This window comes from Streptomyces blastmyceticus (assembly GCF_039521185.1).
Lineage (GTDB): Bacteria > Actinomycetota > Actinomycetes > Streptomycetales > Streptomycetaceae > Streptomyces > Streptomyces blastmyceticus.
The window spans coordinates 600,594-708,776 of record NZ_BAAABW010000026.1; the positions used below are offsets into that span (position 1 = coordinate 600,594).

Consider the following 108,183-nt stretch of genomic DNA (forward strand, 5'->3'; position numbering starts at 1 on the left):
CGGAGCCATCCCCCTGGCTCCGCACCGCCGCCGATCTGTGGTGACCTACCGTCAGACGCAGGCTTTTCTGCCGTGGTTGGCCTTTTTCTTGCGGCGGGCCTTCTTCTTGCGGGCGCGCTTGGACATGTACGCCCTCCTTTTCGTCCGTGCGGGTGACGGGGGGTCAGGCGGTCCTGGCGACCAGCTGGTCGGCGAGCTTGCACAGGCGGCGGACCGTGCGCTCCTCCAGGGCCACCGGGGCGGCCGGGGAGAGGGCGGTGCGGTCGTAGTAGGCGCCGGGCACGAGCTCGGTCGCCGGGTCGCACAGGCGCACCACGCGCTCGGCGCCCTCGGCGGCGGAGTCGCCCGCGTGCGCGTACAGCGGCAGCAGGGCGGTGTCACACACGCCGGGGTGCACGCTGACGGAGGTCCAGGGCGCCGTTTCCCTCGCGAAGATGGTCAGCGCGAGCTGGGACTGGGCGTAGGCGGCGAGCCGGGAGTAGCGCTTGGCGCGGTGGGGGTCGCTCCAGGAGATGGAGGCGGTCCGGTGCATGGAGGAGGACACGTTGACGACGCGGCCGCCGGGCCGTGCGGACAGGGCGCCCGCCAGCTCGTGGGTGAGGAGATAGGCGGCCAGGAAGTTGACCTGGAGGGAGAGTTCGTTGCCGTCGGTGGTCATGGTGCGGCGCTCGGGGGCGACGACCGCGGCGTTGTTGACCAGGACGTCCAGCGCGGGGTGCTCGTCGGCGACGCGCGCGGCCATGCCCCGCACCTCGTCCAGCCGGGAGAAGTCCGCGACGGCGAGCCGCAGGCGCGCGGCGTCGGCGCCGGTGGCCGTCATCCGGTCGACCGCTTCCCGCCCTGACGCGGCGTCGGGCGCGTGCACGATGACCGTGCAGCCCTGCCCGGCGAGCAATCGGGCGGTCTCCCAGCCGATGCCGGAGGTGGCGCCGGTGACCAGGACGGTCCGGGAGGCTGACGGGACGACAGAAGACATGGTGATCCACTCCGGGATGTCGGCAGCGCTCCGCCGGGTGGCGGTCTGCCGGTGGAAGAGATGGCTTGGCGGCACGGCCTTCGCTTGGCCGAAGGGCCGCGCCGGGAGACTCCGGTGCGCTTACAGCACCGGGAGCGAACAGCGCGCAGGACTCGGCGACGCCGTATGAGGCGGCCGGTCGTCGTGGCGCAGAGGGCTGTTCACATCAATCATCAAACGAGCGGGGGCCGCCGGTTTCAACGACCCGGCCGCTTTCCTGACGCGGCCCTGATGGTCCCGGCCGGGTGTTCGGGCGGCGTACACGGCCGGACACACCACGCCATACGGCAAAACCACCACATAAACGGCATACGCTCGCACCGTGATCAACGTGACGGCGCTCCTCAAACGGCTGGCCATCGGCCGCGCCATGCGCAGCGAAGAGCTGCACGAGACGCTCCTCCCCAAGCGCCTGGCGCTGCCGATCTTCGCGTCGGACCCCCTGTCGTCGGTGGCCTACGCCACACAGGAGATCCTCCTGGTGCTCACCCTCGGCGGCCTGGCCTATCTGCACTTCACGCCGTGGATCGCGGCCGCGGTCGTGGCGCTGATGGCCGTGGTGGTGCTCTCCTACCGGCAGGTGGTGCACGCCTATCCCAGCGGCGGCGGTTCCTACGAGGTCGTCTCGACCAACCTCGGCGCCTCGGCCGGGCTGGTGGTCGCCGCGTCCCTGCTGGTCGATTATGTGATGACGGTGGCGGTCTCGGTCGCCTCGGGCGTGGACAACATCATCTCGGCGGTGCCCGGCCTCGCGGAGCACCGGGTGCTGATGGCGGTCTGCTTCGTCGCCCTGCTGACCGGGGTGAACCTGCGGGGCATGCGCGAGTCCGGGCGGGCCTTCGCCGCCCCCACCTACCTCTTCATCACCGGCGTGCTGATCATGGTGGGGACCGGGCTGCTGCGCTATCTGCTCGGGCACGCGCCGCTCTCCGAGAGCGCCTCGTTCGGCGTCGCGGCGAAGCCCGCGGACGCCGGTCTCGCGGGCTTCGCCCTGATCATGCTGTGCCTGCGGGCCTTCTCCAGCGGCTGTACGGCGCTGACGGGTGTGGAGGCGATCTCCAACGGCGTCCCGGCGTTCCGCAAGCCCAAGTCGAAGAACGCCGCGAGCACCATGAGCATCATGGGCACCATCGCGGTGGTGATGTTCGTCGGCGTGACCACGCTCGCGCTGATCACCAAGGTGCACATCACCGGTGACTCCTGCCGGCTCACCGGGCTGCCGGGCGACTGCGCCTCGTACACCCAACGGACCGTCATCGCCCAGCTTGCGGCGGCCGTCTTCGGCGGCGAGCACAGCGTCGGGTTCTACTTCGTCCAGGCCGCGACGGCCCTGGTGCTGATCCTCGCGGCGAACACCGCGTTCAACGGCTTCCCGCTGCTCGGCTCCATCCTGGCCCAGCACCGCTATCTGCCTCGGCAGCTGCACAGCCGCGGCGACCGGCTGGCCTTCTCCAACGGCATCCTCGCCCTGGCCATCGCCGCGGGCCTGCTGCTGTGGTTCTTCAAGGCCGATGTCACCAGCCTCATCCACCTCTACATCCTGGGCGTCTTCACCTCCTTCACGCTGTCGCAGACCGGCATGGTCCGGCACTGGAACCGTGAGCTGCGCACCGGGACCACGGACGCGGAGGCGCGTCGGCGCGGCCAGGTGGCCCGGGTCATCAACGCGGTCGGCGCCGTGGTCACCGGGCTGGTGCTGGTGATCGTGCTGGCCACCAAGTTCACCCAGGGCGCGTGGCTGGCGGTGGTCGCCGCGATCGTGCTGTGGGTGACGATGCGGGGCATCCGCCGCCACTACGACACCGTCGCCGCCGAGCTGGCGGTCGACGACCCCAGGAAGGAACTCGTACGCCCCTCAAGGGTGTTGGCGGTCGTGCTGATCTCCACCCTGCACAAGCCGACGCTGCGTGCCCTGGCCTATGCCCGCGCCTTCCGGCCGGACGAGCTGGAGGCGCTCACGGTCGCCGTCGACCGCGAGGAGACCGCCCTCCTGCAGCAGCAGTGGGAGGCCCTCGACACCGACATCCCGCTGAAGGTGATCGACTCCCCCTACCGCGAGATCACCCGGCCGGTCGTGGAGTACATCCGCTCCATCCGGCGGTCGAGCCCGCGCGAGGTGGTCTGCGTCTACATCCCGGAGTACGTCGTGGGTCACTGGTGGGAGCAGCTGCTCCACAACCAGTCCGCGCTGTGGCTCAAGAGCCGGCTGCTCTTCACCCCCGGCGTCATGGTCACCAGCGTCCCCTGGCAGCTCACCTCGTCGGCGAAGGCCGACCACCCCGCGGCCCGGGCCCCCGGCGCGGTCCGCCGCGGCGAGCCCCAGCCGCACCACGGCCGGCCCGCCGCCCGCGACTGAGGCGGGACCGGTCCGTACGGAACAGCCGGTGACCGCGCTGCCCCCGGCTGCTACACCTGTCAGGGCACCCTCTCGTCCTCGTCGGGAAGGACTCCGCCGTGTCCGTACTGACCGCCGACGACCTCGACACCGTCCGCCGGACGCGGGCGCGGCGCACCCTCCTCGCGGGCTCGGTGGGCAACTTCATCGAGTGGTACGAGTTCGGGGTGTACGGCTGCTTCGCCACGGTCATCGCCACCGAATTCTTCGGCGGCGGCACGGGGAGCGGCACCGAGGGCCTGATCAGGACGTACGCGTCGTTCGCGCTGGCCTTCTTCTTCCGGCCGGTCGGCGCGGCGCTGTTCGGGCGGGCCGGGGACCGGCTCGGCCGGCGGCCCGCGCTCGTCCTGGCGCTGCTGCTGATGACCGTCGCCACCACCGCGATCGGGCTGCTGCCCACCCGCGCCACGCTCGGAGCCGCCGCCCCCTGGGCGCTCACCCTGGTGCGCGTGCTCCAAGGCCTGTCCGCGGGCGGGGAGTTCGGGGGCGCGGTGTCGCTGATGACGGAGTCCGCCCCGCGCGGGAAGCGTGGGCTGTACGGGGCGTGGCAGTCGTTCACGGTCGCGCTCGGCCTGCTCGCCGGGACGGCACTGGCCGCCGGGGCCGCGGCGGTCCTGGGCGAGCGGGCCCTGTACGACTGGGGGTGGCGGGTGCCGTTCCTGCTGGCCCTGCCGCTGGGCCTGGCGGCGCTGTGGCTCCGGCTGCGGCTCGACGAGACGGCGCCGGCGCCCGGCCGCGCGGAATCGGTGCCGGTGGCGGCGCCGCGCGAGGTGCTCCGGGCCGTCGCACTGGGCATCGGGCGGATCATGGGCTGGTCGGCGGCCGGATACACCTTCCTTGTGGTCCTGCCGGGCTATCTCCAGCACACGCTCGGCGCCACCTTCCGGGAGGCGCTGACCGCCGCCTTCCTGGCCAACCTCGGGTTCGCGCTGTCCATCCTCCCCGCGGGGGCGCTGAGCGACCGCGTCGGGCGCCGCCCGGTCATGGTGACAGGGGCGGGGCTGGTCGTGCTCCTCGCCTTCCCCCTGCTCAGGGCCGTCCAGGGCGCGGGCACACCGCCCGTGGTCAGGGGCCTCGCGGTGCTCCTCGCGGGGGCGGTCGTCGGGCTCATGGCCGGGCCGGGGCCCGCGATGCTGGCGGAGATGTTCCCCGCCCGGGTGCGCTGCACGGGCCTGGGGCTGGCCTACTCCCTGGCGAACGCCGTCTTCTCCGGCTGCGCCGGACTCATCGTCACCGAGCTGGTCGACCGCACCGCCGACGCCGACATCCCCGCGTACTACGCCATGGCGACCTGCGCCGTCAGCGGTGCGACGCTGCTGACGCTGCGCGCCGACGACCACCGGCGCGCGCTGCGCGACTGACGAAGGGGACGGGTGCGGCCATGCGGGTGATCGGCCTGATGTCGGGCACGTCGTACGACGCCGTCGACGCCGCGGCGGCCGACCTGTGGATCGAGGGCGACACGCTGCGCCTGACGCCGCTGGGCACGGTCGGCCAGGCGTACGACGAGGGGCTGCGCGCGGAGCTCGCCGCCGCGCTGCCCCCGGCACCCACCACGTTGGAGGCGGTGTGCCGCCTGGACACCGGGATCGGCCGGGCGTTCGCCGAGGTCGCCGCCCGCGCCGACCGCGAACTGTGCGCCGGGCGCGCGGACCTCGTCGCCTCGCACGGCCAGACCATCTTCCACTGGGCGGAGGGCGGCCGCGTCCACGGCACGCTGCAGATCGGCGGGCCGGCGTGGATCGCCGAACGCACGGGGCTGCCGGTCGTCTCGGACTTCCGCTCCCGCGATGTGGCGGCGGGCGGCCAGGGCGCACCGCTGGTCGCCCTCGTCGACACCATGTGGCTGCGCGACCGGCCGGGCCGCCCGGTCGCCCTGAACCTCGGCGGCATCGCCAACATCACGGTGGCGGAGGGCAGTTGCGCGTACGACACGGGGCCCGGCAACGCGCTGATCGACGCGGCCGTCGGCCATGTCACCGGTGGCCGTCGCTCCTTCGACACCGGCGGCGCTCTGGCGGCGCGCGGCACCGTGCACCGCCCGCTCCTGGACCGGCTGCTCGCCGAGCCGTACTACGCGCGGCCCGCGCCGAAGACCACCGGCAAGGAGCTCTTCCACCTGCCGTATCTGCTCGGTGCCTCGGCGGGGCTCGGGCCGCTCCCCGCGGAGGACCTCGTGGCCACCGTCACCGCGCTCACGGCGCGCACCGTGGCCGACGCGGTCCGGGCGTGCCGGGGCACGGAGGTCGTCGCCTCCGGCGGCGGCACGCGCAATCCGACGCTGATGGGCATGCTGGGGGCGGCGCTGCCCGGGGTCGCGGTGCGCACCTCCGACGAGCTGGGCATGCCGTCGGCGGCCAAGGAGGCGTACGCGTTCGCGGTGCTGGGCTTCCTGAGCGCGCACGGGCTGCCGGGCTCGGTCCCGGCGTGCACGGGGGCCCGGCACGCCCGCGTCCTCGGCTCCCTCACCCCCGGCGCCGCGCCCCTGCGCCTCCCCGCGCCCCCGCCCGGACCACCGCCGGCCCGCCTCCGCCTGGCGCCGGGCCCCGGGTGACGGTTCGCGGACGACTCCGTACGGGATGCGGCGGCCCCGGCGGTCGCCTAGCGTCGGAGCCCCGGGCGAGCGCGAGGAGTGAGGTGGCGTGGAGATCTTTCCACCGGTTCCGCTGGCGGAATGGAAGGCTTCGAAGGAGACGCTGCACCGCTTCGCGCAGGTCGTCGGGAAGATCCGGCTGGCCGGGAGCGTACGGCGCAACCACTGGTGGAACGTCCCGTTCCATGTCACGGGGTCCGGCATCACCACGCGCCCGATGGGGCTCGTGGACGGCAATCCGGTCTTCACGATCGACTTCGATTTCGTCGCCCACCGGCTGATCGTGCGCGCCCTGGACGGCAGCGAGCAGTCGTTCTCCCTGATCGGGCGGTCCGTGGCCGACTTCCACCACCGGACGCAGGAGGCGCTGCGCGCGATCGGGGCCGAGGTGAGCGTCGAGCATCCGCACCCGTTCGACCTGCCCGATGTGCGGCGGCCCTTCACCGAGGACACCGAGCACGCCGCGTACGACCCCTTCTGGGTCAACCGGTACTGGCAGGTGCTCAGCCAAGTGAACCTGGTGCTGGAGGAGTTCTCGTCCCGCTACTCCGGTAAGATCAGCCCGGTGCATCACTTCTGGCACACGTTCGACATCGCGGTCACGCGCTTCTCCGACCGCAGGATCGACCAGCCACGGGAGGTCGACCCGGTGACCCGGGAGGCGTACTCGCGGGAGGTCATCAGCGCGGGCTTCTGGTTCGGCGACGACACCTTCCCCGCCCCCGCCTTCTACTCGTACGCCGCGCCGGAGCCCGCCGGTCTGGCCGACCGGCCGCTGCGGCCGGCGGCGGCGGCGCGGTGGAACGAGCAGCGCGGCAGTCATCTCGCCACGCTGGCCTACGACGACGTGCGCGGTGAGCCCGACGCCCGGCAGCAGGTGCTCGACTTCTACGAGTCGGTCTACCAGGCAGCGGCCCGCCTCGCGGGCTGGGACGCCGAACACCTCGCCTGCCCCGGGGGCGTCACCGACCCCCTCGCCTGACGGGGCGTCATGAGAAGGGTGCTGGAGGGCGCGGCCGACCGGCTGTTCCCCGGCGGCGGCAACGAGCACGGTGCCCTGCCGGTCGCGCTGGTCCTGCTCACGCTCGTCACCGGCTTCGTGGACGCCGTCAGCTATCTCGGCCTGCACCATGTCTTCGTGGCCAACATGACCGGCAACGTCGTCTTCCTCGGCTTCGCCCTGGCCGGGGCCGGGAATCTGTCGGCCCGGGCGTCCGCTCTCGCCTTCGGCGCGTTCATGGCGGGTGCGTGGACGGTCGGGCGGCTGGGGCGGCGGGTCCGGCGGACCGGGCGGCTGTTCACCGCCATCACCGGCGTCCACGCCGCCCTCGTCGCGGCGGCCCTGGTGGTCGCTCTGACGGCGGGTCATCGGACGGTCCCGGCACGGGCCGCGCTCATCGCGCTGCTGGGCTGCGGGATGGGCATGCAGAACGCGGTCGTGCGCACGCTCGGCATCCCCGACCTGACGACCACCGTGCTGACCCGCACCGTCACCGGCCTGATCGCCGACGAGCCGGGCCCCGCGACCGTACGCCGTGTCGTCTCCCTGTCCACCATGTTCGTCGGGGCGCTGTGCGGCGGTGCCCTCTTCCTGCATGCGGGCGCCCCGCAGGCGCTGGCGGCCGCGGTGGTGCTGCTCGTCGTGGTGACGGCCGCCCTGGGTGAGCCGCCGCCCTTGCGGCCCTCCGCGTAGTCAGGGACTGGCGACGAGCTCCGTGAGGCGGATGGCGAGCCACGGTCTGCGGCCACCGGCCCGTATCCGGCCGCGCGCGATCGCCTTCCACAGCGGTGTGCGCCGGAAGGCGATCAGCAGGAACGCGGTCGGCGCCGCGGTGATCCGGCAGTCGTAGGCGCGCGGCGGGGCGTCGCGGGTCACCGTCGCCGCCCCGTCCTCGACGACGACGGCCAGCCGCGGACCGCCCTTGACCGCGACGTCGAACGCGATGCGGACCCCGCGCGCCTTCGCCGTGTCCAGGGCGAGCGGCATCATCGCGGGGAACGCCTGACCGATCACCAGACGGGCCTCGTCCGCCCCGATCGCCCACGGGAGCCGGGCGCCGCGGGCGATGTCGAGGCCGTGGACGAGGGTCTCGCCGAGCAGCAGCCCGGTGACGGCCGCGAGCGTGAGCACGACGCCCTCCCCGTACCAGGGGGTCGTGACGGGGGTGTCCGGGGCGAGCCCTTCGGTGACCCTCAGGAACGTCTCGCCCCGCTCGGCGACGAAGTCACCGGACCCGCCGCACCCGTCCTCGCCGAAGAAGACGATCGACTTGGCGTTCACGGCCGTGATCCGCTCGATGAACGTGCCGCCGCCCGGCGGCAGTACGGCGTCCCACCCGTCGAACTCCCCCGTGAAGGCGGAGCTGTACGCCAGATACACGGCACGGAGGTGCGCGCCGACGTCGCCCACCGTCCACACCGGCACACCGGAGGGCGCGCCCCCGTCCGGGACGTCGCGCAGCAGCCGGGCCAGGCGCGGGACGGCGGCGCGCAGCGCGGCGCGGGTCCTCTCGTGCTCGGCGACGGGGTCGCGGCCAACGGCTGCGCCCACGGGACACCCCCTGACGGCGGACGGGCCCGCAGGCTACCGCCGGGGACCCGGCGACGGAAGGCGTCGGCGCGTTCCCGTCGACCGCGGCGTGGCCCTGCTGCGCCGGGCGCGGCCGCCGGGGATGATGGCAGCCGATCCGGTTGTTGAGCCGAGCTACGGGGCGGTCGCCCCGGCTGCGTGCGACGCGACGTGAGACCGATGTGAGACTTCACCAGACGGGATGGGCAGCATGCCTCTTGAGGGTGAGTACCAACCGAGCCCGGATCAACGGGCACGCGAACAGGTCGAGCTGTACGAGAGCTCGGGCGGCACGCAGGGGACGACGATAAGGGGCATGCCCGTCATCCTCCTCACCACCCGGGGCGCGAAGAGCGGCAAGATCCGCAAGACGCCGCTGATGCGGGTGGAGCACGAGGGCAGTTATGCCGTGGTCGCCTCCCTGGGCGGCGCCCCCAAGCACCCTGTCTGGTACCACAACATCGTGGCCGACCCGCGCGTGGAACTCCAGGACGGGCCCGTGCGGCAGGACATGACGGCCCGTGAGGTCACGGGCGAGGAGAAGTCCCTGTGGTGGGAGCGCGCGGTCGCGGCCTACCCCGACTACGCCGACTACCAGAAGAGGACGGAACGCGAGATCCCGGTCTTCGTCCTGGAAGCGACACCGGCCGGCCACTGACCGCGGGCTCGCGCGCCTGTCGGCGTGCCGGCGGTCCCCGGGATCCGGGGCGGTGGCTCGCCTCCGCCCCGGTGGCGCCCGCCCGGCCGGCGCCCCGGGCTCAGGAGGCGGGAGCGGTCCGCTTGCGGGCGTCGCGGGCGTCGCGCAGGTGGAGCAGCCCCGCGCAGGCGATGATCCACACGACCAGGACGGCGATGCCGCGCCCCAGGCCGTCGTTATGGAAGTACGCCAGCCCCTGAAGGGCGCGCACACCGGCGGCGACGGGCAGGACCTCGGCCCTCCGGCCGCCCCGCCCCACTTGATGAACACCGTGACTCCTCCTCCCCGTAAACGGGGTGGCTTCTCGCTATGCCTGGTTGGCGTCGCGACGGACCAGCCCGGCCCGTAGAACATTGGTTGCTCCGACTGTGTCGGCGTGGGCCCGGTGGCCGCACGAGACGCAGTGGAACTTCTCCTGTGTGGGCCGGTTCTCCTTCGCGACATGCCCGCATTCGGGACACTCGCGGGAAGTGTTGCGGGGGTCCACGGCGATCACTTCCCGTCCGGCGCTTTCAGCCTTGGCGTGCAGGATCGTCAGGAACACCCCCCAACCGGCGTCGGCTATCGAGCGGTTGAGCCCAGCCTTCGCGGCGGCCCCATTCGGCAAAAACGCGCCTGGCGTCCCGGGGTCGGGCCTGGGGGCGGGGGCCGTGCTCATGTTGCGGATCCTGAGGTCCTCGTGAGCGATGAAGTCGTGCTCACGGACCAGGCCGAGCGCGGTCTTGTGGGCGTGGTCGAGCCGCTGACGGCGCACCTTCCCGTGCAGGGCCGAGACTTTCTCGACGGCTCGCTGGTGGTTGCGGGTGCGGTGCTTGGCCTTGCGGCGCGGGAAGCGGCTCAGTGACCGCTGCGCGGCCTCCAGCCTGGCGGCGGCCTTACGGGCGTGGCGCGGGTTCTCGACGTGCTCACCGTGGGAAGTGGTGAGGAACGAGGCTATGCCGAGGTCGATCCCGACCACGCTGCCCGTCTTGGGCAGCGGCTCGGGCTGGTCCTGTTCGGTGGTCAGCACGACGAACCACTTGCGGCCCTCGCGCTTGACCGAGACGGTCTTGACCTTGTCGACCACCGGCCGGTGCTGGTTGACCTTGACATGCCCCACACCCTGGAAGCGGACCCGGGTGACAGGGTCGTGCGGGGTAGCATCCCAACGGCAGCCGTCCCCGTCCCTGGGGAAGTCGACCGTGTCAAACCAGCTTACGCCCCGGAACCGGGGATAGCCCGGCTTCTCCCCGGACTTGACCCGGCGGAAGAACGCGGCGAACGCCTTGTCCAGGCGGCGCAACGTCGCCTGCTGGGAAGAGAACGACCAGCGGCCCTGACGCTCCGGGTCGAACGCCCGGATCTCCTTGAGCTGCGCGGACTGCTGCCCGTACTTGATGCTCATCTTCGATGTGTGCCGGTAGGCGTCCCGGCGCTCCTGCAACGCGCCGTTGCAGAGGGAGCAGTGATCGGCCAGCATCTCGCAAAGCGCGATCGCCTGGCCCACGGTGGGCCGCATGAGGAACTTGTACGTACGGATCACCGGCCCCCCCTTCGGCTCGAGCGCAGCTCGATCCTATACATCACCGAGGACGGCCGGGGCCCTTGAGGCAACCCCCGAGAGCAGCGCCCCCGCGCAAGCACAAGGCCCGGGCCCTGTTCCCTTTTCCGCCCGGCGCGCGATACCCCTGAGGGTGGCCGGCCGGCCGGCGGCCGCGGCGCATGAGGGAGTCGGGCGATGGGTGACGAACGGTTCGAGGGCGGCTGGCGTGTGGACGAGCGGTGCACGAACTGCGACGTCGCCCGGCAGCTCGCCCCCGGCCTGATCGGCGAGGCGGACGGCCGCTCGGTCGTCCTGCGCCAACCGAGCGGACGGGACGAGATCCGCAAGTTCCACGCCGCGGCGCACGCCTGCCCCACCCGGTCGATCCACCCGCCGGCCGGGCGGCTGGACCCGGCGCTGGACCCCTTCCCGATGGCCCTGGACGACACGGTGCTCCTGTGCGGGCACAACTCCACGCACACCGCCGGGGCCAACTCCTATCTGCTGCGCCGCCCCGACGGCACGACGATGATGATCGACACACCGCGCTGGAGCACCCCACTGGCCGCGCGCTACGAGGCACTGGGGCCCGTCACCGACGTCCTGCTCACCCACCGCGACCACGCCGCGCACGGCCGCCGCTACGCCGACCGCTTCGGCGCCCGGCTGTGGATCCACGAGGGCGACCTCGACGCCGCCCCCGACGCCGACCGCGTGCTCCGCGGCACCGACCCGGCCCTGATCGCCGACGGCGTGGTCGCCCACCCCCTCCCCGGGCACACGCGCGGGAGCGTCCTCTACGTCGCGGACGAGCGCTACTGCTTCAGCGGCGACAGCTTCCACTGGTCACGGACGACCCAGGACATCGAAGTGGTCGACAACGTCACCTGGTACTCCATCGAGGAACTGGCCGCCTCCCTGGCCCGGACCGCCCCCCACCTCCGCTTCGAATGGCTCCTACCGGGCCACGGCGACCGCCGGCACCTCCCGGCCGACGACATGGCCCGCCGAATGCGACAACTGACGTCGCGCGCACAGCAACTGCGGCCCCGCCCGGTCGACTTCACGGCGACGCGCTGGTGAAGCAAGGCGGCAATGGCCCCGCCGCGCTCAGGAAGCTCCGTTCACCGTCACCTTCACGATGCGCCCCGATGCCTCGGACACGAACAGCTCGTGCCGTGGGTCGTGGGCGCCAAAGCCGCGGGCGACCCGGACGCTGGTGGGCGTGTGCAGGCCGGTCACCAGGGTGCAGGAGCGGCCGGTGGCCGGGTCCACCTGGATGAGTTCGCCGTCGCGGAAGCTCGCGACCACCAACTTGCCCTCGAAGTACGTGAGATCGTCGAGGAGCTTGGCCTTCAGGGGGTTGGGGCTGAGCTCGGTGACCGTCGTGTGGGCGGCCGGATCCTTCAGGGGGACGCGTACGACCGGGGACGTGGTGTTGCTGATGACGCTCGCGTAGAGCGTGTCACCGACGATCTCCAGGCCGTTGGTGCCGAAGACGTCCGCCGCCCGCGTCCACTCCTCGTCCTTCGTGCCGTCCGGCCGGAACTTGAGGATGCCGGTGGCCAGCTCGCGGCTGACGTAGAGGTTGCCTTCGGCGTCGATGGCCAGGCCGTTGACGCCGGAGACCCCGTCCACGACCTTTTCGGCCTTCGGCGTGGCTGCGGTCGGGTCGAACCGCATGACGCCGCCGCCCGTGGCCCACGATGTCAGCGGGTTCACACCGAAGTCGACGTACATCATCCCGTCCGGGCCACGCCGGATCCCGCCGGGGCCGCTGACGGGAAAGCTGGTCCTGAGCGTGCCGTCGGGGGCGTACCCCTCGACCCGGTTCTTGTTGAGGTGCGAGACCCAGAGCGTGCCGCGCCCGTCGAACTCCAGGTTCTCCCGCCAGTCGACCAGCGGTATGCCGCCCTCCCGGAACACCTCGACGCGCGCCTGCTCCGCGCACGCCCCGAGGGCCCTGGAGCCCGACGCCTGGGATGCGGCCGCCGGTATCTGCGAACCACCGACCAGTAATGCAGACACCAGACCTGCGGCGAAGACCGCTCTGCGTACGCGCTTCATGACGGGGCAGTTCCTTTCGGGAGCCAACTGGGGCCGGATGTGCGCCAGTTGTTCGGAACTATATGATCGCCACCGTCGAGATCAAGCCAGGTCGAACACCTCGGTGATGGACAGCAGAGCCGGGTTGCCACCGGCGGACGGCACTGATAACGCCGCGACCTGCAAAGTAACGGCTTTCTCAAATTCACGACCGGGGAATTGTTAGGCAAGCCTTACTTGGCTTAATGTCATCGCTCACCTCCCCCCACTTCTCCGCTCTCTCCACCACGGAGTCCCCCCATGTCCAGCTCGAACATCGCCCTGCTCGGCGCCATCGCAGGCTTCACCATCTACCTGGGGCTTCCCATAGGCCGCCTGCGCCGCCCCACCCCCCGCCTCAAGGCCGGACTGAACGCCACCGCGATCGGCATCCTGATCTTCCTGGTCTGGGACGTCCTCACCCACGCCTGGGAGCCGGTCGACCACGCCCTGGGCGACCACAGCTGGGGCACCGTCGCCTCCGGCGGGGCCGTCCTGGCCCTCGGGCTCACCATCGGCCTGGCCGGGCTCGTCTCCTACGACGCCTGGACCGCACGCCGCCGCGCCGCCGCGTCCCGCCCGGACGGCCCCGGCGCCGCCGTCGCCGAGCCCGCGCGCAAGCCCCGCACCCAGGCGGGCGAGCTGGCCCTGATGATCGCCACCGGCATCGGCCTGCACAACTTCGCTGAGGGCCTGGCCATCGGCAACTCCGCGGCCAAGGGCGACATCTCCCTCGCCGTGCTGCTCATCATCGGCTTCGGCCTGCACAACGCGACCGAGGGCTTCGGCATCGTCGCCCCACTGGCCGCCGAGGGCGAACGCCCCTCCTGGCTCACCCTGTTGTGGCTCGGCCTGATCGGCGGCGGCCCGACGTTCGTGGGCACCCTGGTCGGCCAGCACCTGGTCGACGACACGCTCTCGATCGCCTTCCTCGGCCTGGCCGCCGGCTCCATCCTCTACGTCGTCATCGAGCTGCTCGCCGTCGCCCGCAAGGCGGCCATGAAGCAACTCACCACGTGGTGCGTCCTCCTCGGCCTGCTCCTCGGCTTCGCCACGGACGCCGTCATCACGGCGGCGGGGGCCTGACGCCCACTCAGGCGCGCCTCACCCGCAGGCGTCGCGGTGCCCGACGCCGGGCAGCAGTTCTTTCCACTGCTTGTCCGGCATCGGTGCGCGGCGGACGGAGCACAGGGTGCGGGTGAGCCGGTCGAAGTCGGTGCTCACGACGAGAGTGCCGATGCCGAAGGCCTTGAGGGGACTTTCTCCTGTCGTTTCCACAAAGAGATCGCCGACAGGGCCTACACCACGGATCTTCACGTCCTCCGTCCCGCCGGACAGTGCGAGCAGTTCGTCGTCGCCGCCCGGCCGGGCACCGTCCGGGTCGGAGACGCGCCACACCCCGAAGCTGTTGCCGCTGTTCGAAGCCACCAGCAACCTCCGCTCCGAAGAGGCCTTCAGATACTGCAACTTGGAGGCGGGACCCGGCAGCGGGACGCCGTGCTGCTGCGGATTCCGCAAGTCCCACAGCATCGGCCGTCCGTCCGCGGAAAGGGATGCCAGAGTGCGGCCGGAGGTGAGGGCCGGCGCTGACAGGTCCTGCTGTCTCGCCGGGATCGAGGCGGCCGGACGCGCCGCGCCGTCGTCCGCCAGGGCCCATACGGGCATGGCCTGCTGCCCGGTCCCCTTCGCCTTCTTGGCGTCGCCGATGAGGAAGTAGCGCCCGTCGGCACCGACCGCTGACTTCGGCCCTCCCGTCACCGTGTCCGCGAGGCACGGATGCCGGGGGTCGCGTACGTCCCAGAGCTGGGTTGCCGATGGGGTCATCAGCACCAGCACGCGCGGCCCCATGAAACCGGCCACGTTCCGGCCGCCGTTCTTGGGCCAGGGCACCTGCCCGACCCGTTGAGGACGGTCGATGTTCCGGATGTCCCACATCCCGATCACGTTCTCGGACGGTCCGCGCAAGGCGAGCAGGGTTCCGTCGCGGCTCATGCCGATCACTGGTGGGCTTTCGTCTCCCCCTCGGCCGCGCAGCACGAACTCATACCCTGATCGCACGTGACCATCGTCGAAGTGCCACAGCTTCAGCCGGGTCTGGTCCCGGGTCCGGCTGAGCAGAAACCGGCCGCCCCCGACGAACACGGCCTGTTCCCACCGCTGCGGCAGCTGGGCGACCTTCCTCGGTGCCCGGTCCGAGGCACCGGTTTCCCAGATCCTCACCGGACTCTTGTCGTTGTACCCGCCCTCTGTCACTACGTAGCGCGCGTGTGGATCGTAGGCATCGCCCGGTGCGTCCCCGGGCTCCGGGACCGTCCCCGGAACGGACCGCGGCGGAGGCTCGCGCAGGGTGATGTGTCCGGTCCGGTCGCCGACCGCCACGCCCCGGCCGTCGGTTTGATAGGCGACGGCCAACGCCTTGCCGCCCGGCACCTTGCCGCTCAGGTCGGGACGACTGCTGCCGTCGCGAAACGCGAAGGTGTGAACCGCCTCGTCCTCCTCGGCGGCTGCCGCCACGTACTTACCGTCGGGGCTGAAGGCGAGGGAGTGGTAGTACCCGGTGGAAAGGCTGTATCCATAGCCCTCCCCCTGGTCGCGAGGGTGCTTCGGGTCCGTCGTGTCCCACACCTTCAAACTGTGCACCCCTCCCCCGGCCAGCAGTCGCCCGCCGGGCCGGAAGGCCAGGGACTCGACAGCGGCGTCCTTCACCGTGGCGAGCGGCTTGAGCGTTCGCGGCTCGCCGGTGTCCCACAGCCGCAGGCTCTTGTCGTCCACCGACGCGGCGAGGACACGGCCGTCCGGACTGTAGGCCGCTCTCGCGACGATCCGGTCCTCGGCGACCTGGAGCTCGGTCGACGCCGGGTGGGCGGGATCGCTCACGTCCCACAGCCACACCCGCCCGTGGTGACCGGGCACCGCAAAGGTACGGCCGTCCGGGCTGAAGGCCACCCCGGCGCTGATGCCGCCCCGCCCGGCCGGTACCCGTGCCACCTGCCGTGGATGGAGAGCGTCGGACGCGTCCCAGACGAAGAGGGCCTCGCGAGTGGCCCCGACGAGGTAACGGCCGTCGGGGCGCCAGGCGATGGCCGCCGGCCTGTCGGTGCTGAGCACGGGTCCCGGAACCGGATGGTACGGGTCGGCGGTGTCCCACAGCCGCACGGTGCCGTCCATGGACGAACTCGCCAGTACCTTGCCGTCCTTGTGGAACGCCACGGTCACGACCCCGTCCGTGTGCCCGCTCAGCGTCAGCGACACCGGCGCCGTCGCGCTCCGCAGCAGACTCGTCCGCGCCTCGACCGTATGCGCCGCACCGTACGCCGCGAGGCTCAGATCGAGCGCCGCCGCCGGATCCTGCGTACGCATGGCCTCCGCCTGCGCGGCAATCAGCTTGGAGTCCAGCATCGCCGCCCGCTGCTGCGACCTCCCCCGCTCGATGACGGCGAAGGTACCGACCCCCGTGAGCAGCAACGCCAGACAGGCCGCCACGACGGCGTACGCCACGCGGCGCCGCCGCCGGATCCGCGCCGCTCTCACCCCGGCCTCGGCGAAGGCCCGTTCCGTCGCGGTGAGCGCGATGCGCGCGCCTGTGTTCTCTGTGGTCAGCCAGGGCCGGATCCGCTCCAGGCGGCTGCCGGTGTAGAGGTAGCCGGGGTCCCGGGCGTGTTCCTCCCAGGCCGTCGCGGCCTCGGAGAGCTGCTGGTGGTCGAGGAGTTCGGACCTCGCCTCGCGGATCCACGAGCGCAGCCGAGGCCAGGCGCGCAGCAGTGCCTCGTGGGATATCTGGGTGCCGTCCTGGTCGGCGGTGACCAGGCGGGCGGCGGCGAGGCGGTCGCGCACGTCCGTGATGAGCCGCCGGTCCTTCTCCGTACGGTCGGCGAGCAGACCGGGAAGGTCGACCCGGCGGCGTACGGCCTCGGCGCTCGCGGTCAACTGGATCATGCGCAGGAGGAGTTCCCGCAGGGCCCTGCGGGCGGGTTCGTCCAGTTGCTGGTAGAGGGCTTCGGTGGTGGTGGCGACGGACTCCCGGATGCCGCCGGTCGCCTGGTAGCCGGCCAGGGTGAGGACGGCGCCGGAGCGGCGCAGCCAGGTCTCGCGGAGGGCGTGGGCGAGGAACGGCAGCGCGGTGGCCTCCGGTGCCTCGCCCGCGGGGCCGTCCGGTCCGGCGTCCTGCCGCAGATCCGCCATGAGCCGGTCGGTGAGGCCGTCCTCCAGCGCGAGTCCGGCGCCGGTGGCGGGCCGTTCGACGGCGGCCCGCAGGGCCTCCTCGCCCATGGGCGGGACGGTGAACTGGCCGCGCTCCAGGGCCCGTACGAGCTCCGGGTGGGCCAGGCAGCTGCCGTAGTGGTCGGCACGCAGCCCGAGGACGACACGGGGGCCCGCGCCGCCGGTGGCGCACAGCAGGCGTACGAAACGGGTGCGTTCCTCCGGGTCCGTGCAGCGGGTGAAGGTCTCCTCGAACTGGTCCACGACCAGCAGTCGGCAGGTCGCGAATCCCGGGAGCGGTGCGGGGAGTTCCGCTCCTGAGGAGAGCGCCCGGTGGATCTCGTCCGCCGGGCGCCCGGTGGCCTGGGACCAGCGTTCGGCGAGTGCCCGCAGCGGGTGCGGGCCGGGAGCGGGCAGCAGCAGGGCGGGCCAGGGCGCGCCGGGGCGGCCGGCTCCGTCCCGGCGCTCCAGCCCCGCGAGCAGACCGGCGCGCAGCAGCGAGGACTTTCCCACGCCGGAGGCGCCGACGAGGACGAGCGGGTGCCCGTCGGCCGCCGGGTCGCAGACGGCGTCCAGGAGCCGCTCGGTGGCCTCTTCGCGGCCGAAGAAGTGGGTGTGGTCCTCGGCCCGGAAGGGCTCCATGCCGGGGTACGGGCAGGGCACGTCGGCGGGTGGCAGCGCGGGCGCCGGGAGGTCCGGGCGGTACGCGCGGTTCGGCGCGACGACGAGTGCGCCGAGGGTGCCCTCGCTCCGCCGGTGCGGGCGCACCGGGCCGTCCCGGAACTCCCGGTCGAGGCAGGCGTGGACGTGGTCCAGCGTCAGCAGGGGCGGGCCGGACGGATCGCCCTCCTCCAGCAGCCGCAGCAGCCGGCCGCCGAACAGGGTGTGCCGCTCCCCCTCCGGTGCGTAGGAGACGGCGAAGCCCGAGGCGGAGGTGAGCAGGAAGCTGCCGTCGGGGAAGGCCGAGTCGTAGACGCCGCGGAGGCCGCCGGGGGCCGCGGCGCGCCCGGAGAAGCAGCAGTCGAGCACCACCACGCTGCCGCCCTCGGCGCCGCCGAGCAGTCCCTTGACGACGTTGTACGGCACGCTGTGGGCGATCCTGTCCTCTGCCGGTGTGGCGCGGGTGGCGAGATGGAGCTCGTCGCCGGGTCCGAGCAGACCGTGTCCCGTGTAGCAGAACAGCACGGTGCCGGTGGCTTCGGCGACCGCCGCTTCCACGGCGCCGATCACGTCGTCGGCCGTGGCGTCGGCGGGCACCCGGTGGATGCGTTCCTCGGGCATTCCGCACACGTCGCGCAGGGCGCGGGCCAGGTCGTCGAGCGTCGTGTCCACGCCGGGCAGGTCGGGGAGCGCCGATCCGGGCGCGTGCCGGCCGGTTCCGACGAGGACGGCCCGGGTGCCCGGCGCGGCCAGGCCGTTCGCGGGGGTCACGGCCGCGTCGCCCGTCACGGCGCCGACGGGGTGGAGGGCGGCGGCACTTCGGCGCGGCCCTCCAGGGTGGCGGCCAGCCGCTCGGCCAGCTCGGCCGCCTGCCGGGCGTCGAGCCCCTTGACCTGGGTGGTGCTGAGGGTGAAGCGGGTGCCGTCGGGTCTGGTGACCGTCACCGTCTGCGTGCCACGGCGCGTCCGCACCCAGGCGACCACGGCCCCGGCGAACGCGGCGGCCACGCCGCCCGGTTCGAGCACCGCAAGCACCACGTCCCCGGCGGCCCCCATGGTCCCCGGCGCGGGCGCGTCCACCTGCCGGTGGATCCTCCCTCGCAGCCCCGGCTGTCCGACGAGCCAGTGCCTCAAGTCATCCGGCCCCGCGGGGCCGTTCACGCTCTCCACGGTGATGGTCACCTGCATGCGAGTGAGCGTAGTGAAGATCAGTGACGCGTGGGGGGTTCTTGACGGGAACGGATGTCCGAGCGCGGCAGGCCCTATGCCCGGCCGCCGTCGATCTCCTCGAGCTCCGCGAGCGCCTCGTCGAGCCAGGAGATCCAGAAGGACTCCAGGCCGATGCCGCCGCGGAGCACGAGACGGCGGAGCCGGTCCTGCTCGGCGTTCCGCTCGGGCGGGAAGTCGCGCTTCTCGATCGCCTCGTACTCCGCCAGCTGTTCGCGGTGCAGGGCGAGATGGCGGCGCAGTTCGGCTCCGAGGTCCTCGGCGCCGACCACGCCCGCGGCGCGCACACGCAGCAGGAGGGCGTCCCGTACGGGCTTGGGGTCTTCGGTGTCGGTCACCCACGCGGTCAGTTCGGCGCGGCCCGCGGGCAGGACCTCGTACTCCTTCTTCTGCCCACGGGTCGGCCGCGCGGACGGCAGGGCGCGGATGAGTCCCTTCTCCTCCAGCCTGCCCAGCTCGCGGTAGATCTGCTGATGCGTGGCCGACCAGAAGTAACCGATCGACTTGTCGAAACGGCGGGTCAGTTCGAGCCCCGACGACGGTTTTTCGGCCAGCGCGGTGAGGATGGCGTGCGGCAGGGACATGCGCGCCATCCTATGCGGGGCCTGTGCGGCTCAGACGGCCGCGGCGAGCTCCGTGCCCTGGCGGATGGCGCGCTTGGCGTCGAGCTCGGCGGCGACGTCGGCTCCGCCGATGAGGTGGACGGTGTGCCCGGCGGCGCGCAGCTCCTCGTACAGGTCGCGACGCGGTTCCTGGCCCGCGCAGAGGACGACGGTGTCGACGGGGAGGGTGGCCGGGGTGCCGTCGACCGTGAAGTGCAGTCCGGCGTCGTCGACGCGGTCGTACGCCGCCCCGGCGATCATGGTGACGCCGCGGTGCTTGAGTTCGGTGCGGTGGATCCAGCCGGTGGTCCTGCCCAGTCCTGCGCCGACCTTGGACGTCTTGCGCTGCAGGAGGTGGACGGTGCGCGGCGGCTTCGGCCGCTCGGGGGCCCGCAGGCCGCCCGGCTTCCGGTAGTCGGTGTCGACGCCCCACGTGCGGAAGTACGTATGCGGGTCCTGGCTCGCCCCGTCGCCGGCGTCGGTGAGGAACTCCGCGACGTCGAAGCCGATGCCTCCGGCGCCGATGATCGCGACGCGGTCGCCGACCTCGGCGCCGTCCCGCAGCACGTCGAGGTAGGTGACGACGCTGGGGTGGTCGATGCCGTCGATGAGGGGGAGGCGCGGGGTGACTCCTGTGGCGACGACGATTTCGTCGTACGCGCCCTGTGCGAAGGTGCCGGTGCTCACCGGGGTGTTGAGCCTGACGTCGACGCCCCGGAGTCCGAGCTGTACCCGGAAGTAGCGCAGGGTCTCGTCGAACTCCTCCTTGCCCGGGACCTTGCCGGCGATGTCGAGCTGTCCGCCGATGCGGTCCGCGGCGTCGTAGAGGGTCACGGCGTGGCCGCGCTCGGCCGCCGACACCGCGAACGCCAGACCCGCGGGCCCGGCCCCGACGACGGCGATGCGCTTGCGCAGCCGGGTGGGTGCGAGGACGAGCTCGGTCTCGTGGCAGGCCCGCGGGTTGACCAGGCAGGAGGTGATCTTTCCGCTGAAGGTGTGGTCGAGGCACGCCTGGTTGCAGCCGATGCAGGTGTTGATCGTCTCGGCGCTCCCCCGCCGCGCCTTGGCGACGAAGTCGGGGTCGGCGAGGAAGGGGCGTGCCATGGACACCATGTCCGCGTGGCCGTCGGCGAGCAGCTGCTCGGCCTTCTCGGGGGTGTTGATGCGGTTGGTGGTCACCAGGGGGATAGAGACCGAGCCCATCAGCTTCTTGGTGACCCAGGCGTACGCGCCGCGCGGCACGGACGTCGCGATGGTGGGGATGCGGGCCTCGTGCCAGCCGATGCCCGTGTTGATGATCGTCGCGCCCGCCGCCTCGATCTCCTTCGCGAGGGTGATCACTTCTTCCAGCGAGGACCCGCCGGGCACCAGGTCGAGCATGGAGAGCCGGTAGATCAGGATGAAGTCGGTGCCGACGCGCTCACGGACCCGGCGGACGATCTCGACGGGGAAGCGTATGCGGTTCTCGTACGAGCCGCCCCAGCGGTCGGTGCGGTGGTTGGTGGCGGGGGCGATGAACTCGTTGATCAGGTATCCCTCGGAGCCCATGATCTCGACGCCGTCGTACCCCGCGAGCTTCGCGAGCCCGGCGGCCCGTACGAAGTCCTCGACGGTCCGCTCCACCTCGTCGTCCGTGAGGGCGTGCGGAACGCCTGAGGCGATGGGTGCCTTGAGCGCGCTGGGCGCCACCAGGTCCGGGTGGTGCGCGTAGCGGCCGAAGTGGAGGATCTGCATCGCGATCCTCCCGCCCTCGCGGTGCACGGCGTCCGTCACGGCGCGGTGCCGCCCCGCCTCCGCCTCGGTGGTCAGCGAGGCGCCGCCCGCCCAGGGGCGGCCCGCCTCGTTGGGCGCGATGCCACCGGTGACGATCAGCCCCACGCCGCCGCGCGCCCGGGCGGCGTAGAAGGCCGCCATCCGCTCGAAGCCGTTCTCGGCCTCTTCGAGGCCGACGTGCATCGACCCCATGAGGACCCGGTTGGGCAGCGTGGTGAACCCGAGGTCGAGCGGGCTCAGGAGGTGCGGGTACGGGCTCACGGCGAATCCCTCTGCTTCCTGCGGATGTCGAGACAGCCCTGTCTCTGGAAGCGAGATTACGACCGGCCGAAGCCTTTTGCAACAAGTTGCATAACTGTCTGCCGCGTCGCGCGGCTCAGCACGCCGCCTCGGCCTCCCGGGTGGTCTTGGTCCAGCCCGTCTGCCCGCGCACCATGCGGAACAAGGCGCTCCAGGCGCAGAGGAACGACATGTAGTTCATGACGACGAAGGAGTGCCCGAGCAGCAGGGCCCGCGGCAGGCCCACGGCCTTGTCGCGGCGCAGATACGTCCAGGAGGTGATGAGCGCGGGCGCGAAGGTCAGCAGATACCAGGCGGCCAGGTTGGCGGGCCACTTCAGCCAGGTGGCGTTGAGGGCGGTGGCGCGCCGGCCGTGCAGTACGAGGACGTTGGGGCTGCGGATGAACCAGATCAGGCAGTACTGGAAGAGGATCGACCACGGCAGGTCCAGCACCCAGGGCACCAGCAGGTAGGAGAACATCTCCAGGGCGGCCAGGTGCCGCATCCGGGGTGCCCGCCATATCTCGCCCATCCGCCCGATCGACGTCATGTGGCCCTGGTACCAGCGGGTCCGCTGCCGGACGAGCCGCCGCAGATCGCTGACGCCCTGCTGGTCCACGGAGGCATGGGCGGTGGTCCGCAGTCGCCAGCCGCGCACGGCGAGGCTGATGGCCAGGTCCAGGTCCTCGGTCAGCGACCGCGACCAGGGGCGTTCGCCCAGGCCGTCCAGGGCGCGGAGCCGGGTGAACTGCCCGTTGCCGCCGAGGCTGACGGTCGAGGTGAGGTTGCGGCCGAACTGGGTGACCGCGGCCATCGCCCAGAACTGGTAGTCCTGGAACCAGGTCAGGAAGTTCCCGCGGCGGTTGCGGATGCGTACACCGAGTTGCACACCGCCGACGCGGGGGTCGTCGAAGAGCGGCAGGACGTGGCTCAGCGCCCGGTCCGAGAGCCGGCCGTCCGCGTCCATCACGCAGACGATCGCCTCGCGGGGGGCCTGGCCGCGCGCCGCGACGCTCTCCCGGATCCGCCGGATCCCGTGGTTGAGTGCCTCGCCCTTGCCCTGCCGGGCGTTGGGCGGCTCCCGGCGCAGCACGACCACCTCGCCCGGCCGTCCCGCCGCCCGCGCCTCCGCACCCGCCCGTTCGGCCTCCTGCCCGGTGGCGTCGTCCGAGCCGTCGTCGATGACGACGACCGTGGTGCGCGGCCCGAGCAGCCCGGTGACCGTGGTGCCGATCACGGACTCCTCGTTGAGACAGGGGATGAGGGCGTACAGATGACGGCGGTCGCGGCGGCCGAGGTGCGGGCTGCCGTACGCGGTATCGCCCTGGACGCGCAACGCGGCCTTCTGGCGGCGCAGTTCGAAGAGTCCCGCGCCCATGGCGAGGGCGAGATAGCCCGCGGACATGCCGATGACGGCATAGCCGATCGTGTCGACGGCCTTGAGCAGCTCGCGTCTCACCGGCGGACCTCCCGCTTCTGACGTCTCCATGAGGGCGGCCCCACCGGAATGACGGGGTCCGGGTATCGGCGGGCGGGCGGCACCGGGTGGGCGACGCCTCGCTCCGGGGCCGGTTCCCCCCATTCCCGAACGGTCAGGCGGCGCTGTATCTCCCGTCCCAGGACGAAACCCACGGGGAGCACCGCCACACCGATCGTCGCCAGCAGGGCGCCGCGACCGGACGCCGCGCCTCCCCCGACACGGGCCGCCGCCATGCCGCCGACCAGCGGCCAGGTGAATCCCGTGTACATAGTGCGGGGGCACCTCCGGGCAGCAATGAGCGCAACCTGTGCGCGAGGGGAGAGGAGAGCCCGACCACTCTCGCTCAGGAATCGGCCGGTGACCAGACCCGCCGCGGCTCGAACGGTACGGCGGGAGGCGGTTTCGCGCCGACCCGGATGCATCCGGCCGCCCGCCCCTTCAGATATACCAAGGATTTCCCGCCCGGCGATTATGAACACTGCCCGGTTCCGGCCAACCATGCCGAATCGGGCCCGTTGCACGGGGCGCACACCGGGAGTTAGTTTCATCGGCGGGCCGCACTCCAAATGCCTGGAGCCGTAGGCACCTACTTCAACTTCCGCGCCTTCATGCGATCTTCCGCACTGCTCGGCGATGACATTTCCGTGCGCCACCATTCTTTTTGTTTACGCCGCTCGACGGCGGCGGCCCATTCCCCGCGCGACGGACGGAGAGCATGGGACGTTGAACGGCAGACGACGCATTGCCATTGTCGTGGGCACCCGTCCCGAGGCCGTCAAACTGGCCCCGGTCGTGCAGGAGTTGAACCGGCGGAGCTGGGCGGAGCCGGTTCTCGTCGCCACCGGCCAGCACGGCGAGGTGGTCCGGGACACCCTCTCCTGCTTCGGGCTGTGCGCACAGGTGGAGCTGACGGCACCGCCCGGCGCGGATTCGGTCACCGAGCTGACGGCCGGGCTGCTGAGCGGGCTGGGCGAGCGGCTGCGCGCGCCCGCCGCCCACGCGGTCGTCGTCCAGGGCGACACCGCCTCCGCCCTGGCCGGGGCCATGGCCGGGTTCTACTCCTCGATCCCCGTGGTGCACGTGGAGGCGGGGCTGCGCTCCGGGGACCTGCGCAACCCGTTTCCCGAGGAGGCGAACCGCCGCATGATCGCCGAGGTGAGCGATCTCCATCTGGCGCCCACCCGTGCCGCCCGGCGGAATCTGGTCGCCGAAGGGGTGGCGGCCGGGCGGATCCTGGTGACCGGAAACACCGTGATCGACGCGGTCGTCGCGGCGAGCCGGCGCCCGCCCGCCGCCGGTGATCCGCTTCTGCATCGAATCGGGAATTCCGCTCCCCTGGTTCTGGTGACCGCGCACCGCCGGGAGAACTGGGGGGCTCCCATCCGGCGCATCGGCCGGGCAGTGGCGAGTCTCAGCCACCAATACCCGGAAGTCACCTTCGTGGTGGCGGCGCACATGAACCCTTTGGTCCGTACCGCGATCGAGGAATCCCTGCACGACCGCCCCAATGTGCATCTGCCGGGCCCAATTCCGTACGACGCCTTCGCGCGGCTCCTCGCCCGCTCCGTTCTGGCCATCACGGACTCGGGCGGAATTCAGGAGGAGGCCGCGGCCTTCGGCATTCCGGTTCTGGTGACCCGTGACAACACCGAGCGAACCGAAGGAATCGACTCCGGTCTCGCCCGGCTCGTCGGCACCCAGGAGTCGGAGATCGTGGCGGCGGCGGAAAAGGAATTCGTACGCGAGGGCGCACTGTCGGGCACGGCGAATGGCCCGTACCCGCGGCGCAACCCCTACGGCGACGGACGGGCGGCCCGGCGCTGCGCGGCCGCCTGCGGCTGGCTCTTCGGCCACTCCCCCAGACCGTCCGACATCCCGGGAGAGCGGTGATGACGACCTCGGCAGCGCGGCCCGCGGTGACGGTCGCGGGCAAGGGCACGGCCGGGAGCGCGGAAGACAGCGCTCCGGCAGTGGCCGGCAACCGTACGCCCCGCAGACCGCCTTCGGCCGCCGGGTCCCACTACCTCTGAGCGCCCCAGTCCTCCGACCAGAGAACAGGAGCACCAACTCATGGCAACCACACCCAGCACCGGAACCGGCCCGCAGCCCGCGGGCCTCGCCGAAGGCGCCATCGCCACAGTGGCGGGCAACGGAGCGGCGGGGTTCATCTCCGACGGCGGGCCGGGCGCGCTGACCAAGCTCAACAACCCCATCGGGGTCGCCGTGGACAAGGACGGCAACCTGTACATCGCCGACCGGAGCAACCACCGGGTCCGCAAGGTGGCGCCGAACGGCATCATCACCACCATCGCGGGCAACGGGCAGGCCGGATACGTGTCCGACGGCGGACCCGCCACCGCCACCCCGCTCAACTCACCTGATGGCGTCGCCGTGGACAAGGACGGCAACGTGTACATCGCCGACCGGGCGAACCATCGGGTCCGCAAGGTCACACGCAGCGGCATCATCACCACCATCGCGGGCAACGGGCAGGCCGGATACGTGTCCGACGGCGGACCCGCCACCGCCACCCCGCTCAGCTCTCCCTACGGGCTGACCGTGGACCGCAGCGGAAACCTGTACATCTCGGACCATGGAAACCACCGCGTTCGCAGGGTCACACCCAATGGCATCATCACCACCGTCGCGGGCAACGGGCAGGGCGGATACGTCTCCGACGGCGGACCCGCCACCGCGACCAAGCTCTACTACCCTCAAGGGCTGGCTGTAGACGCCGAAGGAAACCTGTACATCGCCGACAGCTGCAACCACCGGGTGCGCAAGGTCACGCCCAGCGGCATCATCACGACCGTCGCGGGCAACGGCATCGCCGGATACGTCTCCGACGGCGGGCCCGCCGTCGCCACCCGGATCCACTATCCCTGGGGCCTGGCGGTGGACGAGACAGGCAGCCTGTACGTCGGGGAGCACTCGGGCCAACGAATCCGCAAGATCACTTCGGACGGCATCATCACCACGGTCGCGGGCAACGGCACCGGCGGGTACGTGGACGACGGCGGACCCGCAGCTGGCACTCGCATCTACAACCCCACTGGGGTTGCGCTGGACCGGGCCGGGAACCTGTACATCGCCGACTACAGCAACCACCGCATCCGCGGCGTCACGCGCGTGGCACAGATGACCCCGCCGCTCCCGCCGGCCGCCGATCTGTACGGAGAGGTCGTCAGCCCGTACCGGGTCCAGCGCGGCCAGGAGTTCGACCTCGGCGCCCGCATCGCAAACCGCGGACCCAACACAGCCGACGGCCAGCACGTAACCGTCGTCCTCACCCTCGCCGACGGACTGCTCGGCGGCCCCGGCACCACCGGACGACGCCTCACCCGCACCTTCACCGGACAACAGCTCATCCCGTACCAAGGGACGTTGGACGGTGTGTTCCGGGTCAGCGCACCCGACATCACTCCCCCCGGCACATACGAGTCCACGCTGGAGATCCACTACAGCGGCGACCTCAACCTCAAGGACAACACCTTCACCCTCCCCGTCACGGTCGTCGTGCCCATCCCCGTCGCGGACGAGACGGCACTGACGATCTATCAGGACACCGTCCCCGAGGTCGCGCCCGGCCAGCGCACCACCTTCAACCTCCGCTACACCTCACCCACCGGGCAGCCCGTCAACCCCGGCACCATCACCCAGCGCTTCACCGCGCCGACGGGCTTCGTCTTCACCGGCCAGCCCACCTACGCGTACTACGAGACCATCCACGGCATCGTCTCCGGAGACCTCGACCACCGGATCGAGGACGACGGACGGACCCTGATCATCAGCGCCAACCCGCACGTCAACACCACGACCAGCGACGCCGGTTCGGTGATCTACACCATCCCCGTCCAGGCCCGCCCCGACGCCACCCCCGGCCAGTACGACAACGGCTCGGCCAGCATCGGCCGCCACGCCCCGGTCCAGATCTCCGGCAAGGTCACCGGCAGCGCCCAGGACGAGACCGCGTTGCACGTGACCCAGGCATCGGTGCCCCAGGCCGCACCGGGCCAGACCACCAAGTTCAACCTGGAGATCCGCTCGCTCAACAACCAGCCGGTCAACCCCGGCACCATCGAGCAGCGCATCACGGCCCCCACCGGCTTCGTCTTCACCGGCGCCGCCTCGTACGGCTACTACAGCACCAAGCCGTACGTCACCGGCAACCTCGACACCTCGCTCGAGGACGGCGGCAGGACACTCGTCATCCGCTCCAACCCGCACCTCAACACCGGAACCACCGACAAGACCGCCCTGATCCACACCCTCGTCATCCGCGCCCTGCCCGACGCGAAGCCCGGCACACAGCCCGCCGACGGCCGCGCCACCATCGGCCGCCTCACCCCCGTGCCCCTGACCGCCCGCGTCCTCTGAGCCGTCCGATCCTCAGGGCACAACCGTCGCGCCCCCTGCCCCAGCGGCAGATCCACGCGGGTCCCGTACGGCCCATCCGGGCCGTGCGGGACCCGCGTGCACATCAGCCATCCGACGAAGAGGTGTCAGATGAACGTGGCAACAACGATGGACGGTATCGCCATCAGCACCGTGGCGGGGACCGGGACCGCCGGGTTCGGTGGCGACGGCAGGCCCGCCACCGCGGCCGGTCTTCGGTGTCCCTATGGCGTGGCGCTCGATGCCGCCGGGTCCCTCTACATCGCCGACTATCAGAACCACCGGGTGCGCAAGGTGGGACCGGACGGCATCATCACCACCGTCGCCGGTGACGGCGCCAAGGGCTTCGGCGGCGACGGCGGACCCGCCACTGCGGCGAGCCTCAAGGATCCCGCCGGTGTGGCACTGGACCGCGAGGGCAACCTCTACATCGCGGACCGCTCCAATCAGCGGGTGCGGAAGGTGGGACCGGACGGCGTCATCACCACCGTCGCCGGTGACGGCACCGCCGGGTTCGGCGGTGACGGAGGGCCCGCGACCGCCGCCTCGCTGAACTTCCCGCACGCCATGGTGGCCGACGGCGCCGGCGACCTCTACATCGCCGACGACTACAACCACCGGGTGCGGAAGGTGGGACCGGACGGCGTCATCACCACCGTCGCCGGTGACGGCTCCGACGGTTTCAGTGGTGACGGAGGCCCCGCCACCGCCGCTTCGCTGCACTTCCCCCACGCCGTGGCGGTCGACAGCACCGGCAACCTCTACATCGCGGACCGGTACAACCACCGGGTGCGGAAGGTGGGACCGGACGGGATCATCACCACGGTCGCCGGTGACGGCACCATCGGGTTCGGCGGCGACGGGGGACCCGCCACCGCGGCCGCCCTCAACCTGCCGCAATGTGTGGTGGTCGACGACGACGGCAGCCTTTACATCACCGATTACGGCAATGAGCGCGTGCGGAAGGTCACCGCGGACGGGATCATCACCACGGTGGCCGGCGGCGGGGCCAAGGGGTACGGCGGTGACGGCGGGCCCGCCCTTCTGGCCGCGTTCGACCAACCGCTCGGCATCGCGCTCGATGACGTCGGCGGTCTGTACATCGCCGACTTCGGCAACCACCGGGTGCGGAGGACGGGCGGCGGCGCAGCGCGGCACGTATGAGCCCACCGCCCGCACCGGGCGGCTACTCGGACGTCACCTCGGCGGGCTGGACATTCGCGGACCACTTGTCCTCGATGCGGGCGAATTTCCAGATCGCGAGGGCGATGATCCACGTGGCGAAGAACAGCCCGACGATGACGAAGCCGACGACGTTGAGGTCGAGGCCGCCGACCCAGTCCCAGAACGCCCCGTGCAGGTCGAGCTTGTCGGCGATCAGGCCCAGCAGTTCGACGGTGCCGATGAGGAGGGCGACGGCGACGGACAGGCCGGTGATGGTGAGGTTGTAGTAAACCTTGCGCACCGGCTTGGAGAAGGCCCAGCCGTAGGCGAAGTTCATGAACGAGCCGTCGATGGTGTCCAGCAGGGACATGCCCGCCGCGAAGAGGACGGGCAGGCAGAGGATCGCGTACCAGGGCAGGCCGGACGCGGCGCCGGAGCCGGCCAGGACGAGCAGCGCGACCTCGGTGGCGGTGTCGAAGCCGAGACCGAAGAGCAGGCCCAGGGGGTACATCTGCCACGGCTTGGTGATGGACTTCATCACCCGGCCCAGCAGGCGGTTCATGAAGCCGCGGTTGTTGAGCTGCTCCTCCAGCGCCGCCTCGTCGAAGTGACCGGCCCGCATCCCGCGGAAGACCTTCCAGATGCCGGCGAGGATCACGATGTTGACGATCGCGATCGCGTAGAGGAACACACCGGAGACGGTGGTGCCGATCCACCCGGTGATCTGGTGGAGCCGGGAATTGTCGTCCTGTACGGGACCGGCGAGGGCCTTGACGCCGAGCGAGAGCAGGAAGGCCAGCGCGAAGACGACGCTGGAGTGGCCGAGCGAGAACCAGAAGCCCACCGACAGCGGCCGCTTCCCCTCGTGCATCAGCTTGCGGGTGGTGTTGTCGATCGCCGCGATGTGGTCGGCGTCGAAGGCGTGCCGCATGCCGAGGGTGTAGGCGGTGACGCCGATGCCGATGCCGAAGGACTTGGTGCCGACGCTGTAGTGCTCGGGGGCGACGATGGCGATCAGAACGAACCAGCCGATGACATGCAGAGCCAGGATGAAAGCGGCCATACCACCCATGCGGCGCCACTCGGCGGGCGTCATCACTCCCGTTATTCGCTGTCGGCGAGTGAGAGGTGCGTCCTGGGTGACGGTGGTGGTGACCATGGCGGCCCCTTCCGGAGGTGCGCAAACAACGGCACACCGTAGGCGCATGCTCTTCGTAGCTGCAACCTGTATGCACCAGCGCCCTGGCGTACGGAAGCCGTCACGGGCGCGCGGGCCGCCCCCGCACATCCGGAGGGCGGCCCGCGGGCCTGCCGCCGGGAGGCCCGGCGGGGTTATCGTGCGCCGGCCGTGGGCCGGGCGGAGCCGACACCGCCCCACGGGCAGCGGCGGCAAGGGCGGTAGGGTCTGCCTCATGAAGTGATGACACGCCCCGGCACACCAACTTCCCGCCGCACGGCGCCGTTCGAGCCTGCCGGCTCCGGCGTTCGGCCGGTGTGCCCACATCGCCCGTCATCCGCTTCGCACGATCGGAAACCCATGACCGACGACACCTTCCTCGACCACGTCGCCGACCGGCTGGCCACCCTGCCCGCCGTACGCGCCGTCACCCTCGGCGGCTCACGCGCCCAGGGCACCCACACCCCCGACAGCGACTGGGACTTGGCCGTCTACTACCGGGGCGGTTTCGACCCGGCCGGCCTGCGTGCCGTCGGCTGGGACGGCGAGGTCTCCGAGATCGGGGGCTGGGGCGGCGGCGTCTTCAACGGCGGGGCCTGGCTGACGATCGACGGCAGGCAGGTCGACGTCCACTACCGCGACCTCGACGTCGTCGAACACGAACTCGCCGAGGCGCGGTCGGGCCGCTTCCACTGGGAACCGCTGATGTTCCACCTCGCGGGCATCCCCAGCTATCTGCTGGTCGCCGAACTCGCCCTCAACCAGGTGCTGCGCGGCAGCCTGCCCCGCTCCGAGTACCCGCGGGCACTGCGCGAGGCGGCCCCGCCGGTGTGGCGCGAGCGGGCGGCCATGACGCTCGCGTACGCGAAGGGTGCGTACGTCCCGCGTGGCCGGGCCACGGAGGTCGCGGGCGCGTTGGCCACCGCCGCCATGCAGACGGCACACGCGGTGCTGGCGGCGCGCGGTGAGTGGGTCACCAACGAGAAGCGGCTCCTGGAGCGGGCCGGTCTGCGGGGCATCGACGCGACCGTGGCCGGACTGCGGCCGGAGCCCGGAGCCCTGGCACGGGCGGTCGCCGAGGCCGAGGCGCTGTTCTCGGCCGCCGGCTGATTCCCGGGAAACGCCACTCCTTTGAAAAACGCCGTGGCTCGCCCGACGCGATCCCGCGCGTACACGTCCCGCAGGAATCCCTTTGTATCGGCCGGGTATCAGGGAGCGCTTGGTTGTCCATCGAATCCCTGCGCAGGGCCGTGCGACACAGTCGCCACGCCCGATGTCTGCCTTATCGTTCCTTTCAGGCCAGGTCGCAGGACCTGTGCCCCACACCACCGTCCGAACAGGAGTCAGCCACCCGTGTCCTCGTCCGCCCCCGCTCCGGCCTCTCCGCGACCCGTTCGCGTGCTGCTGGTGGAGGACGACGACCTGATGCGCCGGTCCTTCACCGTCGCCCTCGAGCGCTACGGCTACGAGATGAAAGCCGCGGCCGACGGGCTCGCGGGGCTCGATCTCTTCCGCGACGAGAGCTTCGACCTGCTGATTCTTGACGTGATGCTGCCCGGTCTGGACGGGATCGGCCTGTGCCGCAGGGTCCGGGAGACCAGCTTGGTGCCGGTCCTGATGATGTCCGCCCGCGGCGACGGGCTCGACGTCGTCGCCGGTCTGGAGGCCGGGGCGGACGACTACGTGGTCAAACCCGTCGACACCTACGTACTCGTCGCACGCATCCGCTCGCTGCTGCGCCGGGCCACCTACGCGCCCGCCCCGGCACCCGGGCGGGCCACGGACGACGGGCGGCCGCCGTCCGAGGGCGAGTCGCTGGTCTTCGGGGACCTGACCATCGACACCGGCGGCCTGGAGGTGTCCGTCTCCGGGAGCCCGGTGGCGCTGACCCCGACCGAGCTGAAGCTGCTGCTGGAGTTCGCCGCCCACCCGGGCATCGTGCTGGAGCGCCACACCCTGCTGCGGAACGTGTGGGATTACGGCTGGGACGGCGACAGCAGGGTCGTGGACCTGTGCGTGCAGCGGCTGCGCAGGAAGCTGGGCCGGGACCGGATCGAGACGGTCCGCGGCTTCGGCTACAAGCTCAGGCGCTGAGGCCGGTGCGCCCGTTCCACCGGCCGCGGCCGGCCCGCGTGCCCCTGCGCTGGAAGATCGCCGCCCTGGCCGCGGCCACGGCCTGCCTGGTCGCGGCGGCGGTGGGCGTACTGGTGCACCTGTGGACCGCGCGGGACATCCGGAGCCGGGCCGAAGCGGAGGCGTTCAACAGCGTGTACTCGGCCATGGACATCTACCGGCACACCGGAAGGCTGGCGGACGGTGCCGAGCTCGATCCGGCCGAGCTGCCCGCCGCGCTGCGGCACCCGGCCGACGGCGACCGGCACACGGCCTACGACGGGCGCGTCGACGGGAACCTGGGCCCGAGCGCGTGGGCCGCCCAGCGGACGGGCGGCCCGGGCAGCCGGGTGCTGGCCGTTCGGGTCAACATGAGCCCGGAGCTCCATACGCTGCGCCGCCTCGACATGACCATGACGGTGGCCTCGCTGATCGCACTGGCGGCGGCCACGCCCCTGGCGGTCTACGGAGCCGGGCTGCTCGGCCGCCGGCTGCGGCAGGTCTCCGAGACCGCGGGCCGGATCTCCGCCGGGGACCTGGATGCCCGCACCGGGCCCACCAAGGGCGGCGACGAGGTGGCCGACATCGCCGCCACCGTCGACCTCATGGCCGACAGCCTCGGCCGACGGCTGCGCACCGAGCGCCAGTTCACCGCGGACGTGGCCCACGAGCTGCGCACCCCCGTCGGCGGTCTGCTGGCCGCCGCCGACCTGCTGCCGCCCGGCGAGACGGAGGATCTGCTCCGGGCCCGGGTGCGCGACCTGCGCGGCCTCGTCGAGGACCTGCTGGAGATCTCCCGGCTGGACGCCGGGGCCGAACAGCCGGTCCGCGCCCGGGTCCCGCTCGACGCGGTCGTCACCGAGGCCGTGACACGCACCGGCTACGAGACGGAGGTCACCGTCACCGACGCACAGGACGCGGAGACCACGCGGACGGTGGAGACCGACCCGCGCCGCCTCGAACGGATCGTCACCAACCTCGTCATCAACGCCCACCGGCACGGGGCCGCCCCCGTACGGGTCACCGTCGACGGCCGTACGGTCGTCGTGCGCGACCACGGCCCCGGCTTCCCCCCGGACCTGCTGCGCGACGGCCCGCGCCGCTTCCACACGGGCGCGAAGGAACGCGGCTCGGGCCACGGCCTGGGCCTGACCATCGCCCTGGGCCAGGCCCGGCTCCTCGGCGCCGAGCTGCGCCTGGGCAACGCCCCGGACGGCGGCGCCGTCGCCACCCTGCGCCTGCCGGCCTGACCGCCCGGCCCACGCGGAACCGATACGAAGCGGAGCGGACACCGATACACGGCGGCCCGGGCCCCGATACGTTCACCGGACACCCTTCGACGTGCACCCTTTGGCACCCGAAGAGGAGTCCCCGTGACCGCCGACCCCGTTGACCAGTTCGCCACGCTCACGCCGCACCCGACCACCGGGATCGCGGCCGCCGTCACCGACCTGTCGAAGGCCTACGGCAGCGGCGACACCCGTGTCGTCGCCCTGGACCGTGTGGGCATCTCCTTCCGGGAGGGCGAGTTCACCGCGATCATGGGCCCGTCCGGCTGCGGCAAGTCCACCCTGATGCACTGCGCCGCCGGGCTCGACTCGTTCGACTCCGGCTCCGTCCGCATCGGCACCACCGAACTGGGCACGCTCGACGACCGGCAGCTCACCGCGCTGCGCCGCGACCGGATCGGCTTCGTCTTCCAGGCGTTCAACCTGCTGCCGACGCTGAGCGCGCTGGAGAACATCACGCTGCCGCTGACCATCGCGGGCCGCCGGCCCGACCGGGAGTGGCTGGACCGCGTGGTCTCCATGGTCGGCCTCTCCCAGCGCCTCGACCACCGGCCCGGGCAGCTGTCCGGCGGGCAGCAGCAGCGCGTCGCGGTGGCCCGGGCCCTGGTCTCCCGCCCCGCGATCATCTTCGGCGACGAGCCCACCGGCAACCTCGACTCCCGCGCCGGGGCCGAGGTCCTCGGCTTCCTGCGCGACTGCGTGCGCGGGATGGGCCAGACCGTGGTCATGGTCACCCACGACCCCGTCGCCGCCGGCTACGCCGACCGCGTGGTCTTCCTCGCCGACGGCCGCCTGGTCGACGAGATGGACCGTCCCACCCCGGAGCGGGTCCTGGACCGGATGCTGCGCCTTTCCGGGGGCGATATCACCAGCGGCTCCGCCGCGCGGCCCCAGACCCCCGCGTTCGACACCCGCTCACGCACCAGCTGACCCGTACGCAGGCACCGCACCAGCCGTCCGCTCGCATCAGCCGAGCCCGCCTCCCAGGATCCGCCACCCCATGTTCCGTACCGCCCTGCGCAATGTGTTCGCGCACAAGGCCCGCCTGTTGATGACCGCGTTCGCGGTCATGCTCGGCGTCACCTTCATCACCGGCAGCCTCGTCTACGGCGACAGCCTGAGCCGGGCCGCCACCGCCAAGGCGACCGACGGCTACGAGCGCATCGCCGTCGACGTCGCCGCCGATACCGACCCCGCCGACGGCGGCCGGTCGGCCGGTCTCGACGCCCGCACCGTGACCACCCTGGCCGGGCTGCCCGGCGTCGCCGCCGCCGCGGGCCGGGTCGACGGCTTCGCCGCCGTCGCCGGCCGCGACGGCAAGCCCATCGGTGCCGGGAAGTCCTCCCAGGGCGGCAACTTCGCCCCGGCGGCGGACGGCAAGGACCCCGCCTACCGCTTCACCCGGGGGTCCGGCCCGACCGGCGACAACGCGATCGCCCTCGACGAGACCACCGCCGCGAGGGGCGGCTACCGCGTCGGTGACACCGTGCGCGTCGGCACGGACAAGGGCGCCGCCTCGTACACCCTCAGCGGAGTCTTCCGCACCGACGGGACCAAGCTCCCCTCCGGGGGCAGCCTGACGCTGTTCACCGGCGCCACCGCCCAGCGGCTCTTCCTCGAACCCGGCCGCTTCCAGCACATCGAGCTCACGGCCGCGCCCGGCACCGACGTGACGCGGCTCGTCGGCCGCGTCGAGCCGGTGCTGCCCAAGGGGACCACCGCGGTCACCGGGGCCCGGCTCGCCCAGATCAAGGCGAACCTCGCCACCACCGACAGCGACACCATGAGCCAGATCCTGGTGGGTTTCGCCGCGGTCGCGCTGTTCGTCGCCACCTTCCTCATCTCCAACACCTTCACCATGCTCGTCGCCCGACGCACCAGGGAGCTGGCCCTGATGCGGGCCGTCGGCGCCTCGCGCCGGCAGGTGCGCCGCATCCTGCTGGCCGAGTCCCTCCTCGTCGGCGCGATCGCCTCCGTGGCCGGCCTCGCCGTCGGCACCGGGGTCGCCGCCCTGCTCCAGACGCTCTTCGCCCCGGCCGACACCCCGGCCGCCCCGCTGGTCCTCACCCCGGGCACCGCGATCGTCTCCATGCTGGTCGGCACCCTCCTGCCCATGGTCGCCGCGTGGCTCCCGATCCGCCGGGCCATGGCCATCCCGCCCGTCGCCGCGCTCAGCGCGGCCGAGCCCACGGCGCCCGCGCGCGCGGGCTCCCTGCGCACCGGCATCGGCGCCGCGCTGGCGCTCACCGGCACCGCAGCGGTGGTGTACGGGGCCCTCACCACGGGGAAGGACGCCCGGACCGTCATCGGCCTCGGCGCGGCCCTCGCCCTGACCGGGGCGATCGCCCTCATCCCGCTGCTGTCCCGGCCGTTCGTCGCCCTGTTCGAGCCGCTGCTGACCCGCATCCACCCGGTGCACGGCGGCCTCGCCGCTCGCAACACCGTGCGCGACCCGCGCCGCACCGGCGCCACCGCCGCCGCGCTCGCCATCGCCCTCACCCTCGCCTCGGGCCTGTCCGTCCTCGGGGCCTCCGCCGCCCAGTACCTCGACCGCGCGACCACCCACGCCTTCACCGCCGACTACCTGGTCAAGCCCGCCGAGGGCGGGCAGCGGATGACCCCCGCCACCACCGCGCCCCTGAAGAAGCTGCCCGGCGCCACCCTCAGCCCGCTCAACCAGTCCACCGGATACCGCCTGGCCGGCACCTCCTCCGTCCTGACCGGCGTCGACCCCGCCGCCATCGGCCGGCTGCTGCGGTACGACGTGGTCAAGGGCTCCCTCGACTGCCTGGCGAAGGGCCAGATCGCCGTGGCCGACTTCAAGGCCCAGGAGGCGGGCTGGCACGTCGGCCAGACCCTCCCCCTCCAGCGTCAGGACGGCCGGCGCGGCACCGTCACCGTCGGCGCCATCTACCGGGCGGACCAGCAGAGCGACCTGATGCCCAGCATCACCGCACCCGACTCCCTCGTCGCCCGCTACGACTCCGCCCCGCACACCGCCGGGGTCCTCCTCGCCACGCACCGCGGTCCCGGCCGGGCCGCGCTCGCAGGCGTCACCCACGCCCTCGGCGACAACCCCGCCCTGACCGTCCTCGACCGGGAGGGCATCCGGGAGCGGGACAGCGGAGGCATCGGCGACCAACTCGACGTCTTCTACGCCCTGCTGAGCATGGCCCTGGCCATCGCCGCGCTGGGCATCGCCAACACCCTCGCCATGTCCGTCCTCGAACGCCGCAAGGAGATCGGCACCCTGCGCGCTCTGGGCCTGGACCGTGCCGGGGTGACCCGCATGATCCGACTGGAGGCCCTGCTCCTCGGCGCGCTCGGCGCGACCGTCGGCACGGTCATGGGCGTCTTCCTGGGCTGGGCGCTCGGGCGCACCCTCCAGGAGAGCGTCGTGGGCTACGAACTGGTCCTGCCCTGGGGGCGCCTCGCCCTCGGCGTGCTCATCGCCCTGGCGGGCGCGCTGCTCGCCTCGCTCTGGCCGGCGCGCAGGGCCGCCCGCGTCGACATTCCCGCCGCGACGACGGCGCAGTGACCACGCTCCCGGGACTGCGATCCGGATCTCCGCCCGCCCGGCTTCCCTCTGTCGCCTGCGGGCACTCCGAGAGATGATCTCTCCTCCGGTGGTCGGCGGCTGCCGGCATCGTGGCAGTCGCCGACCACCGTCGTGCCAGGCCCTGGAAGGACGCCCGCCGTGCCTTACGCCAAGACCCCCGACGGGGTCGACATCGCCTACCAGCTCCGCGGTGACGGAGCCCCGCTCGTCCTGCTCGCCGGCCAGGCGAACAACCACCGCTGGTGGGACGGCATCCGCGACGATTTCCACGTCACCCGCAGCACCCTCACGATCGACTACCGCGGCACCGGCGCGAGCGGCGCTCCCCGTACGCCGTACAGCACCGGGCAGTTCGCCCGGGACGTGGTCGCCGTGCTCGACGAACTGCACATCGACCGCGCGGACGTCTACGGCACATCCATGGGCGGGCGCGTGGCCCAGTGCGTGGCCGCCCATCACCCCGAGCGTGTCCGCTCGTTGGTGCTCGGCTGCACCTCGCCCGGCGGAGGGCACGGCATCGAGCGCGGCGACGACGTCCGCCGGTCCCTGGCCGGTACGGACCCGGAGGCGACGCGGCGGGCGCTGCTGGACCTGATGTACACACCGTCCTGGCTCGCGGCCCACCCCGGCCCGTACCGCACGCTGGGAGACCCCACCATGTCCGCGTACGCCCGGCGGCAGCATCTGGCCGCGAGCAACGGGCACGACGCGTGGGACGCGCTGCCCGGCATCAAGGCTCCCACCCTGGTGCTGCACGGCGGTGACGACCTCCTCAACCCCACCGCCAACGCGCCCTTGCTCACGGACCGCATCCCGGACGCCCGGATGGTGATCATCCCAAGGGCCAGGCACGCCTACTTCGAGGAGTTCCGCGACATCGCAGGACCTCTCGTACTCGACTTCCTCGACCGTGAGGTGCACGGGGCATGACCCGCTTGGACGGCCTTCCCGTCGGGGACGAACCGGGCCGCCGGGGCCATTTCGGCTGAGGCCGAAGTTCTTGGGGCCGCGTGCACCGGGCGGACATGCTGTTCTCCGGCAGCACACCGAGGAGGGCATCATGAGGAAGCTCCGCAACACAGTCGCCGTACTCGCCGCGGCCACCGCTCTCGGCGGCCTGGGCATCAGCACGGCGGTGGCCGCTCCACCGGCCGCCCCGGCCCGGATCATGGAGTCGCCGACGCCGGACTGTGCCGACAGGGGCGGGCGCGCCCCCTGTTACGAGTACCGGACGTGGTTCTGGACCTTCGCCAACTGCGAGGAGTACGTGAGGAACCACGAGGTGGACCCCGCGAAGTACGACGGACACGTCTGCGCGGTCTTCACGAACGGCGCGACGGTCGGGCTCTGGTACCACAAGTACCGCGACTGACCGGGGCGTTCGCGCAGGACCGGCGGGTCCCTGGCCGCTCCTCGGCCAGGGGCCCGTCGACGCTACTCCGGCGGTCGGTGGATCTCGCCCGTGCCCAGCGTGATCACGGCCCGGGGCCGCATGGGCCCCTCGCCGCGCCGGGAGAGGAGGACCACCTCCTCGACCACGGCCGACAGCGCGCCGAGCCGGACGGCGCACTCGGCGGCCAGACGCCGCGGGTCCCGGGTGCGGCCGAGGGACAGATGCGGGGTGAAGCGGCCGCCGCGCCCGCGGCACAGCGGGAACCGCGATCCCAGCTCCCGGTGGAGGCGGGCCCACGGCGCCGGGCCCGCCGCGGCCCGGACGGCGGTGGCGTGGCTGCCGCCGCCGGAGCGTCCATCGGCTCGGCCCCGCCGAAAACCCGGTTCCCGTCCACACTCCTATGATCCGGACCGCGTCCGATGCGCACGAGTCGACAGGCAGCGAGCCGCGGGCCCCACGCCTGCCAGCGCGCCCACCACGGGGCACGGCGCATGCGCGGCCCCCCGCGCCTGCCGCGGATCAGATGCTGCCTCCGGCCCGGCCTCTGTCGTCGATCGCCCATCGTGGCCGGGGCGGGAACGGAAGGATGCTGCTGCCGTCTGCGGGTGGCCGCAGTCCTGGAGAGGGAGTGGGGAGCCATGGGCAAGAAGTTCTCGTGGGGCAGGACGTTGGGGTGCGCGGCCTCGGTCGCGGCCCTGATGGCGGGGCCGGCGGCGCTTCCCGCAGCCGCGCACACGTCGGACGCGATCGTCAGCTGCGCGGGAAGCAACACCATCGAGTTCTCACCGGGGTTGTCGTTGCAGGCGCGGCGCACCCGGATCAGTGGCAGCGGTGCGTACAGCTGCCTATCGGCGGATCCGGATCTGAAATGGGGGAAGTCCGTCATCACCGGTGGCGGGTCGAACGGCTGCTTCGCCTCCGATGCGACCACCGTGGAGCACATCACATGGAACACCGGAGAGACGACCGCGGTCGTGTACCGACTGGGAAATGTGCAGCAAGTGGCGGGTCAAGCCGTCGTGTTGGTGACGGGCCGGGTGGCGTCGGGGAAGTTCGAGGGCAGGACGGTGACCTCTCCTGGGTTTCAGCTCACGGTCGATCCGCTGCGGTGCGCCTCCGCGAAGGGCGTACAGCTGATCACCGGGCCGTCGACGCTGCTGATCGTCTGACGGGAGTCGACGCCGCGTCCACTGTCACAGCCGACGGCCGGTCCGGGTGACCAGGTCCAGGACGTGTGCGACGTCGTCGTGGGTACTGGTGGGGTTGATGGTGCACATCCGCAGCACGGTGGCACCGCGCACACGGGTGGTCAGGATCAGGGCCTGACCGTCGGTGCACACCTTCCGGCTGATGCGTTCCTGGGCGGAGCCGGCATCCCAGCCCGGGGGCGCGTCCGCCGGGTGGTAGCGGAAGGTGACGATGGCGAGGCTGGGCGGGGTGACGAGCCTCAGCTCGGGGTGGGCCTCGATGAGCGCCCCGGCGTACTCGGCCAGGTCCATGCCGTGCTCGATGGCCTGCCGGAAGGCTCGGGCACCGAAGGTCTTCAGCGAGAGCCACAGTTTGAGGGCACGCAGGCCACGGCTCTGCTGCGGCCCGTAGTCGGAGAGGTTGACTTCGTCCCCCCGGGATTCGGCCGGGTCGAGATAGCCGGTGTCCAGGGCATGGCGTGCCATGCCGAAGGTGGCCGGGAGCAGCTCGGGCCGGCGCAGCAGGGCGCAGCCGATCTCGTAGGGCTGGAACAGCCACTTGTGCGGGTCGACGGTGAGGGAGTCGGCCCGGCGCAGGGCGCCGCGCAGGTGGTGACCACGGGTGGTGCCCGCGGCGGCCGCGCCGTGGGCGCCGTCGATGTGCAGCCACAGGCCCTCCCGTTCGCACAGGTCGGCAAGGTCGTCGAGGGGGTCGACGGCGCCGGTGCCGGTCGTGCCGAGGGTCGCGACGACGCCGAAGGGGCGACGGCCCTCGCTCCGGTCCTGGTCGATCCGCCTGGCGAGGGCGGTGGCGTCCAGCCGTAGGCCGTCGGCGGCGGGGATGACGGAGAGTTGCTCCCGGGTGAGGCCCAGGAGGTGGACCGCACGGGCGATGGAGGGGTGGGCCTGGGAGGAGCAGTAGAGGCGGGCGTGGGCCCGGTCGCCGTCGAGGTGGTGGTCCCGTGCGACGGCCAGGCAGGTGAAGTTGGCCATGGAGCCCCCGCTGACGAACAGGCCGCCGTGGCTGTCGGGGAGGCCCAGGAATGTCTTGAGCCAGCCGAGGGTGGTCAGTTCGATCCGGGTGGGCCCGGCGCCCACGAGCCAGGCTCCGGGGACGGACAGATAAGCGGAGGCGAGCGCGTCGGCGAGTACGGCCGGGAAGTTGCCGGTGGAGGGCACGAAGGCGAAACAGCGCGGGTGGTCCAGGCGGGTCGCCCGGTCGAGCGCGTGACGCGTGACGTGGTCGAGAAGGGCGCACACGTCCTCGGTGCCGCGCTCGGGGAGAGGCTCTTCCAGGGCGGCCTTGAGGCTGTCGGGTGAGGGTACGCGGAAGGGCGGCCGGTCGCCGGCCGTGGTCATCCGGTCGATGATCAGGTCGATGGTGTGGCCGCCGGCCTCGCGCATCCGCCGCTCGTCCAGGCGCAGGAAGGGAGATTCCGCTTCGAGTGGCCCGGGGCGGCCTTCCGGATGTGCCGGCCCGGTCCGGTACCACTGGTCGAAGCCGGCGATCCAGTCCCGGGCTGCCGGGCTCGGGCGGGGGCGGGGCTCCAGCGCGGCGACCGGCCGACGGAACTGGAGGAGGGCCAGCTCCTGGCCCGCGGTGACCGGTCCCGGGTGGGCGATGGCCCACCACAGCGCCTCGTCGTCGGCGAGGCGGGCGACGTCGGCCGGTGCGGGGAGCGGGCCGGTCACTCCGTGGCCGTTCTTGCGGTAGCGCCCTGTGGCCGCGAGGCCGTGGACGGTGGTTTCCCTGGGCGCGTGCACGACGAGTTGGCTCTGGCGCGGCCCCGGTGGGAACGCCCTGGCCGACGGCGGCGGAAGAGCGGGGAGGAGGAAGGCCAGGATGTGCAGGCCCAGGGAGGGCAGCAGTCCCGCGGCGCGCTCGGTGGCCTGGACCAGGGAGACCACGGTCTGGAAGCGGGGGTTGACCTCGATGGCCAGCAGCCGGCCCTCGTCCGCCACCAGATCCAGGCCGAACACGCCGCGGAAGCCGCGCCCGCGCAGCACCTCGCCCACGCGCCGGGCGGCCTGGCGTGCCTGCTCGTACAGGCCCTCCGGCAGGTCGCGCGGGTGTACGAGCTGATTGCCGCAGTGCGCTCCCCAGGGTGCGGCCAGTTCCGGGATCCCCACCAGCTGGTGGGACACCGCCGAGACGACGGTCCTGTCCGGTCCGGCGCAGGCGGTGACGGTCAGGGAGATCCCGGGAGAGTAACGGCTCAGCTTGACCTGCTGGTCCGGCCAGGAGTCCAGGCAGGTCTGCAGGCTCGCCGGTGAGTCGACGAGGACGGTCCCCCGGCCGATGAGGTTGTTCTCCCGCCGCTGGGCGACCGCCTGCCGCCATTGGTCGTTCCAGTACGTTTCGGCCGGCCCGCGCCCCGTCGCGGGGACGACCAGGGACGGTGGGGCGGGCACGCCGGCCGTCGCGAACAGTCCGATGGCGCTGATCTTGTCGGCGGCCCAGGCGGTGACGCCGAGGTCCGGTGCGAGCAGACGGTAGCCGTACGTTCTCGCCCAGGTGCGGGCGTTGGTGCCGTGCTCGGGGGCGAAGGACACACAGACGCGGCGCGCATCCGGGGTGCCCGGCCGGTGACCTGGCGGAGGCTCGGGCAGCGACCGGAACGCGGAGACCGGCTCATGCCTGAGCCAGGCGGGCATCGGCTGGAACGACGCGCTCAGGAACGGGCAGTGGTCCAGCCACACGACCTCGTCGACCGTGTCGGCCAGGATCTCAAGCCCTGTGTCCACGTCGACGCCCTCGATGTCTCCGGCAGTCGGGGAGGCGATGCTGCGGTACTCGGTCATGTGCTGGTGTTCCGCCCCTCTTCGCGGACGAGATGCTGTCGGCGGAGCGAACTGCCTTCGGGAACGCAGCGCTCGCAGATCTTCACGTGATTTCTCCGGTTCCGCCGTTGTGCCGCCCGTAAGGAAGCTTCCACCCGGCGGATCGCGTCAATGGCGTCACTCTCCGGCGGGAGGTTTTGGAGAGCGCGTCCGAGCGTGCGCAGCCGGTCCACCATCACGTGGTGTTCCCGGTTGAAGACTCCGGAGAATCCCGGCGCGACGAAGGGGGGTTCCATGGTCGGCCGGATCTCGGTCCGGTACACGGAGGAGGGGAAGTCCGAGGCGTAGGTCATGGCGGCGGTGGCGGCCTCGTACAGCGCCCGCAACCGTTCCATTCCACTGACCAGGGACGGCCACCGGTAATCGCGCGCGGCGGCCACGATCTCGTCCAAGGTGGTGTTCATGACGGTGAGCAGCAGGTGGAAAAGCTGATGCCCCAGCTTCCAGCGCCGCAGCGCGTCGACTTGGCCGTCGGCCGGCACCGCCGTCATCGGCGCGGAGGGCTCCGCGCAGGTTCCAGGATGAGTCACTCCGGGCGCGGTACGTGTCCAAGACAGCAGCGTGGCGTGTGACGCGAGCAGCAGGCCGGTCAGAATGGCGGCGCGCTCCTCCTCGTCAAGGCCGGTACGGGGGAGGTCGTCGAGGACGGCCGCCTGGAGTTCCAGGCAGCCGCGGGTCCAGGCGGCCAGGTCCGGCGCGTCGCGTGAAATGTGGAAGTACCGCTCGTAGTCGGCTTCGCCACCGCTCGGCGCTGCTCCGGGGATCCGTGAGTCGTCCGGAATGCTCAGTGGATTCAACAGCGCGTCACCCGGCAGGGCTTCGCGGGATCCCGTACTCATGTGCCCACTCCTCCAGCGGAGTTCGGGTCGAATCCTTCGCGAGGCCCTCCACGCGTGGGTGCAGGCGCTCCAGGTAGAGCTCGCTCTCGGGTTTCATCAGCACGCTGCGCAGGATGTGCGCGTGGCCGGTGTCCACGATGACGTCCGAATGGCGGGCGGTGAAGTCGGCTGCTCCGATACGGGCGGTGCTGAGGAATACGGGGTCCTCTTCGGCATTCATGCCCCGGCGCATCACGTCATTGCTGGTCGCGCCGATACGGGACAAGGCGGCGGGCGTGCAGGACGGGTAATACGTCACGATGTCGAGTTCGGGTGGCTGGTACAGCTCCAGGTGCGGGGACTCCTCGATCAGCCCGGCCCAGCGCAGGGCGGCCCGGCGTCCGGCCGCGAGCACTCCGCCCAGCCCTTTGCGGCTGAGGGGCAGCAGTTCGAGGGTCAGCCACAGGGCGGCGGCGGACGCGCCGGACCGTGAGCACTCGAGACTGATCTCCCCCAGGTGCGGCCGGTCGGACGTGAAGTAGGTGTAGGGCGAATCGTGCCGGTAGAACCGGGCGATGTCCGGATCACGAAAGATCACCGCTCCGCAGCCGTACGGCTGCAAGCCGTGCTTGTGCGGGTCGATCACCACGGAGTCGCAGTGGGCGATCGCCTGCCAGGCTTCCCTGGTCACCAGCGCGCCAGGAGGTTCGTCGTCCGCGAGGAGAGCGAAGAAGCCGCCGTAGGCGGCATCCACGTGGACGCGCGCACCGTGCCGCCGCGCCAGCGGCACGATGCGGTGGAGCGGGTCGACGGCACCCAGCGCCGTGGTCCCGGTGGTGGCCACGACGGTCCCCACGGTTCCGGTGGACAGCACACGCTCCAGCGCGGCCGTGTCCATCCGCCCGCGATCGTCCGCGGCCACCATGTGCACCTGTACGCCCAGCAGATGGCACATCCGGGTATGGGTGTAATGCCCCTCGACGCCGACCGCGACGCCCTTGCCGGGATGGCTCTCCCGGGCGACGAACAACGCCTCCAGATTCGCCTGGGTGCCGCTGCTGGTGAGGTGCCCCAGATGCTCCTCGAAGCCGAACATGGCCGCGAGCCGGTCGACCACCTCCTCCTCCATGGCCGAGGTGGCCGGACCACCGTCCAGCGCATGGTTGTTGGAATTCACGAGCATCGCCGCGAGATAACCGGCGACGGCGACCGGGTGCGGCGGTTTGAGCATCTGACCGGCATAGCAGGGGTGGAAGAAGGGGTAACTGCCGCGCAGTCGGGCGGTCAGCTCCTCGAACGCCGCGGCGCAGGCGCCCTCTTCCACCGCCATGGCGGGATGGGCCGCGTAGTCGGCGTACGACTGCGTCCACGCCCGGAAATCCTCCACCCCTCGCTCGAGCCAGTACCTCAGCTCCATCCCCACCCCCGGTGCCCGGCTGCCCCCGACCGTGGTAACCGTAGTCACGGCAAATCGCCCAGCCGGGCTGATCATTGAGACAATCACCTGAAGGACGGCAAACCCGGTCCGGCAGGTTTACCCTCCGGCGCCCTGTCCCTCCGGCGGCCGGTGGTCAGTCGCGGGGCAGCCACTCCGGGCGGCAGGCGCCGCGCGGGAGGAGGATCTGCCGGTAGGCGCCCGGGGTTTCGGACATCCGCACCTGGTCGGTGACGCCCTGGTAGTGGCCGAGCGGGGTCTGCGCGGTGAAGGTCTCCGGGGCGGGGTAGGCGTGTTCCTCGCCGGTGCCGGCGATGGCGGTGGCGTACGCCTTGTCGAAGACGCCCATGCTCAGGATCCACAGGGCGACCCGGGACAGGGAGACGTGGACGCGGTAGCTGCCGCCGTCGACGGCGCGGCGGCGCAGGGCCTCCACGATGCCGGCGGTCATGAACCACGAGACCAGGTAGTCGTTGACCACCGTGATCGGCGGCAGGGCCGGCTTGTCGCCGTCGCCCTCCAGGTGCAGCAGCCCGGTCAGCGCGCCCGCGGTCTGGTCGAAGCCGAGGTAGTCGGCCCAAGGGCCGCTCCTCCCGTTCAGCGAGACGGTCGCGTACACCAGGCCCGGCCGCCGGGCGATCGCCTCGTCCTCCGAGAGCCCGACGGACTCCAGGAAGCCGGGGCGGCGGTTGGCGAAGAAGACGTCGGCCCCCGCCTGGAGTTCATGGATGCGGGCCAGGCCCTCGGGGGTGTACGGGCTCACGGTCGCCGAGCGGACGCCGACGTTGGCCGTACGGTACGTGACGTCGTGCTCCAGCTCGTTGGGCCGCCAGAGGTTGAGCACGTCGGCCCCGTGCAGGGCCAGCGCCCGGCCGGCGCCGGCGCCCGCGATGATGTGGCCCATGCCCAGCGCCCGCACCCCGTCCAGCGGCGCCGTCGCCCCCTCGGGCAGCGGTTCGGGCGCGCTGTCGCCGACGCGCGTGATCTCCACCAGCGGCATGTGCGCGAGGTGGTCGGTGTATTGACGCTCTGTCAGGATCTCGCTCGGTGTGCGGACCATGGGCATCACCGCACCGGCCTCGGCCCCTGCCCGCTCCAGCTCGCGGGCGTCCCACTTGGCGACGGCGGCGGCGACGGCCTCGGGTATCTCCGGTGCGCCCAGCAGCTTCTGCGCGGCCTGCTTGATGTTGGGGTAGATGTTGAACGGCATCATCCAGCGCCCGTCGGCCGTCCGGTAGAACGCGTTGGCGTAGGCCATGTTGGGGATCGACGGAGTGCCGGCGGGGTAGCCGTTGAGCAGCTCCCACTTCTGGTCGTAGAAGGGGCAGAGCCGATGCGGGCCCACCCGCAGGTCCATCGCGATGTCCTGGCCCGGGCCGCCGCGCTGCCGCCACAGCGCGGCGACGGCGGCGGACTTGGCGACGAGGGCGATGCCGGAGGCGGCGCCGAGCCGCAGGGTGCTGGGCACCACCGGGTCGGCTCCGTAGTACGTGATCGTGCCGCCGGTGTCCTCGGGTCTGAGCCCGATGCCGGCCAGGACGTCGGCGGTTTCGGCGTGGACGTCGAACGCGTCGTCCGTCGCGGGGGCGGCGATCGCCTGGGTGATCCTGTCGGTGAGAGACATGGTGTGCGTCGTTTCCCGGTGGGTGAGGTTCGGTGAGGGGTCAGTCGCGGGTGGGGGCGGGTGTGTCGGGGGCATCGCCGAGGACGCGCATCAGGGCGACCTGCGCGCGGTCGCGGCGGGCGGCGAGCTCACCGACCGGCACATCACCGAAGGCCTGCCGGGCCTGCTCGGTCAGCCGGGCGACGGTGGCCTCGTCGAAGGCGGGGCTGCCCAGGCCCGGCCACGTGGCTTCCATGGCGCGGCCGAGGTGCTCGATGAAGTGCGGCAGGCCGCCGGGGCCGCCGCCGAGGTGGAAGGTGCGGAAGGGGCCCGCCACGGCCCAGCGCAGACCGATGGAGGCGGTGACGATGTCGTCGAGCTCCTGCTCGGTCACCACGCCTTCGGCCACCAGATGCACGGCCTCGCGGAAGAGGGCGGACTGCAGCCGGTTGGCGACGAAGCCGGGGATCTCCTTGTGCAGGACCTGCGGCCGCTTGCCCAGCGCCGCGTAGAAGTCGCGGGCCCGCTCCACGGTGGCCGGGGAGGTCCGCTCGCCGGGCACGATCTCCACCAGCGGCACCAGGTGCGGCGGGTTGAAGGGATGGCCGACGACCAGGCGCTCGGGCTGCCGCATCGCCCGCGCGACGGCGGTGGCCGGGATGCCGGAGGTGGAGGTGGCCAGCAGCGCGTGGGCGGGCGCGGCCCGCTCGACGGTCCGCCAGATCTCCTGCTTGACCTCCAGGCGCTCGGGCCCGTTCTCCTGGACGACGTCGGCGTCCGCGACGGCGGTGGCGAGGTCGGCCTCGAAGCGCAGCCGGCCGGTCAGGCCCTCGGTGGGCAGCCCGAGCGCGGCCAGGCCCGGGACGACCTCCTCCAGGCCGTCGAGGACCAGCTTCTCCACATCGGGGCGCGGGTCGCTGACGACGACGTCCATGCCGTGGGCGAGGAACAGGCCGGCCCAGGAGATGCCGATCACCCCGCCACCGATGATCGTGGCCCGCCGGTACGCGCCCTGGAGGCGGGCGGCGTCCGGGGCTGCCGCTTCAGTGCTGTTGTCCATGGTCTTCACGCTTCTCCTGATGTCTGTGGTGCCGGCGGTGTCGGGAGGGAGCCCTCAGCCGGCGAGGTAGTCGTGGACCGCTTCGGCGGGGCTGAGGGTGAGGTCGGCGACGATGTGGCTCGCGCCGACGACCTCCAGGACGGGCAGGTCGGCGAGCGGCGCCAGCGCGTGGGCGAAGAGCTGCAGCCGGGCCGGGCCGCGGAACGCGCTCTTGACCGTGATGTCGTCGATCCGAGTACGGACCAGCTCGCAGATGCGCGGTGTGCCGTCGTAGCCGAGCGCGGTCTTGACCATGAACGTGGGCGTACGGATCTCCGCGCGGGCCTCGTCCGGGTCCATCGGGTCGTGCTTGTAGCCCATGGTCGCGGTGGCCACCCGCAGCGAGCCGTAGTCGAGGGTGCCGACCAGCGTGTCGGAGTCGACGCGGAGCACGGGGGAGCCGAACTTCTTCGGGTACGCGCTCAGTTCGCGGCCGCTGGTGATCGCCGGCACACTGTCGACGTACATCGCCAGGTTGAACTCGCCGTGCTCGCCGTCGTGTTCGACGGCGATGAGCTGACCGGCCTCGGTGTAGTCGCCCAGGCCCGTCACGTCCGGCATCCGGATGACCTCGAAGCGGACCAGCGGCTCGGTGACGGTCAGCGGCTCGGGGACGATCCGGCGCAGGGCCTCGGGGTCGGTGCGATAGGTGATGTTGAGGTACTCGCGGTCGGTGAACCGGTAGCGGGTGGGGGCGTAGGCAGGCGCGTTCACCGGGGTGGTGAACAGGCGCGCGACGTCTTGCGAGCGCATCGGAGTACTCCAGGGAGACCGCTGCGGCACCGCGGACGGAGGCCTGCCGGCTCGGCGCCGCACGGCTCCCACAGCGTCTCCCGACTCGGGGATTCTCGGGAGGGGAAGGAGCGCCGGGCTCATCGACCGGAGCTCCACGACCGAGTGAACGCCCCGAGCGGGATGTCTGTCCAATATATGTTTTCGTAGATCGAGATATGGTTGACCATATGGAACTGACCAGGCGCCTCCTCGAGCAATTCCTGACCGTGGTCGACGAGCAGCACTTCGGCCGGGCCGCGGAACGCCTCTCAATGAGCCAGCCACCCCTCAGCCAGGCCATCCAGCGCCTGGAACGGGGCATCGGCGCGCCCCTCCTGGAGCGCGGGCCGCGCGGTGTGCGCCCGACCCCCGCGGGCACGGTCTTCGCCAAGGACGCACGGCGGATGCTCAACCTCCAGGACGCCGCCCTCGAACGCGCGCGCCGCGTCGCACACGGGCTGGAGGGCGACGTGCGGGTGGGGTACGTCAGCATCCTCAGCCACCGCTATCTGCCCCGGCTGCTGCGCACGGCCGCCCGGGAGATGCCCGGCCTGCGGATCAAGCTCCGCCAGGACTCCTCGGCCTCCGTCGCGGAAATGGTCGCCTCCGGCGCCCTCGACCTGGGGTTCCTGCGCGACCCCGCACCCGTACCGGCCGACCTGATCACCCGGGACGTCGCCGTCGAACGCCTCGCCGCCGCGCTCCCCACCGACCACCGGCTGGCCGGCGAGGAGACGATCGGGCTGGCGGACCTGCGCGAGGAGGACTTCGTCCTGCCCGACGCCGCGGCACTGCCGTCGCTCGCGCAACAGCTCCAGCTCGCCTGCCACGAAGTGGGCTTCACCCCCCGCCTCCGGGCCACCGCCGACGACGTCACCGGCCTGTTCAGCTACGTGGCCTCCGGGCTGTGCGTCAGCGCCCTCCCCGAGGAACTGAGCGAATTCGCCCTCGCCGGAGTCACCTTCGTACCGCTCCGCGGCACCTCACCCAACCTGGACACCCACGTCACCGCCGTCCTCCGCCCGGACGCGGACGCCGCCGTGCAGAAGCTGCTCGATCTGATCACCCGTCACATGCCCGGCTGAGGAACATCGGCCGACCGCTCACACCGGCGCCGCGACCACAAGCAGGCACAACGCGGAAAAGGCCGCCCTCGCATCTCTGCGAGAACGGCCTACGACCTGCGAAAATCGCTGGTCGGGACGGCGGGATTTGAACCCACGACCCCTTGACCCCCAGTCAAGTGCGCTACCAAACTGCGCCACGTCCCGGTGCTTGTCCAGCTCGGGTTTTTCCCCTTGCCGACCGCGCACGAGAACAATACCGCACATCAGCGGGTGGCCGCGCACGGCTTTCGGGCCGGGGTGGATCATCGATGGGGGTTGACCTCAAGTTTGGTCAAGGTTGCACGCTGATCCACATGAACACCGCACCGGCCGGATCGGCCCCATCGATCACATCGGACACATCGATCGCGTCCCACACCTACACCTACGACGACCTCCCGCGTCTCATGACGCTCATGAGCGGCGACGAGAAGCACGGGCCCGCCGCGACCTCGACGCTCGACGCGCTCTGGGTGCTCTACGACCGTGTCCTGCAGGTCTCCCCGGAGCTGCGGGAGGCGCCGGGGAGGGACCGGTTCCTGTTGTCCAAGGGGCACGGGCCCATGGCGTACTACGCGGTGCTCGCCGCCAAGGGGTTCTTCCCGGAGGAGTGGCTGAGCGGCTTCGGGGCGTACGAATCGCCGCTCGGGCACCATCCGGACCGGGTGCTGGTGCCGGGCGTGGAGATCGGCAGCGGCTCGCTGGGGCACGGCCTGCCGCTGGGCGTGGGGACGGCGCTGGGGCTGCGGGCCCAGGGCAGGGGCGAGGCCCGGGTGTGGGTGCTGATCGGGGACGCCGAGCTCGACGAGGGCAGCAACCACGAGGCCATCGCCTACGCCGGGGCCGCCGGGCTCGGCGCGCTCCACACGGTGGTCATCGACAACGTCTCGGCCACCCACGGCTGGCGCGGCGGGATCGCGTCCCGGTTCGAGGCGGCCGGGTGGTCCGCCACCACCGTCGACGGCCATGATCACGAGGCCCTCCACGCGGCCTTCACCGCGCCGCACCCCGGCAGGCCCCACGCCGTGGTCGCCCGCGTCGCCCCCAAGAACGCCTGAAGCCCGGAAGGCATCCCCATGGACACCATGCGTGAGCGTTTCACCTCCACCCTCCCCGAGCTGCTCGACACCGACCCCCGCCTCGCCCTGGTGCTCGCCGACATCGGCGCGGCCGGATTCGTGGAGGCGCAGCTCGCCCACCCCGACCGCGTGATCAACGTCGGCATCCGGGAGCAGCTGCTCATCGGCACGGGGGCGGGGCTGGCCCTGACCGGGATGCGGCCGGTCGTGCACACCTTCGCGAGCTTCCTCGTGGAGCGCGCCTTCGAGCAGGTCAAGCTGGACTTCGGGCACCAGGGCACGGGCGGGGTGCTGGTCAGCGCGGCGGGCTCGTACGACTGGCCGGCCGGTGGATACACCCATATGTCGCCCGGGGACATCGCGCTCCTCGACACCCTCGACGGCTGGACCGTGCACGTCCCGGGCCACCCCGACGAGGCCGAGACCCTGCTGCGGCAGGCGGTCGCGGCGGGGGACGACCGGGTGTACGTACGGCTGTCGGTGCACTCCAACGCGACGGCCCGGCCGGTCGGCCACGGGTTCCACACCGTGCGCGAAGGGCGCGGCGGGGTGGTCGTGGCGGTCGGGCCGATGCTGGACAACGTGCTGGCGGCGGTCGAGGGGCTGGACGTGACCGTGCTGTACGCGGCGACGGTACGGCCCTTCGACGGCGCCGCCCTGCAGGCGGCGGTCGGCAAGGTCACCGGGGCGGGCGGCGGCGCCGATGTCGTCCTGGTCGAGCCCTACCTCGCCGGCACGTCCGGCACCGCCGTGAACGACGCCCTCGCCGACGTGCCGCACCGCGTGCTCGGCCTCGGCATCGGCCGGCGGGAGCTGCGCCGCTACGGCTCGATCGACGAGCACCTCGCGGGGCAGGGTCTGGATCCCCGCTCGCTCCGTGAGCGGATCGCGTCCTTCCTGAAGCGGTGATTCCTGAGGCGGTGATTCCTGAATCGGTGAGCGGCGGTCCGGCGCGTCGGCGATGCGACCGGACCGGCGCGGTGTTGACCGACCGACCACCCCCCGTGCAACCATCGAGGCCGTCCCGATTCCAGCTCGCGCACCACGCAACTCCCCCGCCACAGGAGGACAGTTGGACACCCCCGGCCCGGTCGGCGCACCTCCCTTCGTCCTCTCACCGCTCTCCCGGCGCAGATTCCTGCAGGCCGCGGCCGGTACCGCCGCGGCTGCGGGGGTCCCCGCGACCCTCCCCGCGGATGTCGCGGCCGCGGCCGTCCCCCACGCGCCGCCCACGGCCCTGTCCTTCACCGCCGCCACCAACGGCTCCGCCTCCCTCTCCCCGGCCGGCGACCGGCTGATCGCCGAGGTGCAGAACACCCTGTGGTCCGTCCCCCGCGAGGGCGGTGACGCCGTCGCGATCACACCCGCCGACCTCGAACCCACCCGTCCCGTCCACTCCCCCGACGGCAGGACGCTCGCCGTCTGCGCCTACCGCGGCGGCGGCTTCCACCTCTGGACGCTGCGGCCCGACGGCTCCGGGCTGCGGCAGCTCACGGACGGGCCGTGGGACGACCGCGGTCCCGCGTGGTCGCCGGACGGCACGCGGATCGCGTTCGCCTCCGAGCGCGGCGGCGATCCGGTGGCCGGGAGTCCGTACCGGGTGTGGGTGGTGGACGTACGGACCCGTACGCTCACCCGGATCAGCGGCCTGACCGGCCAGGACGGGCCGTTGCAGGACGGCGCCTGGGAGGACTTCGACCCGGTGTGGTCGCCGGACGGCAAGCGGCTGCTGTTCGTCCGCGCGCGCGTCGCGGGCACCGCGCTGGAGGCGCGTACGGTCGTGTCGGTGGCGTCCGACGGCCGGGGCGCGGTGCGCACGGAGCACACCGAGACGGCCGCCGCGCAGGTGATGACACCTGCCGTGTCGCCGGGCGGCAGGCTGGCGTATCTGCGGACGACGGCCGCGCCCGGCGCGTCCTGCACGCTCGTCGTGGACGGTGCGGCCGTGGCGGTCGAGGGGGACGTGCAGCCCGTACCGCCGCGGTGGGTGTCGCGCGACGAGCTGCTCCTGACCGTGAGCGGCGAGTTCCGGATCGTCCGGCCCGGAGGGACGGAGGCCAAGGCCGTCGCCGCGGCCGTCGCCATCCCCTTCACCGCGAAGCTGCCGCTGGACCGGCCCCGCTACCGCGTCAAGCGGTACGACTTCGAGAGCGGCGGCGTGCACAAGGCGCGGGCCCTGCACCTGCCCGCACTGTCGCCCGATGCCCGGCAGGTGGCGTTCGCCGCGCTCAACTCGCTCTGGATCGCGGATATTTCCGGTGGACGGCCGCGCAAGGTCGTCGGCGCCGAGCCGACCCGCTATCTGCTCGGACCGGCCTGGGCCCGCGACGGGCGGTCGCTGGTCTACGCCGACGACCGCGACGGGCTGCTGGCCGTGCGCCGCCGTGACCTCGCCTCCGGCGAGGAGACGCTGCTGGCCGACGGGGGCCGGGTCTTCCCCGCGCTCTCGCCGGACGGGACGCGGCTGGCCTGTCTGGACATGTCGGGCAATCTCCTGGTGCGCGATCTCGCCGCCGGTACGGAACGGGTGCTCGCGGCACCCCTGGGCGCGGGCGGACTGCCCGGCAGACCGAGCTGGTCGCCCGACGGCCGCTTTGTCGCGCTGTGCGACCGCAACCGGCTCAACCAGCGGTTCCGCGAGGGCTACAACCTCATCCGGGTGCTCGACACCGCCGACGGCAGCAGCCGTCTGCACGCCATCGCGCCGCACGCCTCGATCGCCGACCGCTACGACTCCGGCCCGGTCTGGTCGCCGGACGGCCACCACATGGCGGTGATCCACGAGTCGGCGCTGTGGCTGCTGCCCGTGCACGCCGACGGTACGCCCGACGGCGAGCCGCGCCGGCTGACGGACGAGGCGGCCGACCACCCCTCCTGGTCCGCGGACTCCCGCCGGCTCCTGTATCTGTCGGCGGGGCGGCTGCGGCTGCTGGACGTGGCGGACGGCTCGGCCCGTACGGTCCCGGTCTCGCTCGACTACCGGCGGCCGACCCCCGCGGACACGGTCGTGCGCGCCGGGAGGTTCTGGGACGGCACGGGCGAGACGGTGCGGGAGGACGTCGACCTCGTGGTGCGCGACGGCCGGATCGCCGCCGTGGAGCCGCACCGGGCGCGGCGGGCGGCCCTGCGCACCGTCGACGCCTCACGGCACACGGTGATCCCCGGGCTGTGGGACGCGCACACGCACCCGTGGCAGAGCACCTACGGCGGCCGGCAGACGGCTCTGCAGCTGGCGTACGGGATCACCACGGCGGTGTCGCTCGGCGGCTTCGCCTACGAGCAGGCCAGGATCCGCGAGGCCGTCGCGGCGGGGGCGCTGGCCGGGCCCCGGCTGCTGGCCACCGGGGAGCTGCTGGACGGAGCCCGGGTCGCGTACAGCATGGGCCGCGCGCACCGCACCCGCGAGGGGCTGCGCAGGTCGCTGGAACGGGGGGCCGGACTCGACTGGGACTTCGTCAAGACGTATGTGCGCGCGCCGGGTTGGGTGATGGAGGAGGCCGCGCGGTACGCCCACGAGCGGCTCGGGGTGCGGGCGGGCAGTCACCTCTGCTCGCCCGGCATACAGCTGGGGCAGGATCTGACGACCCATCTCCAGGCCACCCAGCGGCTTGAGTTCGGGCACGCCACAACGGCGACGGGCCGCGCGCAGCAGGATCTGGTGGAGATCTACACCCGTGCGGGCTTCCATATGATCGCCACGATCTTCACCTCGGTGCCGCTGCTGGGCGAGGCCCCGGCCCTGGCGGAGGATCCCCGGGTGACGCGGCTGATGCCGCCGTGGGACGAGGCGGTCGTGCGCCAGACGGCGGCGGCCGCGCCGACCGCGGATCAGCTGACCGCGCTGGAGCGGGAGATCGACGTCTACCGCCGGATCCTGACCGGCGGCGGCCTCGTCGCCCTCGGCACGGACGCGCCGCTGGTGCCGGTCGGGCTGTCCCTGCACCTGGGGCTGCGGGCCCTGCACCGGTACGGCCTGTCGGCGGCGCAGGCGCTGCGGACAGCGACGGTCCTGCCGGCGCGGGCGTTCGGCGCGGAGCGGGAGCTGGGCACGCTGGAGGCCGGGAAGCTCGCCGATGTGACGATCGTGGACGGCGACCCGTTCACGGACTTCGACGCGCTCGTGCGCACGGTGTCGGTGCTGCGCGGAGGGGTGCCGTTCGAGCAGGCGGAGCTGGTCGGGGCGTACGGCGGAGCGGGCGACCGCAAGACGTACGCCGCGCGCTCGCACAGCCAATGGCTGGAGGTCGGGCGGCAGTTGCGCCGCGACTCCTGCTGCGACATGGAGCTGCCGCACTTCTGACGGCAGCCGCCCCGCGCGCCCGGGTGAGGGCGCGCGGGGAGCCGGGCGTCAACTCCCCTGCTACGCCCGTACGGTGGCCTCCACGGCTTCGGCTTCGGGCCGCTCCCGCGCCGGCTCGGGCGGGACGGTGACCGCGCGGGGCGCGATCGCCCGCCACCACGGGTCGGACGGCAGCTTGCCCGCGGGCTCGAAGGGCTGCCCCGGCGTGGGCGCGGCGACCTGCGCGCCCAGGCGGCCGGCCGCGGCGACCGTGCCCTCGACCGGCTCCTCCCAGGAGTGCGGCGCGAGGTTGAAGGTGCCCCAGTGGATGGGCAGCATGACGCCCCGCGCGGCCTCGCCCTGGAGGTCGGCATGGGCCCGCACGCCCTCCTCGGGGGTCATGTGGATGTCCGGCCAGAACTCGCTGTAGGCGCCGATCTGCACCATGGTCGCGTCGAACGGCCCGTACTGCTCGCCGATGTCCGCGAAGCCCGGGAAGTAACCGGTGTCACCGCTGTGGAAGATGCGGTGCTCGGGACCGGCGACCACCCATGAGGCCCACAGGGTGTGCTGGGTGTTGCGCAGCGCACGGCCGCAGAAGTGCCGCGCGGGGGTGGCGGTGAGGGTGAGGTCGCCCACCACGGTCGACTCGTGCCAGTCGAGTTCGGTGATCCGGTCGGCCCGTACGCCCCAGTGCTCCAGGTGGGCGCCGACGCCGAGCGGCACGGCGAAGCGGGCGCCCGTGCGGGCCAGGGCTCTGACCGTCGCCATGTCCAGGTGGTCGTAGTGGTCGTGGGAGATGACCACCACGTCCAGCCTCCCGACCTCGGCCAGCGGCACCGGCACCGGGTGCAGCCGCTTGGGCCCGGCGAACGCGAACGGCGAGCAGCGCGCCGACCACACCGGGTCGAACAGCACCCGGTGGCCGTCGATCTCCGCGAGCACGCTGGAGTGCCCCATCCACGTCAGCCGCAGCCCGGAGGCGGCGGGGACGGCCAGGTCGGCGACGGTCGTGGGGTGGACGGGCACGGTGCCCGCGGGGGTGCGGCGGGCCCGCTCCTCCTTGCGGAAGTACGTGGGCAGGAACTTCAGCAGCGAACCGGAAGGGGTGCGGTCCGCGGCCACGGGGTTGGTGAACACCCCGTCGACGAAGTTCGGCGACCGCCTGATGCGCTCCATCCGCTCCCCGGACGGATCCGCCCCGAACGCGGCCGGGCGCAGAGCGTCGAGCGGTGAGCTTTTCGGACGGAAGCCGGTCACGGCACCTCCAGGGCGGAAGCGGGCAGGTCATGCCATTATCTGCCCCTCCGCACCGGCACGCGGTGACCCCCTCCCGACGTCCGGGCCGCGCCCGCGCGAAATCCGCGTGCCGCCGCCCGGGCCCACCCCCGATTTCACGGGCCCGGACGGCGGCAGCGGAAGCATGCCCCACTGTGCAGGGTCACGGCCGCCGCCGCACGTGAATTTCCATGAACATGCCGAACGCGCCCCGTGCCCGGCCGGGTCCGCTCAGAGCCCGCTCACCCGGAGCGTGAGGTTCAGCCGTCCGGACAGCCCGAGCTCCGGCGGCGCGGTGCCCGGCAGGGTGCGGGGCACGCCGTGGAAGGCCCGGCGCGCGGGGCCGCCGAAGACGAAGAGATCACCGCTGCGCAGCTCGACATCCGTCCAGGGCCTGCCCCGGCCGCTCGCGGTGCCGAACCGGAAGACGCAGGTGTCCCCGAGGCTGAGCGAGACCACGGGGGCGTCGGACTCCTCGTCGCGGTCCTGGTGCATGCCCATCTTCGCGTCGGGGCCGTAGAAGTTCACCAGCGCGATGTCGTACGGGGGCGGGGCGGCCGACCCCGTACCGCCCGCCCCCGTACCGCCCGCCTCCGTTCCGTGCGCCTCCGTTCCGTACGCGTCGGCGACGGCCGCCCGCGCGAGCTCGCCCAGCCAGGGCGGGAACGGCTTCACGGGGGCGCCGTCGCCGTCCACGACGGTCCGGGCGTAGCCGTAGGGGAACCAGTGCCAGCCGAGGCAGACCGTCCGCACGGACATCTCCCCGCCGCTCGGCATCCGCACGGTCCGCAGTCCGGCGGGGGGCCTGGCCCATTCCCGGCAGGCGGCGAGCGTCCGCGCCTGGGCGGCGGGGGTCAGCCAGTCGGGCACGTGCACGGCGCCCGGGGCGATCTCGGCTCGGGGGCGGGGGAAGAGCGAGTCGTCCATACGACCAGCGTAGGTCGGCCTCCGCGCCCGGTCCGGGGGCGCCTATTCCGTGAGCAGCCGCTGCCGCAGCCGCTCCCTCACGGCGGTGGTGACCCCGAGGCCCTCCGCCAGATAGCGGTCGGCCGTGCCCCACGTCTCCTCGATCACCGCGAACGCGGCCGCGAGGTACTCCGCCCGCGCCTCGAACATCGGGGACAGCAGTTCCGTGATCTCCGGCGGCTCCGCCGCCTGCGGCCGCCGCATCCGGTAGCGCCGGTGCGGCGCGTTCGACTCCAGGTAGTCCGCCTCGATGGCCTCGCGCGGGACCCCGAGCGCGAGCAGCGTGACCGCGATCGACAGCCCCGCCCGGTCCTTGCCCGCGGCGCAGTGCATCAGGGCGGGCACGGCGTCGTCGGCGAGCAGGGCGAGGACGCGGCCGTGCTCGGCGGTGCGGGCGGTGATGATCTCGCGATAGCTCGTACACATCCGGTCCGCGCCCCGGGTGCCCGCCAGCACCTCCCGCAGCCGGTCGAGGTCCCGGGCGCGGACGAGTTTCCAGAACTCGGTACCGTGCGCGGGGTCGTTGAGCGGGATGTTCACGTTACGGACGCCGAGCAGTTCGACATCGGGGCCGTCGAGTTCGATGTCGGCCGCGTTGCGGAAGTCGAGGACCGTGTGCAGGCCGAGGGCGTCGAGGAAGCGCCGGTCCTCCTCGGTCGCGTGGGCGAGGTGGCCGCTGCGGAAGAGGACGCCGGGCCGTACGCGCCGCCCGTCGGCGGCCGGAAGGCCGCCCAGGTCACGGAAGTTGCGGACCCCCGCCAGCTCGGGCTCGGTGGACGGGACATGCGGCGTCTGCGTCACGGGCGCTCCCAGGTTCGGCCGTCGACGCTGGTCGTCGACGAGGCGACTGACTGATTGGCTGAACGACTTTACGACAACGGTTGTACGGGCAATCAGCTCTCGCGGGCACCCGCGCCGACGTATTCCGGTTGGGTCGATATTGCCGGGGTGGGATACATCACTGCACGTCAACCCCTGGTTACGGTGGCGTAAGTCACTCCCGGAGGTGAAAGATGTGCTGACGTGGCAGACGATTCGCAAGCATTCAGCAAGAGCACAATCGGGTCGTACGCAGCCGTCGGGGACAGCTTCACCGAGGGTGTCGGGGACCCGGGGCCGGACGACGCCTTCATCGGCTGGGCCGACCGACTGGCCGTACTCCTCTCCGACCAGCACGCCGAGCACGCCTTCCGGTACGCCAACCTCGCCGTACGCGGCCGCCTCCTCGACCAGATCGTGGAGGAGCAGGTGCCGCGGGCGAAGGAGCTCAGACCGGATCTGGTGACGTTCTGCGCCGGGGGCAACGACATCCTGCGGCCGGGCAGCGACCCGGACGACGTGGCCGAGCGCTACGAGGCGGCCGTCGTCGACCTCGCCGGTTCGGTCGGCACGGTGCTGGTGTGCACCGGCTTCGACACCCGGGGCATGCCGGTCCTGCGCCATCTGCGGGGCAAGATCGCGACCTACACCGCCCATGTCCGCGCCATCGCCGACCGGCACGGCTGCCCGGTCCTCGACCTGTGGTCGCTGCGCTCGGTCCAGGACCGGCGGGCCTGGAGCGACGACCGCCTGCACCTCTCGCCGGACGGGCACACGCGCGTCGCGCTGCGCGCCGCGCAGGTGCTGGGCCTTCAGGTGCCGGCCGACCCGGACCAGCCGTGGCCCGAGGAAGGGCAGCGGTCGCCCGCCGAGGTGCGCCGCGACAACATCCACTGGGCGCGCGAGCACCTGGTGCCGTGGATCGGCCGGCGGCTGCGCGGCGAGTCCTCGGGGGACCACGTGGAGCCCAAGCGGCCGGACCTCCTGCCGCTGTAGTGCCCCCGGCGGGTCAGTGGGGGAGCCGCCCGTGCGGCAGGTCGGCCCAGACGACGCGGCCACGGCCGCTGTCGTCGGGCCGGACCCCCCAGGCCTTCGACAGCACACCGACCAGCAGCAGTCCGCGCCCGCTCTCCTCGTCCGCGCCGCTGCACCGCGCCCGCGGCTCCGTCGCCGCGTGCCCCTGGTCGGTGACCTCTATGTGCAGGTGCGCGCCGCTCAGGCGCAGTTGACAGCCGACCTTCTCGCTGTCCGTGTGCCGCACCGCGTTGGTGAAGAGTTCCGACACCACCAATTGGGCGTCGTCGCACGCCACTTCGTCGATTCCCCACTCCCGCAGCTGCGCGGCGACTCGTCTGCGCGCCTCCGCCACCGAGGTGTTGAGAGCCGGAAAGTGAAAGGCGTCCTGAAGACGCGCGGCCGTGGAACTGCCGTAGCGTCCGAGCGAAGGTGCGTCATGGGAGGGGACCACTCCGCAACTATGTGCGATGCCGGTCATGTGTGGCAAGGTTCAATCTGTAATTTGCAGAATCGTCAGGGCAGTCTGTGTGCTCCGGGGGGTGCATGGCACACTGCGGGCATATGACAGCGACTGACGGCACGGAGGGGGAACAACAGTGGCGGACGCGCGGCCGACAGGCGCACCGACCGTCCTTCGGGTCGTACTCGGCAAACGACTTCAGGACCTCCGCGAGAAGGCCGGGCTGTCCTATGAGGACGCGGGCCGCGCGCTCGATGTGACCCATGCCACGATCCGCAGAATGGAGAAGGCCGAAGTCGGCCTGAAACTCCCCTATGTGGAGAAGTTGCTGTGCGTCTACGGCGTCGCCGGGCAGGAGGAGATCGAGGGCTTTCTCTCCCTCGCCCGCGAGGCCAACCGCCCCGGCTGGTGGCACCGTTTCCGCGATGTCCTCCCCGAGTGGTTCAGCGCCTTTGTGAGCCTCGAAGGAGAGGCCAACCTCATTCGCGCCTACGAACCGCACTACGTCCCCGGTCTGTTGCAGACCGAGGATTACGCGCGCGCCGTGCTCCGCGCCGGAATGCCGCACGCGCCCGCCGCCGACATCGACCGCGCGGTCACCGTCCGCAGGCAGCGCCAGTCGCTGCTCACCCGGGACGGGGCGCCCCTGCTGTGGGTGGTGCTGGACGAGACCGTGCTGCGCAGGCCCATCGGCGGGCCCGACATCATGCGCGCGCAGATCGCCCACCTCATGGACGCGACCGACCTGCCGAATGTCAGGCTGCAGGTCATGCCGTTCGCCGCCGGGCCGCATCCGGCGATGTACGGGCCTTTCCATATCTTCCGGTTCCCGCTTCCCGAGCTGCCGGACATCGCCTACGCGGAAAACCTGGTCGGAGCCTCCTACTTCGACCAGCGCGACGATGTCTCGGCCTTCCTGGAGGCGCTGGACCGCATGTGCGCGCAGGCCGCGCCGGCACACACCACCAAGGCCGTCCTCGGTGGCATTCGTAAGGAGATCTGAACCATGGATCGCATATACAACGGCATGCCCGCCACCGATCTCGGCACCGAGGGGTGGAGCAAGCCGTGGAGCGGCGGCAACGGGGGGAGTTGCGTCGAGGCCATGCGACTGGGGGACGGCCGGGTCGCCCTGCGCCAGTCCACCGACCCGGAAGGGCCGGCGCTGATCTACACGCACCACGAAATCGAGAGCTTCATCAGGGGCGCGAAGGCCGGCCAGGCCGACTTCCTTCTCGCGGGAACGAGTGTGAGCTGCGAATGAAAGAGCACGGTGTGAGCGAGCGGGGCTTCACGGCCGAGGAAATAGACACCAGCAGGCCGCATCCGGCCCGCATGTACGACTACTACCTCGGCGGCTGGGACAACTACGAGGTCGACCGGCAGGCCGCGGAACACGTCATCCAGGTGCATCCTCAGGTGCGGCTGTCCGCCCGCGCCAACCGCGCCTTTCTCCAGCGCGCGGTGCGGGAATGCGTGCGCGACGGCATCCGCCAGATCATCGACATCGGCACCGGCATTCCCACCTCGCCCAACACCCACGAGGTGGCCCGCGAGATCGCGGAGGACGTACGGGTCGCGTACGTCGACAACGACCCGATCGTGGCGACCCACGCCGGTGCGAAGCTCACCAACACCGGGCGGGCCGCGTTCGTCCTCGGCGACGTGCGCGAGCCGGAGGCCGTCCTGGCCCACCCGGTCGTGCGCGAACTCGTCGACTTCACCGAGCCGGTGGCGCTGCTGCTCGTCGCCGTGCTGCACTTCGTCAAGGACGAGGAGGACCCGGCCGGTCTCGTCGCCGCGCTCGGCGCCGCGCTCCCCTCGGGCAGCCGCCTGGTGCTCTCCCACGCCACGGCCGAACCGTACGAGGGGTACGCGGAGGGCTACACCGACGTCAAGGCGCGGGACAGCGTGCTCGGCGCGTACAAGAACGCGACCGCGGCGCTGAACCTCCGGGACCGCACGGCGATCGAGCCGCTCTTCGGCGACTTCGCGCTCCAGGACCCCGGCCTGGTGCGGGTGCCGCTGTGGCGCCCGGACGGCCCGGTGCCGAGCGCGCAGGAGCTCAACGACACGATCTTCTACGGCGGGGTCGGCCACAAGCCCTGACGCTCCCGCGCCCCAGGCGCCGGCCGGGAAGGGACAGGGCCGGGGCGGGGCCCGGCGGGGGCGGGGAAAATCCGGGTTGAGCCGCACGACCACGGGGCATCAGCCCTTTACGCGGCCATTTCGGACGCGCGGGGACACGGGGGTGGGCCCATGCGCAATCTCGGCACGGGCATCGGCTGGCGTCCGGAGCTCACCGACACCCTCGCCCGGCTCCCTCCCCCCGACTGGGTGGAGGTCGTCGCGGAGAACATCGACCCCGCCCGTCTCCCCGCCCCCGTACGGCAGTTGCGCGCCCACGGCACCCCCGTCGTCCCGCACGGCGTCACCCTGGGCCTGGGGGACGCGGCCCGCCCCGGCCTCGCCCGCCTGGCCGCCCTCGCCGAGTGCGCCGAAGCCCTCGGCGCGCCCCTGGTCACCGAGCACCTCGCGAGCGTGCGCGCGGGAGGCCTGGAGGCCGGACATCTGCTGCCCGTGCCCCGCACGCGCGACGCGCTCGACGTCGTCTGCGCGAACATCCGCCTGGCCCAGCAGTTCCTGCCCGTCCCCCTCGCGTTGGAGAACGTCGCCGCCTGCATCCGGTGGCCCGGCGAGGAGTTCACGGAGGGTCAGTTCCTCACCGAGGTGGTCGAGCGCACCGGGGTCCGGCTGATCGTCGACGTCGCCAACCTGCACACCAACCACGTCAATCTGGGCCAGGACCCCGTCGGGACACTGGACGCCCTCCCCCTCGAAGCCGTCGCCTACGTCCATGTCGCCGGGGGCGTCGAGGAGGGCGGCGTCTGGTACGACACGCACTCCCACCCAGTGCCCCCGCCCGTGCTGGGCCTGCTCGCCGAGCTGTGCGCCCGCACCGCGCCGCCCGGCGTCCTGCTGGAGCGCGACGGCGACTTCCCCGGCCCCGACGAGCTCGCCGCGGAACTCGCGGCCGTGCGCGCCGCGACGGCCTCCGGCGGCCGCCATGTCTGACCCCGGCCTGGAGGGGGCCCGCGCGCGCCTCGCCCGGGACCAGGCCGCGCTGCTGGCCGCGCTCGTCGCGGGCGGCCCGCCGCCGCGGGGCTTCGACCCCGGACGGCTCGACGTGCAGCGCCGGGTGCTCCTCGCTAAACGGGCGGACACCGTGGCCAGGGTCGCGCCCGAACTCCCCGCGATCCTGGGCGAGGAGTTCCGCGGCCTGTTCCTCGACTACGCCCGCGCCCGGCCCCTCACCGAGGGGTACCACCGCGACGCGTCTGCCTTCGCCGACCGCCTGCTGGCCACCGGCCGCCCCCGGGACCCCGCGCGCCGCCGTCGCCTGGCCGACTGGCGTACGCCCGTGGCGGAGCCGCCGCCGGGCCGGCTCGCCACGGCCGTACGGGCCCTCCGGCTCCGCATCGCCCCACGTCCTGTCCCCTCGACACCGCGTTCCGCGAAAGGCACGTGACCGCATGAACACCGCATGGGTAATCGCACTCGCCGTCGCGCTCGTCGCCGTCGCCCTGCCCTCGGCCCTGCTGGTCCGGGCGCGCCACCGGGCGACCGCGCCCGCCCGCACCGAGGACGGCGCGCCGGGCCTGCTGGAGATCGCCTGTCTGACGGCCGGTCCGCTGCGGGTCGCGGAGACCGTGATCACCGTGATGTACGACGACGGGCGGATCAGGGTGACCACCGACGGTCTGATCAAGGTGCTCAGCCCCGTCACGTACGACCCGGTCGAGCGTGCCCTGCTGAAGTGCTGCGGTGACCGCTGGTTCTGCACCATGCGCGGCGCGCGGATGGCGCTGCCGCGCGCACCGGCCGTGCAGGACATCGAGTCGGCGCTGGTGGCAAGGGGCCTGCTCGCGCCCGCCGGACCGGACGCGGCCGGGCGCCGGGCCGAGCGGCTGCACACGGCGGGCCTGACCGCCGCCGGGCTCCTGGCACCGGCCTCGCTCTTCGTCACGCACACGTATCCGGTGCCGCTCGCCCTCCTCGCGTGCGTCGCGTGCGGACTCGCGCTGCGCCTGGCGGTCCGCGTCCCGTGGTCGAGGGCGACCCGGGCGGGCCGCCGGGCGGTACGGGCCGCGCGCCCGGCGGGGGCCGCGGGCGAGGTCGCCGTCGAGGGCCCGTCCGCCCTGCCGGACGGAATCCTGCGGGATCAGCTGCTCCGGGCGGCGAAGCCGGAACGGACCGACAGGCCGGCTTCTTCCGGCGGAGGGAACGGAAGCGGGGGATCCGTATCGGGCTGTGCGGGCTGTCCCACGTTCTCGTGCTCGACGCACGGCGCTTCCTGCGGCTCGCACTCCGGCTGCGGGGGCGGGTGCGGTGGCGGACACTAGCGTTCCCGGGACGGGATCTCACAGGTGTCTCTGAAGCCCTGGCTGGTCAAGCCGAGCGCCGCGTTGGTGCGCGAGCGGAGGTTGTCCACGGCGACCATCGCGGTCAGCTCGACCAGCGCGGCGTCGTCGAGGTGCTCCCGCAGCCGCTCCACCAGCTCGTCCGTGACGGTCGGCGGGGTGGCGGACATCGCCTCGGCGTACTCCATGACGTCCCGCTCCAGCGGGGTGTAGACCTCGCTCTCGCGCCACCGGGGCACGTCGCGCAGCTTCTCGGGGGCCATGCCGTGCCGGTGGTTCTCCCAGTAGCCGAAGTCCATGCACCACGAGCAGCCGATCGACGCCGCCGAGGCCATCACCGCCAGGGCCTTCAACTGCGGGTCGAGCGCCTTCCACGTCTGATGCGACTCCGCCTCAGCCGGGGGGCTCTGCGTTCGAGTGCGGCTCGGCGGGCTTGTTCCCCAGCCCCGCCCCTTCCCGAAACCGGGGAGACCCCGGACCCCTGAAGCGGCTGCGCCGCTTGTCCTCAATCGCCGGACGGGCTGAAATCAGCCCGTCCGGCGATTGAGGACGCGCCCGCAGGGCGCTCCCGCCGCAGGCGGCGAACCGGCCCGCACCCAGCCCCGCCCGGCCACCGCCTACCGATTCGCCACGGCCTGTTTGACCAGCGTGCGGCCGAAGTCCCACATCAGGCCGCCGCCCCCGTGTGCTTCGTCCATCACCGCCGTGAAGGCGGAGACGAAGCGGTCCACCTCCCGCTCGCCGATGATCAACGGCGGGATCAGCTTGATGACCTCCAGGTGGTCGCCGGAGACCTGGGTGAGGATGCGGTGCTTCTGGAGCAGCGGCACGACGACCATCTGCGCGAACAGCCCCTTGCGGGCGGCCTGGAGCATCGCCCAGCGGCTGCGCAGGCCCAGCGACTTCGGCTTGCCGAACTCGATGCCGATCATCAGTCCGCGGCCGCGCACGTCGTGCAGCAGCTCGTACTTGTCGACCAGCGCCGCCAGTCTCGTCCGCAGCAGATCGCCCGTGTGCCGGGCGTTGGCCACGACCTGGGCGTCCTCCATGACGGAGAGCACGGCGAGACCCGCGGCCATGGCCTGGGCGTTGGAGCCGAAGCTGGCCGAGTGGACCAGCACCCGGTCCATGGAGGAGTAGACCTTCTTGAAGATCCAGTCCTTGCCGAGGGTCGCGCCGACGGGCACATAGCCGCCGGACAGGGCCTTGGCCACGCACACCAGGTCCGGCTCGACGCCCTCCTCGTGCTGGTAGGCGTAGAAGTCGCCGGTGCGGCCGATCCCGGTCTGCACCTCGTCGGCGATGAGCAACGCCTTGTGCCGGCGCAGCAGTTCCTGCGCCTGGCGGAGGAAGCCGGGCGGCGGCTCGTGGACGCCCTTGCCCTGGATGGGTTCGACGACGAAGGCGGCCACGTCGCCGCGGCGCAGCTCCCGTTCGAGGGCGTCGAGGTCGCCGAGCGGGATCGCGGTGTCGGGCAGCAGCGGGGCGAAGCCGTCGCGGAAGCCGTCCTCGCCGTTGACGGACAGCGATCCGGTCGTCAGGCCGTGGAAGGCGTGCGCGCAGTACAGGACGCGGGGCCGCCCGGTGGCGTAGCGGGCGAACTTCAGCGCGGTCTCGACGGCTTCGGTGCCGCTGTTGCCGAAGAACACCCGGTCCAGGTGCGGGGTGTACGACAGGAGCTTCTCGGCGAGGAGGCCGGGCAGCGGCTGGCAGTCGAAGCGGGTGAGGTCGGCGAGCGAGGCGTCGAGGACGTCGTGCAGCGCCTTGCGGACGACGGGGTGGTGGCGGCCGACGCCCATCACCCCGAAGCCGGCGAGCATGTCGAGGTAGTCCTGCCCGTCGGCGTCCCAGAAGTAGGCCCCTTCGGCCCGCTCGTAGACCTTGTCGAAGCCGATGGTGTGCAGCATGCGGGGCAGTTGGTGGTTGAGGTGGCGGGCGTGGAGCTCGTACCGTTCTCCGCCGCGCTCCGCGAGGAGCCGGGTGAGGTCGAATCCCTTCGCGGAGTCGGTGCCGTCGGGTGTCATGCGTCGTTCTCCTTACGGGCCGTGTCCGCCGCCGTGGCCTCCTTACGGGCCAGGGCGGCGCTGATCCGGCCGGCGATCTCGGCGGGGGTGAGCCCCAGGTCGGCCAGGACCTCGCCGCGCTTGGCGTGGGCCAGGAACTGCTCGGGGATGCCGAAGGTGCGTACGGGCACGTCGGACTCGGCGTCGCGCAGGGCCTGGGCGACGGCCCAGCCGACGCCGCCGGTGCGGCTGTTGTCCTCGACGACGGCGACGAGCCGGTGCCGTTCGGCGAGGGCGGGCAGGGCCGTGTCGACGGGCTTGACCCAGCGCGGGTCGACGACGGTGCAGGGGGTGCCGCGGGCGGTGAGCAGGTCGGCCGCCTGGAGGCAGACCTGGGCCATGGTGCCGACGGCGACCAGCAGGACCTGCGGCTCGGCGGTCTCCGGGCGGGCGATGACGTCCATGCCGCCGACCCGGTCGAGGGCCGGGACGGCCTCGCCCACGGTCTCCTTGGGGAAGCGGATGACGGTCGGGGCGTCGGTGACGTCCATGGCCTCGCGCAGCTGGGCGCGGAGCTGGTCGGCGTCGCGGGGGGCGGCGATCCGCAGTCCGGGGACGACCTGGAGGATCGACATGTCCCACATGCCGTTGTGGGAGGCGCCGTCGGTGCCGGTGACCCCGGCCCGGTCCAGGACGAAGGTGACCCCGCATTTGTGCAGGGCCACGTCCATCAGCACCTGGTCGAAGGCGCGGTTGAGGAACGTCGCGTAGACCGCGAAGACCGGGTGCAGACCGCCCGTCGCCAGGCCCGCCGCCGAGGTCGCCGCGTGCTGCTCGGCGATCCCGACGTCCCAGACGCGGTCGGGGTAGGCCTCGGCGAACCGGGTCAGGCCCACGGGGTGCAGCATCGCGGCGGTGATCGCCACCACGTCCGGCCGCTCGGCGCCGATCCGCACCATCTCGTCGCCGAAGACGGAGGTCCAGGACCGGCCGGTGGAGGGCGTCAGGGGCTCGCCGGTGAGCGAGTTCATCACTCCGACGGTGTGGAAGCGGTCGGCTTCGTCCTGCAGGGCCGGCTGGTAGCCGCGGCCCTTCTCGGTCCGGCAGTGGACGAGGACGGGGCCGTGGAAGCGCTTGGCCCGGCGCAGCGCCGATTCGACGGCCTCGATGTCGTGGCCGTCTATCGGGCCGAGGTACTTCAGGCCGAGGTCCTCGAACATGCCCTGGGGGGCGAAGGCGTCCTTGAAGCCCTTCTTCGCGCCGTGCAGCGATTCGTAGAGCGGCCTGCCGACGACGGGCAGTCCCTGGACGGCGTCCTTGCCCCAGGACAGGAAGCGTTCGTAGCCGTCGGTGGTGCGGAGGGTGGCGAGGTGGTCGGCGAGGCCGCCGATGGTGGGCGCGTAGCTGCGTTCGTTGTCGTTGACGACGATGATCAGCGGCCGGTCCCGGGCGGCAGCTATGTTGTTGAGGGCCTCCCAGGCCATTCCCCCGGTGAGGGCTCCGTCGCCGATGACGGCGACGACGTGGCGGTTCCAGCGGCCGAGCACCTGGTTGGCCTTGGCGAGGCCGTCGGCCCAGCCGAGGACGGTGGAGGCGTGGCTGTTCTCGATGACGTCGTGCTCGGACTCCTCGCGCGAGGGGTAGCCGGACAGCCCGCCCTTGCCGCGCAGCTTGGAGAAGTCCTGGCGGCCGGTGAGCAGTTTGTGCACGTACGACTGGTGGCCGGTGTCCCACAGGATGCGGTCGGCCGGGGAGTCGAAGGCGCGGTGCAGTGCGATGGAGAGCTCCACCACGCCGAGGTTGGGTCCGAGGTGTCCTCCGGTCCTGGCCACGGCGTGCACCAGGAAGTGGCGGATCTCCTCGGCCAGTTCGGTCAGGTCCTCGCCGTCCAGCGCCTTCAGGTCACGTGGACCGCGGATGTTCTCCAGCAACGACACGCGAGCCCCCTCCTCTTCTCTCGGCCTCGGCCGGGCTTGCCGCCACGGCCCTTCTCGCGGTTCCCCCCGCGGTGGACGCCGGTGGTCAGCCGACGGTGACGTCGGGCGCGCCCGGGCCGACGCCGTCCGCCGCCATGCCTTCGGCGATCTTCATTGCCTCGTCGATCAGGGTCTCCACGATCTTCGACTCGGGCACGGTCCTGATGACCTCGCCCTTGACGAAGATCTGCCCCTTGCCGTTGCCGGACGCCACACCGAGGTCGGCCTCGCGGGCCTCGCCGGGGCCGTTGACGACACAGCCCATGACGGCGACGCGCAGCGGGACCTCCATGCCCTCGAGGCCCGCGGTCACCTCATCGGCCAGCTTGTAGACGTCGACCTGCGCCCGCCCGCACGACGGGCAGGAGACGATCTCCAGACGGCGCTCCCGCAGCCCGAGCGACTCCAGGATCTGCATGCCGACCTTGATCTCCTCGGCCGGTGGCGCCGACAAGGACACCCGGATGGTGTCCCCGATCCCCTCCGAGAGCAACGCCCCGAAGGCCACGGCCGACTTGATCGTGCCCTGGAACGCCGGGCCCGCCTCCGTCACCCCCAGATGCAGCGGGTAGTCGCACTGCGCGGCCAGCTGCCGGTAGGCGTTGACCATGACGACCGGGTCGTTGTGCTTGACCGAGATCTTGATGTCCCGGAAGCCGTGCTCCTCGAAGAGGGACGCCTCCCACAGCGCGGACTCCACCAGCGCCTCCGGCGTGGCCCTGCCGTACTTCTCCAGCAACCGCCGGTCCAGCGAACCCGCGTTGACACCGATACGGATCGGCGTGCCCGCGTCCGACGCCGCCTTCGCGATCTCCCGCACCTTGTCGTCGAACTGCCGGATGTTCCCCGGATTCACCCGCACCGCCGCACACCCCGCGTCGATCGCGGCGAAGACGTACTTCGGCTGGAAGTGGATGTCGGCGATCACCGGGATCTGCGACTTCTTCGCGATCACCGGCAGCGCCTCGGCGTCGTCCTGCGAGGGACACGCCACCCGCACGATCTGACAGCCCGCCGCCGTCAGCTCCGCGATCTGCTGGAGCGTGGCGCCGATGTCGGCCGTCACGGTCGTGGTCATCGACTGCACCGACACCGGGGCGCCCCCGCCGACGGCCACCGGCCCGACCTGGATGCGCCGCGAGTCGCGGCGCGTCGCGAGCGGTCGGGCCGGCACGCCGGGGAGCCCCAGGGAAACCGGCCCCGCGGATCCCATCGCGGTCAGCTCCGGTTCCCGGCGACGCTCTCACGGACCGCGCGCAGCGACTCCTTCAGCGATCCCATGGTGGCGAGGACCGCCGTGGGCTCATAGCCGCAGTGCGCCATGCAGTTGTCGCAGCGGGGGTCCTTGCCGCGCCCGTACTTCTCCCAGTCGGTCTCCTCGATCAGCTCCCGGTACGTCGGCACATAGCCGTCGCTCATCAGGTAGCAGGGGCGCTGCCAGCCGAAGAGGGAGTAGTTGGGGATCGCCCACGCGGTGCAGGGGAAGTCGACCTTGCCCTCCAGGAAGTCCAGGAAGAGCGGGCTGTGGTTGAGGCGCCAGCGGGCGCGGTTGCCGCCGGAGAATGCCTTCTTGAAGAGCTCGCGGGTCTGCTCCACGCCCAGGAAGTGGTCCTGGTCGGGGGCCTTCTCGTAGGCGTAGGCGGGCGAGAGCATCATCTCGTCCACCTGGAGCTCGTCGTTGAGGAAGTCGAGCACGTCGACGATGGTCTGCGGGGTGTCGGTGTTGAAGAAGGTGGAGTTGGTGGTGACCCGGAAGCCGCGCCGCTTGGCCTCCTTGATCGCCTCCACCGCCTCGTCGAAGACGCCTTCCTTCGCAACGGACTCGTCGTGCCGCTCCCGCAGCCCGTCGATGTGCACCGCGAACGCGAAATACGGCGAGGGGGTGAACTTCTCCATCTTCTTGCGCATCAACAACGCGTTGGTGCACAGGAAGACGTATTTCCGCTTGGCCACCAACTGCCGGACGATCTCGTCGATCTGGGGGTGCATCAAGGGCTCGCCGCCGGCGATGGACACCATCGGCGCGCCGGATTCCAGCACGGCGCCCACGGCCTGGGCAACGGGCATGCGCTGCTTGAGCACCCCCGCCGGATGCTGGATCTTTCCGCAGCCTTCGCACTTGAGATTGCAGGCGAAGAGCGGCTCGAGTTCCACGATCAGGGGGAACTTCTCGCGCTTACGGAGCTTCTGTTCAAAAAGGTAGGTTCCCACCCGGATGGACTGACGGAGCGGCATGGCCATCTGGCTCACCTCCTGGGGAGCAGTAAGGATCGGTGCCATTCGATAAATGCGGGAAGCACGGTGCGGAGCACCCGGAAGGCTGATATTCCACCCCGCAACGTCCCGATTCGTACGAGTTCATGTTCTGGAGCGTCCACGACCACCCGGACGGCCGCAACGGGGCGCGGGCCCCTTCGGACGGCGCTCCGGAGCGTGGCGGCGGACTCCATGTCCACCGCGATCGCGCCGGCGGCGTGCAGGGCCGCGCGCTCCGCGCCGCGCACGACGTGGTCGGAGCCGACGAGCGGCCCGGTGTGGATGACGCGCTTGGGCACGGCCCGTGCGAGCTCCTTGGCGAGCAGCTCGACGCCGGAGCATTCGATGCGGCCCTCGTGGTCGTGGGTCTCGTCGGCGACGACCAGGTCCCCGGGGTGCATCCCGGGGGCCAGGCCGGCGCAGAATCCGGTGGCGATCACGGCCGCGTCGAGCATGGCCGTGCCGTCGCCGAGCGCGCGGGTGACGGCCTGGTCCGCGGCGTGCGGGCCCATGCCGGTGCGCAGGACGGTCACGGGTCCGGCCGCACCGCCGAGGCCGCCCCCGCGCAGGGCGAGGCGCTCGATGCCGAGCGCGCAGGCGATCAGCAGCGGTGCGGACGCGGGACCCGTGCCGGTGGTCATCACGCCTCCCGGCGGTCGGGGGTGAAGGGCTCCCCGTGCACATAGCGGCCGAGGGCCGTGACGGGGAAGACCTGCCGGTAGAGGTGGTAGTTGATGGAGAAGTCCCAGGGGAAGCCGGTGCCGGTGAAGTACGGCTCGTCCCAGGTGCCGTCCTCGGTCTGGGTCTCCACCAGATACGCGACGCCGCGCTCGACGGCCTTGCCGCTCCGCTCCCCCGCCGAGAGCAGGGCCATCAGCGCCCACGCCGTCTGGGAGGGGGTGGAGGCGCCGCGGCCGATCCACTCGGGGTCGCGGTAGGAGCGCAGGTCCTCGCCCCAGCCGCCGTCGGCGTTCTGCACGCTCTCCAGCCAGCGCACGGCCCGGCGGACGGCCGGGTGGGAGGCGGGGATGCCGGCGGCGGCCAGGGCGGGCAGCACCGAGCCGGTGCCGTAGACGTAGTTGACGCCCCAGCGGCCGAACCAGGCGCCGCTCTCCTCCTGTTCGGCGAGCAGCCACTCGATGCCGCGCCGGGTGCGCGGGTGGTGCTGCTGCCCGAGGACCGCCAGCATCTCCACCACGTGCGCCGTGACGTCCGCGGACGGCGGGTCGACGACCTCGCCGAAGTCGCAGAAGGGCAGCCGGTTGGGGAAGGGGCTGGTGTTGTCGGCGTCGAAGGCGCCCCAGGCGCCGTTCTTCGACTGCATCCCGAGGTTCCAGCGGGCGGCGCGCTGGATGGCGGCCTCGACGCGTACGGGGTCGGGGTGCGCGACGCGCTTGAGGGCGAGGACCACCTCGGCGGTGTCGTCGATGTCGGGGTAGTTGTCGTTGTGGAACTCGAACGCCCAGCCGCCCGGGGTGAGTTCGGGGCGGCGCACGGCCCAGTCGCCGGGCCGGTGGATCTGCTCGTCCAGCATCCAGTCGACGGCCTTGACGAGCGCCGGGTGGTCGGACGGCACCCCGGCGTCGGCGAGGGCGATGGCGGCGAGGCAGGTGTCCCAGACGGGCGACTGACAAGCCTCGATCATCCGCGAGCCGTCCTCCCGCCAGACGGCGAAACGGTCCAGCGACTCCAGCCCGGCGCGGAGCACGGGGTGGTCGAGGTCGTAGCCGAGGAGGTGGAGGGCGATGACGGAGTAGACGGCCGGCGGCTGGATGCCGCCCCAGCAGCCGTCGTTCTCCTGCCGCTCGACGATCCACCGGGCGGCCGCGTCGAGCGCGGAGCGCCGCAGCCGACGGATCGGGAACTTCCGGTACTGGTGGAGCACCTTGTCCAGGCGCTGGAAGACACCGTCCCAGCTGGCGACGGGGGCGGGCGGGCGCGGCGGGTTGGGCCGCGCCGGGTCGGTGTGCAGCTCGTCGAGGGCGAACGGCGCGGGCCGTACGGGGCGCTTGGCCGAGACGACGGTCAGCGGGACGATGGTCTGCCGGGCCCAGCAGCCGAAGTCGTAGATGTTGAGCGGGATCCACTTCGGCACATACATGATCTCGGGCGGCAGCTCGGGGAGGTCGTCCCACTTCCACCAGCCGAAGAGGGCGAGCCAGATCCGGGTGAAGACGCGGGCGGCGGCGACGCCGCCCCGGGAGCGGATCCACTCGGAGGCGGCGGCCATGTGCGGGGCGTCGGGGGTGTCCCCGGCGAGCCGCAGGGCGACATACGCCTCGATGGTGGCGGAGAGCTCTCCCGGCCCGCCGTGGAAGGTGGCCCAGGTGCCGTCCGGGCGCTGCTCGGACCGGATGAAGAGGGCCGCGGCCCGGGTGGTCTTCTCGTCCTGGATCCCCAGGAACTGACGGAGCAGCAGGTCTTCGGCGTCCATGGTGACGTTGGTCTCCAGGTCGCCCTTCCACCACCCCTCGGCGTCCTGACGGGACAGGAGGTGTTCCACCGCCCGGGCCGTGGCCTGCTCGGCGGCCGTGAGCGGGGGTGCTGCCGTGGTGCTGTCATTGGCCGCGGCTGCGCCGGGCGCAAGAGCCCCGGCGCTTCCGTCGGTCGTCGCTGTCATGGTTTCCCCTTTTTGCAGTGATCTTTACTTCTCTGCCGTGCTGGGGGCTCCGTCGGCCGACGCTCCGTCAGGGCGTCGGCCGGCGACTGCGATCTGTCAGATCGGGTGAATGGTGATCATCTCTTTCGTACGACGACGAAGTCGGCGAGCGCGGTCAGCTGCGCGCGAACTTCGGTGGGCATGTCGACTCCGTTGAGTGCCTCGATCGCGGTGGCGTGCTGGCGGCGGGCTTCCTGGGAGGTCCACTCCCGGCCGCCCGCCTCCTCGATCAACGCCGCGCGGCTGGCGAATTCTTCCTCGTCGAAGTCGGCGGACTGGGCGTCGCTGAGCTTGGCGTCGGCGGCGAGGATGTCGGCGAGCCGGCCCGAGGCGGGGCCGCCCGCCGCGAGGGCGGCGACGACCGGCAGCGACTTCTTGCGCTGGCGCAGGTCGCTCCAGGTCTGCTTGCCGGTGGCCTCCGGGTCGCCCCAGATGCCGAGCAGGTCGTCGACGGCCTGGAAGGCGAGGCCGAGGTGGTAGCCGTAGGCCTCCAGGGTGTCGGCCGTGCGGTCGTCGGCGCCGCCGAGGACCGCGCCGATGGAGACGGCGCAGGCGAGCAGGGCGCCCGTCTTGTTGCCCTCCATCTCCAGGCACTCCTCGACGGTGACCCGCTCGCGGTGCTCGTAGGAGATGTCCTGGGCCTGGCCGTCGATCAGCTTGCGGGTGGCGGTGGTCAGCCGCCGGGTGGCCCGGCCCGCCTCGACGGTGCCGAGCTCCAGCAGCACCTCATTCGCGAGTGCGAACAGCGCGTCGCCGACGAGGATGGCCTGCTCGGGGCCGTACACCTTCCATACGGTGTCGCGGTGCCTGCGCTGCTCGTCGCCGTCCATCAGGTCGTCGTGGAGCAGCGAGAAATTGTGCACGAGCTCCACGGCGACGGCGCCGGGGATGCCCACCTCGGGGCGGGCGCCCGCGGCCTCGGCCGAGAGCAGGGCGAGGGCGGGCCGTACGGCCTTGCCGCTGTCGCCGTGCGCCGGCCGGCCTTCGGCGTCGATCCAGCCGAAGTGGTAGGCGGCTACGGTGTCCATGGGCGGCGCCAGCCGGTTCACGGCAGCACGCAGCACCGGCGTGGCAAGCGTCCGTCCGCGCTCCAGCAGGGCGTTGACGCCTGCGGTGTCGACAGCTGGGATCGCCGAAGTCACGGTCTCTCCTCTGGTGGTCGTGCTCGTACGCGCCCCGTCGCGGGGCGGCACGCCTTGGTGGCTCGCCTCGTTCATGCCGCCTCCCACGAGGGGTTCCGGCGGGACAGGCCGAGCTCGGAGAGAGCCGCGCCGGCGGCGTTGACACCGCTGCGCACCGCGCCCTCCATGGTCGCGGGCCAGCCGGTGGCGGTCCACGCACCGGCCAGGTACAGGCCGGGCGTGTTCGTGGGGGCGTGCGGCCGCAGCCGGCCGACGCCCGGAGTGGGGGCGAACGTCGCTGTCCGCTCCCGGGTCACGAAGAAGTCCCGTACGCCGGCGCCGCGTGCCGCGGGCAGCAGGCGCTCCAGCTCGGGAAGATAGCGCTCGCGGAGCTCGGCGACGGGCCGGTCGATGTCGTCGTCCGCGGCCGACTGGGACACGGCCAGGTACTGGCCGCCGTCGGCGCGGCCGCCGAGTCCTGAGGAGTCCGTGCGGTCGAAGACCCACTGCACCGGCGAGCCGAGCGCCGCGAAGAACGGCTGGCGCAGGACTTTGCGGTCGTATACGACGTGGAGGTTGAGGATCGGCGAGGTGCCGATGTCCAGCAGCCGGTCGGGGTCGTCGAGGGCGCCCTCGGGCAGCAGGGCGTGGGTCTCGCGCTGGGGCACGGCGAGCACGACGGTGTCGGCGGCGAGCCGCTCGGTGCCGCCGGATCCGGCCTCGATGTCGACGTGCCAGCCGCCGTCCTCGCCCCGGGTGATCGCGGTGGCGCGGGTGCGCAGCTCGGTGCGCACCCCGGCCTTGTCGAGGGCGGTGCGGGCGCGGACGTCGTGCAGTTCGCCGAGCGGGACGCGGGCCCAGCCGATGTCGGCGGCGCCGGGCTCGGACAGCAGCCCGGTCTTGAAGACCATGGCGGCAAGTCCCAGCGAGGAGCGGTCGGCGGGGGCGTTGAGCGTGGCGACGCCGACGAGGTCCCACAGGGCCTCGATCGCGCGGTCCGACTGGCCGTGGCGGTGCAGCCAGCTCGCGAAGTCCTCGCCGTCCAGGGCGGGGTCGCCGAGGTCGAGGCCGCCGAGCGCCAGCGCGGCGCGCCCGACCTTGGCCCGCTCGGCGAGCGAGAGGTGCGGGTAGGTGGCGAGGCTCGCCGCGAGGTGCAGGGGCACGGGCAGCTGCGCGCGGCGCAGCCGGCCGAGGCGCGGCCGCCCGGAAGGGTGGCCGACGTCCAGCACGGGGACGTCCAGCCGCTGTTGCAACGGGGCGAGTTCGGCTGCGTCGACGCGGTCGAGGAACCACCGGTAGGCGGTGCAGCAGCGCAGGTAGACGTGCTGTCCGTTGTCGACCGTCAGTTCGCCGCGACGGAAGGAGAAGGCGAGCCCGCCCAGCCGCGGGCGGCCCTCGACGAGGGTGACCCGCAGCCCGGCGTCGGCGAGCTCGAGGGCTGCGGTGACACCGGCGAGGCCGCCGCCGACGACCACCGCGGCCGCGCCGACGGAGCGGCCCTCCCCGTCCGCGCGCTGCCGCTCGGACCGGGTCGTCGTCCCTGGTGTCGTCATGCGCCCACCCCCTCGGCTGCTGTCAGTGACGTGTGCGATCGCCGGAGGGTTGCACACCGCCCACCGGTAGGAGTAGGGCGCATCAAGTGCGCCCCCCGGCGGTCTGCCGGTGGACGCCACGGGCGTCGAATCCGGACAGGCCGCGCACGGCGACGTAGACCTTCTCGCGCCCGGGGAGCGAGACCCGGCCGCGCAGCACCGCCTCGGGGTCCTGGGCGATGCGGTCCAGCAGTCTGCGGTAGATGCCGGACATGGCGGCGACGCAGGCGCCGCTGCGCCGGTCGAGCATGGGCAGCAGCTTGGTGCCCTCGGCGAACAGCGCGCGGGCGCGCCGTACTTCGAAGTGGACCAGGCCGGCGAAGTCGGAGCCGGCGGGCGGGCGGGCGGAGTGGAAACCCGCGGAGCAGCCGAACTTGGCGAGGTCGTCGGAGGGCAGGTAGGTGCGGCCGTTGGCCGCGTCCTCGCGGACGTCGCGCAGGATATTGGTCAGCTGGAGCGCGAGCCCGAGCGTATCGGCGTACTCCGCGGCGCGTGCCGCGTCACGTGCGCCGGGCACCGTGCCGAACACGCCCAGCGAGAGCCGTCCGATGGCGCCCGCGACACAGCGGCAGTACGCCGCGAGGTCGTCCCAGGTCTCGTAGGTCTCCCCGCGCACATCCATCTGGACGCCGTCGATGAGCTCGTCGAGCCCGCCGAGCGGGATCGGGAAGCGGCGCGCGGCATGGCTGAGCGCGACGGCCACCGGGTCGGTGTCGTCCTCCTCGACCTTGCCCTCCCTGATCCGGGCGAGCAGGGCGCGAGTCTCCTCGAGCCGGTGCCGCTTGGATTCCGCGTCCAGTGTGCCGTCGCCGATGTCGTCGACCCGCCGCGAGAAGGCGTACAGCGCCGACATGGCGCGTCGCTTGGCGGTCGGCAGAAGCCTGATGCCGTAGCTGAAGTTACCGGCCTGCTGTCCGGTGACTGCCTCGCAGTAGCTGTACGCGGCGAGTACCGGCGCGGACGCGTCTGGCGATCCGTTCACGGTCCCGCTCACCCCTCTCTTCGCAGTGTCGCTCCCACCTCGCGCAGCAGGCTGAGCTTGGTGGGCTTGGGCGGTCCGGGCAGTACGTCGTATCCCGCGGCGGAAACCGCTCTGAGCGCGGCCCTCCCCCCGCCCACGAACCCCGCGAGCAACAGCTTCAACCTGCCGTGGACGCTACCCACCAGGGGGGTGCCTTCATTCAGCAGTTCCCCGGCGCGTTCCGCCTCGTACGCGACCAGGGCACGCAACGACGCGCCGCTGGTCGGACGGGCGAGGTCGGCCTCGCCGACGTGGAAGCGTTTCATGTCCTCGGCGGGGAGATAGATGCGGTCGCGCCCGAGGTCCTCGGCGACATCCTGCAGGTGTTCGACGATCTGCAGAGCTGTGCAGACCGCGTCCGAGCGGCGGATCCGCTCGGGGCTCGCGGTGCCGGTGATGCCCAGGACCAGGCGGCCGACGGGATTGGCGGACAGCTCGCAGTAGGCGAGCAGGTCCTGGTAGGTGGCGTAGCGGCGGACGCGCTGGTCCTGGCGGTTCGCCTCGATCAGGCCGAGGAAGGGCTCCGGGGTCAGGCTGCACCGCCGGACGGTCGGCCGGAGGCGGAGCAGCAGCGGGTGCCGCGGTCCCGTGCCGGAGCGGTCGAAGACCCGGCGCAGGTCGGCCTCGAAGGCGTCGAGCATGGTGAGGCGGTCGTCGCTCTGCTCGCGCTGGAGGCCGAGCAGTTCGGCGTCGCGGCCGCCGGGGGCGAGGTCGCCGTCGCCGATGTCGTCGACGAGTCTGGCGAAGCCGTAGACGGCCATGAGGTCGTCCCGCCATGCGCGTGGCACGAAGAAGGGCGCCACGGGGAAGTTCTCGTGCGCGGCCTTGTCGAGCACGGCGCGCTCGTGCGCGTCCGTCCCCGCCGTCACCGCGGGCTGCCCGGACCGGGGACGGCGGATGCGCCTCGGAGCTGGAGAGTTCCCGTAGCCATTGCCGTCACATCTCCCGTTCTACACTGCTGACCCAGAACATCCTATTTCGGACACGCCGCAGGGCAGACCTCCCCCTGCTCCCCCTCGACACCTCCTGCTGACCACCCGCGGAGCCGCTCTCCACGACGGAGATACACCGGTATCGTCCCGCTTCTCCGCAAATCAGCACGGTACAGCGTACGCCGTACAGGTGTCCGACGCGCGCCCGGGTAGGTGCTTGATCCATACAATGCCACGCGAGGGCCGAATCAACCCTGTCAATAAGTGAGTTGATCGTTACGGATAGGTCAAGGCCCCCGCCGAACGCGTCACAGCGGGGGCCCCGGAGGCGCTGTCGTGCTCGCCTGGCTAGCGGGCCGTCTCCTTCTCATAGGCCCGTACGACTTCCTCGGTGGGCCCGTCCATGAGCAGCTGGCCGTGTTCGAGCCAGAGCACGCGGTCGCAGGTGTCGCGGATGGACCGGTTGTTGTGGCTGACGAGGAAGACGGTGCCGGCATCCTTGCGCAGCTCGCGGACGCGGGCCTCGGAGCGCTTCTGGAAGGACCGGTCGCCGGTGGCCAGCGCCTCGTCGATCATCAGCACGTCGTGGTCCTTGGCCGCGGCGATGGAGAACCGCAGGCGGGCCGCCATGCCGGAGGAGTAGGTGCGCATGGGCAGGGTGATGAAGTCGCCCTTCTCGTTGATGCCCGAGAAGTCGACGATCTCCTGGTAGCGCTCGCGGATCTGCTCCCGGCTCATGCCCATCGCCAGGCCGCCGAGCATCACATTCTTCTCGCCGGTGAGGTCGTTCATCATGGCCGCGTTCACACCCAGCAGCGAGGGCTGGCCGTCGGTGTAGACCTTGCCGCGCTCGGTGGGCAGCAGCCCGGCGATCGCCTTCAGGAGGGTCGACTTGCCGGAGCCGTTGGAGCCGATCAGGCCGATCGCCTCGCCGCGGTAAGCGGTGAAGCTCACACCCTTGACGGCGTGCACCTCGCGCACACCCGCGTTGGGCTTGCGCCGCACGAGCCGGTTGAGGGCGGCGGTGGCACTGCCCCGGCCGGTGTTGCCGCCGTAGACGCGGTAGACGATGTGCACGTCGTCCGCGATCACCGTCGGGACCTGGGAGGTCGACATGGGCGCCTTCGCGACGCTGTTCTGCTCAGCCACGGCCGTACTGCTCCTCAGCCTTCCAGAAGAACACGAAGCCCCCGATGCCGATCAGCACCGCCCAGCCGACCGCCAGCGCCCATACGTGCGGTGGCATGTCGATGTGCTTGTGCGCGGCGTGGCCGGTGATCAGGGAGTTGCGCATCAGGTTGATGAAGACGGCGGCCGGGTTCGCGCTCAGCACGTCGATGAGCCACCCGGGGGCGTGCTGCTTCTTGAGATTCCCGACGAGGCTGTACATCACGCCGGACGCGTACATCCAGGTGCGCAGGATGAACGGCAGCAGCTGCGCCAGGTCGGGGGTCTTGCTCCCCAGCCGGGCCAGGACCATCGCCAGGCCGGTGTTGAAGACGAACTGCAGCACCAGGATCGGGACGATCAGCAGCCACGAGAACCGCGGCATGTGCCCGAAGCCGAGGAGGAGGGCGAAGAGGACGCTCATCGAGAACAGCAGCTGCTGGAGCTGCTGGAGCGCGAAGGAGATCGGCAGGGCCGCCCGGGGGAAGTGCAGGGCCCGCACCAGCCCCAGGTTGCCCGAGATCGAGCGCACACCCGACATCGCCGAGCTCTGGGTGAACGTGAAGACGAAGACACCCGTCACCAGGAACGGGATGTACGTCTTGATGCCCATGCCCTTGCTCTGGCCCATCAGCAGGCCGAAGATCAGGAAGTAGACGGCGGCGTTCAGCAGCGGCGTCGCCACCTGCCACACCTGACCCAGCTTGGCCTGGCTGTACTGAGCGGTCAGCTTGGCGCGGGAGAAGGCGACGATGAAGTGCCGTCGGTCCCACAGCTGGCGCGCGTACTCCGCCAGGCCCGGCCGGGCGCCGCTCATCGAGAGGCCGTACTTCTGGGCCAGCTCGGCGGCGGAGAGTCCGTCGTCGGGTGATGGCGGGGCACTCATGGCGACCGCACTGTCGTGCGTTGTCTCGCTCACAGTTGACACTTTCGTCCTCAAGGTGCGCTCCCGGGGCCGGGCCCCGGTTCGCGCCTGATGCTCATCGACAAGAGCTTGTCAGATCACGGGAGGGCGACCCAGTCGGGTCAGGCGCCACACGGTACGCCACTTCATGGGGCGCCGTGGACCGCACGGCGTCGACCAGCCCTCCCGGAAGCCGCCGAACCAGGCGCGCAGCGCGGGCGGCGACGGCCGCCGGGCCAGGGTCAGCAGCAGCCAGACCCCGACGTAGACGGGGACGAGCGGCGCGGGCAGATTGCGGCGCGCCAGCCACACCCGGTTGCGGGCGACCATGCGGTGGTAGACCGCGTGCCGGCTGGGGGCCGTCGTCGGGTGGTGCAGCACCATGTCCGCGCGGTAGTCGATCATCCAGCCCGCGTCGAGGGCCCGCCACGCGAGGTCGGTCTCCTCGTGCGCGTAGAAGAAGTCGTCGGGGAGCCCGCCGACCTCGGCGAAGACCCGGGTGCGGGCGGCGTTGGCGCCCCCGAGGAAGGTCGTCACCCGCGAGGACCGCAAGGGGTCCGAGGCGCGCAGCCGGGGTACGTGGCGGCGCTGGGTGACCCCGGTGTCGGGGTCGGCGATGCGGAAGCTGATGATGCCGAGCCGCGGGTCGGCCGTGAACGCCTGCCGGCACAGCTCGGCGGTGTCCTGGCCGGGGAGCAGCCCGTCGTCGTCCAGGAAGAGCAGCACGTCGACGTCGCGCCCGGCGGGGCCGAACGCCTCGATGCCGACGTTGCGGCCGGCCGGGATGCCGACGTTCTCGGACAGCTCCACCGTCCGTACGGTCAGCCCGGCGACGGCGAGCGGGGGCAGCGGGGAGCCGTTGCCGACGACGACGACCTCGATCGGGTCACCGTCCTGCTTGGCCACGGACTCCAGCAGCGCGCGCAGCTCGGCGGGGCGGTTGCCCATGGTGAGGACGACCGCACCGACCTTCAGTGAGGGGGCACTCATTTGAGCCTGCTCGAAGCGAGGATGGACACGAGGTGCAGCACAGTCTGCAGCACGGCGACGGCCGCGAGCAGGACGACCGCGATCCGGGTGAACAGCAGGTCGTGGTGGACGAAGTCCGCGATCCCGGCCACCAGGATCACCAGCGACGCCTCGACGCCGCCGACGAGCCGGTGGAACTTCAGCGCGGCCGCGGCCTTGCGGGCCAGCGCCATGCCCGAGGAGCGGGGCGTCGCCGCGGAGTCCTCCACGGCCGCCATGCCGCTGCGGGCGCGGGCCACGTCGACCAGGTCCGTCTCGGCCTTGATCAGGATCGCGCCGAGCGCGGCCACCGTGCCGAGGAAGGCCCACTGCCACTGGGTGGCGGCGCCGTCCTTGTGGAAGACGTCCGCGGCGCGGATGCCGAATCCCACCAGAAGAGCGGCCTCGGAGAGGTAGTGACCCACCCGGTCGAGGTAGACGCCGGTCGTCGAGGTGACCTTGCGCCAGCGCGCGAGCTCGCCGTCGACGCAGTCCAGCAGCAGGTACAGCTGGATGAGCAGCATGCCCAGGATCGCGCCGGTGAGGCCGGGCACCAGCAGGGCGGCGCCCGCCGCGACCCCGGCGAGGATCATCAGGCCGGTGTACTGGTTGGGCGTGGGCCTGCTGTTCAGCAGCACCCGGGTGCAGCGCAGCGAGACCTCGCGCATGTACAGGCGCCCGGCCCAGTGCTCACCGCTGCGCCGGTCCTTGAGGCCGCCGGGGTGGACGACCGGACGGAGTTCAGCTAGTGACGGTTTTGGCATAGTCGGCGTAAGCGTCCCTGATCTGGTCGGTGGAGAGGTCGAGGTGCTCCAGGATCGTGTAGCGCCCGGGGCGGGTCCGCGGGGCGTACTCGACGGCCTTGACGAACTCCTCGGTGCTGAAGCCGATCTCCTGCGGCAGCACCGGCAGCCCGTGGCGGCGCAGCACCTCGACCATCAGCGCGGACTCCGCGCGGGCACCGCGCAGGTACATCGCGAAGGCGGCGCCGAGGCCGCACTGCTCGCCGTGGCTGGCGGCCCGCTTGGGGTAGAGCAGGTCGAAGGCGTGGTTGATCTCGTGGCAGGCGCCCGAGGCGGGGCGGCTGTCGCCGGCCACCGACATCGAGATGCCGGTGAGGACCAGGCCCTCGGCCAGCACCTGGAGGAAGCCGTCGTCGCCGACGCCGCCGGGGTGGCGCAGCACGGCCTCGCCGGCCTGCCGGGCCATGGCGGCGGCCAGGCCGTCGATGGACTCGCCCGTCTCGCGGTGGGAGAGCTCCCAGTCCGCGACGGAGGAGATGTTGGAGATCGCGTCGCCGATGCCGGACCGGACGAACCGGGCCGGTGCCTCGCGGATGACGTCGAGGTCGATGACCACGGCGATGGGGTTGGGCACCCCGTAGGAGCCGCGGCCCGCGTCGTTGTCGAGGGTGGCGACCGGCGAGCAGAGGCCGTCGTGCGACAGGTTGGTCGCGACGGCCACCAGCGGCAGGCCGACCCGTGCGGCGGCGTACTTCGCGCAGTCGATGATCTTGCCGCCGCCGAGGCCCACGACCGCGTCGTAGTGCCCCTTCTTCATGGCGTCGCCGAGCTTGATCGCGTCGTCCAGCGTGCCGCCGCCGACCTCGTACCAGGTGGCGCCGGGCAGCGCCGGGGCGAGCCGCTCGCGCAGCACCGCCCCGGAGCCGCCGCTGATGGCGATGGCCAGCTTGCCGGAGCTGGAGATCCGCTGGTCGGCGAGCACGCCGGCCAGGTCGTCCAGCGCTCCGGCGCGGATGTCGACGACGACCGGCGAGGGGATGAGCCTCGTCAGTACTGGCACGCGATCCCCCGGCCCTTGGCGAGGTCGTCGTGGTTGTCGATCTCGACCCACTTGACGTCGCCGATGGGCGCCACGTCGATCTTGAAGCCGCGGTTGACGAGCTCCTGGTAGCCGTCCTCGTAGTAGAGGTCGGGGTCGCGCTCGAAGGTGACCTTGAGGGCGTCGGCCAGGTCGGCGGCGGCCTCGCCCTCGATCAGGGTGACGCCGATGTACTCACCGGTGGCCTCGGCCGGGTCCATCAGCTTGGTGATGCGCTGGACGCCCTTGTCGGGGTCCACGACGACCTTCATCTCCTCGTCGGCGAGCTGCTTCACCGTGTCGAGGGCGAGGATGATCTTCCGGCCGTTGCCGCGGGCGGCGAGCAGGGTCTTCTCGACGGAGACCGGGTGCACGGTGTCGCCGTTGGCGAGGATCACGTCGTGCTTGAGGGCGTCACGGCCGCACCACAGGGAGTAGGCGTTGTTCCACTCCTCGGCCTTGTCGTTGTCGATCAGGGTGATCTTGAGGCCGTACTTCTGCTCCAGGGCCTCCTTGCGCGCGTACACGGCTTCCTTGCGGTAGCCCACGATGATCGCGACCTCGGTCAGACCGATCTCGGCGAAGTTGGCCAGGGTGAGGTCGAGGATGGTGGTGTCACCGTCCACCGGCACCAGGGCCTTGGGCAGAGTGTCGGTGTAGGGACGCAGACGCCGTCCGGCGCCGGCGGCCAGCACGAGGCCGATCATGCGGGTTCTCCTGATTCGTCGTGTACTGCGGGCGCCCCGGAGGACACCCAGAAGCGGATGCTCTCGATGAGCACCGTGAGCGCGATGGCGGCCGCGAGGACCGTCAGCGCGATCGTGAAACCTTGGTTGTGCCACAGGGCGGCGGCGATCGAGACCGCCAGGATCCGTCCCTCGTGCCCGCCGATCGCCCGCACCAGCCAGTGCGGGGGCGCCCCGGTGCCACCGCGGATGCGGTACACCGTGTCGTAGTGATGGTAGGCGACCGCGGCCACCAGGCCGAAAGCCGCGGGCAGGGCGCCGGGGACGCCGGAGGTCGCGGCGAGGGCGAGGATCATGCCGTACTCGGCGGCCCGGAAGACGGGCGGCACGAGCCAGTCGAGGGGGCCCTTGAGCGGGTGGGCGACGGCCACCCCGGCGAGGATGGCGTAGACGACGGCCTGTGGCACGGCCCGCCAGGTGCCGACGGTGTCGGCCACCAGCGGCCAGACGAAGAGCGCGGCGGTCGCGAGCAGCGCCCAGTAGGGGGCGCTGTAGGTGCCCGCGGCCATCGTGCGGCCCAGCGTCCGGCTGGCGAGCTCCGCGAGAGGCCCGGAGTCGGCGAGGTCCGCCAGCGCCCGGGCCGCGCGGTCGGTCCGCTTGGCCTTGCGGGTGAGGGAGCGCAGGACGCGGCCCGCGGTGGTGTAGCAGGCGGCGAGCGCGCAGCCGACGAGCAGGGCGTAGAAGACGACGCGGGGCGTGGTGAGGGCGGTGAGGACCGCGATCATCGCCCAGCGCTCGCCGATGGGCAGCACGATCATGCGGCGGGCCCAGACGGTCCAGCCGACGCTGTCGAGCCGGTCGGAGAGGGCGGCGGTGGGGCTGGTGTTGGCCGCGGCGTCGTGGTTGGCCTCGTTGAACGAGAAGTCGACGACGTGCCGGCAGGTCTGGAGGACCATCGCGCCGAGCGCGAGCGCCCAGACGTCGTCGGTGCCGCCGCCGCGGGCCGCGCCGACGGCGAGGCCCGCGTAGTAGGCGTATTCCTTGGCGCGGTCGAAGGTCGCGTCGAGCCAGGCGCCCAGCGTGGAGTACTGCAGGGAGTAGCGGGCGAGCTGGCCGTCGGTGCAGTCCAGCACGAAGGAGAAGAGGAGCAGCACGCCCGCGGCGACGAAGCCGGGCCGGGTCCCGGTGGCCGCACAGCCGGCCGCGACGAGGGCGGTGAGCAGCGAGGCCGTGGTGACCTGGTTGGGGGTGAGGCCGCGGCGGGCGCACCAGCGCGCGAGGTAGCGGGAGTACGGGCTGATGCAGAAGGTGGTGAAGAAGCCGTCGCGGGACTTCACGGCGGAGCGCAGCCGTACGGCCTCGTCGTCGACGGCCAGGACGTCGGCCTCGGCCTTGGCCCGGATGTCGGCGTCGGCGGGCACGGTGGCGACGAGGACGCCGAGGTCGGGGCGGTGGAGCGCGACGCCGTCGGCTTCCAGCCGGTGGGCGAGGGCGTCGGGCAGGCCGGCCTCGGGGCCGCCTTCCGGCAGGGCCCGCCCGACCGCGTGCGTCAGGGCGCCGCGGGCCTCGGGCTGCGCGGTCAGCGCACCCTCCACGGCGGCGGCGGGGAAGCGGGGGTCGGTGAGCGCCAGGCGGAGCGCGTGGACGTGGCCCACGAAGCGCGCGTCGACGAGCGCGACGCGCTCGCCCGCGGGGACGGCGGCGAGCTCGGTGGTGACGGCGGTGGCGTCAGCGGCCACGCGTACGCCGAAGCCCAGGGACCGCAGGTCGTCCTCGAGGGAGGAGCCGACGGGCGGCGAACCGGTGACGATGGCGGTCGACAGACGAACTCACTCCTTGGAAGCGGATGCGGCCGCCTCGGTCCGCGGGGCGTCCGGGCAGCGGGCGTGGCACGCGCCGGCCTTACGGGGCGGGCGGCGTGCGGGCACGTCGGCAGAGGCTATCGGATCAACGGAAGACGCCGTTCACCGCACGTGCACCGGGGCTTCCCGACACTGACTGGACGCTCAGGCCGCCTGTGAGGTTCCGGGGGGCGCAAAGAAGAGGACATGACGGGGGCGGACGGGGGTGAAGGGAACGGGGCCCTTACGCCGGCTGGATTAGGGTGCCGACATGACATGGCTGATCACAGGTGGAGCCGGGTACATCGGGGCGCACGTCGCGCGGGCGATGGTGGACGCCGGGGAGCGCGTCGCCGTGCTGGACGACCTGTCCACGGGCGTGGCCGGGCGGCTGCCCGCGGAGTGCGCGCTGGTGCAGGGTTCGGTCCTGGACCGTGAGCTCCTGGACCGTACGTTCGCCGAGCTGGGTGTGACCGGTGTGGTGCACCTGGCGGCGAAGAAGCAGGTCGGGGAGTCGGTGGAGAAGCCGCTGCTCTACTACCGGGAGAATCTGCACGGCCTGACGGTCCTGCTGGAGGCGGTGGTCGCGGCCGGTGTCGGGAGCTTCGTCTTCTCCTCCTCCGCCGCCGTCTACGGGATGCCGGATGTCGACCTCGTCACGGAGGAGACGCCGTGCCTGCCGATGAACCCGTACGGGGAGACCAAGCTGGCCGGTGAGTGGCTGGTGCGCGCCACCGGGGCGGCGCACGGCGTCTCCACCGCGTGCCTGCGGTATTTCAACGTGGCGGGCGCGGCCGTGCCGGAGCTGGCCGACACCGGGGTCTACAACATCATCCCGATGATGTTCGACCGGCTCACGCGGGGCGAGAGCCCGCGCATCTTCGGCGACGACTACGACACCCCCGACGGCACCTGTGTCCGTGACTACATCCACATCGAGGACCTGGCCACCGCCCACCTGGCGGCGGCCCGGCGGCTCGCCGGCCGGCCGGGCACGGGCGACCTCACGCTGAACGTCGGCACGGGCCGGGGGGTGTCCGTGCGGGAGATGGCGGACCTGATCGCCGAGATCACCGGACGCTCCGAGCCCGCGCCCCTCGTCGAGCCGCGCCGTCCGGGTGATCCGGCGCGTGTCGTCGCCTCGAACGAACTGATCGCCAAGGAGCTCGGCTGGAGCCCGGTGCACGGGGTGCGGAGCATGGTCGCCTCGGCCTGGGAGGGCTGGTGCCACCACCATCCGAAGGCCCGCGCCTGACTGATCGCCCCAGGTCGGCGCGTTAAGCATCGTCGCAGGTCAGAGCACATGACAACGGTGTTCAGTGCCGCGTTGCCCGATACCCCCCACCCGTAGTTCACTGGGTGCTCGGCCGGCGTCCGCCGGCCGTTGCGGGCACCTTTCGGAGGCGGCTTTCATGGGCGCAGGGCACGACCACGGCCATTCGCACGGACCCCCGCCGGGGACGAGCGGCACGGCCGCCGCGGCCTACCGGGGCCGGCTGCGGATCGCGCTGGGCATCACCTTGACGGTGCTCGTCGCGGAGATCGTCGGCAGCGCACTGACCGGTTCGCTGGCGCTGCTCGCGGACGCCGGGCACATGGCGACCGACGCGGTCGGGGTGAGCATGGCGCTGGTGGCGATCCACTTCGCCAACCGCCCGCCCGGCGGCCGCCGCACCTACGGCTACGCCCGGGCGGAGATCCTGGCGGCGCTGCTGAACTGTCTGCTGCTGCTGGGCGTCGGCGGCTTCATCCTCTTCGAGGCGATCAAGCGGCTGGCGAGCCCCACGGAGGTGCCCGGCGGCACGACGGTGGTTTTCGGTCTGGTCGGCGTGGTGGCCAACCTGATCTCGCTGGCGCTGCTGATGCGTGGCCAGAAGGAGAGCCTCAATGTGCGCGGGGCGTTCCTCGAGGTCCTCTCGGACGCCCTGGGCTCCCTGGCCGTCGTGATCTCCGCCCTGGTCATCATGGCCACGGGCTGGACGCAGGCGGACCCCATCGCGTCCCTGCTGATCGGCCTGATGATCGTGCCGCGCACGGTCAAGCTGATGCGGGAGGCGCTGGACGTCCTGCTGGAGGCGGCCCCCAAGGACGTCGACATGGACGAGATCCGGTCGCACATCATGGCGCTGCCGGGTGTGGAGGACCTGCACGACCTGCATGTGTGGACGATCACATCCGGAATGCCGGTACTCTCCGCGCACGTGGTCGTCGACCACGCCGCGCTGGACTCGGTCGGGCACGAGAAAATGCTCCACGACCTGCAGGGCTGCCTCGGCGAGCACTTCGACGTCGAGCACTGCACCTTCCAGCTGGAGCCCGGCGGCCATGCGGAGCACGAGGCGAGGCTCTGTCATTGACGCCGCGGCGGGTTACGGCAGACTTGAGGGTCGAAGACCGACTACGAGGATGGTCAATGCCGATCACACCTGCCAAGGGCCTGTCCGCCGACGACTCGGCGGTTCCCGCTTCCGACGGCACAGCTGAACCGATCATGCTGGAACTGGTCGACGAGTCCGGCAGAACCATCGGCACGGCCGAGAAGCTCTCCGCGCACCTCGCTCCCGGGCGGCTGCACCGCGCCTTCTCGGTCTTCCTCTTCGACGAGCAGGGGCGGCTGCTGCTCCAGCGCCGGGCGCTGGGGAAGTACCACTCCCCCGGCGTCTGGTCGAACACCTGCTGCGGCCACCCCTATCCGGACGAGCCGCCGTTCGTCGCGGCGGCCCGCCGTACGGGTGAGGAGCTGGGGGTGACCCCCGCGCTGCTGCGCGAGGCGGGCACCGTGCGCTACAACCACCCCGACCCGGCGTCGGGCCTGGTCGAGCAGGAGTTCAACCACCTCTTCGTGGGCACCGTGCGCGCGGGGCTGCGCCCGGACCCCGAGGAGGTCGAGGAGACGGCCTTCGTGACGCCGGCCGAGCTCGACGAGCTGCGGGAGAAGTTCACGTTCTCGGCGTGGTTCATGGACGTCCTGGACACCGCGCGGCCCGTGGTGCGCGAGATCACCGGGGACGCAGCGGGCTGGTAGCGGGCGCGCCGAGCGGCAGGGCGGCCCAGACCACCTTGCCGCCGTTCGCGGTGTGCTCCACGTCGCACAGGCCGCCGGCCTCGTCCGAGATGGTCTTGACCAGCAGCAGCCCCCGGCCGCCGATGCGGTCGTCGTCCGCCTCCAGGGGCTTGGGCCGGTACGGGTGGTCGTCCTCGACGGCCACCCGTACCCAGTGGGGGCCGATGGAGACCTCCACGGCGACCTCCGGCGAGAGCAGCGCGGCGTGCTGCACGGCATTGGTGACCAGCTCGGAGACGATCAGCAGCAGGCCGTGCAGGAGGTCGTCGCGCAGCGGCACCCGCTGGCGTCCCAGCAGGTCGCGGACGGCGTGTCTGGCGCGGGGCACGGAGGAGTCCAGTGCGGGAGCGGTGAACCGCCAGGCGCCGTCGAACTCGATCGGTCTGCGCGGCGGGGCCTGTCCCGGATCGGGCGGGACGCTCCCGAGGATTTCCATGTCCGATACCAACCCCTCACCGTGGTCGACCGCACCTCGAGTGTTGGGAACGTAAGGGTCCGCACCGGCATTCTGAGCAGAAGTCAGCGTCTATCGACGGGATTTGATCGCGCGCGTATGCCAGGGTCACTCACGCGACTGTTCCTGGCCGCCCCGGCCGCTGTCGGCTGAACGACCCGGAGCGCCTTCTTCCGAGGCCGCTTCCGAGACCAGGCCGACGACGCGGCGGCCCCCGACCCCGAGGGCGATCAGACCGAGCCCGTCGAAGAGCAGGGCGAGGGAGAAGAAGGTGCCGATCACATAGCGGCTGCTGTGCGGCCAGTCGCCCAGCACCAGGATGCCCAGCAGCAGCCCGAAGGCACCCTGCACAAGTGTCCAGCCGAACTGCGGACCGCGCACGACCAGGCTGCCCACCAGCCGGAAGACACCGCCGGTCAGGAAGAGCAGCGCGGCGAACATCGTCAGTCCCACGGCGGCGACGTCGGGCCGCCGGATCACCACCGCGCCCGCGGCGATGTTCAGCGCGGCGACCACCACACCGAGCCAGAAGAAGTTGCTGTCCCGCGACTGGACGGCGTGCACCAGGCCGACGACCCCGCCGATCAGCAGCAGCCAGCCGAAGAGGATCATCGTGGTGAGGGTCGCGAAGCCCACATAGACCAGCCCGACCAGCCCGGCGAGCACCAGGATCCCGCCCAGCAGTGTCAGCACGCCGAAACTGCGGCTGAGTTCGTGGCCCGGCGACCGCGCCCGCCTCGTGCCCCTGGACATGAGCGCCTCCTCGTAGCGCCCCCCATGTTTTGATCATAGGACGGATCATGGAAACGCGCCCCGGATAGCATCCGGACCATGAAGCCCGCACTGCATCTGGACATCGACGACGGCACCGCGACCGTCCGCATCGCCAACCCCGCCAAGCGGAACGCCATGACGACCGGCATGTGGCGGGCCCTGCCCGGGCTGCTGGAGCGCTGCGCGGCCGACCCGGCGGTGCGCGTCCTGGTGCTCACCGGCGAGGGCGACACCTTCTGCGCGGGCGCCGACATCTCCTCGCTCACCGACGGCGGCGAGAGCTCGCGCGACCTCGCCGTCGCGGCCGAGGAGGCGCTCGCCGCCTTCCCCAAGCCGACGGTCGCGGCTGTCCGTGGCTTCTGCGTGGGCGGCGGCTGCCAGCTCGCGGCCGCGTGCGACCTGCGCTTCGCGGCGGAGGGCGCGTCCTTCGGGGTGACCCCGGCGCGGCTGGGGATCGTCTACGCGGCGTCGTCCACCCGGCGGCTGGTCGACCTGGTCGGCCCGTCGACGGCCAAATACCTGCTGTTCTCGGCCGAGTTGATCGATACGGAACGGGCGCTGCGCACGGGGCTGGTGGACGAGGTGTGGCCGGCGGACGCGCTCGACAAGCGGGTGGCGGAGTTCGCGCGCGTGCTGGGGTCGCGATCGCTGCTCACCCAGGTGGCGGCGAAGGAGTTCGCGGCGGCGGAAGGGGCGGCGCGGTGGGAGCACTGGGCGGCGGAGGCCCGGGCGAGCGGTGAGGCGGCGGAGGGGGCGGCGGCGTTTCTGGAGCGGCGGGCTCCGCGGTTCGCCTGGCGGGTTCCGGGTCCGGCGTGACGGCCTGACGGCCGTGGAGGGCCGGACCCCCGTCCCGGTCCTCCACGGCCGTCGGCTGCGGGCGGTTCCCCCTGGCCCGCCCCTCCGTAACCGGGGGCAAGCCCCCGGCCCCCCGAATGCGGCTGCGCCGCCGTCAGATACGCCGCGCCCGCCACTCGGCGACCAGGTCCGCCGGGGCCTTTTCCGGTGAGCCCGCGTCGTACGGGGGCTGCGGGTCGTACTCGATGAGCAGCTGGATCGCCTGGGCCACGCGGTCCCCCGCGATGCGGCCCGCGAGGGTGAGGCCCATGTCGATGCCCGAGGAGACCCCCGCCGCGGTCACGTACTTGCCGTCGGTGACGACCCGTTCGCCGGTCGGCTCGACGCCGTAGGAGGCCAGTTCGTCCAGGTACAGCCAGTGCGAGGTGGCCCGACGGCCCGTCAGCAGCCCGGCGGCGGCGAGGATCAGGGAGCCGGTGCACACGGATGTCGTCCAGGTGGTGGTGCGGTCGACCGCCGTCAGCCACTCCCGTACGGCCTCGGACTTCACCGGCCCGCTGGTGTCGGGGGCGCCCGGCACCACGACGATGTCGGGGCTGCCGACCTCGGCGAGCGAGGCGTCGGCGAGCACGGCGAGCTTGCCGCTGTCGTTGCGTATCGTCCCCGGCTGCTCGGCGACGAAGACGGTGTCGGCACCGGGGAGGTTGCCGAGGACCTCGAAGGGGCCCATGGCGTCGAGGGCGGTGAAGCCGGGATAGAGCAGGATGGCGATCTGCACGGTCGTCCTTTCGTACGGTACGGGCTCAGGCGGCCGGTGTCAGTGGGCGGAAGCGGCGCCGGTATTCGGCCGGGGAGGCTCCCAGGGACCGGACGAAGGCGCGGCGCATCGCCTCGGACGTGCCGTAGCCGCAGGCCCGCGCGACCGTCTCGACCCCGTCGGCGGTGTCCTCCAGGAGCCTGCGCGCGGCCTCCAGCCGGACCCTGTCGACATAGCGGCCCGGTGTCATCCCGACCTCACTGTGGAAGGCGCGGGCGAAGTGACGGGGCGACAGGCCCGCGCGGGCGGCGAGCGAGTCGACGGAGAGGTCGGCCCGCAGGTTCTCGACGACCCAGTGCTGGATGTCGCGCAGCGGTGGCCGCGTGGCGGACTGGACGGCCAACTGGGCGCTGAACTGCGTCTGATTGCCCGGGCGGCGCAGGAAGACGACGAGCGCGCGGGCGACGGCGAGCGCCGGCTCCCGGCCCAGGTCCTCCTCCACGAGGGCGAGCGCGAGGTCGATGCCCGCGGTGATGCCGGCCGTGGTGGCGATGTTCCCGTCGCGCACGTAGATGGGGTCGGGTTCCACCCGGATCGCGGGGTACCGCTCGGCGAGGGTGGGACAGAGCGCCCAGTGGGTCGTCGCGCGGCGGCCGTCGAGCAGCCCGGCCGCGGCGAGCAGGAACGCGCCTGTGCACACCGACACGATGCGCTCGGCGCGCGGGGCGTTCTCGCGCAGCCAGGCGACGAGCCGGGGGTCGGGGGCGCGGGTGCCGTCGCCGCCGGGGACGACCAGGGTGTGCGGGACCTCCGCCTCGTGGAGGGCCATGTCGGGGAGCAGCCGCAGGCCGCTGGTGGTGCGGACGGGCCCGCCGTCGACGGTGGCGGTGCGGACCTCGTAGAGGTCCGGGTCACCGGTGACGAAGCCCCCGTAGGCGAACACTTCGAGGGGGCCCGTGACATCGAGGCTCTGCACCTCCTCGAAGAGGAGGATGAGCACGGTGCGGCGAGGCGTCATGGACACCATGCTGGTCGCGGCCGGGCGCGTCCGCAATGACGAAGATCCCACCTTTTCTGCCATCGGCCGCCACCTTCCCGACGTACCGACCAGTCGGTAACGTTCAGGCATGACCACTTCCCAGCGTCTGCCCGAGCGCGCCGCGCGCCACTGTCACAGCGTCGTGAACCCCCTCCACTCCGTGGTGTATTTCTCCCCGGACATCCACCGGGAATTCGCGGAACTGGGCATCGAGGACCGCCCCGCCGTCAACCTGGCCTCGCGCAGCGCCGCGTTCGGGCGGGTGGGCGCCGGACCGGTGGTCGCGGCGTTCTACAACTACAAGTACGAGCTGGTGGCCCGGCACATCCCCGCCGTCTGGGACATCGCCTCGCCCGAGGACGCGATCGCGGCCCGGCTGCGCACCGCCGACGCGACCCTGCGCCGCCTTCTCGGCGACGACGTCCTCGCCTCCCCGGAGATGGCCGAGGCCGCCCGCCTCGCCCTGCGCGCCACCGAGGGCTGCACCCGCGGCGGCCGCCCGCTGTACTCCGCCCACGCGGACCTGGCCGTGCCGGAGGAGCCGCACCTCGCCCTCTGGTACGCCGCGACGCTGCTGCGCGAACACCGCGGCGACGGCCATGTGATGGCGCTCGTCCAGGCCGGGCTCGACCCGGTGGAGGCGCTCGTCAGCCACGGCGCGACCGGCCGCGGCATGACCCAGAAGTGGCTGCTCGCCACCCGCGGCTGGAGCGAGGAGGAGCTGGCGGCCGGCCGGGACCGGCTGCGGGAGCGCGGACTGCTCGACGCGGAGGGCGAGTTGACGGAGGCCGGCATCGCGCTGCGCGAGGAGCTGGAGGACGCGACGGACCGCCTGGACGCGGCCCCGTACGAACACCTGGGCGCGGCGGGCGTCGCGCGCCTCACCGAGCTGGCGACGGCCTTCACCACGGCGGCGGCCGCCGCGGGCGCCTTCCCGGCGGACCTGCTCGGCAAGGGCTGAGCGCCGGGGCAGCGAGGCTCGCGCGGGCGTTGTCGGCGGTACCTGCCACAATGCAGATCGCAGCTCGAAGAGAAAGCGGAGCGTGATCGTGACGGCAGCGGGTGCGTCGACCGAGGGCAGGATCGCAGGCAGGATCGCCGAGGAGCTCGGCGTGCGGGAGCGGCAGGTGAAGGCGGCCGTCGACTTGCTCGACGGCGGCTCGACCGTGCCGTTCATCGCCCGCTACCGCAAGGAAGCGACCGAGATGCTCGACGACGCGCAGCTGCGCGCCCTCGAGGAGCGGCTGCGCTATCTGCGGGAGCTGGAGGACCGCCGCACGGCGGTCCTCGACTCCGTGCGCACGCAGGGCAAGCTGGACGCCGCGCTGGAGGCGCAGATCCTCGCGGCCGACTCCAAGGCCCGGCTGGAGGACATCTATCTGCCCTTCAAGCCCAAGCGGCGCACCAAGGCGCAGATCGCCCGGGAGGCCGGTCTCGAGCCGCTGGCGGACGGGCTGCTGGGCGACCCCGGCGTCGATCCGCTCGCGGCGGCCGCGGCCTTCGTCTCCGCCGAGCGCGGTGTCGCGGACGCCGCGGCCGCGCTGGAGGGCGCCCGCGCGATTCTGACCGAGCGGTTCGGCGAGGATGCCGACCTGATCGGCGAGCTGCGCGAGCGCATGTGGACGCGCGGGCGCGTCGCGGCGAAGGTGCGGGCGGGCAAGGAGGAGGCGGGCGCGAAGTTCGCCGACTACTTCGACTTCGCCGAGCCCTTCACGGCACTGCCCTCGCACCGGGTGCTGGCCATGCTCCGGGGCGAGAAGGAGGAGATCCTCGACCTCGCCCTGGAGCCGGAGGAGCCGTCGGCCGCGGAGGGCCCGACCGCGTACGAGCAGGCCATCGCCCGGCGGTTCGGCATCGCCCAGCGCGGCCGCCCGGGCGACAAGTGGCTGGCCGACACCGTGCGCTGGGCCTGGCGCACCCGCGTCCTCGTCCACCTCGGCATCGACCTGCGGCTGCGGCTGCGCCAGGCCGCCGAGGACGAGGCGGTCCGGGTCTTCGCCGCGAACCTCCGCGACCTGCTGCTCGCCGCCCCGGCGGGCACGCGCGCCACGATGGGCCTCGACCCCGGTTTCCGTACGGGCGTGAAGGTCGCCGTCGTGGACGCGACCGGCAAGGTCGCCGCGACGGAGACGATCTACCCGCACGTTCCGCAGCAGAAGTGGGACGCCTCGCTGGCGACGCTGGCCCGCCTCGCGCGCGAGCACGGCGTGGAGCTCGTCGCGATCGGCAACGGCACGGCGTCGCGCGAGACCGACAAGCTCGCGGCGGACCTGATCGCCCGCCACCCGGAGCTGGGGCTGACCAAGGTGATGGTCTCGGAGGCGGGCGCCTCGGTGTACTCCGCGTCCGCGTTCGCCTCGCAGGAGCTGCCCGGGCTCGACGTGTCCCTGCGCGGCGCGGTCTCCATCGCCCGGCGGCTCCAGGACCCGCTCGCCGAGCTGGTGAAGATCGACCCCAAGTCCATCGGCGTCGGCCAGTACCAGCACGACCTGTCCGAGGTGAAGCTGTCCCGCTCGCTCGACGCGGTCGTGGAGGACTGCGTGAACGGCGTCGGCGTCGACGTGAACACCGCGTCCGCGCCACTGCTCTCCCGGGTCTCCGGCATCAGCTCGGGCCTCGCGGAGAACATCGTCGCCCACCGCGACGCCAACGGCCCCTTCCGCTCCCGCAAGGGGCTCAAGGACGTGGCCCGGCTCGGCCCGAAGGCGTACGAGCAGTGCGCGGGCTTCCTGCGGATCCGCGGCGGCGACGACCCGCTGGACGCCTCCAGCGTGCACCCCGAGGCCTACCCCGTGGTGCGGGCGATGGTGAAGTCCACGGGCGGCGAGGTCGCCGCGCTCATCGGCAACACGGGCGTGCTGCGCTCGCTGCGCCCGGAGAGCTTCGTCAACGACTCCTTCGGCCTGCCGACGGTCACCGACATCCTGCGGGAGCTGGAGAAGCCGGGGCGCGACCCGCGCCCGGCGTTCCGGACGGCGACGTTCAAGGACGGCGTCGAGAAGCTCGGCGACCTGGTGCCGGGGATGCTGCTGGAAGGCGTCGTCACCAATGTGGCGGCCTTCGGCGCCTTCGTGGACATCGGCGTGCACCAGGACGGTCTGGTGCACGTGTCCGCGATGTCGAAGAACTTCGTGAAGGACCCGCGGGATGTCGTGAAGCCCGGTGACATCGTGCGGGTGAAGGTCATGGAGGTCGACATCCCGCGCAAGCGGGTGTCGCTGACGCTGCGGCTGGATGACGCGGCTCCTTCCGGGGGTGCGGCGCGTGGTCCCGAGCGGGGGGAGCGGGGCGGTCGCGGTACGCCGAGGCCGCGGCGCGGTGACGGTGGGGGTGGCGGCTCTCGTGTGACGGCGCCGACGAATGACGCGATGGCGGACGCGCTGAGGCGAGCGGGGCTCTTGGACCCGAAGCGGCGCTAGCCCGACGGGGTTTCTGTTCCCCAGCCCCGCCCCTTCCCGAACTGGGGGCAAGCCCCCAGACCCCCGAAGCACGCTTCGCGCGCTGTCCTCAAACGCCGGACGGGCTGAAATCGCGCACCCTTGGGGGTCTGGGGGCGAAGCTCCCAGTTTCGGGAAGGGGCGGGATAGGGGAACAAGCCCGCCGCAGGCGCCACGCACCCGCGCCCTCCCCGCCGTTCAGCAATCCGACAGGAAAACCGTGCCCCACATACCCACCGACCTCAAAGCCGACTGCGCCAACTGCTTCGGCCTGTGCTGCACCGTGCCCGCGTTCTCGGCCTCTTCGGACTTCGCCGTCGACAAGCCCGCCCGGACGCCCTGTGCCAATCTGCGGACGGATTTCCGGTGCGGCATACACACCGAGTTGCGGCCGCGCGGCTTTCGGGGGTGCACGGTCTATGACTGTTTCGGGGCCGGGCAGAAGGTGTCGCAGGTGACGTTCGGCGGGCGGGACTGGCGGTCGGCGCCGGACGGCGGGCAGCGGATGTTCGACGTGTTCCCGGTCATGCGGGACCTTCACGAGCTGCTCTGGTACCTGACCGAGGCGCGGGCGCTGCCCGCGGCGCGGCCGGTGCACGGTGAGCTCACCCGCGCGCTGGAGGAGACCGGGCGCCTCACCGCTCAGGACCCCGAGGCCCTCGCGGCCGTCGACATCACGGCGGTCCGGCAGCAGGTCAACCCCCTGCTGCTGCGGGCGAGCGAGCTCGCGCGCGCCGGGTTCGGCGGCAGGAAGAAGGAGCGCCGGGGAGCCGACCTCATCGGGGCGAAGCTCAAGGGCGCGGACCTGCGGGGCGCCAATCTGCGGGGTGCGTATCTCATCGGGGCCGACCTCAGGGGCGCCGACCTGCGGCTGGCCGATCTCATCGGGGCCGATCTGCGCGGGGCGGACCTCAGGGGTGCCGACCTGACGGACAGCATCTTCCTCATCCAGTCCCAGCTCGACGCCGCGAAGGGCGACGGCAGCACCGTACTGCCACCGGCGTTGAACCGCCCGGCGCACTGGTAGGCGCGCCGGGCGGTCGGCCCGACGGTCACACCGCGGTGGACCGCTCCGGGAAGTCCGGCAGTGTCTTGTCGAACAGCCACGGGTGGATCAGGTCCGCCAGCGGCCGCCCCGCCGTCCGTTCCGCGTGGGCGACGAACGCGTCGGTGTCCGCGCTGCCGCCGCGGTGCGCGGCGTGCCAGGTGCGCAGCACCGTGAAGAACCGCTCGTCGCCCAGGGCCAGCCGGAGCGCGTGCAGGGTGCACGCGCCCCGGACATAGATCCGGTCGTCGAAGAGGCGGCTGCGCCCGGGGTCGCCGATGCGCAGGTTCTGCCGCCCCTCGGAGAGCTGCCGCCACGCCTGGACGGCGAGGGTGTGGGCGTCGTCCTCCTCGAGGTGTTCGGACCACAGCCATTCCGCGTAGGTGGCGAACCCCTCGTTGAGCCAGATGTGCCGCCAGTCGGCGAGGCTCACGCTGTTCCCGTACCACTGGTGGGCGATCTCGTGGGCCACGAGCGTCTCCCAGCCGCGCTTGCCGTCCATGTGGTTGCTGCCGAAGACGGAGAGCGTCTGGTTCTCGACGGGCGCCGCCAGCTCGGCGTCGACGACGACCGCGCCGTACGTCTCGAACGGGTAGGGGCCGAAGAGCTTGGTGAAGGCGCGCAGCATCTCCGGCTGGCGGGCCAGGTCGTGCCGGGCCCGGTCGGCGAGGTGGGCGGGGTAGGCGTTGCGCAGCGGTACCGGTGAGCCGCTGCTTTCCGTGTCGTGCGTCTCGTGCGTGAACCGGCCGGTGTAGACGGCCGCGAGATAGGACGCCATCGGGCCGGGGTGGTGGTAGGTCCAGCTCACCGACCCGTCGTCGAGGTCCCGGCGCTCGCGGAGGGTGCCGTTGGCGAGCGCGTGGTGGCCGCCCGGCACCCGTACGGTGACGGTGTAGGCGGCCTTGTCGTCCGGCCGGTCGTTGCACGGGAACCACGAGGGCGCGCCGAGCGGCTGGGAGGCGACGAGGGTGCCGTCGTGGCCGTCACCGGTACGGTCCCAGCCGATCGCGCCGAACGGGGTGCGCACGGGCGCCGGACTGCCGCTGTAGCGGATGTCCGCGGTGAAGGGCCGGCCCGCGACGAGCGGCCGCTCGGCGGTGAGCACGGCCTTGCCGTCCCGCCGCTGCACGGTCGCCGGCCTGCCGTCGATCTCCGCGGAGTGCACGGTCAGCCGGGCCAGGTCGAGTTCGACCCGGCGGGTGCCCTGGTTGGCGACGGCGTCGATGCGGGCGTGGCCGTCGAGCCAGGCGGTCTCGGGATCGTAGGAGAGCCGCAGGTCGTAGGCGAGGGTGCGGTGGCCGTACGAGCCGTGGCGCGGGAAGTAGCGCGCCGTCCCGCCGCCCACGCGCTCGGCGGGGTCGCCGGTGCTCGCCGCGGTCGCGGCGAGCGGGAGGGCCGCCGCGGCCGTCAGGACGGCGCGGCGGCTGCACGGGAATCGGTCCCGGAGGGTCATGCTTCGTCGCCCCTCATGCCACGCGCTCCCCTGCGATCGGGTTGCCCGCCCAGCGGGTCCCGGCGGGCACGGACTCGCCGCGCATGACCAGCGAGGAGGGCGCGATAGCGGCGTGCTCCCCGATGCTGGTGCCGGGCAGGACGATACCGTGCGGGCCCAGCGAGGCGCCCGCGGCGAGGTGGACGGTGTCCATCCGCATGATCCGGTCGTGGAAGAGGTGGGTCTGCAGGACACACCCGCGGTTGACGCTGGCGCCGTCGCCGATGGAGATCAGGTCGGTCTCGGGCAGCCAGTGCGTGTCGCACCACACGCCGCGGCCGATCCGGGCACCGAGGCTGCGCAGCCACCAGTTGAGGACCGGGGTGCCGGTGAAGGGGCCCGCCATCCACGGCACGGCGAGGGACTCCACGAAGGTGTCGTACAGCTCGTTGCGCCAGACGAAGGAGCTCCACAGCGGCTTCTCCCCCACCTTGAAGCGGCCCATGAGCAGCCACTTCGCCGCGGTGGCGGTCAGTCCCGCGGCGGCCGCGGCGGCCAGCAGCAGGGGGGCGCCGACGGCCGCGGCGAGGCCGGGGCCTCCGGCGTCGAGCGCGTCCTGCTCGCCCAGCAGGACCAGTTCGGCGAACGCGAAGCCGATGATCAGCGGCAGGACGCGGCACATCTCGACGGCCGCGCGGGCGAACACGAGGCGGCGCGGCGGCTCGAAGGTGCGGCCCGTCTCGGCGACGGTCGCGACGCGCGGCAGCGGCATCGCGGGACGGCCCAGCCAGGAGGAGCCCGGCTCGCTGTGTTCGGGGGTGTCGGAGAGGACGCCGATCAGACCGTGGTCGGGCACGCTCCGGCCGGGGCCCACGATGCCGGAGTTGCCGACGAAGGCGCGCCGCCCGATGCGCGCGGTGCCCAGCCGCATCCGGCCGCCGTGCAGTTCGTAGGGGGCGACCAGGGTGTCGTCGGCGAGGAAGGCGCCGTCGTCGACCGTGAGCAGCGACGGGAGCGGGAGCACCGTGGAGATCTCGGCGTTCTTGCCGACGCGGGCGCCCAGCAGGCGCATCCAGACGGGGGTGGCGAGGCCCGCGTAGAGCGGGAAGAGGCTGGAGCGCGTGGAGTCGAGCAGCCGGGTGACCAGCCAGGCGCGCCAGGCGACGCCGCCGGTGGCGGGGTGGTCGCCGGGGGTGATGCGGCGCCCGAGGAGCCGGACGACGCCGGCGACGACCAGCGCCCAGCACAGGGTGGTGGCGACGGTGAGCACGGGCGCGGCGGCGAGCAGCAGCAGCGACACGGAGATCAGCGTGGAGCAGCCCTTGACCAGGTAGTACGTGCCGACCAGCGCGGGCAGCGCGGAGAGGAGCGGCAGCAGGGGCAGGGCCCCGAGGGACAGCGCGTAGGCGAGGCGCCAGCGCAGTGACATCCGCTGGGTGGTGGGCGGGGTGGGGCGGGCGCGCCGCGTGGTGCGGCTGCCGCCGGAGCGGAGCGGGCCCTTGGCCCGGCCCGCGTACGGCTCGGGCCGCCCGGTGGGCTGCGGCCGGACGGAGGAGGCGCCGCGCGTGGCGCGGCGGTTGCGGGTGAACGGGCGGGAGGAGACGGCCGTGCCGCCGCGTCCGGAGCCGTCCGCGTCGTGGGCGAGGGTGTCGGCGTGGCCGGTGCCGGTGCCGTGCGCGACGGCGTCGTGCCGTACGGCGGCGGTGCCGTCCGTGGGGCGCGGGACCGTCGGCGAGAGGTCCGCGGCGGTCTCGTCCAGGGGGCGCGGGATCGCGCCTTCGGAGCCCGCGGTCGCGGTGCGGCCGGCGGCGGCGTTGCGGAGTGCGGCGGTACGCGTGCCCGCGTCGGCCCGTGCGGCCGCGGTGTGTGCTGCTGCCGCGCGGGCACGCGGGCGCGCCGGGGAGCCCTCCCAGGTCTCGCCGGCCGGGATGTGGCCGTCCAGGCAGGCGCCGGAGGTGAGTTCGGCGTTCGCGCCGATCGAGGCGCCCGGCATCATCATGCTGCGGTGCGCCACCCGGGCGCCCGCGCCGACCTTCACGGCGCCGACGTGCAGGAGTCCGCCGTCGAGCCACCAGCCGGAGATGTCGGCCTCGGGTTCGATGCCGCAGCCGTCGCCGAATTCGGCGAGGCCGGTGACCGGCGGCATCGCGTGCAGGGCCACGCCGCGGCCGGCCTTGCAGCCGAGGGCGCGGGCGTACCAGGCGGCCCAGGGGGTGCCCAGGAGGGCGGGGACGCCGAAGGAGGCCACGGTGCGTTCGGCGGCCCACAGCCGCAGGTGGACGCGGCCGCCGCGCGGGTACGCGCCCGGCTTGATGCCGCGGGTCAGGGTGCGGGCGGCCGAGGCGCCGATCGCGAACCGGGCGGGTGCGCTGAAGAGCACGACCCAGCCGGCCAGCACCAGCCACCAGGAGGTGTGCGGTGCCCAGGCCTCGGGGGCCAGCAGTCCGAGGACGTTGTCGGCGGCGGCGAGGCCGACCAGCCCGCGCAGCCCGGCGACGCCGAACAGCGCGCACTGCACGAGGACCTGGGCCACGCCGGTGCGGCGCCGCAAGGGGCGCACGGGGCGCACCTCGGGCGCGGGGCCCGTGCCGCGCGCGGGGGCGAGGGAGTCGATGTGGTCGGCCATGTCGCGCAGGACGGGGTGCCGGTAGAGGCCCGCGACGGAGACGCCGGGGTGGTGCTCGCGCAGCGAGGACGCCATGCGGGCGGCGGTGAGGCTGGTGCCGCCCAGGGAGACGAAGTCGGATTCGGCGGTGGGCCGGGTGCCGAGCAGCTGTTCCCACAGGTGGGCCAGGCGGGCGGCGGTGCCGTGCAGCTCCTCGCCCTCCTCGGCGCTCTGCGGCAGCGGCCACGGCAGGGCGTCGCGGTCGACCTTGCCTGAGGTGCGGGTGGGCAGTTCCTCGACCTCGGCGAGGACGGGGACCAGGGCGGCGGGCAGCCGCTCGGCCAGCAGAGCTCTTGCCTTGTGCCGTTCGTAACCGCCGTCCGGCAGCACGTAGCCGACGAGGAGTTTGCCGCCCGCCGGGGTGGTGCGTACGGCCGCGGCGGCGCCCTGGACGCCGGGCAGGGCGCTGAGCGCGGCGTCGATCTCGCCCAGTTCGAGGCGGCGTCCGCCGATCTTGATCTGGTCGTCGGCGCGGCCCGCGAAGACCAGGCCCTCGGGGTCGGCGCGGACGAGGTCGCCGGTGCGGTAGGCGCGGTCGGTGTCCAGGGCGGCGGAGGGGCTGTAGCGGTCGGCGTCCTTGACCGGGTCGAGGTAGCGGGCGTTGCCCGCGCCCGCGATGACGAGCTCGCCCTCGGCGCCGAAGGGCACGGGCGCCCCGGTCTCGTCCACGACGGCCAGTTCCCAGCCGTTGAGGGGCAGTCCGATGCGGACGGGCTCGCCGGGGTGCATCCGGGCGGCGCAGGCGACGACGGTGGTCTCGGTCGGGCCGTAGGTGTTCCACATCTCGCGGCCGGGCACGGCGAAGCGGTCGACGAGCGCGGCCGGGCAGGCCTCGCCGCCGACGATCAGCAGCCGCACCCGGTCCAGGCACTCCGGGGGCCACAGCGCCGCGAGGGTGGGCACGGTGGACACCACGGTGATGCCCCGCTCGACCAGCCAGGGGCCGAGTTCGTGACCGGCGCGGACCAGGGCGCGGGGAGCGGGGACGAGGCAGGCGCCGTACCGCCAGGCCAGCCACATCTCCTCGCAGGAGGCGTCGAAGGCCACGGACAGTCCGGCCAGCACCCGGTCGCCGGGGCCCAGCGGGCTGCCCTGGAGGAAGAGCGCGGCCTCGGCGTCGACGAACGCGGCGGCGCTGCGGTGGGTGACGGCGACGCCCTTGGGTGCGCCGGTGGAGCCGGAGGTGAAGATGATCCAGGCGTCGTCCTGCGGGAGCGGCTCCGGCCGCTGCGTCCGCGAGGGATCGACGGGTCCGGCCGTGTGGAGGCCGTCGGCGCCGAGGACGGCGCAGACGCCCGCCTCGCCGAAGACGGTGGTGGCGCGCTCCTCGGGGTCGTCCGCGTCGACCGGCACATAGGCGGCGCCGCAGGCCAGCACGGAGAGGATGGCCAGATACAGCTCCGCGGTGCCCGAGGGGATGCGGATGCCGACGCGGTCGCCGGGGCCGATGCCGGTGCGGCGCAGCCGGTCGGCGCGGGCGGTGATCTCCTCCCGCAGGGCTCGGTAGGTGAGGGCCTCGGTGCCGGTGTCGAGGGCGAGGGCCTCGGGATGTGCGGCGATCGTGGTGTCGAGTACGTCGAGCAGGGTACGCGGGTGCGGTGCCGGGGCACTGCGGTAGCGGGCCTGCCCCACAGGGGGGTCCTGTGTGCCGGGTTGTGGGCCGGAAAGGGACGGGGACATCGGTACGCCTCTATTCGCCTTAATTCGACGGCGGGTGGAACGGACGCCCTCGGGACGTCCGCCACCACAGACGCCGCCCCCCGGCGCAGGGTTCGCATGGCGAAGCCAACATTCCGCAAATCGAACACCTGCTGGAGCATCCCCATCAGCAGTTCAAATCCGCCACCGGGCGGGGCCTGGGGACGGCCGACCACGGCGCGTCGCCCCGTCCGCCATGGTCATCGCTTGGCCAAACATTGGCCTGTACCTGGGTTTGTTTTCGGACACCGCTTCACCCGGACGGGCTGTTGCGGTTTCCGACCCTGTCAGTTCTCTGTGAGACGGCCGTCCTCGACCCGGATGCGGCGGGTGGTGTGGACGGCATCGAGCATCCGGCGATCGTGGGTGACGAGCAGCAGCGTCCCCTCGTACGACGCGAGCGCGGACTCCAGCTGCTCGATGGCCGGCAGGTCGAGGTGGTTGGTGGGCTCGTCCAGGACCAGCAGATTGACGCCGCGGGCCTGGAGCAGCGCGAGGGCGGCGCGGGTCCGCTCGCCCGGGGAGAGCGTGGCGGCCGGGCGCAGCACATGGGCGGCCTTCAGCCCGAACTTCGCGAGCAGCGTCCGGACGTCGGCGGGCTCCAGCTCGGGCACGGCCGCCTCGAAGGCGTCCAGCAGCGCTTCGGTCCCGAAGAAGAGGGCGCGCGCCTGGTCGACCTCACCGACGACGACACCGGGGCCGAGCGCGGCGGCTCCCGCGTCCAGCGGCAGGCGGCCCAGGAGCGCGGCGAGGAGCGTGGACTTGCCGGAGCCGTTGGCGCCCGTGATCGCGACCCGGTCGGCCCAGTCGATCTGGAGGTCGGCGGGGCCGAAGGCGAAGGAGCCGCGGCGGACCTCGGCGCCGCGCAGGGTGGCCACGACCGCGCCGGAGCGGGGCGCGGCGGCGATCTCCATGCGCAGCTCCCACTCCTTGCGGGGCTCGTCGACGACGTCGAGGCGCTCGATGAGCCGCTCGGTCTGCCGGGCCTTGGCGGCCTGCTTCTCGGTGGACTCTGTGCGGAACTTGCGGCCGATCTTGTCGTTGTCGCTGGCCTTGCGGCGGGCGTTCTTGACGCCCTTCTCCATCCAGTTCCGCTGGGTGCGGGCGCGGGCCTCCAGGCCGGCGCGGGTGTCGGCGTACTCCTCGTACGCCTCGCGGGCGTGCCGGCGGGCGGTCTCGCGCTCCTCCAGATAGGCGGCGTAGCCACCGCCGTAGAGGGTGATCTGCTGCTGGGCGAGGTCGAGCTCGAGCACCTTGTCGACCGTGCGGGCGAGAAACTCGCGGTCGTGGCTGACGAGGACGGTGCCCGCGCGCAGCCCGGTGACGAAGGACTCCAGGCGGGCCAGGCCGTCCAGGTCGAGGTCGTTGGTGGGCTCGTCGAGGAGGAAGACGTCGTAGCGGCTGAGCAGCAGCGAGGCGAGGCCCGCGCGGGCGGCCTGGCCGCCGGAGAGCGCGGTCATGGGCCGGTCGAGGCCGACGGTGAGGCCGAGGGAGCCGGTGACCTCCTCGGCGCGCTCCTCCAGGTCGGCGCCGCCGAGGTCGAGCCAGCGGTCGAGGCTGTGGGCGTAGGCGTCGTCGGCGCCCGGGGCGCCGTCCACCAGAGCCTGGGTGGCGGCGTCGAGGGCGGCCTGGGCCTCGGCGACGCCGGTGCGGCGGGCGAGGAAGGCCCGCACCGTCTCCCCGGGGCGGCGCTCGGGCTCCTGGGGCAGGTGGCCGACGGTCGCGGTGGGCGGGCTGAGCCGGACGGCGCCCTCCTCGGGGGTGGCCAGGCCCGCGAGCAGCCGCAGCAGCGTCGACTTGCCCGCGCCGTTGGCGCCGACCAGTCCGATGACGTCACCGGGGGCGACGACGAGGTCGAGCCCGGCGAAGAGGGTGCGGTCGCCGTGTCCGGCTGCGAGGTCCTTGGCGACGAGGGTGGCGCTCATGATGCGCCGACTCTAACCGCTTGAGGGCCCGGTCCCATAACAGTTTTTTCTATGGGCGGCCTGTGGCACCCGCGCGATCCCGCCACCGGGGGCGGGATCGCGCGGCCGGTCAGGCGGCCGGGACGTGGGACGGCGCCGACGGGCGGAAGCCGTACGGCGGGGTGCCCGGGTGCGGCACGGGGCGGTGGCCGCCGGCCGTCGCGCGGGCGAAGGCCGCGCGTCCCCCGACGAACGGCAGCTCGGCGGAGGTGCGGCTGAGGTCCACCGTCAGCCGCGGGCTGGTGGCGGCGGGCTCGATGAGCCCGGCGTCGGTGCCCGCGACGATCAGGGCGAGGCGGTGGCCCGCCGGGACGACGTGGTCGGTGGCGGCCAGGTCGAGGGTGAGGGTGTACGGCTTGCCGGGGGTCAGCGGGCGCGCCTTGCCTCCCGCGTAGTGGCCGAGGTCGGCCCAGCCGCGGCTGAAGACGGTGTATCCGACCTGCTCGGTGTCGGCCGCGGTGTTCTTGAAGCAGCCGGTGTCACCGGGGGTGCCGCTCCCCCAGCAGCTGCTGTCGGCGAGGGTGCGGATGCCCTCGCCGTCGGCCGCGTAGTTGCGGATGGTGGCCGGGCCGAGGTCCACCAGGACGGCGGAGAGGTGGGCGGAGGCGGTGGACGGGGTGACGGTGAGGCGGACGGTGGAGGAGCCGGACAGCCGCAGGTCGCGGGCGAGCGGCCCGGTGGTGAACCCGGCCTTGCCGGGGGTGGGTTCGTCGATGTGGGCGGACCAGTCGCCCTCGTTCAGCTTCGGGTCGTCGGTGAAGGAGGCGGTGGTGCCGGACGGCGCGGGCGCGAGGCCCAGGGTGCCGACGCCGGCGACGGGGCCCGCGGCGGGGCGGAGCGCGGTGGTCCGGGTGCCGCTCGGCGGCCAGACGCGGTCGGTGGACCACTGGTCGGGGGCGCGCTCGATGTCGGCCATGGGCTCGCGCTCGATGCCGTTGGCGTAGCCGAGGAGGTAGTGGTCGAACCAGCGGTGCAGGGTGGGCACCCAGGCCTCGCGGCGGAAGTCGAAGGGGTCGACGTGCCCGGCCGTGGACAGCCAGATCTTGCGCTCCACGCCCTGCTTCGCGAGCGCGTCCCACCACTGGCCGAAGTGCTTGGTGCGGACGTTGAGGTCCTGCGCGCCGTGGACGACGAAGACGCTGGCGCGCACCTTGTCGGCGTCCTTGACGTAGTCGCGCTCGTTCCACAGCGGGGTCCAGTCGCCGTTGCGCGGTGCGCCCTCGACGAGTTCGCGCTGGACGGCCTGGCAGCGGGCGCGCGCCTCGGGGCTCTCGATGCCGTCCGAGAGCCCGTCGGGGCCGCCGTCGTAGAGGGCGGCGCCCTTGGCGAAGTAGTAGTCGTACCAGGAACTGATCCCCCCGATCGGGACGATGGTCTTCAGGCCCTCGACGCCGGTGGCGGCGACGCCGTTGGCGACGGTGCCGTCGTAGCTCTTGCCGATCATCCCGACGGCGCCGGTGGTCCAGTCGGCCGTGACGGCCGTCCGCCCGGTGCGGCTGCTGTAGCCGCGGGCGCGGCCGTTCAGCCAGTCGACGACCGCCTTCGCGGACCGGATGTCGGAGCGGCCGCCGATGTCGACACAGCCGTCGGAGCGATTGGTTCCGGCCAGGTCGACCAGGGCGACGGCATAGCCTCGCGGGACGAAGTAGTTGTCGTAATACAGCGGGAACTGCACCGGGTTGCCCTGTGCGTCATAGGTCTTCTTCTGGCTCTCGTTGCCCCGGCCGCAGCAGGAGTAGTACGGGCTGGCATCCATGATCACCGGCACGCGGCGGCCCTGTTCCGCGGGCTCGCGGGGGCGGATGATGTCGACGGCGACCCGGTCGGACCGCCCGTCGCCGTCACCGTCGACCTTGATGTCCACCCATACCGACTCGCGCACGGCACGGTCGTACGAATAGACGGGTCTGCTCTCCTTCGGCTTCGCCGCTCCGCCGGGGGCGGCGGTCGCCGCGCCCGACGGTGCGACGAGCACGGCCAACAGGGCGGCGACGGCCGCCAGTACGGTTCCGGTCCAAGGTATGCGGGCGGTGTCCCGCGGACGTGTGCGCATCGCCGGACCGTAGCGCGGCGGACTGCCGTGCAGAAGGGGATGCGAGCAGTCTCACGAGGTGGCCGGAAACACAGCTCATGACAGGCGCATGACGTTCGCATGTCGACCGCCCCATGGACATACCCTCCTCCACAGTGAGTACATAGGCTTCGAGTGATCGTTCTCCTCTACGAGTTGGAGTGACTCGTGCGTCACAGACTCATCGTTCCGGGCGCGGCCGCCGTCTGCCTGCTGCTGGCGATTCCCGCATCGGCCGCCGAGCCCACGCCGGGTGCCCCGGGCGTCGGGGACTCCTACTACCCCGACTCCGGCAACGGCGGGTACCACGTCTCCCACTACGACCTGAGGCTGAAGTACCAGCCGAAGACGGACAAACTGGAGGGCACGGCGACCCTGCTCGCCACCACCACCCAGGACCTGTCCCGCTTCAACCTGGACTTCCTGCTCGACGTCAACGAGGTCCTGGTCAACGGCAAGAAGGCCACGTTCGCCAAGTCGGGTGTCCACGAACTGGAGATCACCCCCTCCGCCGCCCTCCCCAAGGGCAAGGACATCAGCGTGGTCGTCCGCTACAGCGGCACCCCCTCCCAGGTGAAGGTCAACAACTTCACCGCCTGGTACCGCACCCCGGACGGCGCGGTGGTCGCGCAGGAGCCGGAGGCCGCCGCCTGGTGGTTCCCCAGCAACGACCACCCGACGGACAAGGCCACGTTCGACATCTCGGTGTCGGTGCCGGACGGATACCAGACGGTCAGCAACGGCATCCTCGGCTCACAGACCTCCAAGCTCGGCTGGACACGCTACAACTGGCGCTCCGCCAAGCCGCAGGCGACGTACCTCACCACACTCGCGGTGGGCAAGTTCGACATCACGCAGGACACCACCGCCAACGGGCTGCCCGTCCTCAACGCCTACAGCAAGGACCTCGGCGACAACGCCCCGGCCGTGCGGGCGAGCGTCGAGCGCACCGGCGAGATCATCGACTGGGAGAGCTCGCTCTTCGGGCCGTACCCCTTCACCGCGGTCGGCGGCTATGTGCCCAACGTCAAGACGGGCTACGCGCTGGAGACCCAGACCCGGCCGTACTACAGCCCCTCCAGCTTCGCCAACGGCGCCAACACCTCGCTGATCGTGCACGAGCTCGCCCACCAGTGGTTCGGCGACAGCGTCTCGGTGAAGGACTGGAAGAACATCTGGATCAACGAGGGCTTCGCCACCTACGCCCAGTGGCTGTGGTCCGAGAAGGAGGGCGAGGGCACCACCCAGGAGCTCGCCGACTACATCTACAACGGGGTGCCCGCCGACAACGTCTTCTGGACGGTGAAGCCGGGCGACCCGGGCGCGGACAAGCAGTTCGACCGCGCCGTCTACGACCGGGGTGCCCTCGCGCTCCAGGCGCTGCGCACCAAGGTCGGGGACAAGACGTTCTTCGAGATCCTCCAGGGGTGGACCGCCGCAAACAAGTACGGCAACGCCTCCGTGCAGGACTTCACGACGTTCGCCGAGAAGGTCTCCGGCAAGCCGCTGGCACAGCTCTTCGACACCTGGCTGTTCGCCACGTCGAAGCCGGCCGTGTCGCCGAACGCCACGGACACGGCGGGCAAGGCGGGGAAGGCGGCCAAGTCGCTCAAGGCCCCTGCCCAGCCCAAGTCCTGGAAGAAGATCCAGGAGGCGCAGGCAGCCCACCCGCACCACTGATCCCGCACGTCCGGCAGGGCCCGTCCCGCACCCACGGTGGTGCGGGACGGGCCCTGCCCCTGTGTCATGGGCGGTGAAACAGCATTACTGTTGAACCCCAGGGTGCGGAACAGAGAGCGAGGCGCTGCCGATGGCCACGGACACGGACACCGAGGAACCGGACCTCACCGTCGACGAGTTGGCCGCCCGCGCCGGCGTGACCGTGCGCACCGTGCGCTTCTACAGCAGCCGCGGGCTGCTGCCACCGCCCGAGATCGGCCCCCGCCGGGTCGGGCGCTACGGCCCCGGCCACCTCTCGCGGCTGGCCCTGATCGAGGAGCTCCAGCACCAGGGCCTCACCCTCGCCGCCATCGAACGCTATCTGCGCCGGCTCCCCGACGGGATCGGCCCGCACGACCTCGCCATCCACCGCGCCCTGGTGGCCTCCTGGACACCGGACGAGCCCGAGGAGACGACGCACGCGCGACTGGAGCGGCGGGCCGGGCGCGCGCTCACGGAGGAGGACGTCGACCGGCTCGTCGCGATGGGCGCGGTGGAGCGGCTCTCCCCCGAAGGCCCCCTCCGCGTCGACCCGGGCCTGCTCCCCCTCGGCATACGGCTGCTGGACGTCCCCCTCACCCCGGAGACGCTGCTCGCGGCGCGCACGGTTCTGCTGGAGCATGCGCGCGCCACGGCCGGGGAGTTGACGCGGCTCTTCCGCGACGGGGTCGACGCGACGGATGTGGCGGCCATGAAATCGCTCTCGGCGCATATGCAGCCGCTGGTGGTGCAGGCGTTGGTGACGGCGTTTCAGCGGTCGTTGCGGTGTGAACTGCGTTCGCTGTACGAGCAGGCGCCCCGCTAGGCCCATCGCGCCTGCGGCGAGCCTTCCCCCACCCCGCCCCTTCCCGAACTGGGGCTTCGCCCCAGACCCCGAAGCACGCTTCGCGCGCTGTCCTCAAACGCCGGACGGGC

General features: G+C 72.3%; 87 protein-coding genes, 1 tRNA gene and 2 pseudogenes. 39 read left to right on the top strand and 51 right to left on the bottom strand.

What is annotated here, in order from left to right; translation table 11 throughout:
- Positions 1-51: 51 nt before the first annotated feature.
- Positions 52-126, bottom strand: a complete 75-nt coding sequence (locus ABD269_RS35525) for a 50S ribosomal protein bL37 (protein WP_486387818.1) — start codon at positions 124-126, stop codon at positions 52-54.
- A gap of 37 nt (positions 127-163) precedes the next feature.
- Positions 164-976 (bottom strand): SDR family NAD(P)-dependent oxidoreductase, encoded by an 813-nt coding sequence (locus ABD269_RS25055; RefSeq protein WP_344121240.1) that lies wholly within the window; start codon positions 974-976, stop codon positions 164-166.
- Positions 977-1,385: 409 nt separating this feature from the next.
- Between ABD269_RS25055 and ABD269_RS25060 the strand changes: the two genes are divergently transcribed.
- The 5 genes from ABD269_RS25060 (at position 1,386) to ABD269_RS25080 (ending at position 7,696) form a co-directional block, all read left to right on the top strand.
- Positions 1,386-3,371, top strand: a complete 1,986-nt coding sequence (locus ABD269_RS25060) for an APC family permease (RefSeq protein WP_425572988.1) — start codon at positions 1,386-1,388, stop codon at positions 3,369-3,371.
- A gap of 98 nt (positions 3,372-3,469) precedes the next feature.
- Entirely contained in the window at positions 3,470-4,771 is a 1,302-nt protein-coding gene (locus ABD269_RS25065) for an MFS transporter (protein WP_344121244.1), read from the top strand.
- A 20-nt stretch (positions 4,772-4,791) separates the two neighbouring features.
- A complete protein-coding gene (locus tag ABD269_RS25070) occupies positions 4,792-5,964 on the top strand; it encodes an anhydro-N-acetylmuramic acid kinase (RefSeq protein ID WP_344121246.1) in 1,173 nt (390 codons plus the stop codon).
- Positions 5,965-6,052: 88 nt separating this feature from the next.
- Positions 6,053-6,985 (top strand): DUF5996 family protein, encoded by a 933-nt coding sequence (locus ABD269_RS25075; protein ID WP_344121248.1) that lies wholly within the window; start codon positions 6,053-6,055, stop codon positions 6,983-6,985.
- 9 nt (positions 6,986-6,994) lie between these two features.
- Positions 6,995-7,696, top strand: a complete 702-nt coding sequence (locus ABD269_RS25080) for a YoaK family protein (protein ID WP_344121250.1) — start codon at positions 6,995-6,997, stop codon at positions 7,694-7,696.
- Here ABD269_RS25080 and ABD269_RS25085 read toward each other — a convergent pair whose 3' ends face one another.
- Positions 7,697-8,554, bottom strand: a complete 858-nt coding sequence (locus ABD269_RS25085; protein ID WP_344121252.1) for a maleylpyruvate isomerase N-terminal domain-containing protein — start codon at positions 8,552-8,554, stop codon at positions 7,697-7,699.
- A gap of 229 nt (positions 8,555-8,783) precedes the next feature.
- Between ABD269_RS25085 and ABD269_RS25090 the strand changes: the two genes are divergently transcribed.
- Positions 8,784-9,230: a nitroreductase family deazaflavin-dependent oxidoreductase gene (locus ABD269_RS25090; protein WP_344121254.1), complete on the top strand. Its 447-nt coding sequence runs from the start codon at positions 8,784-8,786 to the stop codon at positions 9,228-9,230.
- A 100-nt stretch (positions 9,231-9,330) separates the two neighbouring features.
- Here ABD269_RS25090 and ABD269_RS25095 read toward each other — a convergent pair whose 3' ends face one another.
- Together ABD269_RS25095 and ABD269_RS25100 are read right to left on the bottom strand one after the other, a co-directional pair.
- On the bottom strand, positions 9,331-9,528 hold the full coding sequence (locus ABD269_RS25095; RefSeq protein WP_344121256.1) for a hypothetical protein: 198 nt from the start codon (positions 9,526-9,528) through the stop codon (positions 9,331-9,333).
- 48 nt (positions 9,529-9,576) lie between these two features.
- Positions 9,577-10,791: an RNA-guided endonuclease InsQ/TnpB family protein gene (locus ABD269_RS25100; RefSeq protein ID WP_344121258.1), complete on the bottom strand. Its 1,215-nt coding sequence runs from the start codon at positions 10,789-10,791 to the stop codon at positions 9,577-9,579.
- Positions 10,792-10,986: 195 nt separating this feature from the next.
- On the opposite strand from ABD269_RS25100, the gene ABD269_RS25105 reads away from it, so the two are divergent.
- Positions 10,987-11,874: an MBL fold metallo-hydrolase gene (locus tag ABD269_RS25105; RefSeq protein WP_344121260.1), complete on the top strand. Its 888-nt coding sequence runs from the start codon at positions 10,987-10,989 to the stop codon at positions 11,872-11,874.
- Between the two features lie 27 nt (positions 11,875-11,901).
- Here ABD269_RS25105 and ABD269_RS25110 read toward each other — a convergent pair whose 3' ends face one another.
- The gene (locus tag ABD269_RS25110) at positions 11,902-12,858 is read right to left on the bottom strand and encodes an NHL repeat-containing protein (protein ID WP_344121262.1); all 957 of its coding nucleotides are present in this window, start codon (positions 12,856-12,858) and stop codon (positions 11,902-11,904) included.
- 279 nt (positions 12,859-13,137) lie between these two features.
- On the opposite strand from ABD269_RS25110, the gene ABD269_RS25115 reads away from it, so the two are divergent.
- Positions 13,138-13,962, top strand: a complete 825-nt coding sequence (locus ABD269_RS25115) for a ZIP family metal transporter (protein ID WP_344121264.1) — start codon at positions 13,138-13,140, stop codon at positions 13,960-13,962.
- Between the two features lie 18 nt (positions 13,963-13,980).
- Here ABD269_RS25115 and ABD269_RS25120 read toward each other — a convergent pair whose 3' ends face one another.
- From ABD269_RS25120 to ABD269_RS25145, 6 genes are all read right to left on the bottom strand, one after another.
- A complete protein-coding gene (locus ABD269_RS25120; RefSeq protein ID WP_344121266.1) occupies positions 13,981-18,525 on the bottom strand; it encodes a caspase, EACC1-associated type in 4,545 nt (1,514 codons plus the stop codon).
- Positions 18,522-18,923 (bottom strand): effector-associated constant component EACC1, encoded by a 402-nt coding sequence (locus ABD269_RS25125; protein ID WP_344121268.1) that lies wholly within the window; start codon positions 18,921-18,923, stop codon positions 18,522-18,524. The genes ABD269_RS25120 and ABD269_RS25125 overlap by 4 nt, the downstream gene beginning before the upstream one ends.
- Before the next feature lie 74 nt (positions 18,924-18,997).
- On the bottom strand, positions 18,998-19,546 hold the full coding sequence (locus ABD269_RS25130) for a PadR family transcriptional regulator (protein ID WP_344121270.1): 549 nt from the start codon (positions 19,544-19,546) through the stop codon (positions 18,998-19,000).
- A 30-nt stretch (positions 19,547-19,576) separates the two neighbouring features.
- Entirely contained in the window at positions 19,577-21,598 is a 2,022-nt protein-coding gene (locus ABD269_RS25135; RefSeq protein ID WP_344121272.1) for an oxidoreductase, read from the bottom strand.
- A gap of 115 nt (positions 21,599-21,713) precedes the next feature.
- Positions 21,714-23,075 carry a glycosyltransferase gene (locus ABD269_RS25140; protein ID WP_344121274.1) on the bottom strand — a complete coding sequence of 454 codons (1,362 nt, stop codon included), beginning with the start codon at positions 23,073-23,075 and terminating at the stop codon, positions 21,714-21,716.
- Positions 23,072-23,365, bottom strand: coding sequence for a hypothetical protein (locus tag ABD269_RS25145; RefSeq protein ID WP_344121276.1), 294 nt, complete (start codon positions 23,363-23,365; stop codon positions 23,072-23,074). Before ABD269_RS25145 ends, ABD269_RS25140 begins: the two co-directional genes overlap by 4 nt.
- A 364-nt stretch (positions 23,366-23,729) precedes the next feature.
- Between ABD269_RS25145 and wecB the strand changes: the two genes are divergently transcribed.
- The 4 genes from wecB (at position 23,730) to ABD269_RS25165 (ending at position 28,655) form a co-directional block, all read left to right on the top strand.
- Positions 23,730-24,986, top strand: a complete 1,257-nt coding sequence (gene wecB / locus ABD269_RS25150) for a non-hydrolyzing UDP-N-acetylglucosamine 2-epimerase (RefSeq protein WP_344121278.1) — start codon at positions 23,730-23,732, stop codon at positions 24,984-24,986.
- A complete protein-coding gene (locus ABD269_RS25155) occupies positions 24,986-25,126 on the top strand; it encodes a hypothetical protein (protein WP_344121281.1) in 141 nt (46 codons plus the stop codon). The genes wecB and ABD269_RS25155 overlap by 1 nt, the downstream gene beginning before the upstream one ends.
- Before the next feature lie 40 nt (positions 25,127-25,166).
- Positions 25,167-27,473, top strand: coding sequence for an NHL repeat-containing protein (locus ABD269_RS25160; protein ID WP_344121283.1), 2,307 nt, complete (start codon positions 25,167-25,169; stop codon positions 27,471-27,473).
- A 129-nt stretch (positions 27,474-27,602) separates the two neighbouring features.
- The gene (locus ABD269_RS25165) at positions 27,603-28,655 is read left to right on the top strand and encodes an NHL domain-containing protein (RefSeq protein WP_344121285.1); all 1,053 of its coding nucleotides are present in this window, start codon (positions 27,603-27,605) and stop codon (positions 28,653-28,655) included.
- A 22-nt stretch (positions 28,656-28,677) separates the two neighbouring features.
- Here the strand turns inward: ABD269_RS25165 and nicT are convergent, their stop codons facing one another.
- Positions 28,678-29,751, bottom strand: coding sequence for a Nickel transporter NicT (gene nicT, locus ABD269_RS25170; RefSeq protein WP_344122067.1), 1,074 nt, complete (start codon positions 29,749-29,751; stop codon positions 28,678-28,680).
- Between the two features lie 441 nt (positions 29,752-30,192).
- Between nicT and ABD269_RS25175 the strand changes: the two genes are divergently transcribed.
- From ABD269_RS25175 to ABD269_RS25205, 7 genes are all read left to right on the top strand, one after another.
- Entirely contained in the window at positions 30,193-30,942 is a 750-nt protein-coding gene (locus ABD269_RS25175) for a nucleotidyltransferase domain-containing protein (RefSeq protein WP_344121287.1), read from the top strand.
- Positions 30,943-31,185: 243 nt separating this feature from the next.
- A complete protein-coding gene (gene cseB / locus ABD269_RS25180; RefSeq protein ID WP_344121289.1) occupies positions 31,186-31,926 on the top strand; it encodes a two-component system response regulator CseB in 741 nt (246 codons plus the stop codon).
- Positions 31,927-31,931: 5 nt separating this feature from the next.
- Positions 31,932-33,194, top strand: a complete 1,263-nt coding sequence (locus tag ABD269_RS25185; protein ID WP_344121291.1) for a sensor histidine kinase — start codon at positions 31,932-31,934, stop codon at positions 33,192-33,194.
- A 123-nt stretch (positions 33,195-33,317) separates the two neighbouring features.
- A complete protein-coding gene (locus ABD269_RS25190; protein WP_344121293.1) occupies positions 33,318-34,163 on the top strand; it encodes an ABC transporter ATP-binding protein in 846 nt (281 codons plus the stop codon).
- Positions 34,164-34,233: 70 nt separating this feature from the next.
- Positions 34,234-36,771, top strand: coding sequence for an ABC transporter permease (locus ABD269_RS25195; RefSeq protein WP_344121295.1), 2,538 nt, complete (start codon positions 34,234-34,236; stop codon positions 36,769-36,771).
- A gap of 159 nt (positions 36,772-36,930) precedes the next feature.
- Positions 36,931-37,722: an alpha/beta fold hydrolase gene (locus ABD269_RS25200; RefSeq protein ID WP_344121297.1), complete on the top strand. Its 792-nt coding sequence runs from the start codon at positions 36,931-36,933 to the stop codon at positions 37,720-37,722.
- A gap of 130 nt (positions 37,723-37,852) precedes the next feature.
- A complete protein-coding gene (locus ABD269_RS25205; protein WP_344121299.1) occupies positions 37,853-38,164 on the top strand; it encodes a hypothetical protein in 312 nt (103 codons plus the stop codon).
- A gap of 191 nt (positions 38,165-38,355) precedes the next feature.
- Here ABD269_RS25205 and ABD269_RS25210 read toward each other — a convergent pair.
- Positions 38,356-38,460: pseudogene (locus ABD269_RS25210) on the bottom strand (2'-5' RNA ligase family protein); the annotation flags it as partial.
- 330 nt (positions 38,461-38,790) lie between these two features.
- Here ABD269_RS25210 and ABD269_RS25215 point away from each other — a divergent pair.
- Positions 38,791-39,354, top strand: coding sequence for a hypothetical protein (locus ABD269_RS25215; protein WP_344121301.1), 564 nt, complete (start codon positions 38,791-38,793; stop codon positions 39,352-39,354).
- Positions 39,355-39,378: 24 nt separating this feature from the next.
- Here the strand turns inward: ABD269_RS25215 and ABD269_RS25220 are convergent, their stop codons facing one another.
- The 6 genes from ABD269_RS25220 to ABD269_RS25245 form a co-directional block, all read right to left on the bottom strand.
- Positions 39,379-42,174, bottom strand: coding sequence for a pyridoxal-dependent decarboxylase (locus ABD269_RS25220; RefSeq protein ID WP_344121302.1), 2,796 nt, complete (start codon positions 42,172-42,174; stop codon positions 39,379-39,381).
- A complete protein-coding gene (locus ABD269_RS25225) occupies positions 42,171-43,052 on the bottom strand; it encodes a hypothetical protein (RefSeq protein ID WP_344121304.1) in 882 nt (293 codons plus the stop codon). The genes ABD269_RS25220 and ABD269_RS25225 overlap by 4 nt, the downstream gene beginning before the upstream one ends.
- Positions 43,018-44,448, bottom strand: a complete 1,431-nt coding sequence (locus tag ABD269_RS25230) for a pyridoxal phosphate-dependent decarboxylase family protein (protein ID WP_344121306.1) — start codon at positions 44,446-44,448, stop codon at positions 43,018-43,020. Before ABD269_RS25230 ends, ABD269_RS25225 begins: the two co-directional genes overlap by 35 nt.
- Before the next feature lie 154 nt (positions 44,449-44,602).
- Entirely contained in the window at positions 44,603-46,090 is a 1,488-nt protein-coding gene (locus tag ABD269_RS25235) for a CoA transferase (protein WP_344121308.1), read from the bottom strand.
- 40 nt (positions 46,091-46,130) lie between these two features.
- Positions 46,131-47,129 (bottom strand): 3-hydroxyacyl-CoA dehydrogenase family protein, encoded by a 999-nt coding sequence (locus ABD269_RS25240; protein ID WP_344121310.1) that lies wholly within the window; start codon positions 47,127-47,129, stop codon positions 46,131-46,133.
- Positions 47,130-47,183: 54 nt separating this feature from the next.
- Entirely contained in the window at positions 47,184-47,921 is a 738-nt protein-coding gene (locus ABD269_RS25245) for an acetoacetate decarboxylase (protein WP_301891254.1), read from the bottom strand.
- A gap of 209 nt (positions 47,922-48,130) precedes the next feature.
- Here ABD269_RS25245 and ABD269_RS25250 point away from each other — a divergent pair, with 209 nt between their 5' ends.
- Positions 48,131-49,027 carry a LysR family transcriptional regulator gene (locus ABD269_RS25250; RefSeq protein WP_344121313.1) on the top strand — a complete coding sequence of 299 codons (897 nt, stop codon included), beginning with the start codon at positions 48,131-48,133 and terminating at the stop codon, positions 49,025-49,027.
- A 109-nt stretch (positions 49,028-49,136) separates the two neighbouring features.
- Here the strand turns inward: ABD269_RS25250 and ABD269_RS25255 are convergent.
- Positions 49,137-49,213 (bottom strand) — tRNA-Pro (locus ABD269_RS25255).
- 242 nt (positions 49,214-49,455) lie between these two features.
- Between ABD269_RS25255 and ABD269_RS25260 the strand changes: the two genes are divergently transcribed.
- From ABD269_RS25260 to ABD269_RS25270, 3 genes are all read left to right on the top strand, one after another.
- Positions 49,456-50,106, top strand: a complete 651-nt coding sequence (locus ABD269_RS25260) for a transketolase (protein ID WP_425572989.1) — start codon at positions 49,456-49,458, stop codon at positions 50,104-50,106.
- 18 nt (positions 50,107-50,124) lie between these two features.
- The gene (locus tag ABD269_RS25265) at positions 50,125-51,036 is read left to right on the top strand and encodes a transketolase family protein (RefSeq protein ID WP_344121317.1); all 912 of its coding nucleotides are present in this window, start codon (positions 50,125-50,127) and stop codon (positions 51,034-51,036) included.
- 163 nt (positions 51,037-51,199) lie between these two features.
- On the top strand, positions 51,200-54,427 hold the full coding sequence (locus ABD269_RS25270) for an amidohydrolase family protein (RefSeq protein WP_344121319.1): 3,228 nt from the start codon (positions 51,200-51,202) through the stop codon (positions 54,425-54,427).
- Between the two features lie 60 nt (positions 54,428-54,487).
- Here the strand turns inward: ABD269_RS25270 and ABD269_RS25275 are convergent, their stop codons facing one another.
- From ABD269_RS25275 to ABD269_RS25285, 3 genes are all read right to left on the bottom strand, one after another.
- Complete coding sequence (locus tag ABD269_RS25275) at positions 54,488-55,666, bottom strand: MBL fold metallo-hydrolase (protein WP_344121321.1); 1,179 nt, start codon at positions 55,664-55,666, stop codon at positions 54,488-54,490.
- Positions 55,667-55,915: 249 nt separating this feature from the next.
- On the bottom strand, positions 55,916-56,611 hold the full coding sequence (locus tag ABD269_RS25280) for an alpha-ketoglutarate-dependent dioxygenase AlkB family protein (protein ID WP_344121324.1): 696 nt from the start codon (positions 56,609-56,611) through the stop codon (positions 55,916-55,918).
- A 42-nt stretch (positions 56,612-56,653) separates the two neighbouring features.
- Positions 56,654-57,451: a tyrosine-protein phosphatase gene (locus ABD269_RS25285; RefSeq protein WP_344121326.1), complete on the bottom strand. Its 798-nt coding sequence runs from the start codon at positions 57,449-57,451 to the stop codon at positions 56,654-56,656.
- 222 nt (positions 57,452-57,673) lie between these two features.
- On the opposite strand from ABD269_RS25285, the gene ABD269_RS25290 reads away from it, so the two are divergent.
- Positions 57,674-58,465 (top strand): SGNH/GDSL hydrolase family protein, encoded by a 792-nt coding sequence (locus ABD269_RS25290; protein ID WP_301891262.1) that lies wholly within the window; start codon positions 57,674-57,676, stop codon positions 58,463-58,465.
- A 13-nt stretch (positions 58,466-58,478) separates the two neighbouring features.
- Here ABD269_RS25290 and ABD269_RS25295 read toward each other — a convergent pair whose 3' ends face one another.
- On the bottom strand, positions 58,479-58,964 hold the full coding sequence (locus tag ABD269_RS25295; RefSeq protein ID WP_301891263.1) for an ATP-binding protein: 486 nt from the start codon (positions 58,962-58,964) through the stop codon (positions 58,479-58,481).
- Positions 58,965-59,082: 118 nt separating this feature from the next.
- Between ABD269_RS25295 and ABD269_RS25300 the strand changes: the two genes are divergently transcribed.
- From ABD269_RS25300 to ABD269_RS25320, 5 genes and pseudogenes are all read left to right on the top strand, one after another.
- Positions 59,083-59,949 carry a helix-turn-helix domain-containing protein gene (locus tag ABD269_RS25300; protein ID WP_301891264.1) on the top strand — a complete coding sequence of 289 codons (867 nt, stop codon included), beginning with the start codon at positions 59,083-59,085 and terminating at the stop codon, positions 59,947-59,949.
- A gap of 3 nt (positions 59,950-59,952) precedes the next feature.
- Positions 59,953-60,210 carry a DUF397 domain-containing protein gene (locus tag ABD269_RS25305; RefSeq protein ID WP_116214726.1) on the top strand — a complete coding sequence of 86 codons (258 nt, stop codon included), beginning with the start codon at positions 59,953-59,955 and terminating at the stop codon, positions 60,208-60,210.
- On the top strand, positions 60,207-61,055 hold the full coding sequence (locus ABD269_RS25310) for an SAM-dependent methyltransferase (RefSeq protein WP_344121332.1): 849 nt from the start codon (positions 60,207-60,209) through the stop codon (positions 61,053-61,055). Before ABD269_RS25305 ends, ABD269_RS25310 begins: the two co-directional genes overlap by 4 nt.
- Positions 61,056-61,205: 150 nt before the next feature.
- A pseudogene (locus ABD269_RS25315) lies at positions 61,206-62,475 on the top strand (MbnB/TglH/ChrH family RiPP precursor modification enzyme).
- Between the two features lie 4 nt (positions 62,476-62,479).
- Positions 62,480-63,349 carry a TIGR04222 domain-containing membrane protein gene (locus ABD269_RS25320; RefSeq protein WP_344121334.1) on the top strand — a complete coding sequence of 290 codons (870 nt, stop codon included), beginning with the start codon at positions 62,480-62,482 and terminating at the stop codon, positions 63,347-63,349.
- Here the strand turns inward: ABD269_RS25320 and ABD269_RS25325 are convergent.
- From ABD269_RS25325 to ABD269_RS25410, 18 genes are all read right to left on the bottom strand, one after another.
- Positions 63,346-63,876, bottom strand: a complete 531-nt coding sequence (locus ABD269_RS25325; RefSeq protein ID WP_344121336.1) for a carboxymuconolactone decarboxylase family protein — start codon at positions 63,874-63,876, stop codon at positions 63,346-63,348. The genes ABD269_RS25320 and ABD269_RS25325 overlap by 4 nt on opposite strands.
- Positions 63,877-63,984: 108 nt before the next feature.
- Entirely contained in the window at positions 63,985-65,391 is a 1,407-nt protein-coding gene (locus ABD269_RS25330; protein ID WP_344121338.1) for an aspartate aminotransferase family protein, read from the bottom strand.
- The gene (gene dxs / locus ABD269_RS25335; protein WP_344121340.1) at positions 65,388-67,307 is read right to left on the bottom strand and encodes a 1-deoxy-D-xylulose-5-phosphate synthase; all 1,920 of its coding nucleotides are present in this window, start codon (positions 67,305-67,307) and stop codon (positions 65,388-65,390) included. The genes ABD269_RS25330 and dxs overlap by 4 nt, the downstream gene beginning before the upstream one ends.
- An 85-nt stretch (positions 67,308-67,392) precedes the next feature.
- Positions 67,393-68,559 (bottom strand): flavodoxin-dependent (E)-4-hydroxy-3-methylbut-2-enyl-diphosphate synthase, encoded by a 1,167-nt coding sequence (gene ispG, locus ABD269_RS25340; RefSeq protein WP_344121342.1) that lies wholly within the window; start codon positions 68,557-68,559, stop codon positions 67,393-67,395.
- 5 nt (positions 68,560-68,564) lie between these two features.
- Positions 68,565-69,587 carry an adenosyl-hopene transferase HpnH gene (gene hpnH / locus ABD269_RS25345; RefSeq protein ID WP_301891270.1) on the bottom strand — a complete coding sequence of 341 codons (1,023 nt, stop codon included), beginning with the start codon at positions 69,585-69,587 and terminating at the stop codon, positions 68,565-68,567.
- A gap of 5 nt (positions 69,588-69,592) precedes the next feature.
- Positions 69,593-70,243, bottom strand: a complete 651-nt coding sequence (locus ABD269_RS25350) for a phosphorylase family protein (RefSeq protein WP_116214717.1) — start codon at positions 70,241-70,243, stop codon at positions 69,593-69,595.
- Positions 70,243-72,222: a squalene--hopene cyclase gene (gene shc / locus ABD269_RS25355; protein WP_344121346.1), complete on the bottom strand. Its 1,980-nt coding sequence runs from the start codon at positions 72,220-72,222 to the stop codon at positions 70,243-70,245. The genes ABD269_RS25350 and shc overlap by 1 nt, the downstream gene beginning before the upstream one ends.
- A 116-nt stretch (positions 72,223-72,338) precedes the next feature.
- Positions 72,339-73,478, bottom strand: coding sequence for a polyprenyl synthetase family protein (locus tag ABD269_RS25360; RefSeq protein ID WP_301891272.1), 1,140 nt, complete (start codon positions 73,476-73,478; stop codon positions 72,339-72,341).
- A complete protein-coding gene (gene hpnE, locus ABD269_RS25365; RefSeq protein ID WP_301891273.1) occupies positions 73,475-74,935 on the bottom strand; it encodes a hydroxysqualene dehydroxylase HpnE in 1,461 nt (486 codons plus the stop codon). The genes ABD269_RS25360 and hpnE overlap by 4 nt, the downstream gene beginning before the upstream one ends.
- Before the next feature lie 82 nt (positions 74,936-75,017).
- A complete protein-coding gene (gene hpnD / locus ABD269_RS25370; protein WP_301891274.1) occupies positions 75,018-75,968 on the bottom strand; it encodes a presqualene diphosphate synthase HpnD in 951 nt (316 codons plus the stop codon).
- Entirely contained in the window at positions 75,965-76,864 is a 900-nt protein-coding gene (gene hpnC / locus ABD269_RS25375; protein WP_344121352.1) for a squalene synthase HpnC, read from the bottom strand. Before hpnC ends, hpnD begins: the two co-directional genes overlap by 4 nt.
- 411 nt (positions 76,865-77,275) lie before the next feature.
- A complete protein-coding gene (locus ABD269_RS25380) occupies positions 77,276-78,043 on the bottom strand; it encodes an ABC transporter ATP-binding protein (protein ID WP_301894260.1) in 768 nt (255 codons plus the stop codon).
- 25 nt (positions 78,044-78,068) lie between these two features.
- Complete coding sequence (locus ABD269_RS25385) at positions 78,069-79,013, bottom strand: ABC transporter permease (RefSeq protein WP_301891275.1); 945 nt, start codon at positions 79,011-79,013, stop codon at positions 78,069-78,071.
- A 78-nt stretch (positions 79,014-79,091) separates the two neighbouring features.
- Positions 79,092-79,988: a glycosyltransferase family 2 protein gene (locus ABD269_RS25390; protein ID WP_301891276.1), complete on the bottom strand. Its 897-nt coding sequence runs from the start codon at positions 79,986-79,988 to the stop codon at positions 79,092-79,094.
- Positions 79,985-80,770, bottom strand: coding sequence for a CDP-alcohol phosphatidyltransferase family protein (locus tag ABD269_RS25395; RefSeq protein WP_116216045.1), 786 nt, complete (start codon positions 80,768-80,770; stop codon positions 79,985-79,987). Before ABD269_RS25395 ends, ABD269_RS25390 begins: the two co-directional genes overlap by 4 nt.
- The gene (locus ABD269_RS25400; RefSeq protein ID WP_116214710.1) at positions 80,748-81,809 is read right to left on the bottom strand and encodes an iron-containing alcohol dehydrogenase family protein; all 1,062 of its coding nucleotides are present in this window, start codon (positions 81,807-81,809) and stop codon (positions 80,748-80,750) included. Before ABD269_RS25400 ends, ABD269_RS25395 begins: the two co-directional genes overlap by 23 nt.
- Positions 81,797-82,534, bottom strand: coding sequence for a phosphocholine cytidylyltransferase family protein (locus tag ABD269_RS25405; RefSeq protein ID WP_344121358.1), 738 nt, complete (start codon positions 82,532-82,534; stop codon positions 81,797-81,799). Before ABD269_RS25405 ends, ABD269_RS25400 begins: the two co-directional genes overlap by 13 nt.
- Positions 82,531-84,336 (bottom strand): DUF5941 domain-containing protein, encoded by a 1,806-nt coding sequence (locus tag ABD269_RS25410; RefSeq protein ID WP_344122070.1) that lies wholly within the window; start codon positions 84,334-84,336, stop codon positions 82,531-82,533. Before ABD269_RS25410 ends, ABD269_RS25405 begins: the two co-directional genes overlap by 4 nt.
- Before the next feature lie 289 nt (positions 84,337-84,625).
- Between ABD269_RS25410 and galE the strand changes: the two genes are divergently transcribed.
- From galE to idi, 3 genes are all read left to right on the top strand, one after another.
- Entirely contained in the window at positions 84,626-85,609 is a 984-nt protein-coding gene (galE, locus tag ABD269_RS25415) for a UDP-glucose 4-epimerase GalE (RefSeq protein WP_344121360.1), read from the top strand.
- Between the two features lie 157 nt (positions 85,610-85,766).
- Positions 85,767-86,711 (top strand): cation diffusion facilitator family transporter, encoded by a 945-nt coding sequence (locus ABD269_RS25420; RefSeq protein ID WP_301891279.1) that lies wholly within the window; start codon positions 85,767-85,769, stop codon positions 86,709-86,711.
- 56 nt (positions 86,712-86,767) lie between these two features.
- Complete coding sequence (gene idi, locus ABD269_RS25425) at positions 86,768-87,379, top strand: isopentenyl-diphosphate Delta-isomerase (RefSeq protein WP_344121362.1); 612 nt, start codon at positions 86,768-86,770, stop codon at positions 87,377-87,379.
- Here idi and ABD269_RS25430 read toward each other — a convergent pair.
- Complete coding sequence (locus ABD269_RS25430) at positions 87,354-87,854, bottom strand: ATP-binding protein (protein WP_301891281.1); 501 nt, start codon at positions 87,852-87,854, stop codon at positions 87,354-87,356. The genes idi and ABD269_RS25430 overlap by 26 nt on opposite strands.
- A 126-nt stretch (positions 87,855-87,980) precedes the next feature.
- Positions 87,981-88,625: an HdeD family acid-resistance protein gene (locus ABD269_RS25435; protein WP_344121365.1), complete on the bottom strand. Its 645-nt coding sequence runs from the start codon at positions 88,623-88,625 to the stop codon at positions 87,981-87,983.
- A 78-nt stretch (positions 88,626-88,703) separates the two neighbouring features.
- Between ABD269_RS25435 and ABD269_RS25440 the strand changes: the two genes are divergently transcribed.
- Positions 88,704-89,462, top strand: coding sequence for an enoyl-CoA hydratase/isomerase family protein (locus ABD269_RS25440; RefSeq protein WP_344121367.1), 759 nt, complete (start codon positions 88,704-88,706; stop codon positions 89,460-89,462).
- A gap of 133 nt (positions 89,463-89,595) precedes the next feature.
- Here ABD269_RS25440 and ABD269_RS25445 read toward each other — a convergent pair whose 3' ends face one another.
- Together ABD269_RS25445 and ABD269_RS25450 are read right to left on the bottom strand one after the other, a co-directional pair.
- Complete coding sequence (locus ABD269_RS25445; RefSeq protein ID WP_344121369.1) at positions 89,596-90,219, bottom strand: DJ-1/PfpI family protein; 624 nt, start codon at positions 90,217-90,219, stop codon at positions 89,596-89,598.
- A gap of 25 nt (positions 90,220-90,244) precedes the next feature.
- Positions 90,245-91,216, bottom strand: a complete 972-nt coding sequence (locus ABD269_RS25450) for a GlxA family transcriptional regulator (RefSeq protein ID WP_344121371.1) — start codon at positions 91,214-91,216, stop codon at positions 90,245-90,247.
- A 109-nt stretch (positions 91,217-91,325) separates the two neighbouring features.
- Here ABD269_RS25450 and ABD269_RS25455 point away from each other — a divergent pair, with 109 nt between their 5' ends.
- The 3 genes from ABD269_RS25455 (at position 91,326) to ABD269_RS25465 (ending at position 95,701) form a co-directional block, all read left to right on the top strand.
- A complete protein-coding gene (locus tag ABD269_RS25455; protein ID WP_344121373.1) occupies positions 91,326-92,198 on the top strand; it encodes an SCO6745 family protein in 873 nt (290 codons plus the stop codon).
- Positions 92,199-92,280: 82 nt separating this feature from the next.
- Entirely contained in the window at positions 92,281-94,656 is a 2,376-nt protein-coding gene (locus ABD269_RS25460; RefSeq protein ID WP_344121375.1) for a Tex family protein, read from the top strand.
- 238 nt (positions 94,657-94,894) lie between these two features.
- On the top strand, positions 94,895-95,701 hold the full coding sequence (locus ABD269_RS25465) for a pentapeptide repeat-containing protein (RefSeq protein WP_344121377.1): 807 nt from the start codon (positions 94,895-94,897) through the stop codon (positions 95,699-95,701).
- A 25-nt stretch (positions 95,702-95,726) separates the two neighbouring features.
- Here ABD269_RS25465 and ABD269_RS25470 read toward each other — a convergent pair whose 3' ends face one another.
- The 4 genes from ABD269_RS25470 to ABD269_RS25485 all read right to left on the bottom strand — a co-directional run bounded on the left by ABD269_RS25470 (position 95,727) and on the right by ABD269_RS25485 (position 105,531).
- Positions 95,727-97,172 carry a M1 family metallopeptidase gene (locus ABD269_RS25470; RefSeq protein WP_344121379.1) on the bottom strand — a complete coding sequence of 482 codons (1,446 nt, stop codon included), beginning with the start codon at positions 97,170-97,172 and terminating at the stop codon, positions 95,727-95,729.
- A 13-nt stretch (positions 97,173-97,185) separates the two neighbouring features.
- Complete coding sequence (locus ABD269_RS25475) at positions 97,186-101,496, bottom strand: Pls/PosA family non-ribosomal peptide synthetase (RefSeq protein ID WP_425572972.1); 4,311 nt, start codon at positions 101,494-101,496, stop codon at positions 97,186-97,188.
- 305 nt (positions 101,497-101,801) lie between these two features.
- Positions 101,802-103,439, bottom strand: a complete 1,638-nt coding sequence (locus ABD269_RS25480; RefSeq protein ID WP_344121383.1) for an ABC-F family ATP-binding cassette domain-containing protein — start codon at positions 103,437-103,439, stop codon at positions 101,802-101,804.
- Positions 103,440-103,548: 109 nt separating this feature from the next.
- On the bottom strand, positions 103,549-105,531 hold the full coding sequence (locus ABD269_RS25485) for a Xaa-Pro dipeptidyl-peptidase (RefSeq protein WP_344121385.1): 1,983 nt from the start codon (positions 105,529-105,531) through the stop codon (positions 103,549-103,551).
- 186 nt (positions 105,532-105,717) lie between these two features.
- On the opposite strand from ABD269_RS25485, the gene ABD269_RS25490 reads away from it, so the two are divergent.
- Positions 105,718-107,229, top strand: coding sequence for a M1 family metallopeptidase (locus tag ABD269_RS25490; RefSeq protein ID WP_344121387.1), 1,512 nt, complete (start codon positions 105,718-105,720; stop codon positions 107,227-107,229).
- A gap of 130 nt (positions 107,230-107,359) precedes the next feature.
- The gene (locus ABD269_RS25495; protein ID WP_344121389.1) at positions 107,360-108,073 is read left to right on the top strand and encodes a MerR family transcriptional regulator; all 714 of its coding nucleotides are present in this window, start codon (positions 107,360-107,362) and stop codon (positions 108,071-108,073) included.
- Positions 108,074-108,183: the final 110 nt, after the last annotated feature.

Coding starts and splice junctions, on each gene's coding strand:
- ABD269_RS25115 (WP_344121264.1), top strand. CDS start 13,138: ATGTCCAGCTCGAACATCGCCCTGCTCGGCGCCATCGCAGGCTTCACC.
- ABD269_RS25420 (WP_301891279.1), top strand. CDS start 85,767: ATGGGCGCAGGGCACGACCACGGCCATTCGCACGGACCCCCGCCGGGG.
- ABD269_RS25495 (WP_344121389.1), top strand. CDS start 107,360: ATGGCCACGGACACGGACACCGAGGAACCGGACCTCACCGTCGACGAG.
- ABD269_RS25360 (WP_301891272.1), bottom strand. CDS start 73,478: ATGAACGAGGCGAGCCACCAAGGCGTGCCGCCCCGCGACGGGGCGCGT.
- ABD269_RS25160 (WP_344121283.1), top strand. CDS start 25,167: ATGGCAACCACACCCAGCACCGGAACCGGCCCGCAGCCCGCGGGCCTC.
- ABD269_RS25225 (WP_344121304.1), bottom strand. CDS start 43,052: ATGAGTACGGGATCCCGCGAAGCCCTGCCGGGTGACGCGCTGTTGAAT.
- ABD269_RS25240 (WP_344121310.1), bottom strand. CDS start 47,129: ATGGACAACAGCACTGAAGCGGCAGCCCCGGACGCCGCCCGCCTCCAG.
- ABD269_RS25130 (WP_344121270.1), bottom strand. CDS start 19,546: ATGTCCCTGCCGCACGCCATCCTCACCGCGCTGGCCGAAAAACCGTCG.
- ABD269_RS25295 (WP_301891263.1), bottom strand. CDS start 58,964: ATGACCGGCATCGCACATAGTTGCGGAGTGGTCCCCTCCCATGACGCA.
- ABD269_RS25055 (WP_344121240.1), bottom strand. CDS start 976: ATGTCTTCTGTCGTCCCGTCAGCCTCCCGGACCGTCCTGGTCACCGGC.
- ABD269_RS25110 (WP_344121262.1), bottom strand. CDS start 12,858: ATGAAGCGCGTACGCAGAGCGGTCTTCGCCGCAGGTCTGGTGTCTGCA.
- ABD269_RS25220 (WP_344121302.1), bottom strand. CDS start 42,174: ATGACCGAGTACCGCAGCATCGCCTCCCCGACTGCCGGAGACATCGAG.
- ABD269_RS25195 (WP_344121295.1), top strand. CDS start 34,234: ATGTTCCGTACCGCCCTGCGCAATGTGTTCGCGCACAAGGCCCGCCTG.
- ABD269_RS25105 (WP_344121260.1), top strand. CDS start 10,987: ATGGGTGACGAACGGTTCGAGGGCGGCTGGCGTGTGGACGAGCGGTGC.
- ABD269_RS25405 (WP_344121358.1), bottom strand. CDS start 82,534: ATGATCGGCCTCGTGCTGGCCGCCGGCGCCGGACGGCGTCTGCGTCCC.
- nicT (WP_344122067.1), bottom strand. CDS start 29,751: ATGACGCCCGCCGAGTGGCGCCGCATGGGTGGTATGGCCGCTTTCATC.
- ABD269_RS25235 (WP_344121308.1), bottom strand. CDS start 46,090: ATGTCTCTCACCGACAGGATCACCCAGGCGATCGCCGCCCCCGCGACG.
- idi (WP_344121362.1), top strand. CDS start 86,768: ATGCCGATCACACCTGCCAAGGGCCTGTCCGCCGACGACTCGGCGGTT.
- ABD269_RS25310 (WP_344121332.1), top strand. CDS start 60,207: ATGAAAGAGCACGGTGTGAGCGAGCGGGGCTTCACGGCCGAGGAAATA.
- ABD269_RS25380 (WP_301894260.1), bottom strand. CDS start 78,043: ATGTCGACCTCCCAGGTCCCGACGGTGATCGCGGACGACGTGCACATC.
- ABD269_RS25390 (WP_301891276.1), bottom strand. CDS start 79,988: ATGAGTGCCCCCTCACTGAAGGTCGGTGCGGTCGTCCTCACCATGGGC.
- ispG (WP_344121342.1), bottom strand. CDS start 68,559: ATGGGATCCGCGGGGCCGGTTTCCCTGGGGCTCCCCGGCGTGCCGGCC.
- shc (WP_344121346.1), bottom strand. CDS start 72,222: ATGACAGCGACGACCGACGGAAGCGCCGGGGCTCTTGCGCCCGGCGCA.
- hpnH (WP_301891270.1), bottom strand. CDS start 69,587: ATGGCCATGCCGCTCCGTCAGTCCATCCGGGTGGGAACCTACCTTTTT.
- ABD269_RS25175 (WP_344121287.1), top strand. CDS start 30,193: ATGACCGACGACACCTTCCTCGACCACGTCGCCGACCGGCTGGCCACC.
- ABD269_RS25350 (WP_116214717.1), bottom strand. CDS start 70,243: ATGACCACCGGCACGGGTCCCGCGTCCGCACCGCTGCTGATCGCCTGC.
- ABD269_RS25125 (WP_344121268.1), bottom strand. CDS start 18,923: ATGCAGGTGACCATCACCGTGGAGAGCGTGAACGGCCCCGCGGGGCCG.
- ABD269_RS25440 (WP_344121367.1), top strand. CDS start 88,704: ATGAAGCCCGCACTGCATCTGGACATCGACGACGGCACCGCGACCGTC.
- ABD269_RS25475 (WP_425572972.1), bottom strand. CDS start 101,496: ATGTCCCCGTCCCTTTCCGGCCCACAACCCGGCACACAGGACCCCCCT.
- ABD269_RS25430 (WP_301891281.1), bottom strand. CDS start 87,854: ATGGAAATCCTCGGGAGCGTCCCGCCCGATCCGGGACAGGCCCCGCCG.
- ABD269_RS25260 (WP_425572989.1), top strand. CDS start 49,456: ATGACGCTCATGAGCGGCGACGAGAAGCACGGGCCCGCCGCGACCTCG.
- ABD269_RS25320 (WP_344121334.1), top strand. CDS start 62,480: ATGAACACCGCATGGGTAATCGCACTCGCCGTCGCGCTCGTCGCCGTC.
- ABD269_RS25090 (WP_344121254.1), top strand. CDS start 8,784: ATGCCTCTTGAGGGTGAGTACCAACCGAGCCCGGATCAACGGGCACGC.
- ABD269_RS25280 (WP_344121324.1), bottom strand. CDS start 56,611: ATGGACGACTCGCTCTTCCCCCGCCCCCGAGCCGAGATCGCCCCGGGC.
- ABD269_RS25450 (WP_344121371.1), bottom strand. CDS start 91,216: ATGACGCCTCGCCGCACCGTGCTCATCCTCCTCTTCGAGGAGGTGCAG.
- ABD269_RS25305 (WP_116214726.1), top strand. CDS start 59,953: ATGGATCGCATATACAACGGCATGCCCGCCACCGATCTCGGCACCGAG.
- ABD269_RS25435 (WP_344121365.1), bottom strand. CDS start 88,625: ATGTCCAGGGGCACGAGGCGGGCGCGGTCGCCGGGCCACGAACTCAGC.
- ABD269_RS25455 (WP_344121373.1), top strand. CDS start 91,326: ATGACCACTTCCCAGCGTCTGCCCGAGCGCGCCGCGCGCCACTGTCAC.
- ABD269_RS25205 (WP_344121299.1), top strand. CDS start 37,853: ATGAGGAAGCTCCGCAACACAGTCGCCGTACTCGCCGCGGCCACCGCT.
- ABD269_RS25155 (WP_344121281.1), top strand. CDS start 24,986: ATGACGACCTCGGCAGCGCGGCCCGCGGTGACGGTCGCGGGCAAGGGC.
- ABD269_RS25230 (WP_344121306.1), bottom strand. CDS start 44,448: ATGGAGCTGAGGTACTGGCTCGAGCGAGGGGTGGAGGATTTCCGGGCG.
- hpnE (WP_301891273.1), bottom strand. CDS start 74,935: ATGACGACACCAGGGACGACGACCCGGTCCGAGCGGCAGCGCGCGGAC.
- galE (WP_344121360.1), top strand. CDS start 84,626: ATGACATGGCTGATCACAGGTGGAGCCGGGTACATCGGGGCGCACGTC.
- ABD269_RS25245 (WP_301891254.1), bottom strand. CDS start 47,921: ATGCGCTCGCAAGACGTCGCGCGCCTGTTCACCACCCCGGTGAACGCG.
- ABD269_RS25145 (WP_344121276.1), bottom strand. CDS start 23,365: ATGTACACGGGATTCACCTGGCCGCTGGTCGGCGGCATGGCGGCGGCC.
- ABD269_RS25395 (WP_116216045.1), bottom strand. CDS start 80,770: ATGCCAAAACCGTCACTAGCTGAACTCCGTCCGGTCGTCCACCCCGGC.
- ABD269_RS25330 (WP_344121338.1), bottom strand. CDS start 65,391: ATGACACCCGACGGCACCGACTCCGCGAAGGGATTCGACCTCACCCGG.
- ABD269_RS25485 (WP_344121385.1), bottom strand. CDS start 105,531: ATGCGCACACGTCCGCGGGACACCGCCCGCATACCTTGGACCGGAACC.
- ABD269_RS25060 (WP_425572988.1), top strand. CDS start 1,386: ATGCGCAGCGAAGAGCTGCACGAGACGCTCCTCCCCAAGCGCCTGGCG.
- ABD269_RS25250 (WP_344121313.1), top strand. CDS start 48,131: ATGGAACTGACCAGGCGCCTCCTCGAGCAATTCCTGACCGTGGTCGAC.
- ABD269_RS25165 (WP_344121285.1), top strand. CDS start 27,603: ATGAACGTGGCAACAACGATGGACGGTATCGCCATCAGCACCGTGGCG.
- wecB (WP_344121278.1), top strand. CDS start 23,730: ATGACATTTCCGTGCGCCACCATTCTTTTTGTTTACGCCGCTCGACGG.
- ABD269_RS25265 (WP_344121317.1), top strand. CDS start 50,125: ATGGACACCATGCGTGAGCGTTTCACCTCCACCCTCCCCGAGCTGCTC.
- ABD269_RS25480 (WP_344121383.1), bottom strand. CDS start 103,439: ATGAGCGCCACCCTCGTCGCCAAGGACCTCGCAGCCGGACACGGCGAC.
- ABD269_RS25080 (WP_344121250.1), top strand. CDS start 6,995: ATGAGAAGGGTGCTGGAGGGCGCGGCCGACCGGCTGTTCCCCGGCGGC.
- ABD269_RS25070 (WP_344121246.1), top strand. CDS start 4,792: ATGCGGGTGATCGGCCTGATGTCGGGCACGTCGTACGACGCCGTCGAC.
- ABD269_RS25470 (WP_344121379.1), bottom strand. CDS start 97,172: ATGACCCTCCGGGACCGATTCCCGTGCAGCCGCCGCGCCGTCCTGACG.